The organism is Mucilaginibacter angelicae (genome assembly GCF_042434235.1).
GTDB classification, from domain to species: Bacteria; Bacteroidota; Bacteroidia; order Sphingobacteriales; family Sphingobacteriaceae; genus Mucilaginibacter; species Mucilaginibacter angelicae.
Genome location: NZ_JBHLTS010000004.1, coordinates 172,729 through 288,071, shown reverse-complemented (window position 1 = coordinate 288,071; position 115,343 = coordinate 172,729). Strand labels below are relative to the sequence as shown.

The following is a 115,343-nucleotide window of genomic DNA, read 5'->3' as shown; positions in this document are numbered from 1 at the left end:
TGATCAGTCGTTGCCTGGTTGAAAATATTTCTTTAGGAGATATGCACAAAGGAGCAGAAACAACAAGAAAATTACTTTCGAGTTTGTTGCAAATACTTTCGAGTTTGTTGCAATTTAAACTTGTGAATAAAATAACAAATTATATGGCACTCACGGTTTTGGGTGCAAACCCAAAATGACGGGAGAAACTTGCCGAGAAGCTGGCAGGGCTGCTAAAGCCAACCATATAAGCTACTTCGGCTATTGTTGCAACACGGCGCTGCAGCAGCTCATGTGCATATTGCAGCCTCACAATACGGATCAACTCGCCGGGCGACTGGTTGATGAGGTCTTTTAATTTGCGGTGTAATTGGGTACGGCTCAATCCCATGTCACGGGCAAGCTGGTCGGCGCTATAGCCCTCCTCGTTTAAATGACTTTCTACGGCGCTTCGTACACGGGTTATGAAATCCCGCTCTATCGATGGCATAGACAGGGAATCGCTGAACCAGAGGTCTTGCTTACTGTAATGTTCGCGTAATTGGTTCCGTACGCTGATGAGATTTTCCATCAGGGCAAATAATTCGCGTTTTTCAAAGGGTTTGGCCAGGTAAGCGTCTGCGCCTGTTTCAATCCCCTGGATCCGGCTGTCCATATCAGCTTTGGCTGTCAGGATAATGATGGGGATATGGCTGGTTTTTACATCCTTTTTTAGCACGGTACTAAGTTCATATCCATCAACATGCGGCATCATCAGATCGGTAATGATCAAATTAGGGACTTGCTCCAACGCAAGATTTATCCCTTCGTTTCCGTCTGCTGCGATTAATACCTTGTATTTATCCGCCAGCAGTTGCTGAACAAAGTCACGGAGCTCCCGGTGGTCTTCTATAAGCAGTACTAATGGTTTTTCTTCATCGGGAGCCGCTGGGCTATGGCTGTCTGCCTTAGGTAATATTACTCCGGTGGGTAATATCTCCAATACAGGTTCGGGCGCAGCGTCAGCGGGCTTGTATGGCATATTGATATTTACCTGTGTAAATACGCCTTGCCGGCTTGTTATACTGATTTGCCCATCCATCAATTCAACCAGTTCTTTTGTAACGGCGAGGCCAATGCCTGTGCCCTCGGCCGAACGGGTATCCGACGGGTCGGCCTGGTAAAAGCGGTCGAATACATAAGGTATTTTGGCAGCAGGGATGCCTCTCCCCGTGTCTTTGATGGTGAGATTGAAAGCCTCACCTAACGATTCAGGTTCCTTTTGCAAGATAATTTCCACTTTCCCTTCGTCGGTAAACTTCAGTGCATTTGATATTATATTAATAACAATGGCATCCAGCTTATCCCTGTCACCTGATATCCAAAGCTTATCCCAGTGTGATGTAAAGTGCAATGAAATCCCCTTTTGTTTTACTAACGACTCATATGAAAGGATATGCATCCTGATGAGTGCTACCAGGTCAAGAGGTGTGCGGATCAATTCCATCAAGCCATTTTCAAGTTTGCTCAAATCCAGTAGTTGATTGATGAGTTGCAGCAGCCTTGTGGCGTTATTGAGGATAAGCCCGGTATATCGTTTAACATCTGTATCGGTATTGTTTGCTATCAACTCTTTGGCTGGGTTGATGATAAGCGTAAGCGGTGTTTTAAATTCATGGGTAATGTTGGTGAAAAAGCGCGATTTCACCAGGTCCATCTCGCGCAATTTATCCGCTTGTTCCCTCAGCTCGGCGGTACGCTGTTGGACAATTTCTTCAAGCCGTTTTGCTTCTCCGGCTATTAGTTCTCTTTTCTCAGCTTCCTGCGCAAGTGCAAGGGCCGATAGGTTTTCAACTTCTGCCAGCTTTGCCGTGAGGTTTTCATTTGTTTTTGCGAAATCAGCAGCGAGGTAAAGTGACAGGCAAAGCGGCATAATTAATTCGCCTACTGCCATCACCAACAAGCGCAAGGAATTGTACCCGTATGTCCATAAATGAAACGTATCATCCCAGGCGAAAAAAAACAGCATTATAATTGCTACAACACCGGTGCTAATGAGCCATACGCCCTTTTGTTTCTTTTTGATGAGATGATATATTGACCAAAATCCATCCATCATACAAATGAAGAACACAATAGCAAAATGATCATCCCACGATTCAATTTGGAACAAGAATTTGATAAGATAAACCGCGAAGTATAACGTACTTATTGTAGTAATCGTTATAAGCCTCCAGCGGGGCACACGGCCGTAGTCAAGCAGATAAAGTAATATTAAGGCCGCCCACATCATGATAACTTTGCATCCCTGTGTCAGAGATTCGGCAGAGTACTGTAAGAATGGAGTATTGGTGCGGTAGAATATGTAAATACAGATTCCGTTTATGCCAATCAGCAGTACGAAAAACGCGTAATACAGGTTAAGCTTTTGTTTGGGACTAAAGAAGAACAGAAAGAAATGCAGGATACCCAGTATAAGCTGTGCGGCGGCGCACATCAGTATATAATTAAAACGCTGGTTACTGGTTTGTATCCTTTGCGAAACTTGTTTGTAATCGCCTATCCAGGTCTGAAAGCCGAAAAAAGAAGGGTAAACGCCAATGAAATTAGAATAATGAATGGTGATGAGGTGAGGCCGCGTGTCGGCAAACCATACAGGGATCATTTCTCGCGGCGCGTCCATGGCTTCCATATCCTGTACCGAGTTACCAACCTTGCCATAGCCTCCAATTGGTTTGCCATCAAGAAAAATCTCCGATGCACCATCATGATTGATCCGAAAGGATAATTTTTTACCCACAAGGTTTGTGTCGACCCTTATCCATGAACCGAACCAGCCAACGCCTTGCCATCCCCGCGGTGCGTTTTGCTTTCCAAAAGCAGTATAATTCAGGCTATCCCAGCCTGCGGTACTTACGCGATTTTGTTGGGCCGCGGGCAATTCGCCTGCATGAAAATACCAAAGTGAATCATTAAAATAGATCTCATGCTGTACTCCGAAATTGCGGGCATGTATTACAGAAGTATGCTGTGCACAGGTGTTTTTTACAACGCATGAAAACACCATGCACCATAGCAGCGCATACCAACGGATAGACATATTTGAAAAGATACTTCCGCGATACATGAAATTAACAACTCGATCTGTGATAGTCAAAAATAATGTTTTGACATGGGTTATCAATCATGAACACTATTAAGTGCTTATGGTTTTGGTAATTAGTATAATTAATGAGAAAAAAATGTCGGGTAATATGAAGGATTGATATTCCGGTTTAGCTGAGCTTTTAGCAGGGTCAAAAAACAGAAAAGCGGGTACATGGAAAAACCAGCCCCGCTTTATCTAAAAACATTTTCTGACAGTGATTAAGCTGCAGAGTTTTTCTTTTCAGTAACTTCTTTACGGATATCCGTAGCCAGCACTTTTAATTGTTGCATAGCGTTACGCAGCCTTGTACCGGCAGCTTTGTTACCTTTTTCATAAAAGCTTGATGCATCAGCTTCTGCTGCTGCGATAACTTCTTTCACTTTTTCGAAATTTATCATTTTTTTATTTTTTAAGGCCGCAAATGTAGGGAATATAAGTTTATAGGTAAAATTGGCTTTTTATACTTAAAATATTCCGTTGCGGGGTAATTAAACAGTAAAGCCTTCCCGCATAAACGGAAAGGCTTTGCTGTTATTATGAATAGCTGTTATTTAACCGCCCATTCATGGATGCCGGTCGAGTTATCAACCGGTAACTGAATTTCCATCCGTAAAGCGGTAGTAGCCACAGGTTCAAAGGTAACCACGTTAAAGCTGTCTTTATTTACTGTGTAGGGCGTAGTGTTTTTTACCGGAACCCATTGGCCGTCTTTTTTATACAATATCTTGTACGATACCGGGATGCGGCAACCGCCCCATGGGCCATCATCATACCAGTAAACTTTTGATTCGCTTACGGTATGCTCGGCATCAAAATCGTACTGTACAAACTCATTGGTGTTTTTAGCAGGCCACCAGTGCAGGTAAGGGTAGTTAGTATCTTTTGAGTCGGCAGGTTCATACTGATCTTTTATAGCTGCAAACATGCGTACGTTTTTTAACGAGGCGCTAACCTTACTGGTGCTGGCAATGGTAGGTGCCGGTTTAGGGCGTACTGCCGAAGTTTCATACGGGATCCAAACGGTCATTTCACTTGGCCCCCGGTTAGCCCAGGCGTAGTAGGGGATAGCCTTCACTATTTGGTCGGTTTGTAAAATGCTGTCGGTTTTTAGCTGGCGTTTGGCGCTTTTACCTTCTGCGCTGATCACATCTACACCGTTAAGCAGGTCGGCATGGTAGTTGGCATCGGCAATGGCATTTTTGTTGATTAATATGTTTTGCACCAGGCTATCCCTATTATCAGGGCCTTCAAGGCAATAAACAATAGGGCCGCGTTCAAAAGCAAATCTGCCCCTGTCGTCCTTAACCTGTTGGTTAGCCAATACTTTTTCGGTTTCCATCGGTAATAAAAGCGACACTTTATCGCCTTTTTTCCAGGTACGTTTCAATACCGCATAACCTTTTTCTGTTTCAAATGATTTTGCCTGCCCGTTGATCATCAGCGTAAGCGGGAAGGATTTTTTATCCATAAAGGTATACAGATCGCCGGGTACAGGCTGCTGCTTTGCCCAGCCTGGGATGCGTACCCTTAAAGTAAATTCGCCGGTTTTATCGGGGTTAACGGTGATATCAACCCTGCCTTTCCACGGGTAATCTGTTTGCTGTACAATGTTCACGTTGCCCGAAGTAAGTTTGATATTACTTGAGTTGCTCATGAACAGGTTAATGTACAGGTCGTTTTTGTTTTTAGCATAAACATAGCCTGGCAACGAAGGTAAGAAGCGGGTCATGTTGCTGATACAGCAGGCACAGCTGATCCATGCGCTGCGCTGATGCTGGAACATCGAGGCCAACGGATTAGGGTAAAAGAACCTGTTGCCACTTAATGATACGCCCGATAATAAACCGTTGTAAAGCGTTCTTTCCAGTACATCGATATATTTTGAATCGCCGTGCAGCAAAAACATCCTGTTGTTCCAATAAACGTTGCCAATGGCCGCACAGGTTTCAGCATAGGCCGACATGTTAGGCAACTGGTACGCTTCGCCAAAAGCTTCGCCCGCGCCTGTTGCACCAATACCGCCGGTTATATACAGTTTCTTGGTTACTACATCGCTCCAAATATCATCAATGGCTGCCAGGTATTTGGTATCGCCGGTCAGGGCAGCAATATCGGCCATGCCGGTGTACATATAGGCTGCGCGTACAGCGTGGCCTTCGGCTTCGTGCTGATCAATTACCTTTTTATCGGCCTGGTTGTAGGCATCGCCTTTAGGGCCGCGCACATCTAAAAAGAATTTAGCCAGATCAAGGTATTGCTTGTTGCCAGTAACACGGTACATTTTTGAAAGACCGATCTCCACTATCTGGTGACCGGGATACTCTTCGATTTTACCCGGCCCGAAGGTTTTAACCAGCAGGTCGGCATTTTTTATGGCGATGTTGAGCAGTGTGCGTTTCCCGGTTGCCTGGAAATGGGCAACGGCTGCTTCATATAAGTGGCCGCAATCATACAGCTCATGGCTCAATATTTCTTCATTCACCCAGCGCTTGTCGCCTATCCATTCATGAGGCTTTTTTGCATTAACGGTTCGGAAAGTGTACAGGTAGCCATCAGGCTCCTGGGCTGCACCGATAATAGTGATGAGGCTATCGATAGATTTATCAAGTTGCGGGTTCTTCTTATTCTGCATGGAATAGGATGCACCCTCAATGGCCTTGTACACATCGGTGTCATCAAACGGAAACTCGCTTAACTTATCGCCGTCGAGCTTTTTTGCTGCGCGTAAAAAGTTATCCATGCGACCGTTGGCTTTACATTGCGCCAGTACATACGGAATAGTAACATTGGCATTTACCTCCATTTTAGGCTGCCAGAAATTATCATTTACATGTACACTGGTAAAGGCAACCGGCTGGATTGGGTAATCCTTTTGCTGCGCCAACAAAGGGCTTGTAAATGCTGCCAGCGAAAGAGAGAGCAAACAGGCAGTTTTTCTTGTATTGATCATGATTTTAAATTTCTTTATTGTTTAGTTTTTAACCATCCGGCTGCCGTAAACCGGGCCCGCGCTATTCTCTTTTTGCGGCAATAATTTTACAGTCACTTTTTGTTTTCCTTTTGTTAATTCAATAGGGAGGGTGTAGCTGATATCGTAAAAACGGCTTTCCTTGTACTGGTTCAAATCTTCTGTAGCTAATTTTACGCCATCAATCAGGATATCAAATTTTCTGCCGCGGTTGTCCATGCCCCAATAGCTGTTGATGAGGGTGTTTTGAGCATTGGCATCAACCTTCATTTCATATTGCAGGTAGCCCCCGTTTTCTGTCGACCGCCATTTTTTTTGATGATCTTCGCCGGTAATGGCGTTTTCACCACTGAAGTTGTGATCGCGCTCGGGCTGCATTTCGCCTATGCGTAAAATATCCATAGTGCGGGCTTCCAGTTCCTGCTGTTTTTTCTTTTGCTCGTCATAAGCTTTTTGCTGCACAACCCAGGCCTGTGGTGTAAATACGTCCCAATAAACAGAATAGTATTGATTTTGAGTTTGATTGAAGGGGATCAAAGTAACTTCCTCAGGCTTTGAAATATTCACCGTGCGGAAGCTCAATTGCTTTTTATCAACCATTTGCAGCCATTGGTTAGGATCTGTTTCGCTGGTCACAAAAACAGGAACCCCCTTCAACGGATCGGGCTCGGTATTACCTAAAACACCGGCAAGCAATACAGGGCCGTAAAATACGGCACGCCTGTTGGTATTATCGGGCATGGCTTCGGTATAAAGCTTTTCGGGAGTAGTAAATTCAATTTTATCGTTGTTGCTCCATTTGCGGTTTAACACGATATAGCCCTGATCGTCTGTTGTTGCTGCCTGCGCTTTTCCGTTGATGCTGATGGTAGCGTTACTTGTCCATCTTGGCTTGCGGATGCGGATAGCCAGCGTAACCGGCTTTTTAGTGTTAACCGTAAATGCAATGTGGTCATCATTAGGGAAGCTGTTTTCCTGTTTTACCGATATCCCCTTTGACGCCCAGTTAAGTACCGATGGAATAAACAGGTTTACGTATAAACTGCCATCGGACCCTTTAAAATAAATGCTCTCATTGTATTTAACATGGTTTTCCATGCCCGAGCCAACGCAGCAGGTAAAATCATCAAAGGGGGTACTGTAATGTTTGGTGCCGCCCATTCTGAGCGGTACAAAGTAGCACATCATACCATCGGCATGGTTTTGCGAGGCAAGGATGTGGTTATACAATGCTTTTTCGTAATAATCCATCAACATAGCCGAAGGCTCAACCGCAAATAAATGCCGGGTTAATTTCAGCATGTTGTAGGTGTTGCAGGTTTCGGTAGTGTTTTCGGTAAGCTTATCGTTCAGCTTGTCAGCATCGCTCAGGTATTCGTAATTACTGTTACCACCTGTTGCATAAGAGTGGTGGTTAACAATGGTTTCCCAAAAGAAATCGGCTATGGCTTTGTCTTTTTTATCGCCGGTAAGCTCATACCGGCGGGCACTGGCTATAATTTTAGGGATCTGGGTGTTGGAATGTTTGCCCGGCAGGATATCCTGTTTTTGTGATAGGGGATCAAGCACCTTTTTATCATAAAACTTGTACGAAAGCTCCAGGTATTTTTTATCACCGTTGATGGCATACAGATTGGCCAATGTTTCGGCCATGCCGCCGTATTCGCATAGCAGCATTTTTTGCAGCTTTTCGTCATCAAGGTTTTTGATGGTTTCGCCTGTCCAGTCGGCCATGCCTTTGCATACTTTTAAGGCTTCGGCATTGTTGCAATATAAATAGGCATCGAGCAAACCCGCCATAATCTTGTGTACGGTATACCAGGGCGACCAGCCGCCATTGAGGTCAAAACCACGTGAACGGATCTCGCCTTTGGCAACTTCGGCCCAAACGGTATCTTCTTTGGGGATAGCGCCCACGTAGCCGGTTTTACGGGCAACCTGGCATTCATCAAGCTCTTTAACTATATAGTTTACGCGTTTTAAAAATTCAGGATCGCGGGTTGATGCATAATGCATGGAAATGGCCGACAGGTAATGCCCCAGCGTATGCCCTGCCAAACCCGATGATTCCCAGCCCTCATACATTTTACCTTTAGGCGTAAGACCCGAGTGTGAGCGGAAGGCCGAGAGCAACCTGTTGGGATCGATAGACAATAAATAAGCAACATCGGCATCCATTGCTTTTTTAAAAGGGCCCTCCAGCAATTGAACATCCTTTAAATTAAAAGAATAAGCTTTAACCGGCACCACCGGTTTTACTTTTATCCGGGTATCGTTCCATTCGGGTACGTAGGATTGCGCCTGTATTGTTTGTGCCCCCGCTAAGCAGGCTACGAGGCATAAGTTCAATTTAAACCACTTTTTTATGAGCATGATATGTTTGTGTAACGTTAAGAATAACTGTCAACTAAATTAGTGTGTTTTGCACAATTATTTTAAATGATATTTTGCAGTTGATAGCAGGATTTTACCCATTTTTTTAACGTATTGGCTATTTATAGTAAGTTTCTTAGTGACGGGAAAGGCTTCGGCAAAATATTAACGTATTTACAAGTTTCATATAAATATAATAACAAATTAATGCTATTGTAACAATAATGTTAATATACGGGCAGTATTGGCAAATTTCTTAAAAAAATAAGGGGCGGTGCGCGGATAGTTTTACGTGTCTGAAATACAGCGTGTAATACATAGTTTTTAACCCCAAATTTTAATTTATGAAGTTTAAACAATTACTAAAGAGGTTCATTTTGCCTTTACTAAGTGTGTTTGTGTTTTGTTACAGCACTTATGCACAAACAGTAACATTAAAAGGAAAGGTAACCGACGAGAAGGGCGAGCCTATAGCCGGCGCTTCCGTTAAAATAAAAAATACAAACATTGGCTCCGTTACCAATGGCAGTGGTATGTTTAGTCTTAACTATACCGGGCAAGGCACGCTAATGGTAACTGCCATCGGTTTCACCGGGCTGGAGGTTAAGCTAACAGGCCAGGCACAGGTTAATATAGCTTTAGCCGAGGATAACAAAGTGCTGAACGAAGTGGTGGTTACCGCGTTGGGTATAAAACGCGATAAAAAGATCCTGACCTACAGCACCCAGGAAATTAAGGGGGAGTCGCTTACACAATCAAAGGAGCCCAACCTTGTAAATGCTATTGCGGGTAAGGCGGCCGGTGTGCAGGTAACCAGTTCATCGGGTACGCCGGGCAGTTCATCAAGGATAGTAGTGCGTGGTGGATCTTCATTTTTTGGCGATAATCAGGCTTTAATGGTTGTTGATGGTGTGCCGGTTGATAATTCCGAAACAGGTAACCTTAACTCAGGCCCGGGAACTAACCGTATTGCCGATATTGATCCATCTATCATTTCCAATATCAACGTGCTTAAAGGTGCGGCAGCTACTGCGCTTTACGGTTCAAAAGGTGCAAATGGCGTTATTATTATCTCTACAAAAAATGGAGCGTTAAATAAAAAGCCGCTCATTACTTTTTCTTCTGATTTTTCTTTTGAAAAGCCTTTATTGCCGCAAATTCAGAGCAAATATTCGCAAGGCACAAACGGTATTTATTATGATGGTGTAACACAAAAAACCAGTACCTCATGGGGCGCCGAAATGGATACCCTGAAAATAAACGGGCAGCCCGCAAAAGTTTATAACCAGTCGGACATATTTTTTAAAACCGGTCATACTTACAATAACACGGTTAACATAGGCGGTGGCGGCTCAAATTCTACTTACCTGGTTTCCTACTCCAATTTAAATCAGCAGGGTACCGTTCCAACTACCAAATTTTTACGTAATACCTTCTTTGCCAAATACAGTGCACAGGTATTGAAAAACCTGAATACTACATTTCAGTTAAACTATACCAATTCACAAAACGACAGATTGCCCGAAGGCTATGCCCTGGAAAGCCCGGTATGGACAATTTTTACCGCACCGGTTTCGTACAATCTGCAACCCTATTTAAATGCCGATGGCACCCAGCGTTTATACCGCTTTTCGCGTAACAACCCGTATTGGGTATTGGATAACATCAAAAATCATTCAAGCGTAAATCGGTTTTTACCAACCTTTAATGCCGATTATAAGCCATTACCATGGTTAACCGTTACTGAGCGTTTTGGCGCCGATGTTTATACCGAAATGGACAGATATCATGAGTCAACCCAGTCGGTATCAAACCCTAACGGCAGGCTGGTTGATAATAACACCACCTTCCGCCAGTACAACAACGATTTTATGGTAAGTGCCAATAAGCAGTTTGGTGATTTTAATCTTGATGTTTTATTGGGTAATAACATTTTCTCCAGCTATTCAGAAAATACATACGCCAATGGTGTAGGCTTAACTGTACCGGGCTTATATAACATGGCTTCGGCATCAACAGTTACTTACAAAGAAGCTTCCTACCTGCAACGCAAGGTTGGTTTTTACCTGCAATCAAACATCGAGTACAAACGCTTCCTGGTATTGTCGTTAACAGGCAGGTACGATGGTAACTCGGTGCTGTCAACCGATCATAACTTTTACCCTTATGGATCGGCTGCAACAAGCTTTATATTTTCAGAGTTTTTTAGCCCCGAGTTTTCAAAAATCATGAACCTGGGCAAGTTAAGGGTATCATACGGTACTGTAGGTAATGACGGCAGCATAAGCCCTTACAGCTTGTTAACAGCTTACAACAGCGCTACTATCCGTAACTTAACGTTCCCATACGCAGGCCAGTCGGGTTTCTTAATATCAGATGTATTGGGTAATGCCAACCTGAAAAGTGAAAGGATCAACGAATTTGAGGCTGGTTTTGAAGCAGGTTTCTTTAACAATCGTATCAGCCTTGAGGCTTCGTTCTACAGCAAAAAAACAATTGATGGTATTATCCCATCAGTATCAATTGCTCCGTCAACCGGTTACTCTGCAACAAGTGTAAACTCCGCGGTGATGCAAAACAGGGGTATCGAGGTGTTGTTAAATGCATCGCCGATAAAAACGCGTGATTTTAACTGGGACCTTACCTTAAACTTTACCCGCAACCGGAACAAAGTAATATCTATTTATAAAGATCAACAGCAATTGGGTAACGGTTTTACCAATATTATTGTTGGTCAGCCTTATGGTGTTATATACGGTACCCGCTATGCACGTAACGCGGCAGGTAAATTATTGATTGACGATTCGGGCCTTCCTTATGCCGATGATACACAAGGTATAGTAGGTAATATTAACCCTAACTGGCTTGGCGGTATCAATAACAACTTTAGGTATAAACAATTTAACTTCAGCTTCTTTTTTGATATTAAACGCGGTGGCGATATCCAGAACAACGTTGATGGCTACGGATACTTTTACGGCACACCAAAAGTTACCGAAAACCGTGGTTTACGCGTAGTAGATGGTGTAAATGCAACTACCGGGCAGCCTAATACTGTTGCGGTTAACGGCCAGGCTTATTATCAGCGGGCAAACAGCGTTCTGGAATCGGTAATCCAGGATGGCAGCTATGTTAAACTGCGTAACGTTAGTTTAGGCTATACCTTAAAGCCATCATGGTTAAGCAAAAGCCCTTTCAAATCGGCAACATTTAGCGTAACCGGCCGTAACCTTTGGATCCACGCGCCGCACTTTACCGGCGGCGACCCGGAAGTTAGCTCATTTGGCTCATCAAACGGTTCACAGGGGATCTATTCATTCTCAACTCCAACTTCCAAATCAGTTGATTTTAGCCTGAAAGTTACCCTATAATTTAAAATCATTAATAAGAAATTGTCATGAAAAATAAATATATCACGTTAATAACATGCGCGTTGGTAAGCTTTACGGGTTGTAAAAAATACATTAACGTAAACCAGGATCCCAACAGGCCAATAGATGTTAAAGAATCACTGATCCTTGCCCCGGTTGAGGCCGCAATATCACAAAATATTACTGCTGCCGGCGGGGGGAACCTTGCCATAGTATTACAGCAATACCTGCAGGTAATAGCTTTGAACCAGGTGCCGCCCAACTTTGGTACTTACCTCATGTATCACCAGGATATGGATGGCGACTGGTACAACTTTTATGTGCAGGTAATGAACAACCTTGTTTTGCTAAACAAAAAAGCCGAAGCCGATGGTAACACCAATTACGCTGCCATTTCAAAAGTATTGCTTGCTTATACCCTTGGCTCCGCTACCGATGCCTGGGGCGATGTACCATACTCAAAAAGTTTTGGAGGTACAGCTAACCTTACCCCAACTTATGACAGCCAGGAAGCGGTTTACACGCAGATCCAAACCTTGCTTGATGATGCGATAGCCGATATTGCTAAAAACAGTACCGTAGTACCATCTGGTGATGATTATTACTATACCGGCGATATGAGCAAATGGAAAAAGGCGGCTTACACGCTAAAAGCGCGTTATTACATGCACCTTACCAAAGCACCTGGTCATACAGCTGCAGCACAGGCACAACTGGCCCTTACCGCTCTTCAAAACGGCATGGTGAGTAATGATGACGACATGAAAATGCCTTTCAGCGGTGCGGCAGGTGCCGAAAACCCATGGCAGCAAAACTTTTTGCCGGGCTCAACCCTTGTATTGGCATCCACATTTGTCGACGGTTTTAAAACCAGGAAAGACCCGCGTTTATCAAAAATGGTAGCCCCTGCAATTGAAACCGGGTTATACACAGGTCGTCAGATAGGCTTAGAAGATATCGGCAGTTTGGAATCGTATTCTTTAGGAGGTGCTTTTTATGCAAGTACAAGCTCAAATAACTATATTGTTACTTATTCGGAAGCGTTATTTTTGAAAGCCGAAGCTACATTTGTAATATCGGGCGCTACGGCAACGCAGCCTGTTTATTTGCTGGCGGTTAAATCGCACATGTCAAAACTGGGTATTGCCGATGCTGATGTGGCTACTTACCTGGCTTCGAGAGGGACGCTTACCAGTGCTAACGCCATGCAGCTGATCATTGAAGAAAAGGTTGTAGCTAATTTCCTGTCGATGGAGAACTATACCGATTGGAGGCGTACTGGCTTCCCGGCTTTAACTAAAGTTAAAAATGCCTTGTCGGATATCCCGCGCAGGGTCTTGTATCCTCAGTCGGAGATGACTGCAAACCCGCGGCCGCAGCAAAGCGCTAAGCTTACCGACAGGGTTTGGTGGGACGCGCAATAGACATTATTTAGCAGGCAACAGGCGCGTATAGGGCATTATTGGGTAAAATACGGTTAATGTCTGCTAAATTGTTAAATTAAACTAATTCAGTACTATTTAATTTTGTGAAAAATATTATACAATGATAACTTTTGATTGGAAAGGCGTACTCCCTGCAGTAACTACTAAATTTACAGATAATGACGAGCTTGACTTTGAGGCTTTTGATATAAACCTGAATGCCCAGCTTGAAGCCGGTGTTGACGGTTTTATATTAGGCGGCTCATTAGGTGAAGCAAGCGTTTTAAGCGATGACGAAAAATTTGCGCTGCTTGCCCACACCGTTGAATTTGTTAAAGGTACAGTTCCTGTTATATTGAACATAGCCGAGCAAACTACCAAAGCGGCTGTTGCTTATGCTCAAAAAGCTTTTGATAAAGGCGCCGATGGCCTGATGTTATTGCCGCCTATGCGTTACAATAGCGAAGCCCGCGAAACGGTTGCTTACCTAACAACTATTGCAAAAAGTACCCAACTGCCAATCATGATCTACAATAACCCGGTTGATTATAAGATTGAGGTTACTTTGGATATGTTTGAGGAGCTTGCTGCTTATGATAACATCCAGGCGGTAAAAGAATCAACCCGCGATGTATCAAACGTTACCCGTATGATCAATCGTTTTGGCGACAGATACAAGATCTTTACCGGTGTTGATCCGCTGGCTATGGAAAGCCTTGTGATGGGTGCTGACGGCTGGGTGGCAGGTTTGGTTGATGCCTTCCCTAAAGAAACCGTTGCCATTTACCGTTTGGTTAAAGCAAAAAGGTACGATGAGGCTTTGGCTATTTACCGTTGGTTTTTACCTGTACTTGAGCTGGATATTCATCCTAAACTGGTACAATACATTAAATTGGCCGAAGTTGCAACCGGTATAGGTACCGAAAATGTACGCGCGCCGCGCTTGCCATTAATTGGTGCAGAGCGCGAAAAAGTTCAAAAAATTATAAATGATGCACTTGCCGCAAGGCCCGAATTGCCTGTAGGCAGTTGGGGTAAATTAACCGAAGTAGCGTTATAATAACAGATGGCAAGTAAAACTTTCTTTTGTGTTGATGCCCATACCTGCGGCAATCCGGTAAGGCTGGTAGCCGGTGGCGGCCCCACGCTTAAAGGGGATAACATGAGCCAGAAACGTCAGCATTTTTTAAAAGAGTATGACTGGATCAGGACTGGCTTAATGTTTGAGCCTCGGGGCCATGATATGATGTCGGGCAGTATCCTGTACCCGCCTCATGATCCGGAAAACGATGTTGCCGTTTTGTTTATCGAAACCAGTGGCTGTTTACCTATGTGCGGTCACGGTACTATCGGCACTATAACCATTGCTATTGAGGAAGGGCTGATCCAGCCTAAAACTCCCGGTATAGTACGCATGGAAGCACCTGCCGGTCTTGTGCTTATTGAGTACAAGCAGGAAGGTAAAAAAGTAACATCTGTAAAACTCAGGAACGTGGCTGCTTACCTTGCCGCTACTGATTTACAGGTAGAATGCCCTGATTTAGGTACGCTTACCATAGATGTATCATACGGCGGTAACTACTATGCTATTGTTGATCCTCAGCCTAATTTTAAAGGCATTGAAGATTATACCGCAGGGCAGCTGATAGCCTGGAGTCAGGTGCTGCGCAAGCGCATCAACGAAAAATACCAGTTTGTGCATCCGCAGGATCCTACTATCAATACCTGTACCCATGTCCTTTGGGCCGGTGCAACGCTATCAGCAGATGCTACTGCACGTAATGCGGTATTTTATGGCGATAAAGCCATCGACAGATCGCCTTGCGGAACAGGTACCTCTGCCCGTATGGCGCAATGGTTTGCCAAAGGTAAACTTCAGGTTGGTGAACCTTTTATTCATGAAAGCATCATCGGCAGTAAATTTATCGGCCGTGTAGAAGAAGTAGTTAAAATCAATGATTTTGATGGCATTATACCAAGTGTAGAAGGTTGGGCCAAAGTTTATGGCTACAACACCATCAAGATAGATGATGATGATCCTTATGCTCACGGTTTTCAGGTGATATAACATTATCCCCAAACGTCATTGCGAGGAACGAAGCAATCCCCGATTGGCAGGTCCGCCCTGTATAGTTTGGGATTGCTTCGTTCCTCGCAATGACGTTGGCGTTTAACTGTTTTAATTAATAATTTTCTAAATAAAGCTTTCGGCGTTCAGCCTTAAGCTTTCAGCTTAAAATAAAAAATGGCAAAGGTGCTGATAATAGGAGGTGGGATAGTAGGACTTAGTTCGGCTTATTATTTACAAAAGGCAGGGCATGAGATTATTGTGCTTGATAAGGGCGATATGACCGATAGCTGTTCATACGGTAATGCGGGCATGATAGTGCCAAGCCATTTTATCCCGCTGGCAACACCGGGCATGGTTTCGCAGGGTATCAAATGGATGTTTAACAGCAAGAGCCCGTTCTACGTAAAACCATCTCTAAACCCCGAACTGATATCATGGGGATTGAAATTTTTAAAGAAAGCCAATACCGCGCATGTTGAAAAATCAGCTGTTCCTTTAACGGAGCTTTCCCTGCTCAGCAAAAAACTTTATGAAGATTTGAGCAAAGAACCCGGCTTTGATTTTGACTTGGTGGAGAAAGGCATCCTTATGTTTTATAAAACCGAAAGGGCCGGCGAAGAAGAAGCTCACATGGCCGAAAAAGGCAGGGAGTTAGGTTTGGATATGGCTGTGCTTAGCGTCGATGACTGTAAAAAGTTACAGCCAAAGCTTGAACTTGATGTGTTGGGCGCGGTACATTACCGCTGCGATGCGCACCTCTCGCCAAACAAACTAATGGCTGCTTTGATCAAACACCTGAAATCAGTTGGTGTAAACCTGGTAACCAATAAAGAGGTTACCAAAATTGAAACCAAAGATAGTAAGGTAAGCAAGGTAATATCCTTTAATGAAGAGTTTACTGCCGATGAATATATTATTGCAGGCGGCTCATGGTCGCCGGCCATTGGTAAATTGTTAGGTATAAAAATCCTGCTGATGCCGGGCAAAGGTTATTCGTTCAACGTAAAGGATAACAGCGAAATCATGCACATCCCGGCATTACTGGCAGAAGCGCGTGTTGCTATAACGCCGATGAACGGTGGTTTACGCTACGGCGGTACTATGGAGCTTGACAAGATCAACGACCGGATCAACATGAACCGTGTAAAAGGGATTGTTGAATCGGTTCCGAAGTATTTCCCGGGTTTAAGACCTACAGTTCCTGAGCAAAAGGATATTTGGTTTGGTTTCCGCCCTTCATCTGCCGATGGATTGCCTTATATCGGTAAAAGCAAGCAGTATGGTAATCTTACTGTTGCAACGGGGCATGGCATGATGGGTTTAAGCCTTGGCGCCGCAACCGGTTTGCTGGCAAGTGAAATTATATCAGGTAAACCAGCCTCTATCGATATCAAAGAATTTGCTCCTGAAAGATCTTAATTTAAACAATTGATTACCCTTCCGGCTTGTTGGAAAAGCAGAACCGTTCATCAATCATGATGAGCGGTTTTTTGCTTTAACAGGTACTTGTTTTATTACCTGAATCATAAAAAATGCCTTAAGAGCGGGCTTTCGGCGTAGATTAGATGGTTTTCATGAAATGTTTAATAGTTGTTTGTTAAACAATTAAAAGTATTTTATTCGGTCGAATTGACCGTGGATCAACTATAGTTTTGCCTTTAAGTGTTTATATAACATTTAATTGAATTTTTGTGTGTTGGATAAATGCAGGTTTTTCGGTCAATTTTTGCAGGGGTATCAACCATAAATTATCAAATATTGCCCGTATTTTACCCTTTTAACTTCATTTGTTGGTAAATTAAGTTAAGTAATTGTAAATTCAACAAGTATTAAACAATGTAGCAGATGAAAGTTTTACAATTTACCATCCCGGTTCCGCACGATAAAAGTGTGATTGCAGAAAAGGTTTGTTTGCCTTATCATTATCCCTACCTGCACCGCCACAAAGAAATTCAGCTCACCTGGATCCAGCAGGGCGAGGGCACATTGATAGCCGGAAATAACATGCATGATTACTCTGCCGGCGATCTGTTTTTGATAGGTGCCAACCTGCCGCATGTGTTTAAAAGTAATCCCGAATACTTTGCGCCCAATGCCAATAAACAAATAGAAGCACTCACTATATTTTTTAACCCCGAAGGGGATTTGGCGCCGTTGTTTAATTTACCTGAAATAAAGCCGAGCCTGATTTTTATGCAGCAGCACCAACAGGGCTTTAAATTGCCGCATCATGTGGTTGATAAGGTATCGCAGATTATGATCGCCCTGCAAAAAGCATCCGGCACTGATCAGCTCATCCAGTTTTTTCATTTGCTTAAGGGGCTTACTAATATCAAAGGCAAACTTGATCCTTTATCAACTTACGGCAACCTGCCGGGTATTACCGAAAATGAAGGGATCAGGATAGGTAATATTTATAACTACATTATGCAGCACTACAGCGAACCTATAACGCTTGAGGATGTAGCTAAAGTTGCCTATATGACGCCTGAATCGTTTTGCCGGTATTTCAAAAAACATACAGGCCATACTTTTATATCATTCCTGAACGAGATCAGGATTAACGAAGCCTGCAAAAAGCTCATCGCCCATAAATTTGAAAGCATCAATACGGTAGCGTATAAATGCGGTTTTAAAAGCATTACCAATTTTAACCGGGTGTTTAAATGCGTAATTGGCAATTCGCCCCGTGGCTATCTCGATTCTTACAACAATAATTTGATCAGCCTTAACAGGGCTGCAAGTTAATGCGACTTTAATTCTCTTACCTCAAACCCTTTTATATCGTGCTTATTAATATCCCTAAAATAATTAAGGGCGTAACCCTTTGTGCCCTTTCCATTGGTACCCTGAGTGCAAATGCGCAAACCGCATCGCCCGGCAATTTGTATGAGCAAACCAGCGAAATAGCCGGTACCATTATCAGGTACGGGCAGGATATGAATGCCATACACGATTTTTATTCGCCTTACAATGTTAATGACCGTGCTGAAGAACAGTATAAACAGGATGTCATTAACTCGCCCGAGCAACGCAAGAGGCTCATTGAAGTTGACAACGATTACCTGAAGCAACTGGATCAAACCGATTTTAATGCCCTGAGCATATATGGCAAGGTAGATTATATCCTGCTGAAAAAACGCATTAACTTTGATCTGAAAGATCTGAAGAAAGAAGATGACCTATACAGTCAGGCTGCAAAATACATTTCATTTGCCGATGAGATCTACGCCCTGGAGCAAAAGCGCCGCCGCGGAACATTTGTAGATGGCGAAAAGGTTGCAGGCGACCTGAGCAAGATATTGAAAGAACTTAAAGCAGATACTACCGCTTTTCATAAACTCCCTTCGCTGGATATGCCGGTGGCTAAAGTAACTAAAGCCGCTTTATTGGGTTTAAAAGGCCGTTTGAAAGATTTTTTTGGCTTTTATAACAAATACGATCCATCATTTACCTGGTGGGTTCCTGAACCTTACAAAGCACTTGATGACGCGCTTGGTAAGTACAGCGAACTGGCTATCAGCAAAGGTAAGTTGAACACCAGCCAGAAAAGCGATAGCAGTGGTATAAAAGGTGTACCGATCGGCAGGCAGGAGCTGATTAATCAGTTACAGGCCGAGATGATCCCTTATACTCCTGAAGAGCTTATAAAGCTTGCCAATCAAGAGTTTGCCTGGTGCGATAAGGAAATGCTGAAGGCATCGCAGGAAATGGGTTTTGGTAGTGATTGGAAAAAAGCACTCGAAAAGGTAAAGAACAGTTATGTTCCTGTAGGCCATCAGCCCGAACTGATTGTTAAACTATATAACGATGCCCTTAGTTTTATCAAAGAGCGCGACCTGATCACCATACCGCCGCTTGCCGAAGAAACCTGGGGAATGGTGATGATGTCGCCGCAGAGGCAATTAGTTAACCCGTTTTTTACCGGTGGCAAGGAGATCAGTATTTCGTATCCAACCAATACCATGCAGTATGACGACAGGTTGATGAGCATGCGCGGCAACAACCCTTACTTTTCAAGGGGAACTGTGCAGCATGAGCTGATCCCCGGTCATAACCTGCAGTACTTCATGAACAGCCGCTATAAAGCATATCGCCAGGATTTCGGGACACCGTTCGCGGTTGAAGGCTGGGCTTTATATTGGGAGTTGCTGTTGTATGATAAAGGCTTTGCCAAAACCCCTGAAGAACGGGTAGGGATGCTGTTTTGGCGCATGCACCGTTGTGCAAGGATCATCTTCTCGCTTAACTATCATTTAGGCAATTGGACACCACAGCAATGTATCGACTTTTTGGTTGACCGTGTAGGTCATGAACGTGCCAACGCCGAGGGTGAAGTAAGGCGTTCGTTTGAAGGTGGCTACAGTCCGCTTTACCAGGTGGCTTATCTGCTGGGTGGTTTGCAGTTAACAGAATTGAGGAAAGAACTGGTTGACAGCGGCAAAATGACCTTTAAACAATTCCATGACGCTGCTATTAAAGAAAACCTGATCCCGGTTGAAATGCTGCGGGCCACATTAACCAACCAGGCATTAAGCAAAGATTTTACAACAAGCTGGAAATTTTACGATTTCGGCGGCAAGTAACTGATAAAGTCTAATAATTAAAATAGTATTGATAGCAAGGGCAATAGCTTTAAGCTTTATGCAGTCTGCTTTCAGCTTTTAAAAAAATCGATCATTCATTTTTATGGAGAACAGCACTTCTTTTAAGCCTTCGTTGCGGTTAATGGATGCCACTATGCTGGTGGCAGGCAGTATGATTGGCTCCGGTATTTTTATTGTGAGCGCCGATATTACCCGCAATGTGGGCAGCGCAGGCTGGCTGCTATTTGTCTGGCTCATTACCGGTTTTATGACCCTTACCGCCGCCCTGAGTTACGGCGAACTGAGTGCCATGTTCCCGAGGGCTGGAGGTCAGTACGTTTACCTGAAGGAAGCTTATAGTCCTTTGGTGGGTTTTTTATATGGATGGAGCTTTTTCACCGTGATCCAAACGGCAACCATAGCCGCAGTGGGAGTGGCATTCGCCAAGTTTACCGCGTACCTCATCCCGCAATTAAGTGAAAGCCTTGTTGCCGTTGATCTGGGCTTCGTGACCATATCCCCCGCACAACTGCTTTCCATCCTCGTGATCGTATTTTTAACTTATATCAATACCCGCGGTGTTAACAGCGGCAAAATTGTGCAAACCATTTTCACCATGGCCAAGCTGCTGAGTTTGCTGGGTTTAATTGTGTTCGGCCTGTTTTCTTTAAAAGCTTCGGTATGGAACGAGAACTGGAAAAACGCCTGGAGCATGCATAGTCTCAGTGCAAATGGTTCTATCGCTTCGTACACTACCATTGCTGCCCTGGGCGCAATAGCATCGGCCATGGTTGGTTCTATATTCAGCAGTGATTCATGGAACAATGTGACTTTTATTGCAGGTGAGATCAAAAACCCGAAAAGAAATATCGGCCTAAGTCTGGCCCTGGGTACGCTGATCGTAACGGTGATCTATATTTTAACCAATGTGATGTATACGGGAGTGCTTTCTTTGCATGACATCGCCACGGCCGATAAGGACAGGGTAGGCGTTGTAGCTTCACAGCACATCTTTGGCAGTTCGGGTACGGTGATCATTGCATTGCTGATCATGGTCTCCACCTTTGGCTGTAATAACGGGCTGATCATGTCGGGCGCAAGGGTTTATTATTCTATGGCTAAAGACAGGCTTTTCTTTAAAAAAGTAGGCACACTGAATAAAAATTCGGTCCCGGGTTTTGGTCTGTGGTTACAGTGTGTTTTCGCCTGCCTATGGAGCCTGAGCGGTAAATATGGTGATCTGCTGGATATGATCTCGTTCGTAGTCGTAGTTTTTTATGTGCTTACCATTATCGGTATTTTTATCCTCCGCAAAAAAATGCCCAATGCCGAGCGACCTTACAAGGCTTTCGGTTACCCGGTACTGCCTGTTATTTATATCATTATGGGGATAGCTTTTTGCCTGTTGCTCATCAAATATAAACCGGCATATACCTATCCGGGCCTGATCATCACATTAACTGGGATTCCGATTTATTACCTGATAGGCGGCAGCAAACAACGCAAAACTGCTGAGCTCCCGGTTGAAAGTTTATAGACCATCATTCATGAAAAAGATCTTATCGTTGCTATGGCTTATGACTATGGGCATAGCAGCTCATGCTCAAAACGGAAACTTTATTAAGCTAAGCACAGCTAAGTTTTCAACAGGTAACGATGCTGCCTGGAAAGAAACCGGTTTCGACGATAGCCATTGGAAAAATATCAAAGTTGGTGATGTTTGGCAGGAGCAGGGCTACCCGGATTATCATGGCTTTGCCTGGTACCGCATCCATGTGGTTATTCCATCGTCATTAAAAAAACAATCAGTTTGGGGCGATAGCCTGCGGGTGTTCCTTGCCCATGTTAATGATGTTGACGAGACTTATTTTAACGGCAAGCTGATCGGTAAAACAGGCGCGTTCCCTGAAGATAAGGGTGGTTACGTAAGCAAATGGCCCGCTGTGCGTAATTATTGCATAGCAGCAAATGATCCGGCTATTAAATGGGATCAGGAAAATATCATCGCTATTAAAGTTTATGACGGCGGCGGCTCAGGTGGTATTTTTATGGGTGTACCCTATATCGATATGCTCGAAAAATTTGACGGCATCGTTTTCACCCAAACCGAAATCAACTTTTTACCCAATGCACAGTCCGTACGCAAATTGACTGTAGGTAATAGTTTTAAAACTAATATCACAGGCAAATTTCATTACCGGATAGTTGACGAGGTTACTCAAAAAACAATTGCCGAGAAAACTGTAAACGCAAACCTGCCATCCTTGGGCAAGGAAACTTATACGCTTGCCTTTCAGCATCGTGAGGGCATCAAGCTGTTTTATGAATTTACTGAAAGCGCATCCGGTAAGACTAAAGCTTTTGCCGAGATAGCCCCGTACCTGCTCACTCCCAAAGCATCGCTTAAACCGATGATCAATAGTGCTGCGGTTTTAGGTGTGCATCCGGGCTCACCAGTACTTTTCAAGATCCCGGCAAGCGGCCAAAAGCCGTTGAAATATGTGGTCAAAAACCTGCCGCAAGGTTTAAACTTCGATCCTAAAACAGGCATCATAACCGGTACAGCACCCTTGGCCGGAGATTACCCGGTATCAGTTTCAGTAAGCAATGCTTTAGGTAAAGATGAAAAAATATTGACCATTAAATCGGGCAAACTGTTGGCACTTACCCCACCCATGGGATGGAATAGCTGGAACTGCTGGGGATTAAATGTAAGTGATGAAAAGGTAAGGCTTTCGGCCAGGGCTATGGTAGATAAAGGGCTCACCGAATACGGCTGGAATTACATCAACGTTGACGATGGCTGGCAGGCGCCCGCAAGACAACCAAACGGAGAAATAGCCCCCAACGAAAAGTTTCCGGATATGAAAGCTTTAGGGGCTCACTTGCACCAACAAGGCTTAAAGTTTGGTATTTATTCGTCGCCGGGCGCTAAAACCTGTGGCGGATATCTTGGTTCATTAGGGCATGAGGGGAAGGATGCCTGCACTTATTTTAATTGGGGTGTTGATTATTTAAAGTACGACCTATGTAGCTATTCGGATCAAACGGCTGGTGATACCACCCTGTTCGCGCAGCAAAAGCCGTACATGGTAATGCGCGATGAACTGGCGAAGCAACAGCGTGATATCGTTTACAGCATTTGCCAGTATGGCATAAAAGACGTTTGGAGATGGGGTGTGCAAATGAACGGAAACCTGTGGCGCACTACCGAAGATATTACCGATACCTGGGAAAGCCTTTACGGCATCGGATTTAGCCAAACCAACAATGCAGCCTATGCCGGTCCGGGAGGTTGGAACGACCCCGATATGCTCATTTTGGGCAGGGTAGGCTGGGGCGAAAACCTGCATCAAACCAACTTAACGCCTTATGAACAATACACCCACATGAGTTTGTGGAGCCTTTTATCAGCCCCTTTATTGATTGGCTGCGATATGGATAAGCTTGACGAGTTTACGCTCAATTTGCTTAAAAATAGGGAAGTAATTGCTATAGATCAGGATGTGGCAGGGAAACAGGCAGTTCGGGTGATCAATGATAAACAGATCCAGGTTTGGGTTAAACAACTGGCCGATGGCAGTAAAGCTGTAGGTATCTTTAATCTCGGCGAAAAATATTCAAAGTATGATCTGGACTTCAAAAGCATCAAAATGGGCAAGGCTAAAGTGCTGCGTGATATCTGGCAGCAAAAAGATCTCGCCAAAAATGTTGCTGCTGTTTCCTGCAATATCCCGCCGCATGGGGTAAGGCTTTATAAGGTGATTTAAGCCCTTGATTGCTTGATTATTGATGGTTATTGTGATTAACCGTTTTTTAATCCATTTTCTGATTTTGGTAAATAAATAAGATAAAATCCTGCTATAACTGGTTAGGAATCTTCAGCGCACATCCTAAAAGGTTAAATATATTTGCTCTCGCATATTAATGGCGTAAGCCGTTCATTTTTTATTAAAATATCTGCCATGGCTAACTTTAAAGAAGCAAGTGTTGAAGAAATTAATATCATTATGCAGCAATCGCAAACCGCGTTTGAGGCTTATCAAAAAACAAGCGCCGAAGAAAAGGCCCTGTTTTTAGAAGCCATTGCCGATGAGATAGAAGCTGTAGGGGATGCCCTGCTGCAAAAAGCATCCGAAGAAACTAACCTTCCTTTACCCCGCTTAACAGGCGAACGTGGTCGTACAACAGGCCAGCTGCGCATGTTTACTGGGATGCTGCGCGAAGGAAGCTGGGTTGAAGCCAGCATTGATACCGAGCTGCCAAATAGAACACCATTGCCGCGCCCGGATCTCCGCAAAATGCTTGTTCCCCTGGGACCGGTAGTTGTTTTTGGTGCAAGTAATTTCCCCTTCGCATATTCAACCGCAGGTGGTGATACCGCCAGCGCTTTAGGTGCAGGCTGTTCTGTTGTAGTGAAGGCTCACCCTGCTCATGCGGAAACCTCTGAAATGGTTTACCAGGCTATCAAAAAAGCGATAGTTAGCTGCAATATGCCCGAGCATGTTTTTCAGCATGTACACGGTACTTCGTTTGAAAGTGGCAAAGCCTTGGTACAAGCAGATGATACAGCTGCTGTCGGCTTCACAGGTTCAACTGTTGGCGGTTTAGCCCTATTAGATTATTCCTCGAAACGCAAAAAGCCTATCCCCGTATTTTCGGAAATGGGCAGCATCAACCCGGTTATATTTTTACCGGATACCTTAAACAAAAATGCCGCCGATCTGGCTGCACAATATACAGGCTCCATTACTTTAGGCGTTGGTCAATTTTGTACCAATCCCGGCTTAATGCTGGCTATTAAAGGTGAAGGCCTGGATAACTTTTTCACCCAGCTGGGTAATGGTATTGCGGGTGTTAAACCGGCAAAAATGCTGCACGCCGGCATCCATTCGGCTTATGAAAAAAAGAGCCATATTGCTTTGGAGCAGGACGGCGTAACAAGCGCTGTGAAATCAGTTACCGAAGCTGTTGATATTGAAGCGCAGGCAACCATCGCACTGGTAAGTGCTGAAACTTTCCTTGAAAACCATTTGTTGCATGAAGAAGTATTTGGGCCATACTCATTAATGGTAAGCTGTGAAGATGAACAGGAACTGATCAAAGTGTTGAAATCGGTATCGGGCCAGTTGACTACTACCGTAATGGGTACCGATGATGATTTCGCAGGTCATTCAAACCTGCTTCAATTGCTGCCATCAATAGCTGGCAGGGTGTTGTTTAATGGCGTCCCAACAGGTGTTGAGGTTTGTGCAAGCATGGTGCATGGTGGCCCGTTCCCGGCAACTACCGATAGCCGTTTCACCGCTGTAGGTATCAACGCGGCTAAAAGATGGGTACGCCCGGTCTGTTTTCAAAACTGCCCTGATGCATTGTTGCCGCTGGCTTTACAACAGGCCAACCCAACAAAGATCTGGCGCTTGTTTGACGGCGAATGGAAAAAATAGTACGGCGTTAAACGTCAGCAGATAATCAAATTTCAATTATACTTGCACATGCCGGCAGCCTTAAGTTGTCGGCATGTTTAATTTTGTGTTATGAAACTTCAACTTTTTGATCAGCAGGTTTACGTACAGCGCCGCAATGTTTTAAAGCAAAGTATGGGCAGTAATGGCATCATCGTTTTGTTAGGAAACGAGGAGAGCAGCATGAATTATAAAGATAATACCTACCTTTTTAGGCAGGATAGCAGCTTTCTATATTACTTCGGACTTGATGTAGCTGGTTTGGCAGCTATTATTGATACGGATACAGGCGAGGAGGTGATCTTCGGGAATGATCTTACTATTGATGATATCATCTGGACAGGTACACTGCCATCGGTTGGTGAAATGGCAGCGCTGGTTGGTGTTACACAAACCAGGCCTTATGCCGAAGTTAAGCATTACATCCATAAAGCAGTTACCGGGAGTCGTCCGGTTCATATCCTGCCACCTTATCGCCCCGAAAATAAGATCAAGCTGGCCGAATGGTTAAATACCAGTCTGGAAGATGTTGCGGGTCGCGTTTCTTTGCAGTTGGTAAAAGCTGTGATAGCCCAAAGGGTCATCAAAACTCCGCTGGAGGTTGCTGAAATAGAAAAGGCTGTATCCATCAGCGTTGATATGGAGCTGGCAGTTATGAAATATGCCCGCCCCGGTATCAGGGAATACGAGTTAGTTGCCAAAGCACATGAAGTGGCAATTGCTAATGATTCACGCTTGGGGTATCCTGCTATCATCACTAAACATGGCCAAACCCTGCATACACATTATTACGGTAATGTTTTGGAAGATGGCGATATGGTACTAAGCGATATCGGAGCCGAAAATGCGATGCACTATGGCGGCGATCTGACCCGTACTTTCCCGGTAGGCAAGCAGTTCAGCACCCGCCAAAGGGAGTTATATGATGTAGTGCTTAATTCCATGGATCATGCCATCAGCATGCTTAAGCCGGGCGTCCGCTATAAGGATGTGCATATCCAAGCCTGTCAAAAACTGGCCGAGGGCCTTAAGCAGGTAAACCTGATGAAAGGTGACCCTGCAGAAGCCGTTGCCGCCGGAGCCCACGCTATGTTTTTTCAATGCGGCTTAGGCCACATGCTGGGCATGGATACCCATGATATGGAAGACCTGGGCGAGCAATACGTTGGCTATACCGATACGCTGAAAAAGGAAACTGTTTTCGGCTTAAAATCATTAAGACTGGGCCGCGAACTGGAAGCCGGTTATGTGCTTACTGTTGAGCCGGGAATCTATATTATCCCCGAGCTGATTGACCGCTGGCAGGCCGAAAAGAAATTCACTGAGTTTATTAATTATGATGTGCTGAACACCTATCGTGATTTCGGCGGCATCCGTATTGAGGATAACTTTTTAATAACCGATACCGGCAGCCAGCTATTGGGTAAATACCTGCCTAAAACCCGCCATGAAATTGAGGCGTTAAGAGGATAGATTAATAACTCATAGTCTACCCATATCTTTTAAATATTATGACGAATAAAAGAAGATGTCATTTCGAACGAACCAGTTGGGGAATGTGCGGGCGCGGTGAGGAGAAATCCTATACATCAAGCTCTAAGCCATGTTCGACGGTTATGCAGGGCGTATAAGATTTCTCTTTCGCCCTTAGGCGCTATAGCCACCCCTGCTCTATCGAAATGACATTTTCTTTTAATAAAAAGATTTGGGTACAAGATAGGCTCACAGGTGCTCCCTGTTTTACGGTGATTGCCTGGTGCTTTAATAAAAAACAAATCGGCGCACATCTGCAAAGATGCGGGCCGATTTTGCTAAATGCCTGCTATGATGTGTTAATTTATGGAAACATCAATTGACCTATGTTGGGTACTTTTACGCAACACTATAACTTATGGCAAGGTACCACCAATATTTACTGTTAACTGTTTTTTTAGCAGCCGCGGGCAAATCAGCCGATGCACAACAAACACAAGCTACACGTTATTATCCCACCCATGCGGAAGTGCTGCAAAACTATAAAGCAGCCGATGCGCTTGATTCAGCATTAAAAAAGGTACCGTATGTTACCAACGTGCGTCCTAACTGGCATACCGGCAGCAATCAATTCTGGTACAGTAAAAGGATTGCCAATAATCAAACAGCTTACATAGTTGTTGAACCCGAAAAAGGGACTAAGAAGACGCTGTTTGAAAGTGGACAACTGGCCGCTGAGGTAAGCAAAGCAACAGGTAAACCCATAAAAGATGGCGGCTTCCGGATTGAAGATATGTTTTTTAGTGCCGATAAAAAGCAGGCTACTTTTAAAACAAGCAATACCTGGCTTAAATGTGATTTAGCTTCACTCCAATGCAGTAAAACAACTGATACCGTACATCAAAGTTATGATGCAGATAAACCTTTGCAGGTACGCCATTATCGTTGGGAAGGCGCAACGGCCGATTCGGTATCGCCCGATAAGCAATGGACTGCCTTTGTTAAGGGTGGAAACATTGTTGTTAAATCCTCGAAAAGTTCAACAGAGATTAAACTAACAACTGATGGTAATTTAGATAAACCCTATGGCGAGCTTACCTGGTCGCCGGATAGTAAGCATCTGGTGGGTTATCGCATCGATCCTAAAAAAACAAAGGAGGTTTATTACTTGCTGAGCTCGGTACCGGGTACTACGCGTGCGGTGCTGAAATCGCATGAATATGACCAACCGGGTGATGAATTTACCTCGTATCAGCAGTATATATTCAATATCGCCGATAAAAGCGCCATAAAAACCGATGCCGAAAAGATCGATTTTTTCGGTGCACCGCAATTACATTGGCACGATGGCAACAGTCGCTATTTTACTTATGAAAAGGCCGATCGCGGGCACCAGCGTTTCAGGGTTATTGAGGTAGATGTTACCAACGGTAAAACCCGTAATATCATTGATGAAAAAACAAATACTTTTATTTATGAGCAAAGGATCTACACTTATTACAGTGCTAAAACACACGAGATAGTCTGGGTAACGGAAAAAGACGGATGGCGTCATATTTACCTGGTTGATGAGCTAACCGGTAAAGAAAAGCTGGTAACCAAGGGTGATTGGGTAGTGCGCGATGTTGACAGTGTTGATGTTAAGAAAAGGCAGATCTGGTTTAAAGGAAGCGGTAAAAATGAAGGTGAAGACCCTTACTTTATGCACTACTACCGAATCGGTTTCGATGGTAAAAACCTTACCGACCTTACTCCCGAAAAAGGCAACCACAGCGTAACCTTCTCGCCCGATAGGGAATACTATATCGATGCCTATTCTGAAGTTAACATTGCTCCCAAAATAGTGATCAAAAACACTGCCGACCTGAAAACGGTAATGGAATTGGAGCACACTGATTTGACTGGTCTTTTAGCTACCGGAGTAAAACTTCCTGAAGTATTTGTCGCCAAAGCGAGGGACGGCAAAACGGATATCTGGGGTGTGGTTTACCGCCCGGCCAATATGGATCCTAACAAAAGCTATCCCGTAATTGAAAACATTTATGCTGGTCCGCAGGATTCATTTGTACCCAAAAGCTTTTCAGTTGTTAATGAGATGCAAAGCATAGCCCAGCTGGGTTTTATTGTGGTGCAAATGGATGGTATGGGTACGGCCAACCGCTCAAAAGCATTTCATGACGTATGCTGGCACAATCTTGCCGATGCCGGTTTTGCCGACCGTATTTTATGGATGCAGGCACTTGCTGCAAAGTATCCGCAGGTTGATATCAGCAGGATAGGTGTTTACGGCACTTCGGCAGGCGGGCAAAACTCGGCAGGTGCATTATTGTTCCACCCTGAATTTTATAAAGCGGCGGTATCTGCCTGTGGTTGTCATGATAACCGCATTGATAAACAATGGTGGAATGAGCAATGGATGGGCTACCCCGTTGGGCCGCACTATGAGCAGCAATCAAACATTACCAATGCCGGTAAATTGCAGGGCGACCTGATGCTGATCGTAGGCGAGGCCGATAACAACGTGCCGCCCGAATCAACTTTCCGTTTTGCAGATGCGCTGATCAAAAGCAATAAAATGTTCGATCTGCTGGTTGTGCCGGGCATGGGCCATAGCGATGGCGGCCCGTACGGCCGTAAAAAGAAACGCGACTTTTTTGTAAAGCACCTGCTTAACGCCGAACCGCCTGCAAGAAATACAGATGAACTGGCACGTAATTAGAACATTGGATAGATAGGGGGATGCGTAAATTTCAGCTAACGGTATTTTTTTCATGGTGCATGTGCCTTACTGCTTTAACCTGCTATTCGCAGCAACAGCTGGCCACAGCTCCTGGCAATGGCAACCCCATCATCCCCGGTTACTTTGCCGACCCCACCGTGAGGAAATTTGGCGATACCTATTACATTTATGCAACTACCGACGGTAACGGCGGCGGGCACGGCCCATCACAGGTATGGACATCTAAAGATTTTGTGAACTGGACCATGCATGATATGAACTGGCCTACATCTAATTACTACTGGGCGCCTGATGTCATCAACGGTAACGACGGCAGGTATTACATGTACTACTGCCAGCCGGTTGATATTTATGGTGCGTCGTCTGCAAGCCCTACCGGGCCCTGGACTCCCTTGTTGCCCGATGGTAAATCAATGATCCCCAATTATTTTATTCCCGGGGTAATCACGCTGGATGGGCAAACTTTTAAAGATGACGACGGCAAGATCTATATGTTTTGGGGTACCTGGGGCATCTATCCCGATCATGGCTGCGGTGTAGGTTTGCTAAATCCGGATATGCACACCTTCGCCAAAACTGCGAAGATCCCTAATACCATAGCCAAAGATTTTTTTGAAGCGCCTTTCATGTTTAAACGGAAAGGCATCTATTATTTCACCTACTCATCTGGCTTTTGCGAAGACTCCACCTACCGGGTGCAATATGCCGTCAGTAAAACCGGGCCAATGGGGCCATTTGAATTTGGTAAAAACAACCCGGTACTGAGTACTAATAGTGACGGAACCATCCACGGACCGGGCCATGAGTCGGTAGTGCAGGTCGGGGATGATTTTTACATGGTATATCACCGGCATAACAACCCGCACTCCAACGGGGGCTATCACCGGCAGGTTTGTGCGGATAAGATCGTTTTTGATACCGATGGCAATATCGAAAAGATCATCCCAACACATCTTGGAGTTGGCTTGTTAGGGAAAAGTACCATTAATGCCCCCGATGAGGCCTATCAGAAAAAAGTTACCGCTTCATCCTTTTATAATGAAAATTATAAACCATCCTTTGCGGTTGATAACAATAACGGCACGCTATGGAAACCCGCAGATAATGGAACTAACCCCGCATGGCTCACTATTGATTTGGGAGCTGTAAAGACCGTACAGCAAGTATTAACTCAGTTTGAATATGCCACCTGGTATTATCAGTATTTAATTGAATCATCAGCAGATGGAAAAAGCTGGCAGATATTTTCTGACAGGAGAGGAAATGCACACCACGGCTCGCCGATGGTAGATTCCGGGAATACTAAAGCGCGGTTCATCCGGTTAACGATTACCGGGACAGAATACCCTGGTTTGTATAAGGCGGTTTGGAATGTAAAAGTTTATGGTGAACGGGTAGTAACCGGAAATGCCGCTGATACAAACAAAGAAGAATCACCAAAAACTATCTCACCAAAAGCCTCGAAAGCTATCCCGGAAGATAGAGATGGCTTATTAGTAAATCTGGACGCCGCTAACTTTCAGGCAGGCGAAGCAGTAACCAAATGGAATAATAAGGGGGAATTGGGCGGCAATTTCACAGCAGTGGGCAAACCTCCGGTTGTTGATATCATCGCCGGTAAAAAGGCATTGGTGTTTAACGGAACACAAGCGCTTGAATCATCAGTTGTTGTACCCCGGTCGCTTGCAGGTAATAACAGCTATACGGTATCGTATATGGTTTACACCGATCAGATCAAAGATGAAAACCCAATATTGAGCTGGACAAACGGCGAATCGGATCATCGCAGTGCTACTTTTGGTTTTGGGAGCAACCGCACTGCGGGCGCGGTACAGCATTTCGGCGTTTCCGATTTTCAATATAAAACAATGCCCGCTTCCGGGAAATGGCATCAGGTGGTAATTACTTTTGACGGCTCATTTGAAAAATTATTTGTTGATGGGGAGCTGAACAATACAGAAAATAAGATGCTGTTTTTGCAGTTGGCGGAAAAGTTCATTATCGGTGCTAAAACAAACAGATCGGGATATTTTTCGGGTGCTGTCTCATCTCTCAAGATTTACGACAGGCCTTTGACTGATACCGTAATAAAACAATGGGCTTTACATCCCGCAAAATCTGATATCGCCGTTTACCTCGACGCTTCAAAACTAAACTACGGAACACTTGAGAAATGGATCAACAACGGAGACGCAGGTGGGTCATTTCAACCGGCAGATACAAAGGGTGCTGAAGTAACCGATATTGCAGGCAAAATAGCCGTTAACTTTAACGGGAAAAGTCCCCTCATATTTGTTAATGATCTTGCTGTGAATAGCAAGGAGGGTTACAGTATCGTTTTAAGTGTTTATCAAAATGGAGTAACGAAAAATGGTTCGATACTGAAACCACAATCGTCTAAAGAACCTTTCATCAATAACGATAAATATTTAGGTGCAGGACAATGGCACTATATCATCAAAACAGCAAACGGAAGTACAATTAAACAATATGTGGATGGTAAATTGATTTCAACCTCGGCAAAAGCCGGTAACCTTGCGGGTAATTTGTTGCTGGGCGATGGCTTTAGAGGCGCTATAGGTACTCTCGTTGTTTATAAGCATAGCTTATCATCGGCAGAAATTAAACAATTAAGTCTCGGCTGGAAACAGAACTATCATCCGCCTGTAGCCGGATCGTTAACGTTTAAAACCGCGCCAAAAGCTATAACGCCAAATATGGTCGAGATGCAGGCACCTGAATATGCTTCAGTACAATCAAATCTTCAATATGATTTTATCAATGAGGTGGATAGCGGCAAATCAAGCGGCTGGCAGGCTGATCCGCATTATATTAGCTATGGGCTTAAGCCTGATAAAAATTACACTTACTCATTTGAAATAAAAGATAACTACGGGAATGTAAGCCCAAAAACAGCTGCCTTGCCTGTAAGTACATCATCGGCATTGTTTAGTATTGTTGCAGATCAGTTTGCCGTAAATAAGGACTTTGTAGCGGATGGCACAAACGGCACGATATGGAATGGTTTAATTGGTGGGGGAGATAAGCAGGAGGGCAAGGCTGTTATCAGCGATAACATGCTCACACTGGAGTCAAAAGGCTCAAACTGGGATGGAAACCTGCCTTACGGCCCGTTTTTGTACAGCAATATTACAGGCGATTTTGTGGCCGAGGTGGAGGTTGCTGATGTAAGCGGCCTTAAAGAAAAAAAGGTAGCCGGCAACAGCGATATGGGCTTGATGGTGCGGAAAGCCAAGCAACCCGGCACTGAAAGCAGCGAGAACCTGATCCAGAACAGCATTTTCCCAGCCTGGAATTGCGGCAACATGCTCACCAACTATAAAACCGGCGACCGGATGCAAACCAATACCCAAACCGTCTGGAATTATAACCGCTACTTACAGATCCAAAAATCGGGCGACGTGTTTTACATCAGGAGCAGCAGCGATGGCATTCATTGGACTGACCTGCCCGGAAGCCCGGTGTCAAGACCTGATTTAAATGGTAGTGCTTTACAGATCGGCCTTTATCACAGCACCTACGGGCCGCACCGTTCATATGTTAAATTCTCTGATTTTAAACTCATCACCAGGAAATAAAGCATACAAAATAAGGGTTCATCGATAATATGGAATGCTTTATCGACACATAACACTTCTTAACAGCGCCTTCATTCATATTTGATTATTGTTTAACCACTCAATCAATAATCATTATATGAAATCATTCTGACTTAACTAATTCTTAATTAATTGTCGAATGAGATCGTCTGTTCCAATAACAGGATTGCTGCTGCTGATGCTCAGCGCCTGCCAGCCAAGTATTTATAATACACCCAAAACACGCGCTGTTTCTTTAAAACGGCTTATTCCGCCGCAGGGAATGGTTTACATTCCGTCAGGCACGTTCATGTACAAAATGCTGAACGATGATAATGCCGAACAACGCAAGGTTAGCGTTAGCGCCTTTTTTATTGATAAAACCGAGGTAACCAACAAGCAGTATCAGGCCTTTGTAAACTGGGTTGCCGATTCGGTAGCTGTTACCGACTATCTCCATGACGATTCCTTTTTTATGCCGGCAACAGGCGCAACCGTTGGAAGCACGGGCAAGGAGCAGCGGTTGATAGACTGGAGCAAGGTTAACAAGATTTCCCCCATCTGGAAAAAGGCCCCGCCCGAAGTTAAAGAGAAGCTGGCTCCGATGATGACGATGATTAACGGCGTGCGGGTGCCTAATCCGGATTTGATTGTTTACCGGTTTTACTACATCAGGATGGATGGGATTAAAAACAACGAGTACATGATGGATACCGTAAGTGTTTACCCGCATGAATCGGTTTGGTCGGCAGATTTTCCTAATGCCCAGATGACGGTGATGGATGCTAATTACTTCAGCAATAAAATCTACGAGTACAATCCCGTAGTTGGTGTTACCTGGAAACAGGCCAGGGCTTATGCCGATTGGCGCGGTACCCAGCTCAGGCTTATGATCAAGAACAATCCTAACCTCCGTAATTTCAAGCTTAGTTTTAGCCTGCCTACCGAGGCGCAATGGCAATTTGCTGCCGAAGCAAAAGCAAGCCCCAATGATACAACTGAGCATACGGTGAAAACCACTGTTGATAAAGCAACAGGTAAGGAGCAGCTTTCCCTCAATTTTAAACAGGGTGAAGGCAGCTATGCCAGCGATGGCTCGACATTTACGCTGCCCGTTACTTCATACACACCCAACGAGTTTGGTATTTACAACATGGCGGGTAATGTATCTGAGTGGACGCTTGATGCTTACAGCCCTTCCTCATCCCAATTGGTAAATGACCTGAACCCGGCTTTGCTGTATGATGCAACAAGCAAGGACGCCATGTTGATGCGCCGAAAGGTAGTGCGCGGGGGATCGTGGAAGGATAACGGCGAAATGCTGAACACCGATACCCGCAGCTTTGAGGACCAGGAGGCCGCACATTCTTACATTGGTTTCCGCTGCGTGATGGCCGCCTTTGAACTCACCGGCGAGCAGGTTAAAACCAGGAAATACACTAAAAAGTAACAATCATGAACATGTTGAAAAAAATAACTGCAGTAGTCCTACTGCTTATGGGGACTTGCATTCATAAAAATTACGCTCAGGCTCTGCCGGATAGCGCTGTGACAGATACGCTACCCTCGTTCGATAGCTATTTGCAAAAGGCCGATCTGAGCCAGGCCAGGCCGTTCCCTTATCCCAAAACCAATCCGGCAAATATCAGGCTGTATGCCCGGATCTGGCGGGTTATTGATTTGGCTGATAGCTCGAACGCTATCTTGTCCATCCCTGGTCATTCATTAATGGAAGCCATAATGAAAGGTCTAATGAAAGGCAAGCTTACACCTTATGAAAAGGACGACTTTAAAAAGAAGCTGACCGCCAAACAGGGATCTATGCGCTTTACCGATTCGGTACTGGTGCCCAAGTTTGATAAGGACGGCAACCAGATCTCGTCAAAAATGGTGCTTAACGATTTCAATCCCGACAGGATAACCCGGTTCAGGATTGAGGAGGATGTTTATTTCGACAGGCAGCGGGGCAAGGTAGATACCCGCATTGTAGGTCTTGCACCCATGATGAACATCACCGGTTCTGCAGATCTGCCTGCAAACATGTCGTCGGCGCCGGCATTCTGGCTCTACTTTCCACAGCTACGCTTCGCATTAGTGCAGGAAGATGTGAGCGAGCCAGATAAAGGGATCTTCGATGTTACGCTCGATGACGTTTTTATGCAGCAAAAGTTTTCGGCCCACCTCATCAGGCAGTTTTCGCCCGGCAATGCAGAAAGCGGGCAGCTTGACCCGGGCAGTCCAGAAGCTGTTAAACTGCAGCAAAAAATTGCCGATCTGAAGAAGAACATCTGGAAAAACCCGAGGGGGATTAATGATAAGAACCTAATTAACCAAACTCAAAACAATAAGGAGGAAAAACCATGACAACCCAGGTTAGATTATTTAAGGATTTTATGTGGTGGATGCTGTTTGTAGGCTTTTTAGGCTATTGCGGCAAGGCAAGCGCGCAGGTACTGCCCGAGTACAGCGCTTTTCCAAAAACATCAATAGGTGTACAATTGGGTACCCAGGGAATAGGGGTACAGGGAACATCTGCTTTCGGGAAGGTGTTTAACGCCCGCATAGGGTTTAATACGGTGCCGGATATAACGGTGCAATACAACGGCCGCGACCTTGGCCTTAACCGCACATCTGTTTATGGTATTGTTGACTGGCAGCCCCTGTATGGCAATGCCAACTGGCTTTCCCGCAAATGGTACCTGTCGGCCGGGATCAGCTACTATTTTAACAATACGGTGTACAGAGAGGGCGCAGGTACAACACCCAATTATTATATCTACATGTCAAAACTGCGGCCCTATATAGGTACCGGTCTGGGCAATATGCGGTTAAGCCATAGCATTGGCCTCCGTACCGATTTCGGGTTTTTTATCCCCACAAGTTCGGCTACATCAACCTATGATGATAAAGCCCAAAAGGTAAGCAGCGGCCTGCGCGGGTTACTGCCGGGGATGAACGCCGCGGTCACACTTTACTACAGATTTTAATTGATTAACCTTTAAATATTTAATAACATGAAAAAGATCAAAATTAACTGGCTGCATGTAGCTATATCATGGGGCGCCAGTATTGTAATTCTTGGGGCTATGTTTAAAATTAACCACTGGGGTGGTCAGGCGGGCACTTACATGATAGGTTTAGGGCTTACGGTTGAGGCAATGCTGTTTTTTACCCTTGGATTTTTCCCACCGGCGCAGGAGCCCGAATGGGAAAGGGTATATCCCGAACTGGCAGTTGATTATGAAGGCGGGCCGGTAAATAAACCCCGGATGATGCCTGTAGCAGGCGGTCAAACTGCTGCGCTCGACAAACTTTTAACCGATGCCGATTTGAACGAGCTAAGCATCAGCCGGCTTGGCGAAGGTTTGAAAGTGTTTGCCGAAAAGGTCGACCGGATCAATACCATTGCTGATGTTTCATTAGGTACCGATGAGTTTTCGGCAAAGTTAAAGCAGGCGGCCTCCAAATTTGATCTGTTTGGGATAGCTTTTGAACGGGCTACATCGGGCCTTTCGGCCATTGCAGATAGTCGTGCCGATACCAATGCTTACCAGTTGCAGGTGGCAAAGCTTACCGGTAACCTTGTACAGCTTAACGCCCTTTACGAATCGGAACTGAAGGGCGCGGATGAAAATCTGAAACAGGTAAATGGCTTTTACCACGGGCTGAGCAAAACGTTGCAAAACCTCAATGAATCGGCCGATGACAGCAGGCAATTTAAGGACGAGGTAAATAAGCTGGCCCAAAATATATCGGCACTAAATGTTTTTTATGCCAATATGCTTTCGGCTATGAACCAGCCGCGTGTGTAATTGCAAGGCCTGGTATTAATGGTTTAGTATAAATTTTAATCAGATAAAGAAATGGCTATTGCAGGAAAGGAAACCACCAGGCAAAAGATGATCAATATCATGTACCTGGTACTGTTGGCAATGCTGGCGTTAAATGTATCTTCATCTATTTTAGATGCCTTTAAAACCATCAACGATAGCTTAACTGCTTCGGCGGCTAACGTTGGTAATTCGGTGCAGCAATTGTTCACCGCTTTTGAACAAACCCGGCTTAAGGAATCGCCCGAAAGGGCGGCTCCGATCTATCAGAAGGCGAAAGCAGCCCAAAGGGTAAGCGCGGAGTTAAACGATCTCATCACAAAGATCAAAAATGAGCTGATCACTCAAAGTTCGGGCTATGATGAGCTTACCGGCGACTTAAAAGAGCGGGATAACCTGGATATTGGTTACAATGTGATGATCAACAAAAAACGGGCTAAGGCGCTCAAAGAAAAGATCAATGATACCCGCGAAAAGCTGAAACTGCTGCTTGGTAAAGAGGACAGCAGTTCAGTATCATTTACGTTGAACGCCAATGATCCGGTTAAACATAATGGAAGCGCCAAAACCTGGGAGGAGCTGAATTTTGGTGAAGGTGTACCGCTGACGGCCGATTTTACCATACTTTCAAAAATACAGGCCGATAATAAAAACGCCGAATCGGAAGTGGTGAAAAAGATCCTGGGTAAAATGGACAGGGCTATCGTGAACCTGGATAAGTTTGAAGCCGTGGCAGTAGCCCCAACTTCATACCTCATCCAGGGGCAGCCTTACAAGGCACAGGTTTTTTTAACCGCCTACGACTCCCGGTCGACCCCGCAAATGGAAGTTGGCGGCAGTCCGATCAGTGTTACCGATGGCAGAGGCATATATAATGCCTCCACCAGCCGGGAAGGTGTTTTTAGCTGGAAGGGCACCATCAAAGTAAAACAAACCGATGGAAGCATAAAAACCTATACCACGCCCGAGCAACAGTATATGGTTGCCCGGCCATCGGCAGTGGTATCGCCCGATAAAATGAACGTTTTTTATATTGGTGTGGATAACCCCGTGTCGGTATCGGTACCCGGAATCCCCTCAAAAAATATCAGGATCGGTATTTCGGCAGGTTCATTAAACGGAACTTCGGGCAAGTATGTGGCGAGGGTAAATAGTCCGGGGATGGTTACAGTAACGGTATCGGCAGAGATCTTCCCCGGAAAAACGGAGGTGCTGAGTCGTACCCAGTTCAGGGCCAAGCGAATCCCCGATCCCATTGCCAAATTCTCGGGAAGATCAGGTGGAGGTGTACCCACTGTGGCCTTAAAAGCACAGGATGCTATTTATGCTACGCTGGATAATTTTGATTTTGATGCCCGTTTTAAAATAACCCACTTCAGTTTGATCATAGCCAATCCGCGTGAGAGCGCGTCGGTACAAGTTACATCGGGGAATGCTTTAAGCAACGAAATGCAGGCTTCGCTTAGCAGCATCAAACCGGGTTCGCATGTGATTTTTGATAACATCATCGCTGTTGGTCCGGACGGTGCACCAAGGCAGTTGGCGCCTGTAGCTTTAACAGCCAATTAGCAGAAAGCGAAAAGTTTGATTGTGTTGTGCGAAATTGATTTGGAGAAATATATAAGAGGCTGGCTTTTGGCTTTAAGCGTTCCGCTTTTAGCTCTTAAAATTTAGCTTTAAGCCTTCCGCTTTTGGCACTAATAAAAAAGCAAGTAAGCCATGTTTAATTAAAAACATGGCTTACCGTAACAGCGCTATATCGATTAATGTTTAGTGGATAGGCAGGGCTTTAACAAATGTACCCGACGCGTTAAAAATTATAGCGTATTTGGTACTGTTGGATGTAATGAACACTACGTAACCTTGTAAGGTACCACCCGAGCTTTCTGAAAATGCTTTGTCGAAAACATAACCGGGGTAAGTAGTGGTCAGGTAAGTTGTAATAGCAGCAGGTAGGTTAGCTTCGGTTACAACGGCGTGTTTTAAATCGTGTTTTTCTATCTGGACACGTTTAACCAGTTTACCTGCAGCCGTAACTGCAGTTGAGTACAGTACACCATTTTTGCTGATCAATATGTACACGTTATCAGGTGTAACAGAAGCGTGCAGCAAGGTGTCGGTTGGATAAGTGGTTGAAAAATAACTGCTAACGGCAGTAGGAAGGGCTGATATGGCAACAGTGTCGCGGTGTTTACCGTCACGGTTGTCAAATGGGCCGCCCAGGTGCCATCCCGGTCCTTTAAGGTCCATGCCTTCGCGTTGTTCAAGGGTGCTTACAAACGTACCGGCGGCAGTAAACTTGAGTCCAACCAAAGCACTGTTGTATTTGATCACTACTATGTAGTTAACAACTGTGCTGGCGCTGTCAATAGTGTAAGCTTTTTTGAATGTATAGCCACTGTAATTGGCTGTCAGATAGGTGCCAATGGCGGTAGGCAACGCACTAAAAGCAACGGTGTCTATTTTGTCATGTTTGCCGTAGCAGCCAACCATGTAAACACTGTCTGTAGTAGTTCCGGATGCAAGGCTGATAGCGATGGCACCCGTTGAGGTAACGGCTGATGAAGAAACGCCGGCCGAAGCTGATTTTGAGGCGTTCTCCTTTTTGCATGATGCGAGGCCAATTATTGTGCCCAGCATCAATAGTGAAGCGTAAAAGGATTTCATTTTTTTGGTTTAATTTAAATTGATAATTAGCGCTGTCTTTTGCGGACAGGTTTAATTAAAATTAAACCGGAAAAAGAAGCCATCGGATAATGTATCGATAAATGCAGGATTTAAATCGATGTATGAAGATGGTTGGAAGATTTAAAACAATCAGAATTCATTGCCGTTGACTTTAGTCAACGGAATAATGATGGAAAAACAAAGGGCTTTAGCCAAAATGCCGCGTGAAGAGTTGGGCTAAAGCCCGGTTGTTTGTTCTTTTAACCGTTGACTAAAGTCAACGGCAATGAATGGAATTTGCAATGTATGATAGATACCTTCTCAATTACACCTGGCTAAGCCATCAGTACTCGAAGCATCGGCCGGTTTAATGATCAGGGCTTTTTCAAAAAAAGGTTTTGCTTCTGCTTTTTTACCGGCCATGAGCATTGACCAGGCCAGCATGTGGTTGCCGTCGTAATCAAATGGGTAAAGCGTTACTACTGCCCTGAAAAGTTTGATGGCCGGCTCATATTGTTTGCGGTTATAATAAATTACACCTCCCCAATAATTGGCCTGGGTATTTTGTGGATCTATTTTCAGGATGGCGAGGTATTGCTCCAACACCTTATCCCAGCTTTGCAAAAAGGAGAGGGGCTTTACATAGCCAAATTTAGCCTCAATAGCGCCGGGCTTCAGGTTAACCGCTTTTTGATAATAAGTTTGCGAAGCCGTGTAGTTTTTATTGAGATAATTGAGCCAGCCCAGCCTGATGGTTATCTCATAGTTATTTTCCGAATAGTAGGGATAAATATCGGCAATGGCGGCAACGTAGTTTTTGTTTAATTCGTCGGTATAACTGTTGTGAAAAGCTTTTTGAAGCACTGCGTTTGTTTGTGCCTGCAGTTGTGCTGCCGATACAAATAGAAATAAGGCTGTAAACGTCTTCTTTAAAATTTCCATGTTATACCTAACGTAACAGAGTTTTGGTTATAGTTAACAGCGCGGTAAACGTCTGTTTTCTTTTCATAAAAGTAATTTAAATTCAGTAAGGCATGGTTACCTAACTGGTAAAAAACGCTTTCGCCGCATTTAAATTTTGTTGGGTCGATGGCATTATACACATAAAGTCCGTCGGTATCCAGATAATCATCCTGGTTGCCAAAAGTGGCGGCTGTTTCCAGCCAGGTTTTATCCAATACTTTAAACCCTACCGACTGGCTGTAGATAAACGTATTTGTTCCACTTAAATTCAATACTGAAGCCCTGCTCATAGTATACAAATTCAGGTTCCCCAGTGGATAAAAATCTACTTTGGCATCATATTGTTTTAACGTTTTATCAATCAGCTTTCCAAAATTAACATCGCCCTGCAAATCAACATAGCGGGTATCATATTTTATACCCAGCAAACCAAGGTTACTTTGATAGGTATTGCTGCGGTAACTGGTATGCAGGTAATGATATGCTCCCAGCAGGTTTATATTTTTAGTTAAGGAGTATTTTGATTTGGCATAATATTCAACCTGCCGATCGGTTTTACCGGTTTGATTTTTGTAATCAATATATCCCGACCGGAAAATATTCTGCGTGAAAAGCATGAACGACTGATCAAGTTGTAAACGCCATGATAGCCTTAAACCCATACCTGCCCGTTCAAAAAAACCATTGTCGCGCTCATCATTGTTGGGTAGCTTTATGCCGCTTTCCAAAGCTGCATCTATTACACCAAAGGGCGATAGCTTGATGGCACGCAGGGTTTCCGCATCTAAATGTGATGCATTATAAAACGCTGCGTTATTATTGTTGATATAGGTATTGCAGTAGTAAGCATACAAACGTGCCGTAGTATTATGCGGATCTTTAAGCAACACCCGGTTAAACTGGCTGATAGCAGCTTTGTAGTTACCGGTAAGCATATAGGCATATCCGGCCTTAAAACGTAAAGCAGGTGAGTCTACACTATCGGTAACCGATTTGTTTACAAAACTGATGAGTTGTTTCCAGTCGCCGGCATTATACAGTTGTTCGGCGGTACTATCGGCCACAGCAAGTTTATTGTCTTGCGCGCAGGTTACAAGAGCAGCAAACAGCAATACAAAAAGGATGGTTAATTTTCTGTACTCCATTGTGCTTCAATATGCTTACCGTTTATATTTATGACGAAGGCTTGCAGGCTGCCATGATCTACAAAAACTGTAGCTTCCGTAAGCGGCGTTGTTTTACCTGCAATTTCCTGGCATTGTTTGGATACAATATTTAACCCTGTTTTTTTTACCTGGATGCCGCTTTTGTATTTTATGCGGATAAACCGGTAAAACGGTGCGGTAAAATCCTGGAGCCAAAGCAATATTTTATTGTTGGTGAGCGATACCGGGAACTCATCGCTGGCCTGGATATATCCGGCATCGTTAAAAATAACTTTATAGGCTGCAAGATAAAAATAGTGGAGTAATGATGTTTTATCGCCATAAAAACTGGTGAAATAAAACATAGTACCGTTATTGATGAAATAAGCCGCAGCACCGGTGGTTTTGCTGTAAATGCATAATTGGTTCATAGCATCTTTAAAAACTTCCCAATCTTCGGATATACCGTTTTCGGTTGTCAATTTAGCTACAAAACCCGGTTGCAGGTCGAATGCTTTTTTGAGCGATGCATTAGTTTCGGGATTGCTTATTAATTCGTTTTCATTGGGGATACTGTAGCTTTCGAGGCTGTTTTTATTATCCTTTTTGCTGAAGTAATAAGCAAACGGATAGGACAACGTTTTGGAACCGATATAAGGCGTTGCCTGCAACTGGAAATGCAAATGCGGCTCCGGCGACCGCCCTGAATTACCGCAGAAACCCAGCAGATCGCCTTGTTTTACGCTATCGCCGGGTTTAACTTTTATGGAGTTTTTTTTGAGGTGCGAGAGCTTGGAGTAAAGCCCCGCAGCATGACGGATAACTACTGTGTTGCCCCAGTTCTCCTGCAGGTTTTCTTCGCCTATGTCGTTATCTTCTACATGGTTAACCACCAGCTCCACAATGCCATCGCCGCAGGCCAGTACCGGTTTGTTGAAACAATAAAAATGCTCAGGCAGCGTGCCGGGATACTGAAACGTTTTTTGTTCATCGTCGGTGATCACAAAATCAAGCGCCTGGCCCCACTCGCCTTTGTGCGTGATGGCTCCGTTATATCCCTGAGATACTGTCCAGTAGCCCATAAAGGGCAAACTGAGTTTGATGTATTTCAAGTCGTTCAGCCTGTTTTGCAGGTTTAAAACATGGTAAAGGTTTTTTTCGGGTGAGTAATGCTGTACTGTGGTTAGCTGTAATTTGGGGTGATGACCTGTCAGCATTAAAAAATACAGCAGGCTGATATTAAGCACGCAAAATGGTAACGAAAAAATGGGTAGTGCATGCAAGGCCATCAGCGTTGTAAATGCATTAATAAGCACAAAACCAAAAGGAATGCACAGCACAGCCACTAAGTAAGAACGTAAGGATGGAATGGTAAAGAAGCTTCCGATAGCCATTGAAGCCATCATTAAGTTAGCGCCCAAATGGTAATAGCTGATGCCTTCCGGATAGATGTGGGTGATGCTGTTAAAACCACAAGCGGCCAAAAAGCTAATAATGAGCAGGCTGAATGCAATTCGCGAATGGGTCAGGATCCCCGCTGCAATAAGCATTCCGGCTATAATATTATGCTGAAACAGCACAGCGCTCAATGAACGGAAAAACAAGCTTAACAGCTTTGGTAGTGCTGTGGCAAGATAGCCCTCGGCCCCGGCCAGGTTACCTGGGCCGGTATAAATCTCTTCGAGCAGGGAACTGCTTTTTTGCAGCAGGCCCGTATTGAAAATACTGTTGGATGCCAGTAGCACCAGCCAAAATACAAGGATGAATGGTAATGAAAGCATAGGCAAACCCAGTTTGCCTAACCTTTGTGATAAAATAATGGTTGCTAATACTACCATGCAGCAGGCAATGATCAGCCAGCTTACAAACATCAGGTTAACCTGGAAAAATGCTCCGAATGCTATCCCCAGTAATAAACTGTTAAAGCTGTAGATCCCCGTCCGGTGATCTTCGCCAATCAGCTTTAAAAGTTTGGTTATCAGCAAAGAAAAAATAACACAGCCCAGCCCTGCAAAGCCGGATACAGGATTAAAGAAAGATACCAGCAGCAAAATGATCCCCAATATCCGGTTCTGTGAAAAAAATAGCACCGAATAGGAATTGACGACCGATTTTATAAATGCTGGAACTTGCTTCACTTGCTGTTATTTAAATGAGCGGGGATCAACTCCGGTTCGGCAGTATATTCCAGGGTTTCGTTTTGGCGGATGATGTGCGTGCGCAGTTTCTCATCTATCAGTACAACCGCAGGCCGTAAAGTGATAAACTGCATCCATTGGGTCATATTATAGGCTCCAACCTTGTGTACTACCACCTGGTCGCCGGGATTAAGTTGAGGCAGGTTGATACTTTCCCTGATCACATCTATATTCATGCAAAGCGGCCCGTAAATCACCATGTTTTCGTTATGCGCTACAAAATCCTGTGCCGGGCTTACCTGGTGTTCATACCAAAAAGATGTGAACAGGATATTCACTCCAAAATCAACAATGGTAGCCCCTTTGCCGTTGGCTAAGCGCTTATTGGCAATAACGGTGCCCAGCAGGTAGCCGGTATCATCTATCAGTACACGGCCACTTTCTAATATCAGCAGGGGCAAGTCATCATTGGCAAAACCAAAATTGAGCAGAGCGGAAGTTATTACTTCGGCAAAATCATCAACCGTAGGTACGGTGTCGTTCCCCGGCAGGTAAGCGCCTTTCAGTGTATTGGTTGATGGAAAACCGCCGCCAAGGTCAAGGTATTCTATTTTATGATTAAGCTGGGTTTGGCAGCGAATGGCCAGCTCAGCTAATTTATTGGCCGCAATTCCGTAAGCATCAGTTGAGAGCATATAGGTGCCGATATGGCAATGCAGGCCCACCAACTGCAAAATCCCGGAAGCGGTGATCTTTGAAATTGCCGACCAGGCCTCACTATTTTCATAGTTAAACCCAAAGCGGTCCCACAGGGGATAAACGCCCGTATCCATATTTACACGGATGGCTACACGGGGCTTGTTGGCGAGGTTTTTACTTAAGTCGAGCAGTAGGTTAAGCTCATCAAAATGATCAATATGGATCATCGAATCATGCTCAATAGCTAATTGCAGATCGGCGGTTGATTTGCCGGGGCCGTTAAAAATGATCTTGTTGCCGGGCACGCCATTACCCAGCGCTTTACGGTATTCAAAGCCCGAAACAACCTCGGCCCAGCTGCCCTCCTGGTGAAAGATCTGGCAAACAGCATTGAGGTAATTGGTTTTATAGCTCCAGGCAAATTGTACTTTGGGGTAGCGTGTGCTGAAGGCACGGTAGGCTGCCCGGTAGTTTTTGCGGATCTGTTTTTCGGACAGTACAAACACCGGCGAACCATAGTTTTCAATCAAACTTTTAACCGAAACCCCATCAATGCTTTTTACGGGCTGCACACCGGTGCGGGTGCCAAATTTATTCATGGCCCCTGCATGTAATTTTTTTATATATGGTTTTTGATATGGCAGCTTTTCCATCGTTATAAATTATAATTCGCCAAAGGCCGAAATCTGTTGAAAATCGGCTATGTCGGCAATATGGTCCCACGAATACCGGACAAATAATTTGCCGGCCTGGTAATCGGCATAGGGTTCAACAACTTCGCCCAAAGCCATTTTGGCCAGCACCGCTGGTTGATTTTGCCCGGCAGCGGCAGTTAAATAAACCCATGCCGGAAACCGCGGGTTAATTTCCAGTATGTATAAATGCCCTTCGGCCGTGCTCATGATCTCCATTTCGTAACCGCCTTTCCAGTTAGTAGCATGAGCAAAGTTGTTGGCCAGTTGGGTTAGCTGATCATCTTTAATGGTGACGCCGGCCCAGGCCTTGCCTTTATCGGTAATATAAAGTTTGCGCATCGCTACCAAACTAATGTTATTGCCTTTGCCATCGCCAAGGGCCGCAATATTGATCTCGTTGCCTTTAATATATTGCTGGGCTATTACCGGTACGCCCCAGGCTGCATTAAGCTGGTGAAAGGCTTTCAAGGCCTGGTCCATCGTATAAACAACATAGGCCTCATAAAATTTCCCTTTTATTACCATGGGGAAGTTGAACTCACCGACTGCTTTTTTTAAATCGTCGGCAGTGTACAGTTTATGATCGGCAGGTACATAAAAGCCATGCTTTGTGCCAAAATCCTTCAGGTGCACCTTATCCCTTAAAGTCAGTTGCTGCTGTGTGGGGAGATAAGTTGCTATGCCCATTTGCTTTAACTGCGGTGCTATTTTTATAAAATTGAACAGCTCCGAATCAAAGTTGGGGATAATGAGATCGAGGTTTTCCCGCTGGTTGATATAGGACAAACGTTCAACCAGGGCTGCTGTGCCTTCGGTTGGATAGGGAACCTGATAAGTTTTATTTACATAGTCCCGCAAATAAATCCCAGGCTCCAGCGACTCATATGACAGACCGATTATCCGCAAACCATCCCCAAAATACTCTTTTAAAGAACGAATGACCGCCATACCCGGGCCAGGGTTGTCATTGGCATTAAGCCCGGTAACGGCAATACATAAATTAGTGTACTTGTTTGCCATCGTTTTTAAATTTCGAGCAGGTTTGCTTCCTTTAGCTGCAGCATCCAATCGTCCCAATCCCTGTCAAGCTGGTTTTCGCCCACTTCATACCTGCTGAGAATGTCCTGCTTGATCTCAGCTTCGGTTTTGCCGCTTTTCATAGCCGTGAGCAGTTGTGCCGCCATGTCATTACCGGAAAACGAATCTCCGGTGGCGGGGTTAAAAATAAACCCGTTATCGCTGGTGGCAATGTTGCTCTTGAGTTTCATTTATAATTGCAGGTTTTTTTAATTAATAAAGGCTAAACTTAGCAGGTTTATGTGAGTTTTACAAAACCGGGCTTCAGGATGCCATCAGGTATTCAATCCTTGATGCAAGTACTTCCATATCCAGCGGTTTTACAAACAAGGCATCACATTTATAAGAATCGGCTTGTGCTTTTTTGGTTTTATAGGCGGTTACGATAATGATAGGCACATTGCACAGTCGTTCATCGTCTTTAAAATCCTGGCACACCAGCTCGCAATCTGCATCCAATAGCAGGTAATCCAAAATGATCAGGTCCGGGTTGATCACCTTTGCCTTATCATATATGGCGTTGGGATCATAAGTTAAATGCACATTAAAATCCCCGTAATACATAATGTCATCAATTACTGATAACATCCTGCTGTTTTTATCAAGTACTAAAATGGTTTTTTTGTTGCCTGCTGTTTTCATGACTGTAAGGATTAGTGTCAATTAATAATATAAAGTTGAGGCTATTTACGGGGCGATAAAATAATGTGTCGGTCAACGCCTTCAATGTGCCGATGAATTGATTATTTGTGCCAGTCCTTAATAAAATCGGTATAGTTTGTACCTACAGGCAGCTCTATTTCAGTTAGTTTTACCTTACGGTTATGGATAGACCTGATCTGGTCGCGGGCCACCACAAAGCTCCGGTGAATGCGGATAAACTTTGAAGCAGGCAGCTTTTCGATCACGCCTTTCAAGGGCATTAAGGTAAGCACTGGTTTGGCCACGCCCAGCATATGGATCTTGATATAATCCTGCATGCTTTCAATATATTCAATGTCTTTAATATTGATTTTGATGAGCCGGTATTCCGAATGTACGTACAGAAAATCACCCTCGCCTGATGTATCGGTGTGCTTGTACTGGTAATAGCCTATGGCCTTTTGAACCGCGGTGCCAAAACGGATGTTATTGATGGGTTTCAGCAGGTAATCAACTGCCTCCAGTTCGTAGCCTTCATATGCGTAGTTTTTATAGGCAGTGGTAAAAATGATCATGGGCTTATCATCCAGTGATTTCACCAGGTCGATACCGGTAATATCGGGCATGTTGATATCTATGAACAGCACATCCACCTTGTTCCGTTTCAGGTATTCGCCGCCCGAGATGGCATCCTCAAAAGTATTAACCAGGGTTAGCGAGGGGTATTCGGCTACATATTTTTCAATTATCTGAAGGGCCAATGGCTCATCATCAATAGCTACACATTTTAATTGCATGATAAATAGTTTTAAGCGTTAATCTCCAGTTCGACAATGAAATTGCCATCGGCTGAGCTGATATCGAGCCGGTGTTTGTTAGGATAAATATGTTGCAGGCGCTGGCGGTTATTGGCAATGCCGATACCTTTCCGTTCGGTGGCTGGTCGTTTTTCGAAAATGGTGTTTTTACAGATAAACAGCATTTGGTTACCATTTACCCGCAGGCAAATATTGATAACCGATGGCTGATGTTTGCTTACTCCGTACTTAAATACATTTTCAATAAATGTCATCAGGATTAGCGGCGGGATCTTCTGGTGGCTGATCTCGCCCGAAACCTCAAAATCTAAAGTCGTTTTTTTACCGAGGCGGAGGCGCTGCAGATCGATATAATCATTGATGCAATCAATTTCGTTTTGCAGCAACACAAAATCTTCCGTTACCTCATCTGTTACATAGCGCATGATATTGGAGAGCTTCATGATGCTCTCGGAGGTATGCTCACTATTGGTAACCGACAGGGCGTAAATGTTATTGAGCGTATTGAACAGGAAATGGGGGTTGATCTGCGCTTTGAGGAATGAGAGCTCGGCATGTGCTTTTTCGGCTTCGGCGCGGGTAACCATTTGTTCGGTAAGCTGCCATTTTTGTACCGTAGCAATGGCAACGCTTAAGCCCATCACAATAATGAAAATAAACAAGCCCACCATATCAATATTGCCCGACTGGTGAATGAAAATGATGCGGTTGCCAGGTTTAAGGCTTGGGTCCTGCATGCGCAGGTCCTCATGTGGCAGCGGACCAAAAGGCATATTTTGTTGATTGGGTGCCGAACTATCAATACCCGTAGGTGTAATTTGCGGCCCTATAGGCTGCGGATTGGGGATGGCTGCTGTTGTGGGTTTATTCCCTTTAATGAGATTGTGAAGAAGTAAGTTATCAAAAGGCTGCAAAAAATAAACACAACCCGAAAGTAGTAACACAATAAGCCCATACCAGATATATCTTTTACGGAACACGAACTTTGGTACCAGGTACCAGGCGTTCAGGTAAAACATAAAGATATAGGTGAGGCAAAACAGCCAGTAATAGGGCGAAAACAGTACTGTATATGTACCGGCACTGCTTTGCTGCGTGCGGTTCATGAACAACAACGGGAACCCTAAAAATACAAGCCAGCCGGCAGCATGAATGAAAAAAGTAGTTGCTTTTGAGCGGATCATTTGATTAAGATTCTTTTATTCAGCTATACCGGCGCAGCCGGTTGGCACACATTAACAGCCTGGTTTTAGTATTTAAAAAAAGCACCTGTACATTGCACAGGTGCTCATCTTTATGAAAAAAACCTATAATTCAGTGTCCCTGCTCCTGAATTATAAAACAAAGGTGAAGATGAGCAGGGGTTTTAACAATCATGTATCGGTGAACCGGGAAATTGTATAGATGAACCGGGTAGGGGCATGTTTTATGTGAATATCAGGCAGGGGTGAAAATAAAAAAGCTTCCTTGCACTCGCTGCTCGGAAGCTTTAACCTAAACCTTATCACTGATCAAATTATTATTTGATAGTGTAAAATTAGCCGCCGGGCAGTAATATGAAATTTTGTACCGACGAATAGCGGGATTGAATGGATGGAGGGGGATAAAGTCTGAAACCTAAGCTGCCAAAACTGTCGAAAGCACCCAGGCTTGTTCTCCGGGAACGCAAGGGAAACTTATTTTATGGAATGCCAGGGCATTCGATTATTGACATAAACAGATGAGATTGGTTCAGACCTACCTTGTAAACTCAAATTGCAATAAATGTAAAGATACCTGACATAAGCAATGGTGTATTATTTTTCCCCCAAACAATTTTAACGGCCGAAATTGTTGCAGATTCAATACGGCTGTCGGGAAGGATATTAAATTGATTTTTTATATAAAAAGTCAGAGGCGAACGATATTTGTCCCCGTTCACCTTTGAATCTCGTTCGTGGTCAATTACCCATCCAACTAAGTGTTGTTCTTCTTTTTTTATTTCGTTAAGAATTGCAGTGCCATGGCCCTTTCCATGAATTGCACTATTGATTATTATGGCAAACCATTTTTCATTATTACGTTCAAATGTTGCCGCCCATGCTGCTATAATTCCTTCATCGTCAATAAGTAAATAATACTTTTTTTCTTGCAGCCCATTTAAATAGTCATCAAATTCTGTTATCGTATTATATCGCAGATTTTGAGGATATTCATTATTCCACAAGTTGTAGGCGCATTCTTTCTGAAAGTCTGTTAAGAATGTTGAGGTAATAATCTTCATCTATCAATACAATATGAATGACAATATAATGAAACCATTAAATAATATCGAATTAGAATTTAAGTATACTTAAGGGTGAGAAACCTTTACTGATGATCGTATATTTTTAGAAGAACCTTATCATTTGATAGGGTAAATTAGCTGCCGGGCAGTAATATGAAATTTTATATCTGCTAATAGCGGGATTGAATGGATGGAGTGAGGGAGAGGTGCTTTTAGATCTAAAATGCTGTTTGCTTTTATATAGAGGAATGCAGCCTAAATGACATCAGGGGTTGAAGAATAATGTGGTATTAACTTATATAACTTAAGCTGTCGCTATATTTATGCATTAGTAGTTTTATATAATTTAACACCCCATGGAATTTGACATTGTAAAAGCACAAGAGGCAGATATCGAACCACATCGCCGATTATTTCTCGCAGAAGCTAAATTTCAATTCATTTATAACAAGTGCCATGGTGCAGGATGGGTTGATAATTACCTTTTTAAATTTGAAGAACGTTCTGTTGGTTATGGCTCGGTGTGGGGCAAAGACAAACGCGAGGATAGGGATACCATATGCGAGTTTTTTTTAGACCAGCCTTTTAGAAAATACGCCAGACAGATATTTGACCAATTTATAAAAGCTGCAAATGCCGGTTTTGTAGAATGCCAGACCAATGATATTTTACTTGCCGGTATGGCATTTGAATCGGCGAAAAATATCAATGCCGAGGCCATTCTATTTGAAACAGCATATGAAACCGCTTTTACAATAGAAGGTGCGCAATTTGTAAAAAGTAAAAATCCGGATGAATGGGATGCTTACAGTATCCAAAACAATGGAGAAGTTGTTGCCACCGGTGGTTTTATCTGGAACTATAATTTCCCTTACATTGATATATATTACGAGGTAAAGGAAAACTTTAGAAAGCAGGGATATGGTGTTTTGATCATGCAGGAACTTAAAAAGGAAGCTTACCGATTAAACAGACTTCCTGCTGCCCGGTGCAACGTTAAAAACCAGGCGTCTAAAGCACTTTTGTTGAAAGCTGGAATGCGGGTGTGCGGCTACATTATTATAGGTGAAATTATCAAAGAAATTAATCCTGCCTAAGCAAGCTTTTTAATTCTTTTTTTAGAGGAAACTTATTTTCAGTTTAACTACTTACCAAAGTCTTTCTCAAACTTAGCTGCCAATGCATTGCGACGTACCTCATTTGCAGTTTGCTTTCTAAAGTCGATATCTTCTAATCCTCCTATTGTCTTCCATACGACATTAATCGGCATGTAAGAAATATATTTAGAATTGACGCTAATGAACGGAAAGATACCACCTGCCAGGGCGCTATTCATTTCCCATGTTCCGTTTACGCGCTTTTTGATTACTTCACCAACATAAGCTACAAGATGGTCATACCACTCATGAAATAGTTGTTCTGAATCATATTGTTGGCATTCAATGGAGATTAAACCCAGGCTTTCATAAGTACAATCAAGCTTTGCCGAATCCACACCCAACTTTTTAGCAAGATCGGTGATCATCGGTTGAACGTGATCGATAAAATCAAATTTATATTTTGAGTAAAACCTCCAATGATCAACGGAACTGCCTCTATTATTAGCATAATCATCCCGTACCCGCTGATTCCACCTGACAAGTTTCAAGAAATAATCTTTTGGATAGATATCTCCTTTTCCGCCAACAGCCATTTTCTTTTCATCAAACACGTATAAATATTTATCACCCTGAAGTTCATACACTTTATCTTGTTTTATATAACCGGTAGCATATTTCTCTTCAAAAAACCGGGTGTATTCCTGATGCAGTTTACCTTCAGCTTTGATGATTTCTGAAACCTGTTTTTTAGTTAAACGCTTGTCATTAACCCTGTTTTTTTGACCCATAAATTTCTATGATTGGAAATTATGAAGATACTGATTTTATGAAATATAGATAACTTATCTAATTAAGTAGGCTTTGTTTGATAAGTAATAAATTTTTATTGTTTATTAATAAAAATTTATTACAATTGCATAATCAAAAAAGATAAGCATGAAACCTTTACGAAACAAATCACTGTCGGCAATTTTGAGTACAATCGTTAATTTAATCTGGTGGCTGGAATGGCTTGGCGGGGCATACTGCATTATAATGGGGATAATGGCCGGATGTATAAGAAAAGCATATGTATTTATTATCCCGATAAATTATGACCCTATTACGATAAGGCAGATCTACGCGATTTCGAAAAAAGGCCATGTTGGTATCCTCAATTCCACTAACGGCAATTTGGCTTTTGGGATTGACGCTAATTTTCAAAATATAGTTATGCTGTTAATTGGGTTTGGCTCATTATATGCAGCCATCCTTATAGTCACTTATCAGCTAAAAAAGATCCTGCATAGTTTAAAGCAAAATCAGCCCTTTCAGCAATTGAACATTTTGAGGCTTAAAATTATTGCGTTTGTTTTAATTGGTTATTCGTTAGTTCAGTGGGCATTTGTGATCGTGGTAACCCGTATTTTGGTTTCAACTTTCCGGTTCCCGCATATGGATCTTACTTATGGCTTTAACTATAACTGCCTTTTAATGGGTATTATGTTATTTGTAGTACAAGAGATCTTCAAAACCGGCCTGTTGCTTGAGGAAGATAAACAGTTAACAATTTAATAGGATGGCTATAATTATAAATCTTGATGTAATGATGGCTAAGCGCAAAATGTCGCTCAATACACTGTCCGAACGTGTGGGGCTTACTTTGTCTAATTTGTCAATATTGAAACAGGGAAAAGCGAAGGCAATACGGTTCACTACTTTGGAGGCCATATGTGAGGTGCTTGATTGCCAGCCGGGGGATATCCTTGAATTTCAGCCTGAAAAAACCGGAGCTGAATAAAGTGTTTTCAAATCCCCATTTGCGGCACATATCCCGCGTTAAACATATTAACAAACGACTGCGGAGTTAATACCAGGAGCTTACCTACATCAGGCATCATTATCCCTTTTTGATATCCTGCCGGGCTCCATAAATACAACTGGCCATCTTTAAGCAAATATGGTTTCTCATCATAAAATACAAATGTGCCGTTGGGCAAACCTTTTAGGTTTTCCTCATAAGTAACTTTTGATTTGTCGGCCGCAATGCGTTCGGTTTGTAAAATATCATCTATTTTGGACACCGGCGTTTTTATATTGAAACCGTAGTGCGGGTTTCCTTTTATCCAAAACTCTTTAAATCTTTGGTGGTCTTTGTACCGGCATTGAAAGCAAGGGCGGTGCCCGGCCGAAAAAGCGGTAGCCTCGTCAAGAAAGAAAAGTTCTGTCCAGCGGTCGGGCTGCATAATTTCCCGGTGGCGGCCCCTGAATTCCAGAACGCAGGTTATCCAGGCTTTAATTTTATAGGCACGTACAATTTCCTGCTGCTCATTGTGGATCACACCGCGGTTGCCAAGCCATGCGCCGCGTTCGGGCGTTTTAATGAGTTGTCCAAATGGGTTTACGCGGTTTTGCAGCATGGTTTTCTATTAGGTTAGTGTATAGCAAGTTTGTCGTTAACGCTTGTTTCCATGGATACACCTTCATACGCCAGCAGTTCTCTTTTTATATTATTTCCCCAATAATAGCGGTCAAAACTTCCGTCCGATCGTACAGCCCTGTGGCAGGGTAAAATATAACTTACCGGGTTGGCCCCAACGGCAGTCCCGGTAGCGCGGGCATTGCGGGTATTGCCTGCCAGGGCTGCATAAGTTGTTATACCGCCAAAAGGGATCAGCGCCAGTTTTTTCCATACAGTTAACTGAAACGCTGTACCTTTCAGGTGTAAATGTACGGGGAGATTTATTTCGGGCTGATTGAGATAGGCAAAGCCTTCTTCAACCCGTGCGGTTTCTTCTTTAATGAGCTTACTGGTTGGAAATCTCCTTTGAAGATCGGCAAGGGCAAATGCTGTATCGTTATTGGTAAAGCCTAAAAAGCAAATACCTTTATTGGTAGCTGCAATAAGTGCTTCGCCTACCAATGTGTCTCTGATCTGCCAGGATATAGGTAAGCCGGTATCTTCAGGTTTCCAATCGGCTATAATAAATCCCTCGTTGGCAGTGAGCAGCGTTGTTTGTTCCACCCGGTTTAAAATCGCCGGTTTGGTTAATAAGGTGTCCTGTTGGGTTAGTTCATTGATTTCCATTCCATCAATCTGTTTAAGAAAGCGCATCATGAAATATGATGCCAAGGCTATGGCGCTTACCGCTGTGAACGGGACTTACCCCATGCTTCATATTTACCCTGTAATAACCTTTGCTTCCTTTTACCGGCCTAAAGTTAGTGGTAAATAAAACCATATCACCCATGCCGGGACTAAGTACGTTAACTTTTGATTGCGCGAGTGGGATCTGCTCGGTGATCACAAATTCGCCGCCGGTATAGTCGCTGTTATGCTGATCGAGCATGAAAACCATTTGTATGGGGAAATATACTTCGCCATAAAGGTCCTGGTGCAAGGTATTAAAACCACCTTCGGCATATTGCAAAATCAGGGCTGTGGGTTTGGTTTGGCCTGCTTCGTGGCTTAATTGTTTCATTTCTTCATGGGTATCCGGAAAGCGTTTACCTATCCCAAGCTCCGCCATCCATTTATTGGCGACAGGAACAATGTGCGGGTAAACATTTTCTCTTAAACCGGCAATTATAGCAGGCAGCGGGTATTTATAATATTTGTATTCGCCGTATCCAAAACGGTAGCGCTCCATGTTAACGGTTTTTCGGTACGCATCTGCATCATAATCACTGATCAACGTATCGCATTCTGCCTTATTTAAAACCTGTTTAACAATTACAAAGCCCTTGTTGTGTAATGTTTTATTGATTTGATCCCAGTTAAGGTTTTTGATACGATCTTTAAGTGTTTGTTCCGCTGTCATTTTGTTATTTTGAATAATGTCAAAACTATCGTTGGGGCGGTTGGCGGGCAATCCGATTCTTGCGGAGTTTTATACCAATTGTTTGATTGAAGATGAACCTTAATAATATACATTATGGATATTAAACTTAAGCGCGTTTATGAACCTTATGCTGAAGATGATGGCATCCGGATCCTGGTAGATCGCCTTTGGCCCCGCGGGATAAAAAAGGAAGATGCCCGTATCGATAGGTGGTTTAAAGAAATTGCGCCTTCTAATGAGCTGAGGAAATGGTATAACCATGAGCCCGAAAAGTTTGAAGCGTTTAGCCAAAAGTATCACGCTGAAATTGATAAAACCAAGGCATTGTCCGAACTGCTTGATTATATCAAACAGCATAAAACAGTGACGCTGGTGTTTTCCTCGAAAGAATTGGCATTGAACAATGCCGTCGTATTAAAAACTATAATTGATGATCATATCGCATTATAACTCCGCAAGAATCGGATTGTTGAGGTTAGGTAGGGCCGGTACCTTTGTGTTATAAAATATTAAAAACACAATTGAATTTATTTAATCAGAAGGTTTTATGAAAACTCAGCAAGAAATAGATTACACCCGGATAGCCCAGGCAATAGGCTTTTTCAGGGACAACTTTAAGGCACAGCCCAAACTGGACGAGGTAGCGGAACATGTTAATTTAAGTCCCTTTCATTTTCAGCGCATGTTTAAGGACTGGGCAGGGGTAACCCCAAAACAGTTTCTGCAATATTTAAGTGTGGAACATGCCAAAGAAATATTAAAACACGAGGATGCCAATGTTTTCAACACGGCGCTGGAAACCGGTCTTTCGGGAGGCGGCCGGCTGCATGACCTTTTTATCAAGGTAGAAGGTATGACACCCGGCGAATACCGTAATGGTGGTGCCATGCTGCACATCAATTACTCATTTGCAGATACGCCTTTTGCTAAGGTGATCGTGGCATCAACCGCTAAAGGTATCTGCCACATGGCTTTCGTTGATGAAGGCGAAGAAAAAGCATTGGAGCAACTAAAAACAAACTTTCCCAATGCGGCTTTTAACCAATTGGTAGACAGGATTCAGCAAAACGCCCTGTTTATTTTTACCCAGGATTGGAGCCGACTGGATGAGATCAAGCTGCATTTAAAAGGTACCGATTTCCAGATCAAGGTATGGGAAACATTACTAAAAGTACCTGCCGGAGGATTGACCACCTACGCCTCATTGGCCAAAAAAGCAGGCAGCGAAAATGCTTACCGTGCAGTTGGAACGGCAGTGGGCAATAACCCGGTAGCATTCCTGATCCCCTGTCACCGCGTAATCAAATCAACCGGCGAGATAGGACGATATCATTGGGGAAGCACCCGCAAAAATGCAATAATAGGCTGGGAAGCAGCGCTGAATGAGAAGGTTGAATAAGAGGTGATAAAAACATGTCATTGCGAGGAGCGAAACGGGAATGAGCACAGGGGCGACGCGGCAATCGCATGCTATACAGAGTGTCTATGCTTCCGTGCGATTGCTTCGTGTCTCGCAATGACATGGTTTTTTGTTTATCAACTTGCGCTCCTTTGCAATGAGTGCTTAATATGGTTTGGCGATTGCATCGCCAGTCGCGTTACAAACGTTGTCCCGCGTTAAGCACTCGTTAGAAACGAGCGCAAGAAATGTGTGCGCAAGAAGTTACTCAATGCCCCACACTCACCACCCTCGTCACTTTCCATTGCCCATCCTTGTACTGCCAAACGTGTACAAACTTCATTAAACCGATTACCTGTTGTCCGTTTTCGGTATGTGTAAAGCGATGGGTGCCCATTTCAATGGCGCCGAAGCCGGGCATGGGGTAAACCTCAAGGGTTTCTTTAAGCAGGTCGCGGCGAAGGTCGGCGGCTTGTTTGTTTTCAAATATGCCTTTAAAGCCTGCCATGGTTGCATCATAGCCGGTTACGCCCTTGCCATCGTTATAAAATTCAACATCGGGGGCAAATAGTGTTTTCATTACATCCAGTTTACGATTGTTAAAGGCATTGAACATTACACTATCCATATGCGCAATGGTGTTATATAGTTGCTGGTCTTTGGGTTTAAAAGCAGTTGTTTGAGCATTTGCAGCGAAGGCAAACAGCATTGCAATAAAGCCAATAATAAACAGGGTATAGGTTGATTTTTTCATGATATTAAATGTATTAAAATATATCATGATGACGCGCCAGCATGACTTATGGTGACAGTAATAAAGACTATTTACAAGGTTAAACAAGCGATGAGGCAATCCCGCAATTCATAATTAAGTAAAAAAGCTCCGGATTAACATAATTTAACGGTTTATGCTTAGCGCTGGTGTAATATTTGGAGTGCATTTTACGTAACTTTACTTATTAAATTGAGCGTAATGAAACGGAATATCTTTATTATGGCCTTGGTGCTTTTAGGCGGTTTGTTTAGCGGCGCCGTAAAAGCGCAGCAAACTGCAGCGTTGGTAGCCGATCAAAACCCACGCTATATGGAAAGCCAGGCAAAATATGCCAGGGTTGCCGATACCCTGAACAGCCTGCACGGTACAACCATACAAAATACTTATAAAGCTTACGACTGGTATGAGGCCAGACTGGAACGCCGTCGTCAAAACCGCGAGTGGCGGCATGAGGAACGCATGAATGGTTATTATGATTACTCGCCTTCATGGGGTTTATATGGCGGTTACTCTTACTCGCCATATTTAAATTATGGCTGGGGAAACCGTTGGGGTGGCAATTATGGTGGCCGCTGGGGAGGCCGTACAAGCATTGGCATCGGCTTTGGCTGGTAACAAATTAAGCAGCATACAATCTAACATATCATAATTAATATATATACTACAGATGAAATTTAACAGGATTTTAGCAGTTGCTGCAATAGCAGTTTCAGGGATTTTTATAGCCTCATGTTCAAGGCAGGTTACACGCGTTAGCACCGATCAAACTATTGATGTTAGCGGCAACTGGAATAACAGTGATGCACGGATGGCAGCCGATGAACTTACCGGCAAAATTTTAGGAGCTAACTGGATTGATACTCATCTTAACGAACACCAGGGTAAACGCCCGGTGGTTATAGTTGGCTTTGTTCAAAACAAAAGCCACGAGCATATTGATGCCGAAACATTCTTAACCGATATTGAAAGCTCATTCATCCAATCGCAAAAAGTACGTTTGGTACAGGGCGGTAAAAAACGCGATGAATTACGTGCCGAAAAAGCCGATCAGCAAACAAACGCTACAGTTTCAAGCATGAAAAAATTCGGGCTGGAAAATGGTGCCGATTACATACTGCAAGGCTCAATCAATTCAATTGTTGATGCGCATAAACGCCAAAAAGTTGTTTACTACCAGGTAAATCTGGAGCTTACCAACATTCAGACAAATGAAGTGGTTTGGATAGGCGAAAAGAAAATTGCCAAATACGTTAAAAACTAAAGCTGGTAAACATCATTGCCCTGAACCCGGTACGCCCGTGTTCGGGGCAGTTTGCATTTAATAATGGTCAACTTACGTACGCATATTCTCCGGGTATTTTCTTTTGTCGGGCTGATGCTTTTTTTATCGGCATGTTCAACCTATAATCAAAGCGTTGCGCCTTATTATAAAAATGTATCTGCCGGTAACTACCCCCAGGCCGAGAAGGAGCTTGATAAAAACAGCCTGATCCAGGCTCCCCGCAATAAACTCCTGTACCTGATGGAGAAGGGTAGGATTTGCCATTTAAAAGGCGAATACGAAAACAGCAACAACTACTTTAACCAGGCCGATCAGTTGCTTGACGAAGGCTTGACCAGCGCATCTGACGCTGCTGTTGGGGTTTTGCTCAACTCGGCATCACAACGATATAAAGGTGAGGATTTTGAAAAGTTCATGATCCATTATTATAAAGCGCTTAACTACTTGTACCTCAATAAAACGGAGGATGCCATTGTTGAGGCCCGGCGTATCACCTTACAGGCGCAGGAACAGGGCGATAAGTATAATAATAAAGATAATCGTTACTCAAATGATGTGTTTTCACTGATGTTGCAGGGCATGTTGTATGAAAGCAACAACGATGTTAACAACGCGTTTATATCATACAGGAATGCAGCCGAGATCTACCTTAAAAACCCCGATAAAACTTACTATGGCACCCCTATGCCGGTAGAACTGGAAGAGGATGTGATCCGCACGGCAAAGTTGAACGGTTTTACAACCGAGGCCGATCAATTTGAAACTACCTTTGGGATTAAATATGAGCCCGTAAAACCATCAGAAGGCGGTGAGTTGATCTTCTTTTGGGAAAATGGCCTCGCCCCGGTTAAAACGCAGGTAGACTTGTTTTTTAGCCTGATCCGTAACAGCAATGGCGATCTGTTTTTTAGCGATGCGGCCGGAGGTATAGTGGTTCCGTTCAATTATGACGGGGACAGGAACAGGGTAAATACCAAATCAGTTGAAAGCCTCCGGGTAGCATTCCCTAAATATGTTGCGCAAACACCTTATTATTCAAGCGCAAGTATCTCTGTAAACAACCAGGATGCACCGCTGATAAAAGCTGAGGATATTAATGAACTGGCATTTAAAACATTGCAGCAGCGTGCATTAAAAGAAATGGGTGGCATCCTGTCAAGACTTGCGGTGAAAAAAATAGCCGAGTATTCATTACGCGCTGCAGCAAAAAGCGATGGTAAAACCAACGGACTATTGGAAGGTCTTGGTTACGGCATCCAGCTTTACAGCTTATTATCCGAAAAAGCCGATACCCGTAACTGGCAAAGTTTACCGGCTTATATCTCCTATGCACGTATCCCCTTACAAAAAGGGGATAACCAGGTGCGCATAACCCTCAAAAATGCACAGGGCGCAACCGAAACTAAAAACATCAGTATACAAGGCACCGGAAGATTGCAGTTTTATAATTACGCCACTTTAAGATAGGCAGCGATAATTATTAGAAAATCAATATAAATAAAAAAGCCATTTGCTGTTCAAGGCAGATGGCTGAATTGTATAATACGGTTTAAGTGTGATATTTAGCTTTGAAGACTTCTTCTTGTTTTTTTATAAACATACGTTTAATATCCCCTTTTAGGAATACCCGGTTTTAGGTATATTTTATCTCCATATCCCCAATTATTTCTCATAGCCTGCTAACAAACGGCTAATAATTAAAACAGAGTTTTGTTCAGCTACATTTGTGTTCAGTTTATTGAACCGGCAGTAGTTTTTTCATCACCATATAAAATGTTAAACCAGGTAATACTAAGGGATGCCCAGGAAGGCGATATTGAAACTATAGCCGCGCTCATGACCGATTTGAGCTACCCAACTACTGTTGCCGAAATGCGCACCCGCATGAAGCCAATACTAATCCATCCGGATTATAAAACGATCTTAGCTGTATATAACGATGAAATAGTGGGTATGGCCGGCCTGGTAAAAGGCAACTATTATGAAAAGAATGGCAAATACCTGCGCGTGCTTGCCTTCGTGGTAAAGCAAACTGTGCGTAACCTGGGCATCGGTAAAATACTGATCAAGGCCTGCGAGGATTACGCCATTGAAAAAGGTCTAAATACCGTGATCATCAACAGCGGTAACCGCGATGACAGGAAAGTTGCCCACGTTTTTTATCAAAAAATGGGTTATGTGATCCGCTCTTCCGGGTTTGTGAAGCAGGTTTAAGCCAGTTGCTTTTCTGTTATTGAGATCAGGTTTACCAGTTTGCTTCCTGCAACTTCAACAGCTCCGTCGTTTTGTATTTCGATGCAATTTTCAAGGTTGGTATTGAGTTCGGAAGTGCGCGCTATGCGTTTGGCTATTTCCTCTGCATCTTCACGCCCACGAACGGCTAATCTGCCGGCAATAATTTCGGGGCTGGCAGTTATTAAAACCACTTTCAAATCGGGGTAAAGCCGCTGTGCAACGGGCAGGTACTCGCGCGAACCATTAACTACCACATTAAAGCCTTTATTAAGCCAGCTGTTTATTTCCTGGCCTATGCCATAGTATTTATCATGGCTTCCCCAGCTTAAAGCAAACATTCCGGCCTTGCTCCTCAACGCAAATTCCTCATTAGTTAAACTAACATGGTTCTCGTTACCAGAAAATGGCGGACGGGTGATGTACCTGTGCGCAAAAACTACATTTTCCGATCCGTTGATCTGTTTGCGGGCGTAATTCATCAGGGTATCTTTGCCGGCTCCGGATGCGCCGATAACATAAAATAGCTTACTCATGGTTAGGGAATAAAATCTTTATTGTTGAAAGGGTCAAGTCGTTTGAATTGCTGCTGATAGAATTTTTAATCAGCTCATAAGTTTGATCGGCAGCTGCTTTTAAGGCCGCGTCAAAACTCAAGGTATTATAAAAATGGTTCAATATAAACGTCGCTAAAAAGGCATCGCCGGTACCTCCGTAGTTTTTGGGTAATACAGGATGTGCGTAACTGTAACATTCATTATCCCTATAATATTGTATGCTTATTTTATCATCACTGGTTTTAACACTGGTAATAACGAGTTGCACATTAGGATATTGTTTTCTGAATGCTTCGATATAAAAGGCGTCGGCCTGGGTACCATTGGGTTCATGGCCGGTGAGGATCTTGATTTCGGTAAGGTTGGGGAAAACCAAATCGGCCAACTTAATGAGCTCGGGCCAGCGGGCTATTACATCAGCAGGCACATAAGTGCGCCCATGATCGCCGCAAACGGGATCAACAATAATAGTTTTTATGATAGGGCGATACGTGTTTATCATTTCAGTAATAATGTCCACCTGTTCGGCTTTGCCCAAATAGCCAATGTACAGGATCAGTTCAAGCTCACGGTTTACGGCCAGTTCAAAGGAACTTTGCAGCAGTTCGGTAAATGGCACATCAAGCTTTTTAATGAGCGCCATATTAGTAAGCCCATTGAGCATCAGGCTTGGTACCGGTAAAATCCGTTCGCCCAAAATAGTAGTGAACGTTTTTAGGCTGGCCGTACCATGCACCGCAAAACTACTGATAGCTAATACATGAGGTGCTTTCACGGTCAGGGTATTACAAGTGTAGTGGTGATGCCAAAATGGTCGCTCGGGTACAGGCCACTTGTTTCATCAAGTATGTTCAACACAACTGCCGAATTAATAAACTGCGGGTAGTTATCCGTATTTGGCAAGGGCAAAGTAAAGATCTGGTCGACACATACCTGTTTGTTAGCTTTATAATAGGCATCGGTAAGGCTGTACCTTGGTTCGATGCCATTACCTTCGGTATAACAGTCGGCAGCTTTTGATAATTCCCTGAAAGTCATAACTGCTTCTGAATCGGGTGTGGCATTAAAATCTCCGCAAATAATGTGATATGGATGTGGTGTATCTGCGCTAACAAAACCGGCAAGCGCTTCAGCCTGGGCTTTTCTTAAACCTTTATGCTGGCCCAAATGTGTAAGATGAGTAGTGGTAATAGTAACAGTTTCCCCAGACGGCAGGTTTACATTTACCTGGAAAGCTTTACGGTCGTTATCCTCAGGCACTACAGGCAAATCAAAGCTGCCTGTTTCGGTAAGCGGGTATACAGATAATATCCCCAGGCCCGATGTACTGTTAACCAGGTGCCCTTCAAACAGGCGCTTTTTCGATCGACCGGGTAAAAAACAATAATTCATATTTAATTCCTTAGCCAAAAACTTTAGGGTATCGGCATTCGCTTCTTCGCTGTAAAAGCATTCCTGGCAGGCTATAACATGGGGCTTTAAGTCTTTTAATTGTTTGGCAAGTATGCCCATGCGCACCCAGTATTCACCATCACATTTCCACGTATTTATGGTGATAATTTTAACATTTTCCACTCAAGCAATATCAGCAATCTAAATTGTACAATCAACATTCGGCAATTATTAGCTAATGATTAGTTTTTAATTAAACCTGTCGAATCACTGTACAGATGTTGATACTGATAAGAAAGAATTGCCCCATGATTTTTAAAATATTAGCAAATGGTTAGTGATTGGTTTGTTTTATGTTGGTAAGGATATAATTTAACAGGAAATCAACCTTTTATTATTAGGATTTAACATTGCGCTAATCTTTTCTTCAACTGTGTTAACTAATATCGTGTAGTAAAAATGGCGGTATGAAGAAACACAGGCTGGTAATTATTGACGATCATTATGATATCCTCGAAATCCTGAAACATAACATGGTGCAGGAAGGCTATGAGGTAAAAATGTTCTTCAACGCCGTTGATGCTCTTAAGTATATCAATGCCGATAATACCGACCTGCTGGTTACCGATTGGATGCTGCCCGAAATGGACGGACTGGAGCTCTGCCGCAACCTTAAAATGAGCCCGTCTACCCGCGATATCCCCTTGGTAATGCTTACCGGCAAAAACGACGAGATAGATGCCGTAACAGCCCTTGAAGTAGGGGCTGAAGATTACGTAACCAAACCCATCCGTATGCGCGAACTCATGAGCCGGGTAAAAAAGATCCTGCGCCGCAAAAGTTCAGAAGATACCTTGAGCACCCGAAAAGAGGTAAAGGAAACCATTGAATGCGGCGTGCTCCGGATGAACCTGGTGAGCTATAAAGTATATATCAATAATGAACTGCTGGAACTTACCATAGGCGAGTTTAAACTGCTCGAACTGCTGGCCAAACAGCCCGGCAAGGTTTTTTCCCGCAACCAGATCATCGAACGCATCAACGGCTCTCAATACTTCGCCACCGAAAGGTCAATAGATGTACAGATAGCCGGGCTGCGTAAAAAGTTAGGGGAGTATAAGGATGCGGTGGAAACAGTACGGTCGGTAGGGTATAGGTTTAATGAGCGGTTTGTGTAATTCTGAACCGGGATTTGGGGGGATTTTTCGGATGCACAGGATTTTGCTTTTTCCCGGCGGTCGTGTCCTCACGGCCGCATGCCTACATTGTCTGATAAGCAGCTATATATTCAAATCCTATTAATCCCACAAATCTCCCCAAATCCCGGTTCAGACTAACAATCCCCTAACAAAACAATATCCCTTCCCTAATTATTCCCAAATAATTGCGGGCTAATTTTGATCCAAATCATTAAGCCCGATGGAAGAACAGGATTTTATATTGTGCGAGTGCGAACTGGAACCGCTCAGGGATTTCGTTGCCGCTATTGAAGGTAATTTTGAAGTAACAATTGCCAAAACCCCCTCAACCTGTATGACCATGATCCAGGCTGAAGACTCAGTTGAGTTCCAGGGCTTTTATTTGGGCGAAGCCCTCACTACCGAGTGTGAGGTGATTGTAAACGGCCAGCGTGGTTATGGTATTTGCCTGGGCGATGAGCCTGTACGTGGCTATTGTATAGCTTTTATTGATGCCTTAACCCAATTGCCGGGTGCCGACTTACAGGCAGTTGAAGCCTTCTTAAACGAACAACACCTGCTAATAAAGAAAGCCGAACAATTGGAATATAACCAGATCATGCGCACCCGCGTTGATTTTAAACTGATGGAACAGGAATAATATGCAAACTGAACTACATTACGATACCGTTTTTGACGCGCAGCAACATTTCAGGTTGTTATTGGATAGCATATCGCGCCCGGGAAAGATCAATACTTTTCCTGCTATGGAGATCCTGCCGCCGGTAGGTTTAAACCAGGCATCGGCGCTTACAGGTTTCGCCTTGCTTAATGCTGATACTACTTATTATATAGCAGGGTATAACAGTGCCGATATTGCACAGTATCTTCTGGTAAATACCGCATCGCAACAGGCCGGCATTGATACTGCCGAATACATTTTTCTGCCCGAAAATCATGACGGCAGGGGTTTGGAAAAAGCCCGTGTTGGTACCCCGGTTTACCCGGAAGATAGTGCTACATTAATAGCAGCAGCCGAACTTATCAGCGAACAAGCTATTGAAGGCGGCTTGAGTATAACCCTTAAAGGCCCAGGTGTTAACGGCGAGGCGCAGGTTTTTGTAAGCGGTATCAACCCTGCACTGCTTGATTATTTAAAAGAGCAAAATGTCGAATATCCTTTGGGCATCGACCTGATTGTTACCGACAGGCAAAATAACCTGCTGTGCATTCCGCGCAGTAATGCGTTTACCTATACTAAAATTAATTAAACCATGGGATACGTAGCAGTAAAGGGCGGCACTGAAGCCATCCACAACGCAAGCGAGCTGGCTGAGTTTTACCGTGTAAAAGGTGATACAACCCCTATTGATATAAAACAGATTCGCGCGCAAATGCGCCTGGCTATTGATAAGGTAATGGGCGAGGGCGGTATTTATGCCCCCGAGTACGCTGCCATAGCCCTGAAACAGGCCGAAGGTGATGTATACGAAGCCGCATTTATATTAAGAGCATTCCGCACCACCTTGCAGCGTAACTATTATTCGCAGGTGATAAATACCCGCGAGATGTTTGTAAAACGCAAGATCTCGGCATCGTTCCGCGAGATTCCGGGTGGGCAGATCCTGGGCCCTACAAGAGATTATACCCAGCGTACCCTTGATACTGCCAAGGCTACAGAAACAGGTATCGACATCAAAATATTTTTAGATGGCTTTGATGCCAAAATTGATCCCGAAAAACTGGAAGGCATCAGCACTTTTGGTAAAGTGATAGATCTGTTGCAGCAGGAAGGCCTGCTTGCCCCGGTTGATCCAACTGAAGATCGCAGTCTTATTGATATTACCCGCGAAGCTATCAAATTTCCGGCCCCACGTTCGGCCAGGTTACAGATGATGGCCCGTGCAGAAACCGGCGGGTTGATGGCACTGGGCTATAGCAGTCAGCGTGGTTTTGGTGCAGTGCACCCAACCGTAGGCGAGCTTCGCTACGGCACCGTGCCGGTACGTGTAAAAGATGCCAGCGGGCGTAACCGTTACATAGGCAAAATTGAGGTTACCGAAAACGAGATGATCACCGGTAGTAAAGCTGCTAAAAAAGGAACGCCGCCATATTTTACCATTGGCTACGGGCTGTGCTTTGGCCACAACGAAACTAAGGTGATTTGTATGAGCACGCTTGATACCGCCATGCGCCGCCCTGAAATGGGCGCACCTGCCAACGATCAGGAATTTGTATTATATCATACCGAAGGCGTTGAGGCCATGGGTTTTACCAATCACCTTAAGCTGCCGCACTACGTTACCTTCCAATCCAGCCTGAGCAATACCCGCGCGGCTGTTGAGCGGAGCAATCAAAATAATAAAGAGGTTGAACAGCAAATGATCCAAATGGCATCGGTTTAAAGTACCCTATCATGATTGAAAATACCAAGTATACCAACAAATACAATTTTGCCTTTATTGATGAGGCTACCAAAAAGGAGATTCGCCGTAAGCTGCTGAAGGCAGTGGCAATCCCCGGTCACCAGGTACCGTATTCATCGCCCGAAATGCCGATCTCGCGCGGCTGGGGCACCGGAGGTTTACACATTACGCTTGCTGTTATCGGTAGGGAAGATGTGTTCAAGATCATTGACCAGGGCAGCGATGCCAGCGTTAATGCCTGCAACCTGCGCGAATTTGTAAATGGGATGACCGGCTGCAAAACCACTTTTGACACTGCCGAAGCTACGCTGATCCAAACCCGCCACCGCATTACCGAAGAAGAACTGACCGACAAACAGATCATCGTTTTCCAGGTGCCATTGCCCGAGCCTTTGCGCATGGTTGAGCGTTACGAATACAAAACCCTGCAAATGCATGCCGAGGCTGATTATGCCAAAATGTATGTGTCGCTTTATGAATCGTACGTGCGCCACGGTGCTATTATGCAGGGCGCTGGTTACCCGGTTATGGTGAACGGCAGGTATATCATGTCGCCATCGCCTATACCACGCTGGGATACGCCGAACCTGAACCAGGCACAAACGTTATTTTTATTTGGTGCCGGTCGCGAAAAACGCCTTTACGCTGTACCTCCGTTCACTGATGTTGAGCCACTGGAGTTTGAGGATGTGAACTTTGAGATAGAGGATTTCAGTAAAAGCGAGTGCTATAAAACCGGTTACAGAAGGGCTTTCCTTGATGAAATTTATTCGGATGAAGGTGAGCGCAAATTCGTGATCAGCGACAGCAATTTTCTGGATAAAAAGAGCGAAAAGCAGGAAACCCACCAATACAGCAATAAATATATAGACCAACTGCAAGAATATGGCCTTTAACGAGGATAACTGGTTGCTGCGTGTGCGCAACCTTACCAAAATATACGGCGAACCTAACGACCGGACACTAACTTCAACCGGTCCGGAGTTTGGCTCCAACATTTGCTCCGAAACAGAAAGTATTGTGGCCTGCGCCAATATCAGCTTTGACCTTTACCCCGGTGAAGTGCTGGGCATAGTAGGCGAAAGCGGATCGGGCAAGAGTACCGTAGTTAAAATGCTTTACTTCGATCTGGAGAAAACCTTCGGTTCGGCATGGCTTAAACCTTATAACGATGGACTGCTGGATATTCTTGAAGAATCGAACCAGCGCAAACGTTATATCCGCAATAACCTGATGGGTATGGTATATCAAAACCCGCGAGATGGTCTGAACTTCGGTTTTTCATCCGGCGGTAACATTGCCGAAAAGCTGATCATGGCCGGGCAAATGAATGTAGCCAACATCCGTGAAAGAGCTTCAGACCTGCTTAACAAAACCGAAGTGCCCGTGCAACGGATGGATAACCGTCCCGGTACATTCAGCGGCGGCATGCAGCAAAGGGTGCAGATCTCCAAAGCTATCGCCAATAACCCACCCTTATTGTTTTTGGACGAGGTAACAACCGGCCTTGATGTATCGGTACAAGCCAAAGTGCTTGATTTGATCCGCGAGCTGCAAACCGATCTGGGCATTGCCATGATCGTGGTATCGCATGATCTTTCGGTTATCCGCATGCTTACCGATAGGGTAATGGTGATGAAGAACGGTCGCATAGTAGAAAGCGGACTAACCGACCAGATTCTGCAGGACCCGCAACATGAATATTCGCAGCTGCTGGTAAGCTCGCTGTTGTAAATGAAATTTTTAGATCATCTATTTAATTAGTGATGAATATATTAGAAGTTAATGACCTGAGCAAGGTGTTCAACCTGCATATCCTCAATAACAAAAAGATTGAGGCCCTTACCGATATCAATTTTACGATGCAGGAGGGTGAGATTATCGGGTTAACCGGTAAATCGGGTTCGGGTAAATCAAGTTTGATGAAGTGTATTTACCGCACTTACCTGGCCTCAACAGGTCAGATCATTTATACTTCAAAAGATGGTCAGCTTGATTTGGTGAAAGCCGATGACCACCGCGTTATCGAGCTTCGTAAAACCGAGATCAATTATTGTTCGCAGTTTTTAAGTGTGATACCAAGGGTTACAGCCGTTGATGTGGTTTGCGAAAATCTGTTCAGGATAGAAAAAGACAAGCAGGTAGCCCGCGATAAAGCAAAGCAGATGCTGGAAGAGCTTGCCCTGCCGGGGGAACTGTTCGATGCTTTCCCGGTAACATTCAGCGGTGGGGAGCAGCAGCGGATCAATGTTGCCCGCGCTATCATCGCTTCGCCAAGGTTTTTATTGATTGATGAGCCAACGGCTTCACTTGATGCCCGCACCAAGGATGTGGTAATTGATATGATCCTGGGATTGAAGCAAAACGGTACTTCGGTGCTGTGCATTTCGCACGATGAGTATACGCTGGAAAGGCTTTGTGACAGGCGGATTGATCTGCAGTTTGGACGGATCAATGAGGTGGAGGTTGTTGAGTGAGTAGTTGATTAGGTTGATTGAGTGAGTGGTTGGTTTATATAGAAAGAAATAAGAAGCGCAGGATTGTGCGATTCCCTCCCATGGGAGGGTATAGGGAGGGGTTTCATCGCCATGAATATCGATGAAGCAAGGCGTACAAACCCCTCCCTGCCACTACACAATTCCAACACACCCCTCCCAAGGGAGGGAATTAAAAAAAGAAAAAGATAATTAAAAAATGAGATCATTCATTATCAGTAATGCCACGGTGGTAACACCATCCGAAGTGCTTCAAAACACATCGGTACTGGTTGAACATGGCATTATTACCCATATTGCCCCGCAAATTGATGAACAGCATGCGGAGTATAGCATTGATGCTGATGGTGCTATCCTGATGCCGGGCATTATTGATATCCATACCGATGCTATGGATGCCGAAATTGTTCCGCGTTCGGGTGCCGATATTCCTATTAATGTGGCTTTTCGCGAGCTGGAACGCAAAATGAGCGGCTGCGGCTTTACCACTGTTTATCACTCCATGCACTTAGGCTATGATATGGCCGAACTGCACTCGCGCAGCAAATACACCCGCGATGAGGTTTTTGAAACAGTTCACCGCGCTGCAAAAGGCAGTACGCTTTTAAATAATAAGATCCATTTAAGGTTTGAGCTATCGGGCGTAAAAGCTTACGAAAGCTGTTTTGAACTGATGGATAAAGGCTATATCCAACTACTTTCGGTAATGGATCATACCCCCGGACAGGGACAGATCAGCAAGGAGTATTTCATAGCCTTCGCCATGAAAATGGGCAAATCTGCCGAAGAAGCTGAACAGGCTTTCATCGATAAATTGGCCATGCCCATCATCGCCGGTAAAGAGCTGGAAGCCATGATCAAACATGCGCAGCAATTACACATTCCCGTCGCATCGCATGATGACGACAGCGTGGAAAAGGTTGATTATATGCGTGGTTTAGGCATAGATATCTGCGAATTTCCTATCACCATGGAAACTGCCCAGCATGCTGCTAAATTAGGGATGCACGTTGTTGGCGGCGCTTCCAATATATTAAGGGGCGGTTCACTTTCGGGTAACCTGAATATGAAGGATGCGGTTTTGCAGGGCGCGGTTGACTCGCTTTGCTCTGATTATTACCCGCCTGCCATTATTCATGCTATCTTTAAGTTATATAATGAAGAAGGGATGCCGCTGCCCGAAGCCGTAAAAATGGCTACCCTCAACCCCGCCAAAGCGGTAGGCATCAGTCACCATACCGGTAGTATCGAAACCGGTAAAGATGCCGATCTGGTACTGGTAAAGCTGCTTGATGGCATCCCGATGGTAACGCATACCATTGTAAGGGGCCACATAGTGGCACAGGCCAGCAACAAAATAAATTATAATAAGGACTATCAACCGGATAATAATTTATCACTAACCAATGAGCTATAAGCAGGCAACAGCAAGCACTATGGACCTCACATTTGATGATTACAACCAAAGGCAGGTCTACGAAATTTCGGCAGAACGGAACAGGGAACGTGCTTTAGAGGCACGACCCGCAGGCAATTTTATTTATAAAAACGATGGCTGGCAACCGCTGGAGTATGAAGGTTTTGCCGTAGTATCCATGCTGAGTGAAAACCCCGGTAACGAACCACTTACCGCCCGCTTAACCGAAATACAAAAAGAACTCGGTTTAAATCTTTCTCCGCGAACTGCTTTTTACCAGCTCCCGCCTCAAAGCTTTCATCAAACTGTAGCCAATACTTTATCTGCCGACAGGTTCAAACAGCACATCCTTTATGCAGGTTTGGAGCAAACTTATCCATCTATCGTAGCCAAAGCGTTAAACAACATTCCATCCACCGAAGGCGAAGCACTGATCCGCATGAAAATGGCAGGTTTGAGCATTTTTGGTACAGCTATAGGCATTTTGGGTGTTTTTGAAGGTGAGGATGATTACAATCAAATCGTCAATTTCCGGTCGGCTTTTTATGCTGATGAGCAGTTGGCCAAACTGGATGTAAAAATGACCCGTCCTTTCATCGGTCATATCACCTTAACTTACATTGAGCAAAACCTCAATAAAAATCAAAAAGAGCATTTAGCTGTCGTGATCGCCGAGATTAACGAAAGCCTGGCTATTGAGGATAACTACTTCAATATTGAGGTTACCGGCCTCCGGAGATACCACCACCTGGCCGATTTTATGAAGAAGGACAATTACCCCGTTCATCAATTTTAATCAAATTTTTCCTGATGAAATATTTTGACAACTACCCGCCGGTTACCGAACAAAAGCAAGGACACCAGTTGGGTGAGGAGCCTTATATCCAACCCGGCTGTATTGTAAAAGATAGCAGCCTTGGCCCTTGGACAGCCCTTGGCGCAGGTACCTGGCTGGTTGAATCAACCTTTGGCGATTATAGCTACACCGCAGGCAACGTACAGATCATTTACTCCGAAATTGGTAAGTATTGTTCCATAGCCAACAGCGTGCGCATTAACCCGGGCAACCACCCGCAATGGCGTGTTACCCAGCATCACATGACCTATCGCCGCAGCCATTACGGTTTAGGCGAGGATGACAAGGAGTTTTTTCAATGGCGCCGGGACCATAAATGTACCATTGGCCATGATGTTTGGATTGGTCATGGCGCCGTGGTCATGCCGGGCGTAAGCATTGGTACCGGGGCTATCATCGGTTCGGGAGCGATAGTGACCAAGGATGTAGGCCCTTATGAAATAGCGGTAGGTGTAGCAGCCAAAGTGATCAAAAAACGATTTGATGACGCCACCATCGAAAAGCTGCTGGCCAGCGAATGGTGGAACTGGGACCGCGAAACTTTAGAACAAAACTTTAACGATCTGCTCAATTTAGAAGTATTTATTGATAAGTACTGTTAAACACCACCATGAAAAAACTGATCATTATTGCACTTATTGCCTTAACGGCATTTTCGGCATGTAAAAATAAAACCGAGCTTGATAGCAACGGTATGCCCCAAACACTTACCATTGCCGTTGTACAAGCCGAAGGAATTGATGAGATAAAAAAGGTACGCGAACAAATACGCGACTACCTGCAGGAAAAATTGAAAATGCCTGTAGAGTTGATTTACAGCAACGATTATACCGGGGTAATTGAAGCGTTGAGGGCCAATAAAGCCCATATGGCCGATATGCAGCCCTTTGCTTATGTTATTGCTTCCCGCACCCTCAAACTTAATCCGCTGGTAACATTAGGGAACAATGGCAAGCCCTCTACTTATAAAAGCGTCATTATTTCCAACGCGCATGGTAATATTAAAACTATGGATGATGTAAAGGCGCGATCAAAAAATCTCACCCTGGCTTTTGTTGAGCCGGCATCGGCTTCGGGCCACCTCATCCCGAGAGCATATCTTAACTCCATTGGCCTTAATCCTGATACCGCTTTCAAGCAAACCATTTTCGCGGGTAATCACCTTACTTCGGTATTATCGGTAAAATCAGGAAAAGTTGATATCGGCTGTACTACTAACCTTGTTTTTATGCTGATGACCAAGGCCAAAATGATCAATGATGGCGATATCAGGGTACTTTGGACATCCGACCCCATAGTGAGCGACCCGGTAGTGATAAAAAATGAGGTGAACAAAGACCTCCAAAAACGGATCCAACAGGCTTACCTGGATATGAACAAAGAACGCCCCGAAATTTTGAAAGCCTACGTGAAGATCTTTATAAAAGATACCACCAGGCGCAGCTACATGGTAGCTAACGATACACTGTATAACGGCTTACGGAAAATAGCAGGCAGCATCAAAAGTTTAAAAGCAAACTAAACATGAAAGCATTTATTGTTTTGGTGTTATCCATATGTACGCTGGCTATCGTATGCGGTTGTAAAAACAAGGCCGATCTGGATGCCAATGGTGTTCCCGGTAAACTGCTTATCGGTTCGTACGGTGGCGATAACCCGGCACAAACCCATGCCGCGCTTGATCCCTTTGCCAAATACCTGTCCAAAAAATTAGGAGTGGAAGTAGAGTTTTTTTACACTACCGATTATCCTGCTTTGATCGAAGCCATGCGATCAAAAAAGATCCACATGGCGCATTTAACACCTTATGCCTATGTGTTGGCCACACAAAAGCCAGGATTGATACCCTTAGTTACACTGGGCATTAAGGGTAGGCCTTCTGTATACCACAGCATTATTTTTACCAACAAAAAAACAGGCCTTAAAACAATGGCCGATGTTAAGGCCCGTGCCAAAGATCTTACCCTTTGCTTTGCCGATCCGGCTTCTACATCGGGTCATCTCATTCCCCGGGGATACCTCAATTCCATTGGCCTCGACCCTGATAAAGCATTTAAAGAAACCATATTTGCCGGTAGCCACGCCGCCGCTATTTTAAGTGTAAAATCTGAAAAAGTAGATGTAGGCTGCTCAACCAGTGAACTCGCTTTAGAAAAGCTGATCCGTGAAGGCATTATAAAACGGGAGGATATAGTGACATTATGGACGTCGCCGCCTATTATAAATGATGCCATCGCCATAAGGGATGACCTGAACAAGGATTTTATAAAAAAAGTACAGCAGGCATACCTTGATGCTAATAAAGATGATTTTGATGCTTTTAGCAAATACGTATTGCTGTACTGGCCCAACCCGCGTGTTATGGCCTATGTGCCTGTGCAGGATTCCATGTATAATCAGCTGCGTAAGATAGCAGGTAGTATAAAAGACCTGAAATTTAATAAGTAACCGGTTTTATAGCATACGATAATGAAGAACCTGATTGTAAGCCTGTTTTTTTTAAGCATGCTGCTGGTATTTGGCAGCTGTGGCAAAAGTGCCGACCTGGATGCAAATGGTATTCCCGGTAAACTGGTTGTCGCGCTTTACGGCAGTGATGATCCCGGTGCATTGAGAGGTGCTATTAAGCCCTTTCAGCAATATCTTGAGAAAAAATTAGGGATGCCGGTGGAGTTTATTTATACTACCGATTATACATCGGTTATTGAAGCGTTAAGGTCCAAAAAAACACATATCGCTTATCTTAGTCCTTTTTCATATGTGCTGGCCTCGCAAACGCATGATATTACCCCTATTATAACAACAGGTGTAGATGGAAAGCAATCCATGTACCACAGCACCATTTTTACCAGCATTCACAGCGGCATAAACAGCATTGCCGATTTGAAGGCCAGGGCCAAAAACATAACCCTTTGTTTTGCCGATCCTGCATCTACCTCGGGCCATTTAATACCCCGCGCATACCTTACAACCATTGGCTTAAATCCTGATAATAATGTTTTTAAGGAAACCATTTTTGCAGGTAATCATGTGGCTTCGGTGCTTTCGGTAACATCGGATAAGGTTGATGTGGGTTGTGCCGCTACCGAATTTGGTTTGGAGATTGCAGAACGCAAAGGCCTTGTAAAAAAAGATCAGATCAGGGTGTTATGGCAATCTGAACCTATTGTAGGCAGCCCGATAGTAGCACGTAACGATTTGAATAAGGATTTTGTTAAAAAGATTCAAAACCTATACCTGAACCTGGCCAAAGATGAGCCGGGTATTTTTTTGCCTTATATGAAACTGTTGCACCCAAATCCTGAACGTTATTCATACCTAACCATTCAGGATTCGATGTATAACGGTATCAGAAAAATAGCATCCGGAATTAAAGACCTAAGCGTAATTAAATAACTGGTTAATGTAAAGCAAGCACGATGATTGAAGTAAAAGGTTTAACCAAAACATTGCCCAACGGGCGCAAACTGTTGAACGGGATCGATTTTACAGTGAAAAAGGGAGAATTTGTGGGCATATTGGGACCAAGCGGGGCTGGGAAAACGCTTACGCTGCGGTGCCTTAACGGCTTATTGAAACCTGATGAGGGCTCAGTATTGGTAGAGGATGAGCATGGCAAAAAGCATGACATCTGCCAGATTAACAAGAAACAATTGCGCCACGTTCGCGAACGGATAGGTGTTATTTTCCAGGGGTATCATTTGGTAAAACGCCTTACTGTATTGGAGAATGTAATGATTGGAAGGCTGGGGCAGATCAATACTTTCCGCAGCCTGGTATATGGCTTTACCGATAAGGAAGCCGAAGAAGCCCTGCTGGCATTAGAGAAAGTAAAGATGGCTCACCTGGCGCAAAGCCGTACCGGTAGTTTAAGTGGCGGCGAAATGCAACGTGTGGCCATTGTAAGGGCCATATTCCAGTCGCCCACATTGCTGCTTGCCGATGAGCCGATCTCCAATCTCGACCCAAGCAATGCCAAGGTGATCATGAAGCTGATCCGCCCCTTATCAGAAAATATCCCTGTGGTAGGTGTTTTTCATCAGCCCGAAATGACGGCGAAATACTGTACCCGTGTAATCGCGATAAAAGATGGTAAGGTTATTTATGATGGCGATCCTAAGCTATCCAACCAAACCCTCGAAGATATTTATGGCGAAGAGCTGGCCCAGATAGAGCAGTATGAGCACATAGCCCCAACCCCCGAAATTGTAAGAGTATGACAGGGCAGGCCACATATAGTTTTAAGCGGTACCGCAAATTTGTGCTCCCGCTTATTTTGCTCATTGCTGTAACCGAGGGTGCGGCAATAGTTTGCGGCGCCACGTTTGATAAGCTGCAAACCGGCATCATTAAAGGCATCTCATTTTTAGGCTTCATGTTTCCGCCCGATTGGGCTGCGTTTAAGGACATGCTGGAGCCTGCTTTTCAATCCATTATCATTGCGCTGTTGGGTACCATATTCGGTACCATACTTTCGGTAGTGTTTGCCATGCTGGCGGCTTCCAACATTTCGCATAAATGGGTACGTAATACAGCCCGCGTTCTGATTGGCCTGGAACGGTCGGTGCCCGAAATTGTGATCTTGTTATTGCTGATAGCCGCTTTTGGCTTAGGTTCGATGCCGGGCATAGTGGCTTTATCATTAGGCTGTATAGGAATGCTGGGTAAATTATTAGCAGATATTATTGAAGAGATAGACCCGGTAATGATCGAGTCGATGGAATCATTAGGCGCCAATAAACTGCAGATCATTTGGTTTGGGGTGCTGCCGCAGATCATACCTAATCTTATTTCATACGCGCTGTTCAGGTTTGAGATCAATATCCGCTTATCTGTAATATTAGGTGCGATAGGTGCCGGGGGCATAGGTTATGAGCTTGATTATTCGTTTAGTATGCTGATGTATCACCGGGCATTTACTGCTATGATCGTAGTCATAGTCATGATCTTCGGTACCGAGCGCTTATCATACCTGTTAAGGAAAAAATTTAAAGTAGAGGGGGCATTGCAATGAGTACAGTTGATATTATCATGCCTTCAAAAAAATATAAGCAAAAGGCTACCATTTTTACAGTATCGGCTATCCTGATATCGCTGGCCTGTGTTTACACTAATTTTAACCCCATAATGATCTTTACCGAGTTTCATTATGTGCGTGATTTGCTTGGCGAAATGTTTATGCCTAACTACCAGATGCTGTATGAAAATACATCTACAGGTATATCAATACTACAAACCCTGTCTATGGCATTTTTGGGTACGTTGTATGGTGGTCTCATAGCATTTGTACTTGCTTTTCTGGCAGCATCCAATACCATGCCCTACAAAGCTGTACGCATCATAACGCAGGTATTTGTATCTATGCTGCGGGTTATACCGGCATTGGTTGTGGTGCTGATATTTGTGATAGCAGTTGGGCCAGGATCATTTTCGGGTGTGCTTACGCTGGTTATTGTTACCATAGGATCCTTTGCCAAACTCTTTACCGAAATTATTGAAAATGTAGAAAGCGGGCCGGGGGAGGCTATATTTTCGGTAGGGGCAAGCCGCTTACAGGTGATCAGGTATTCCATTATCCCTCAAATTATGCCATCATTTATTGCCAACCTGCTGTATGCCTTTGATGTGAACATGCGTGCCGCAATTGGTCTGGGTATTTTTGGAGGCGGAGGGATAGGTTTCCAGCTGCAAATGGCTAAAAGTGTATTGCATTACAAGGATGTTACCGCGCTGATCACCATTATTATTGTGCTGGTTATTTTGGTTGAAAAGCTCTCTGATTATTTAAGGAAGAAGATTTTGGGTGAAGGGAAGTTGAGGTAGGTTTCTTGGTGAGTGGTTGATTGGGTTGATTAGGTGAGTGGTCTGAACCGGGATTTATAGGATTTTTCGGAAGACAGGATTTTCCTTGGCACAGGGAAAAATCCGATAAATCCAATAAATCCCCCCAAATCCCGGTTCAGACAATCAACTACTCACCCCTCCCTAATATCACGCTAACAATTGGAATATATTTTTACCATCAATAAAATATATTAATAATAAAATGAATACGCACCTGCTCACCAATGCGCGCATCGTTACGCCGACTGAGGATTTTACCGGTTCGGTTATCATTGAAAACGGGATCATCTCCGAAATAATAAAGGATAAATATTATCCTGAAGGCATCGATTTGAAAGGTCAGTGGCTCATTCCGGGCTGTATTGATATCCATACCGATTACCTGGAGAAAGAGCTTTACCCGCGTTCGGGTGCAGGTTTTCCTTTACCATTTGCACTTCATTTTATGGATGCCCGTGCAGCAGCGTGTGGTATCACCACTGTGTTCAGTGCGGTAAGTTTTTCTGATAACGAAGAGAAAAACAGGAGCCTGAGTGAGGCTATGGAACTTTCGCGCCAGATTGATGCTGCCCGTCATTCGCTGCTGGTGCGCCACTTTCTGCATGCACGTATCGATCCAAATTCGGAGGGCTTACTGGATTACCTGGAGTCTATGCGCCAGCTGGAAAATTTATACATGGTGGTTTATAATGACCATATCCCCGGTCAAAGGCAATATACACTGCAACAGCAGATCGAACTGCGTACCAAAGCATTCGGTATAACACCCGATGAAGCCATGGCCCGCTTGCAAAAACAGATAGATAAAACAAGCAAGATCAATAACCGCGCACAGATCTACGAAACGTTTAAGGATAAATATATTCTTGGCAGCCATGATGATACAACTATCGAACATGTAGAAGAAGGCAAATATTACGGTGCTACTTTATCTGAAATGCCCACCACATTGGTAGCAGCCCGTAAAGCTAAGGAACTTGGCTTGTGGATCTGCCTTGGTGCGCCTAACTATTACAGGGGCGGCTCGCATTGCGGTAACCTTTCAAGTATTGATGCCATAGCCGAAGACCTTTGCGATATCCTATGCAGCGATTATCATTTCCCAACCATGCTGGGCAGTGTGGTTAAAATGATAGGTAACGGCATCAGCCCGAGCAAAGCGGTTAATATGGTATCATTAAACCCTGCAAGGTTACTGAACTTTGATGCCGAAACAGGCAGTATTGAGCTTGGTAAAAAGGCCGACCTGGTAGCATTCAGCAGCGAAAAATCATTCGCCGCGGTATCGCATGTTTTTGTTGACGGGACCACCAAATACCGTGCTGATTACAGTATTGCCATACAGCCATTAGCTGCCGAACAAACAGAATTAAATACGCTGAACACCGGCGTTTAAATATTAAATAATATAAGGTAAAAAGCTTTTTGCTTTCGGCCTTAAGCTTTAAGCTCAAAAATGAAAATAGGTATTTTAGGCGATATCCACGAAGATATTGTAGCGTTAAGAAAAGCCTTTGATGTACTGGAAAAAGCCGGCTGTACCGAGGTGGTATGCCTTGGCGATATTGTGGGATATAAGGTAAATACCTACTACTACCTTGATACCCGCAGCGCGCACGAGTGTATTGCCATGATCCGGGCTAATTGCAGTACGGTGGTTATCGGTAATAATGATCTGTACCAGGTGAAAAAGCTGCCCAAATATGACGGCGGTTTAGGTTTCCCCGAAAACTGGTACGAACTTGATTTTTTTGAACGTAAAAAATGGAGCGACGGTCGTGTGCTGCTTTTTGAAGAAGTGCAGCTTAACGCCCTCATGACCCGGCAGGATAAAGCCTGGTTGGAATCTGTGCCCGATTTTGCTGTACGCGATTTTAACGGGCATAAAGTATTCTTCTCACATTTTGCCTATCCCGATCTGCATGGCGTAAAAGCCTGTTTCCCGCAGGTAGCTGATGCTTACCATGAGCACCTGAATTTTATTGAGGAAAACGGCTGCCGTACCGGTTTTAGCGGTCATATGCATTTTGAGGGAGTGAGCATTTGTAATGAAGATCATATCGAGCGTAACCCCTTTGGTAAATATAAGCTGGCAGACCAAATACAATGGCTTTATGGCCCCTGTGTTGCCCGTTCCATGTTTAATAACGGGGTAATGGTGCTTGACCCCGAACAGTTTACTATTGAAGCTATTCCGCTGCTTTTTGTTTAATTATTGTTTATTACATCAACATGAAATATACCTGCCTTTCCGCATTTTTATTGTTTTTTTCGATATCTGCCTTTGCACAAAAGGCCGACCTGGTTTTAACCAACGGCAATATCATCACCCTGAAACAAAAAGGCGCCCGCGCCCAGGCCATTGCCATAGCTGGTGATAAGGTTATCGCCGAAGGTTCGGCCCAGGCCATCAGCAAATACATTGGCAAGGGAACAAAAGTTATCGACCTTAAAGGAAAGACCGTACTGCCCGGCTTTAATGATGTGCACCAGCACCCGGCGCCGTTTTATACTTTTGATAAGCCTTACGCAACGCTTGAGCTGGATACCGTAACATCCATGAAAAACCTGATTACCCTGCTTAAGCGTAAAGCAGCCATTACACCAAAAGGGATGCTGATCCGCGGTGTGGGTTATAATGAAACCAAGCTTGGCGGTCAACCTATCCGCGATAGTTTGGATAAAGCTTCTACCGATCATCCTATCATTATTTCGCACGTAAGCGGGCACCTTTCGGCAGCAAACTCCTTGCTGATGGAGATGAACGGGATTAACGAAAATACGGCCGATCCGGCTGGCGGCGCATTTGAGCGTTACCCAAATAGCAAACGCCCGGATGGTATTTGTAAGGAAGTGGCCGCTTCCTATCTGCGCAAATCAAAACAAATAAAATACCCTCCGCAGCCAACAGCGGATGAAGAAATGGAAGGCTATCGCAAATACTTCAATAATGTATTGGCCAGCGGCGTAACCAGTATAGGCGATGCCTGGACAACGCCCGAAAGAGTAAAAGTATACCGTAAATTAGTGGCTGAAGGTTTTCCGATGCGTTTTAACCTGTTGATGGGCACGCCATATGCGGCTGACCTCATCAGCGGTAAAATACAACGAAGCAATACCGATCATTTACGGATTGAGGGAGTGAAGGTAGTACATGGTAACTCATTAAGCGGGAAAACCTGCTGGCTTTATGAGCCTTATGATATGATCAACCCGGTTACCGGTAAAAAGGATTATTATGGCATTCCGCCTGCACGTAGCCAGGCTTCGCTTGATAGTTTGTTTTTGGCTATCCACAAGGCGGGTTTACAGATAGCCTGCCACTCAAACGGCGATAGAGAGATAGACATGGTGATCTCGGCCATTGAAAAAGCGCAAAAGGCCGATCCCCGCGGCGATGCCCGTCACCGTATTGAGCATTGCAGCATTACCAATCAAGGCATTTTAGATAAGATAAAAGCTGATGGCATTATACCTGTATTCCATTGCTATATGTATGAACTTGGCGAGAAGATGCAAGTATATGGCGAAAAACGCATGGCCATGCTGCACCCAACCAAAACAGCTATGGATATGGGCATTATTTACGCGCTGCACTCAGATGCACCAATCTCGCCGTATCCGGCCATGATCAGGTTGGGCAGCGCCGTTAACCGTAAAACCAAGGATGGCGGCATTGTAATCGGTGCAAACCAGCGTATTGATGCTGAGGATGCCATAAAAGCCTATACCTATGGCGGTGCTTATACCACCTTTGAAGAAGGCAAAAAAGGCAGGTTGATAGCCGGTCAGCTGGCAGATTTAATGGTGCTTGACCAAGACCCTACTACCATCAACCCCGATAAAATTTACGATATAAAAGTAATGATGACGGTAGCCGGAGGTAAAGTGGTTTTTGGTAAATAGTGTATATATAGAAGCTGAAAGCAAAATGCTCAAGGCCTAAAGCTGATAAATATTTATCGACGAATTGATTTTTGATTATGTAATTAAAGTAATTTAGTTTAGATAATTTATCACACCCCAAAATAAGAATTATGGATACTTCACTTTTTGAATCGGTTGATCAGTATATAGGTAACCTGCTGGGCGAAGAAGATGCAGTGCTGAAAGGTACGCTAAAGTCTATGAAGGATGCAGGCATTCCGGGCATCAACGTATCTGCCAACCAGGGTAAATTTTTACAGGTGCTTGCCCGTTTATGCGGAGCTAAAAAGATATTGGAAATAGGTACGCTTGGTGGTTACAGCACCATTTGGCTGGCCCGCGCGCTGCCTGCCGATGGCCAGCTGATCACCCTTGAACTGGAGCAGGCTTATGCCGATGTTGCCCGTCAGAATATTATCAAAGCCGGTTTGGATCCAATTGTAGACATCAAAGTAGGCAAGGCAATGGATAGCCTCGTTGTCCTTGATGCCGAAGATGAAGGGCCTTTTGATATGATCTTTATTGATGCCGATAAACCACCCTATACCGAGTATTTTGAATGGGCACTTAAGCTTTCAAGGCCGGGTACCCTGATTGTTGCAGATAATGTAGTACGCGAAGGCAAAGTACTTGATGATAACTGCGATGACGAAAGGGTTAGGGGAGTGCAGCGTTTTAACAAAGCCCTTGCTGATAATAAGCAGGTAACAGCTACCATTATCCAAACGGTAGGTACCAAGGAGCATGACGGTATGGCTATAGTGGTTGTGAAGTAATTGGGGATTCTGAAGAAAAAAACGGTTCTTATATGATTTCTTCCCCTGGGAGCCGCTGGGTGTTGCATATCTTGTAAACGAATATCCCTTAATAAAACCGAATGTCATTTCGACGAACCAGTTTGGTAACGGGCTGGTGCGGTGAGGAGAAATCTTATAAATCATGCTCGAAACCTTACATAATGGTCTACAGGGCGTATAGGATTTCTCTTTCGCCCCGGTGCTCTTTCCCTACCCTTGCTCAATCGAAATGACATTTTTCTTTTTTCTATTTGATAAAAGAGGTGGAAATTTAATTTCATGGCTATCAATGTGATATTACACCACATAATACATCTTTACATCGCGTAGGACTTATTTTTCTTATGTTTACTATCCGATATACAATTGGTTTGTTAATTTTAGGGTTATAAGCAAGGGGACGAAATGAATTTTGGCGGAGTTACTATAAAGGATATTGCTAAAGAGTTGGGAATCTCACCCTCGGCGGTTTCCAAAGCGCTTAAAGACAGTCACGAAATTGGTGAGAAAACTAAAGCGCTTGTGCTGGAGTGTGCAAAAAGACTAAACTACCAACCCAACCTTAATGCCCAAAGTCTTAAACAAGGCAATAGCAAATCTATCGGTATTGTGGTTTCAACTATTGATAACCAGTTTTTTTCGCAGGTGATCAATGGCATCGAATCGGTAGCACATAGTAAGGGGTACAATGTGTTCATCACGCAAACCCACGAATCATATGATCTGGAGATACAGAATGTGCGTCACCTAACTTTCCGCTCTATTGATGGCTTGCTGATCTCCCTTTCAACCGAAACCAACAATATCGATCACCTGAAAAACCTTCATGAAAAAGGCTTGCCGATAGTTTTATTTGATAGGGTAAGCGATGAAATTGACACCCATAAAGTGGTGGCCGATAATTTTACCGGTGCTTACGATGCCACAACCGAATTGATCAAGGCTGGGTATCGTAAAATAGCGCATATTACCAGTTCGGTAAATGTATCCATTACTGCCGAACGGTTAAAAGGCTATAAAAAAGCGCTTGAGCAGCACGGCATAGCGCCAGATGAAAAGCTGATCAAATACTGCCTGCATGGCGGTAAAGACCTTGCAGAGATAGAGAACGCGCTAAGTGAGCTGTTTGCCAATAATAAGCCCGATGCTATTTTTACAGCATCCGACAGGATCACGACCACCACCTTATCGCTTCTGCATAAATTAGGCTACCGGATCCCTGCGGATATCGCCCTGCTTGGCTTCACTAACACCCAATTGGCCGAGGTTTTAAACCCTCCGTTAAGTGCTGTATATCAGCCCGGTTTTGAAATGGGAAAAAAGGCAACCGAAATGCTCATTAGTATTATTGAAAGTAAGCGGCCTGTTACCGAGTTTGAAACTACCGTATTGCCTACCCAGGTTTTTATCCGCAGTTCATCTCTGCCGGTAAAAGCATAGTCGTAAACCTTACTGCTTTAATAATAAATGTATTTTTAACATTTGTTGTTTTTGTAAAATCTTTTACAGATTTTTAGCGCATTATAAACCAAGCTAAAACCTTTCAGCCCTATGAAAAAAATGTTTACTGCCTGTTTGCTGCTGCTTTTATTTTCCAAAGCCGCTATGGCACAAAACACCGGCGATAAAACTTTTACCAATCCATTACTGCCATCGGGCGCCGATCCCTGGGTGATTTATAAAGATGGGTTTTATTACTACACCAACTCAACAGGGGGCAATATCGTTATCTGGAAAACTAAGGATGTTACCAAGCTAAGCACGGCACCCAAAAAAGCTGTTTGGGCACCGCCCTCCGGCACTGCTTATTCAAGAGAACTTTGGGCACCTGAACTGCATTTTATAAAAGGCAAATGGTATGTATATTTTGCTGCCGATAATGGCGATAATAACAATCATCGCATTTACGTACTGGAAAATAGCTCGGCCGATCCTACTGAAGGTTCCTGGGAGTTTAAAGGTAAAATAGCCGACAGTACCGATAAATGGGCCATTGATGCTTCGGTATTTGAAAATAATGGGAGCTGGTATATGATCTGGTCGGGCTGGGAGGGAGATCACAACGGTCAGCAGAATATTTACATTGCCAAAATGAAGGATGCCTTAACCATTGGCAGCGAGCGGGTAAAAATATCAAGTCCGGCTTATGAGTGGGAAACCAACGGTGATCTGCATGACGCAGGTAACCCGGCACATGTAAGTGTAAATGAAGGTCCCGAAATATTAAAACATAAGGACAAGTTGTTCCTGATCTATTCGGCGAGCGGATGCTGGACTGATTTTTATGCCTTAGGCATGCTTACGGTCTCCAAAAACAGCGATTTGTTAAATCCTGCATCATGGATAAAAACGGAGCAGCCGGTATTCAAGCAATCGCCCGAAAATAGTGTTTATGCGCCGGGGCACAACTCTTTCTTTAAATCACCCGATGGCCGGGAAGACTGGATCCTTTACCATGCCAACTCAAACCCTAACGAAGGCTGTGGTAATAAACGTTCACCACGCGCCCAGAAATTTATCTGGAATAAGGATGGCTCGCCAAATTTTGGTGTGCCGTTCAAGGATGGTGTGCCGATGGCTGTGCCTTCAGGAACCAAATAAGGTAAAGCGAGAGATTACTGAAAAACGATAATACTTAAAAAATCGTCATTGCGAGGCACGAAGCACCCATTCAACACCCGTCATTGAGGTACGAAGCAATCCCATTCACCACCCGTCATTGCGAGGTACGAAGCAATCCCCGATTTGCAGAGCGGCTAAGCGGGTGACCCTGTACAGTTCGCGATTGCTTCGTGCCTCGCAATGACGGGTGGAGAGTGTACAGTTCGCAATTGCGAGGAACGAAGCAATTGCGATACCGTTACAGAGGCTCAGTTTTCTTGATAAATATCAATTCCGTTCTTATCAAACATCAATGCATAGGTTATAGCGTCACGGTAGATTTGTATCAACAAAAAAAGATACAAAATGTCAAAAACAATTTTTATAACCGGAACAAGTACAGGGTTTGGTAAGTTAACCACAATTACCCTTGCAAATGCAGGTCATACCGTAATAGCAGGTATGCGCGGAGTAAATGGCAAAAACGAAGCTGTAGCAAAAGAGCTATCGGCCCTGCCAAACGTTGAAGTAGTTGAGGTAGATATTACTGATGATGCATCAGTTAAAGCCGCTTTTGAATATACTTTAACTAAATACGGCCATATTGATGTGCTGGTGAACAACGCAGCTGTTTCGGGCTTTGGTGTACTGGAAGCTTATTCGCTTGACCAGATCAGGCAAATGTTTGAAGTGAATTTTTACGGGACCCTGCGCACCATCTTCGCTGTATTACCGGGAATGCGCAAAGCTAAAAATGGCCTTATCATTAATATTACATCGGGCGCAAGCGGCCACACTTTGCCGTTCATGATCCCTTACCTTGCCTCAAAATTTGGAGTGGAAAGCATTACCGAAGGTTTGCAGGATGAGCTTGCCGCATACAATATTGAAAATGTAAGCATCCAGCCGGGTGTATACCCAACCGAAATGAACAATGATAGTAAGGCCGGTGTACACGCCGATAAACCTGAAGTTGTTGCTGAATATGGCGAAGCTTCGGCTCAGCAGTTCAATGCTATGGGGACCGCACTGTTCAGCAAAATGGCCGAGTTTAATATGGATCCCCAAACCATTGCAGATGGGATACTGAACCTTGTTGAAATGGAAAAAGGGAGTCGCCCATTACGTTACCCGCTTGACGCTGTTGCTCAGGGTACCGACCAGGAATTTATTGATGCCCGTGCTACCATAAAAACCAAATGGTTAAGCAAATACTCTGCATAACCTGATCATAAAAATATGACCTGCACTAAAGCAAATATCCCCGGATAAAGGGGATATTTGCTTTTATATGTTTGAGATCTTTAAAGAGTACATCAGTCAGAAAGCAACCCTCACCGAAACCGAATATGCTAAAATTGAGGCTGTTTGTATTATCAAAAAACTCCGTAAAAGGCAGTATCTGTTGCAGGAGGGCGATGTTTGGAAGTATAACGCCTTTATAACCAAAGGCCTGGTACGCTTTTACAGTGTTGATGAAAACGGCCGCGAAAACATAGTAAGCTTTGCCAAAGAAAACTGGTGGACTGGCGACCGGGCCAGTCTGCTTACCGGTGAGCCTTCTAAAAACAACATTGATGCTATTGAAGATACCGAACTGGTGCTGATCACCAAAACAAACTTCGACAGGCTTTGCCGGGAGATCCCGGCTTTAAATGATATGGTGAACGCTATCCTGAATAAAAGTTTCATCGCCAGTCAAAGCCGCATTCATGCAGCAATAGCTTTTACGGCCGAACAAAAGTATCTGAACTTTGCAGAGAAATATCCTGACTTGCTATTAAGGATCCCGCAGACAATGATAGCATCTTACTTAGGCATTACCCCCGAAACCTTAAGCCGCGTACGAAAAGAAACTGTGAAGAAACATTAGGCCTGATGCTTCATCAGTTCAATGTTTTTCTCTTTCCCTGCCTGCAATATTGTTTTGCCGTATTCGGTAAAATACTGATGTTGCTGTAAAAGGTTTAAATTAACCTTATGCCACTCTTCATCGCTGCATTGCTTATTTAAATGCACTTCCCATTCCTGCTTTAAATTGTGGGCACATTTAAGATAATCAGGAGATGCAAAATGCTGCATATCGGCGTCACAAATAATTTGCTGGATAAGGTTTTTTGGCGATTGCGGAACTTTTGTAGCCTCGATACAATCCCACACCTGTTGTATAAAATCATTGTTGTAGTGGTGCTGCATCAAAAAAGTACCGGCAATGATCATGCTGGTATCTTCATGTCCCTTGTAATGATAAAGATACCCGGTATCGTGAAACCAGGCAGCTACTGTTAAAATGGTTAATTCCTGTTTTTTTAACTTACTGTGGGCTGCAATTTCAATTACCGCATTCGCAACCCTTTGGGTATGCCCAAGGTTATGAAAATACATGGTTGGTGGGAGGTTTTCTTCCATCAACGAGGTAACGTAGGCTGCGGCCCTTTTTACTATACTTACTGCAGGCATGTGAATGATGCGATACTACCCTCACATTCTGTAGAAAATCTGGATTAATGATGCCCGTCATTTCTCTCAACAAAAAAATGACACTTTTATCCTGAATTTGTAAACAAGGGATTAGTTTTTTTTAGGAGGCTTTTAAAGTCTTACTTTTAGGTATATAATTATCATACATGAAAAACACGCTTCAAATAGCACAACTTTATTTTCGCTTTGCTTTAGGTATTGGTTTCCTGCTGCCCGTTGCCGATCGTTTAGGGTTTCTGGGGCCGGCCGGGCAAAATTCAGTAAGCTGGGGAAGCTGGGATAATTTTGTAGTTTATACCAACACGCTGATGCCATATTTGAGCCGTTCACTGGCTGGCGTAATGGGTTTTTTAGCTACAGTAGGTGAGGTTTGTATTGCCATTATGTTCATGGTTGGCTTTAAGATCAGGACAGCCGCATATGCAAGCTTTGCACTTACATTAACCTTTGCCCTTTGTATGACCCTGTTTTTAGGGGTTAAGGCACCCTTCAGCTATTCGGTTTGGGCCGATAGTGCAGCCAGTTTAATGCTGGCAGGTATCTCTACCTATCGTTGGAGTATTGATTTTAAATATGACGAAATGTAATAGAGAGAGCAATAAAAATGACACTGATCTAATGAGCTTTTGGTTTAGTTGACGTTTGCTTTGAACATATCAAAATAACCGGTTATTAAAGCAGGGCTTATTTCATCACTCATTAAACCGATGTAATTATCAGGCCTTATCAAAAGATATAGGTCGGTTTTGACACCCAACTTTTGCCAGCTTTCATTAAGCGGCAGGTTAACTATTTTGATGTAAGGTTTTAAATTCCCCGGTAGATAATCACTATCCAAACTACCGCCAATGCACAACAAGTGAAACTTGGCTTCGGTTAGCAAATGATAAACGCTTTGGAGTTTTCCATCAACCTCTGTCATGACGTACGGGCACCTGTCACCGGCACTAAACTTGAGCTTCTGCTTGATAAATTGCAAAGACAGCGGGCTTTTTTTGTACGAATACCAAATTTGCGAAAGCACCCTGAAAATACGACGTGTTATCCATTTTGTTGATAGTACCAGTCGTAAAATATAAGGCATGAAATGGGTGCGCATTTGATATATAAACCAATTACGACCAGTCATGAACGCAAATACGTTATCCGTAAATTTCATGAGCCATTGGGCAAACGGATGCCGCTCGTCATGATAAGTGTCTAACAACTTTTTTCCTGCAGCACCCTGTAGTACCATAGCCAGCTTCCAGGCCAGGTTGTGGGCATCCTGTAAGCCGGTATTCATACCCTGGCCGCCTGCCGGGCTATGGATGTGTGCAGCATCGCCCAATAAAAAACAGCGGTTTACCCTGAAACTTTCAATACAGCGGTGATGGAGCTTATAAACTGAAAACCAGTTTAGTTTTTCAAAGCTTAATGGCAGTTTTACGTTGTTAGTGATCACATCTTTTAAATCATCAAAGCTTACATGATCAGTGCCGGCAAAACCTTCGGGCAGGGTGCCCAGTATGCGGTAATTATTATCACCATACATCGGGAAAAAAGCACAGAAATTGAGGCGCGACAATGATGCGATGAGCTTGTTTGGTGGTTGTTGCCAGTTAAGCTGTACATCGGCAACAAAAAATTTGTTTTGATAGGTGCCGCCTGCAAAATCCAATCCCAGCTGCTGTCTTACTAAACTTGAAGCTCCATCACAAGCCATAAGGTACGACGCTTTAACTGATATTTTCCTGAAGGGATCACTTTTGTCATAAAGGTTAGCCAAAACAAAATCTTCATTTTGTTCAAAACTTAGCAGGCTGGTTCGCCATAAAACATCATGGCCCGTGGTTTTTAGCTGCTCATAAAGCAGCTCTTCGTTCTTAAACTGTTCAAACGCCTGCAGGTTGGGGAAGTCGGTAAGGCCATTGCCCGCTTCGGCAGTTTTGAGCGCCGCTTTCTCCCGGCCGTTCATATAAATGGCAAATTTACTGATTACCTTTCCGTGTTGCAAAACGGTATCAACTATACCCATTTGCTGGTAAATTTCCATACTGCGGGCAGTAACCAACATAGCCCGCGACTCGTGAGTAGGCGCGGGCTTGGTATCAATAATAATAAAATCAATGTTAAAGCGGGCCAGCTGGCAGGCAGCCATTAAGCCGGTTGGCCCGGCACCGATAATAATTACCTGTGTATGCACGATGTGTTACCGGGCTTAAAGATAGCTGTAATTAATTTGCAAAAAGGGGAGCGTTATGTTATTATCTCCAGTAATTATTAGCTGCCGCTATTGTAGTAAATTCGGTTGCCACGGTTTGGCCTATAGCTATAAGCATAGCGGCATCTTCGGCATAAACGCCCCTGAGCCTGCCGCGTACTTCGGCATCGGGCTGGGTTACTTTAATAATAAGCCTGGCCATTTTAATGGCAAGTTCACGGCCCTCCTGCGGCGTTGCAGTGATTAAGGAATCACCCGGGATTAGTTGTACTGATTCAGACATGATGTTAATTTTGATTGGTTTGTTATTAGGTTGATTAAATAAGTATGTGATGCGCCATTAAAAAACGGGTAGTAATACCGGCTCCCTTTTTTTGAAATCAGAAAAGCTGACCCCGGTTGTGTTTTTAAAGAACTTACTGAAGTGGGCCATGTCGCAAAAGCCCAGGTCGTATGCTATTTTTTTCATGCAATTATCGGGATGTACTGCTTGTCGTTTGGCCTCTGCTGCAACCCTTTGCCTGATGTGATGACCGGCCGACTGGCCTGTTAATTTTTTCACTACTTCATTAAGGTAATTGGGGGTTACCGATAGCCTGTCGGCATAATCGGCAACCATTTTATATTCCCTGAAGTTTTTATCAAGCAGGGCCATGAAATTTTGCAGGATGGCGGTATTTCGTGACTGTTTTGGCGCCAGTTCTATCGACTCCAACTGACGTGAAAGATAGATCAGGAAGATCTTGAAATAACGTTTTAATATTTCGGCACGGTAAAGGTTGTGCCTGCTGTACTCTTTCATCATTATTTCGGTGATATCATTCATATCATCGGCCAGCTCACTGTTTATAGAAACGATTTGTGTTTGGCTAAACATTTGATAAATGGGACTGTATGCCGCTTCCCGGCTATAATCCTCTATATCCAGAAATGAATCGGTGAACGATATCACATAACCCTGCAAGCCGCTGCTAAATTTAAGGTCATGCAGCTGACCGGGCTTTATCAGCAGCAACTGGTTGGTGTTAACTGATTCTTTTTGCAAATTGAGCCTATAGTAACCATTGCCTGCTACTATCCATATCAGCATGAAATAATCGTTGGGAAGATCGATGCCATTTTCTTTGATCCACTCAATGGTATGAATTTTAAAAGGCAGGCAATAGGATGCTTTCTCAAAGTGCAGCGGCGCAAAATCATTAAATTGTTTCATGGTTGCTTAGTTTAAAGCTTGTAAATCATGTACAGCTGTTCTAATTTCGTGCCGTTATTTTTATTTTATTGATAATCAGTTTGTTGTGTTGTTTTTGATGCGGTGCTTTGTAACGAAATATCATTATATTCCTGATTGGGGAGCGAAATATCGTATGTGTTCTCAATTATATATGCCGAACCCGATCACACGTTAACAGAAAGTTGGTTGTTAAAAGGTATCAGGAAAAGACATGAAAATAGTGTTGTTTTGCTGGGTGCGGACGTGATCAGAATGAAGCCTGTGCAATCTGATTACTTTAGTCAATATTTTTTTTAAAAGCGGTTTAACCGCCCAGGTGTGGCCGCCGAACTTCTGGGCCTGCCATCAGCCACTTTACATTCGCAGATGAAAAAGCTTAAAATTAATAAGACTGATATCTAAATATTTTGATTCCTGATTATATGAGTTAATATTCGATTTAGTTGTAAGGATGTAAATACAATACATAATTTATACATCAAAATCCGTGTTTAATACATTGGCGGGGTTTTTGTAACATATTATTTTTATAAGTTGAATTTGAGCGCAGGTTTATGTGTGAATAAGCATGTTTGCGAACAGGCTCTGTTTGGTTTAGGCCGGTCATAAAAATAATATCAAGTGAATATCAATATAAGCTCACCCCGGTTTTATTGCAAGCTGATACTTACAAGCTTTTTGCTTTTGATATCCATAAACTTGCCGGCTCAATATTATAATCATACCCCTAAAGATATATTATGGGCAAAAGGTAGCTTACTTATTGTGAGATGGGACCTTATAACTACTGGTATTGCTGCACTGATTATCATTTTGGCCCTTGTTTATATTGCTTACCGGCAAAAGCAATACAGCAACCAGCAATTACAGCTGAAGCAAAAAGAAATTAACGAGCAAAACCAAATCCTGCAGCATTTAACTGCCGATAAAGACCGCCTGGTTGACGAAAAGGACTGGTTGTTAAAAGAGGTGCATCACCGGGTTAAAAATAACCTGCAGATAGTGATGAGCCTGCTCAATACCCAATCGGCATTTTTGAAAAATAACGCGGCGCTTGCGGCCATCCGCGAAAGCCAGAACCGGGTACAGGCTATTGCGCTTATCCATCAAAAATTATACAGCAGTTCAAACGTAGCCTATATTGATATCGCGGTTTACATCAGCGAACTGGTTAATTATCTCGCTGATAGTTATGATGCCCATGACCGCGGTATCAGGTTTGAGCAACAAATTGAGCCCGTGAAAATGGACGTTGCCCAGGCCATACCTGTTGGTCTCATGCTTAATGAGGCTATCACCAATGCTATTACATATGCTTTTCCGCACAGGCACGGGTATATAAACATTTCGCTTGGTACGCTTGATGATAATAATATGATGTTGACCATAGCTGATGATGGTATCGGACTGCCGCAGGGCTTTGATATTAAAGAGGCTTCATCTTTAGGTATGGAAATGATGAAGGCCCTGAGTAAGCAGCTTGGCGGCAATTTTACAATGGAAAATAACGATGGTGTAGTGATTACGCTTATTTTCCGGGCCGAAAAAAAGTTTGGGAACATCGAAAATGATAATTATCCTGTGCAATATTAGGGTCTGATTAGCTTAGGGCATATGTAATTTGTACTACTGAAACCATAATTAGTACATTGATTTCGGGTATCTCCAACCCGAACTTTACATTATTAAACAGCAGTTAATAATTAAGCATTAGTTAACTGAATTAATAGCCTGTAAAGCCCCCACTATGAAAAAATTTATTTGTTTCGCGGTAGCCTCCCTTACGAGTGTATTAATGTTTGTAGCAACAGGATTGTTTATCAAACTTAATAAGGGGTTAATGGAACCGCTGGTACCTGCCAGATTTTTCATTGTAGTGCTGCATAGCATATGTGCATTAAAATTTGCTTTACTGGTTATTATGCTTATGCCGGGTAAGCCTTTGCTTAAACAAATGAGCATTGGTTTCATATTGGCCGATGTTACTTTAATGCTGTTGGGTAATAGCACTAATATAACCGTAAGTATACCTGTATCTCTTGTTGTGGTACAGGTTTTACTCCTGCTTTTTTATATGGCTTTCCAGGGCCGCTTATGGCTTTACAAAAGCAATACACCTAATAACACTATTGAAAATGAACTGACAGCTTCACCTATTTAATGACTCATGATATGTACCACGATGATGAACAACTGATAAACCTCATTATTGATTTGCAGGAGCGTGGCTTTAACCACGATTTTGTTATAGAAAACGAACACATCAGGTGTTTGCAATATAACGAGTTGATCCCGCCCGATGATTTTGAGATCCTGGAAACATATCACCGCGAATCATCCGGTAAAAATGATGATTGCAGTTTGGTGTACGCCATCCGGTTAATGAACCACGACATGAAGGGCATATTGATGAGCAATTACAGATCGTACATCAAAGGAATGTCATTACGGTTATGGTCAAAATTCAATAGTGTGATCAGGTTAAATCTATCGGTAATAAAATAAAAATTTAAGAAAATCATATCCAAATGAACAGGGAAATCAGAAATATGGAAAGCCGGGCAGGTGTAATACCTGAACACACCATAGGAGGAGCGTACATAGGCAACTGGAAAATTCAGCTCAAATCAAATAAGGTATCTTTTTGCCCGCGGATGCGCAAGATCCTTGAGCTATCAAAAGGATATGACGAAAAAATTGAAGACCTTTTTGAGCTGGTTAAGCCCGGGCAGTTGAGCGGACTGATCCATGAGTTTAAAGTTGCCTGTTTTAATGGTACCAAGTTTGAAAAACAGGTGCAAATTGTAACGCCGTACGGTACCGAAAAATGGATCCTGCTTACGGGGGTTTTATACTCACGCAGATGGGGCACTGCCGAACAAATGATAGGCACCATTGAAGATGTTACCCAAAAGGTTAATGAGGAATGTCTGAGCATGGCCATTGTAAACCATGAGCTGCGGGCCCCTTTAACTATTATTAAGCTCAATACCCAGTTTTTGATCAATCACCTTGCGCATAGTATCAATAAACAGCCGGTAAAACTACTGAACATGGTGGACCAGCATATTAACGGCATGACCAAACTTATTGATGAGTATCTGTCGCCCTCAACAAGTAATGAGGGCCCGGCACAACTTAATTTTAGCCTGTTTGATGTTAATGATCTGGTTGATACCGTGCTTGGCGAAATGAAAATCCTTTACCCAGGTCACCGTTTTTGTAAATACCCCACTGCGGATAGCATTTTGGTTAGAGGCGATAAATACAAGATCACACAGGTGCTGGTCAATTATTTAACCAATGCCGCCAAATTTTCGCCTCCTTGCTCGCACATTAACATTAATATCGATCGTAACGAAAATGATGTTGAAATATCGGTTCATGACCAGGGAGCAGGCATTAATGAAGAAAACGGCCAGTTGTTGTTCCAGAAATTTTATCAGTGCAATCAAAAATCGGTGAGGCAAAAAAACAGTAAAGGTCTGGGTTTATACATTGTGAAAAGCATTATCCAAAAGCATGGCGGCACAGTAAAGGCCGAAAACGGGAAAAACGGCGGAGCAGTATTTTCCTTTAGCCTGCCGCTTAGCCAGCAAAGTAAATTTAACACTACCGGGCAGGAGGCGGTAAAATTGATGGCTTAAAAAGTCATATTCAGGTAATGAAATAATAAAAGATAAAAATGTCTTTTATTATTGAACATAATAACTACATTTGCTTTATAAAGCAATGGGAATATTTTCAAAAACATGTGAGTATGCGGTAAGGGCGGTATTTTTTATAGCGCAGCGCACGGCAGATGGCAGTAGGGCAGGCATAAAGGAAATAGCCGTAAACATTGATTCGCCCGAGCATTTCCTGGCCAAGATCCTACAGGATTTAAGCAAGAGGGGCATCATTCAATCGGTAAAAGGGCCTAACGGCGGTTTTTATCTGGATGCACAAAGCCTGGCCCGCCCGCTATCAGATGTGATAGAAGCGGTAGAGGGCGGAGGCATATTCAGGGATTGTGGTTTAGGCTTAAAAGAGTGTTCATCAAAAAATCCCTGCCCGCTTCACCATGATTTTTTAGATGTAAGGAACCGCTTGCAAAACATGCTTGAATCTATCACCATAGGCCAGTTCAACGAAGATCTGAACCTGGGATTTGTAGTTCTGAAAAAATAATCCGACGAGCTCAAAAGGTTAAAGGCGTAGTCAAAATCATTCCAATTTTTAGTTAATTAAATTATAGAGCGTACCGAAACAAAGAATTTAAAAGATAAAAAGGTATTAATATATTTTATATGAAAATCAAAATCTACTTAACCCTGAGCCTTATTGGTGTGCTGCTGTTTATCCCCGGCACAGCCGCCTATGCCGCCGATGTATTAAAGCCCGACCCCGCTTTTAATACCGGCGCTTGCATCATTATCGCGCTTACCATTTTCTTTTTATTGTTGCTGCTGCTTTGGCTTATCCGCCTGGCACGTGGCCTTAAAGAGGATGAAACAGCACGTGAAAAATATGGTGATAAATGGATCTTCAGGCAAATAAACAGCCTGGATACCCGGCAGCTTGATCAACTGATCAGCCGCAGAAACCACCGTAAAAAGGCTATTGACAAAGCAAAGGGGGGTAATAACGGCTTTACAGCTACCATGGTAGCCCTGCTATTACTTTCATCAATAACTGCCCGGGCGCAAACAGCCGGGGAAGGTAAAAGCGTATTAACCAGCCCCGGTATGATCATTATGCTCGCGCTGATCTTTATTCCGCTGGTGGTAACAGTTTTCCTGGTAGGGTTAAAGATCCGTAATGTGGCAGCTAAAAGCCGTTACAGCCGGGTTAAAAAGGAAACCCGCGAACTGGCTGAAGCTGTTGATAACGATGATACCATATATGAAGAGCTCATTAAGCGCAAACACGCGCTTGATTACCGTTTAACCAATAATGAGCTTGCGGGAGATATTGAACCTGAAGATTCAAAAGGCATCCTGCTTAATATTGATGAGGTTCACAGTCCGCGGTTTTTTGCCTCCAAGCGCAAAGCGGCACATAAACACCAAACTGATCCTAAACTGGTAAAACTGATTATGTGGTACCTGGGCAGCGCAGCCTTTTGGCTGGTGCTGGGTACTTCGGTAGGCGAGTATATCGGTATCAAATTCGTTTCGCCCGATGCTGATCATATCAGCTGGCTAAGTTTTGGCCGTTTAAGGCCGGTGCATACCAATATGGTTTTCTGGGGCTGGTCGTCAATGGCCATGTTAGGCCTTGGTTATTACGTAGTATCTACAGTTAGCAATACGGTAGTTTACAGTATTAAACGGGGCTATTATTCGCTCATACTTATGAACGCCTCCATTATTATAGGCAGTGGCATGCTGATGGCCGGTATCAACAACGGCGGCGGCGAATACCGCGAATATATATGGCCGGTTATGGCGCTTTTTGCCGGTGGTATTGTGGTAAGTCTGGTCAACTATATCCAAACTATAGCGCAGCGTAAAACTAAGGAGATCTATATCTCCAACTGGTACATTGTTTCGGCTATGATGTTTTTAACGGTGATTGTAACCGTTGGTTATCTGCCCTTTTACCAGGATGGCCTTGGCGAAACCATTGTACAGGGCTATTACATGCACCAGGCGGTAGGCATGTGGTTCATGTTTTTTAACCTGGGATTGGTTTACTACTTTTTACCTCAGCAGTTAAATACGCCTATTTACTCCTACAGTTTAGGCATCCTGGCGTTCTGGTCGCAGATTTTGTTTTATACGCTGATAGGTACACACCACTTTATTTTCAGCTCGATACCATGGTGGCTGCAAACGGTGGCTATAGTAGGCAGTATGGGTATGCTGATCCCGGTATTTTCAGGCACTACCAATTTTATCATGACCTTCAGGGGCAATTTTAACAAGATAGGCCGCAGCTATACATTGCCTTTCTACATTGTTGGCATCCTGTTTTATTTCACCGGCTCAACACAGGGCACGGCCGAAGCGTTCAGGGAAACTAACCTCATCTGGCACTTTACCGATTTTACTACTGCACATTCGCACATTACCATGTATGGCATCATTGCCTTTATGCTTTGGGCCTGTATTTATACTATAGTACCGAGGCTTACAGGAAACGAACCCAGGCAGGGATTGGTTGGTGCTCATTTCTGGATGGCGCTGATAGGCGTATTGTTCTACACCATTCCACTTATGATAGGCGGTACCCTGAAAGGGATAGCCTGGCGCGATGGGAAACCATTTATTGATAGCGTTGTGCTGATGGCCCCTTACTGGTTGTGGCGCGCCATCGGCGGTTCGCTGATGTGGGCATCGCACCTCGTTTTTGCCTGGAACATGTATGTGATGTTTTCGGGGCATAAAAGCGACCCCGATATCAGGAAGGAAGTTTTTGAGAAACTGAACAATTTACCCGTTAACGCCGAAATCTGATAGACATGGAAATCTATAACAATCATAAAAAGCTTTTTACTGCCGCGTTATGCTTTTTCCTGCTGCTCACATTTTTTGTGGCGATAGGGCCTGCATTTACCAGTCAGAATAATAATGCCCCGCTGCCGGGCAGTAAACCCTTAACCAGCCTGCAAACCGAAGGCAAAGCAGTTTTTATTGCCGAGGGATGCGTGGCCTGCCACACCCAGCAGGTACGCAATGTAGAGATGGATAAAGTTTGGGGTGCACGCCCTAACATAGCTGCCGATTATGCTAATATTACCCGTACCGATGTTTGGCGCAACACAGCCACCCTCATGGGCTCCGAACGAACCGGGCCCGATTTAACCAATGTAGGCACACGCCAGCCCAGTAACGATTGGCATTACCTCCATTTATTTAACCCGCGTTCGGTAGTCGCGGAGTCGGTAATGCCATCATACGAGTGGCTGTTTGATATAAAGGATTACGCATGGCCAAATGATGTGATAGTGAACGTGCCCGATGATTTTAAAAGAGGCATAACCGGCAAAATTGTGGCATCGCATAAAGCAGTGGCACTGGTGGCCTACCTGAGGTCGTTAAAAGAAATTACCCTGCCTGATGGTAAGCCGGTACCCATATTCCTGTACGGGAAAAGTGATGCTGAAAAGGCTGCCGCCGCTGCTCCCGGTAAAGGCGCAGCAGCAAAGCCTGAATTTGATGGCGCCGCACTTTATGCTACCAATTGCCAGGCCTGCCACCAGGAAAACGGCGAGGGTTTGGTTGGCGCCTTCCCGGCGCTTAAGGGCAGCAAGGTAGTGCTTGATGATAACCCTGAGGTACAGGTAACTATTATCATGAAAGGTTATAACGGCCGTGCAAGTGAAGGTTATGGTATAATGCCTGCCGTAGGTACCAATAATAACCTGAAACCCGAAGAAGTTGCCGCTATCATAAACCATGAGCGTGGTAGCTGGGGCAACAACGCCAAAAAGGTAACAGCCGATGATGTGAAAAAGATCATAGCCACATTTGATAAGCCCGAAACTGTAATTGCTAAAAAGTAAAAATCAAGATCCTCAAGAGATGAAAAAATATATAACACTGCTGCTCATGCTTATCATTAAGCTTGATGTTATAGCCTGCGAGGCCTGTAAAAAACAGCAGCCTGCCGGTTTTGGAGGCATAACCCATGGTGCCGGTCCCGATAGTAACTGGGATTACCTCATTGTATTGGTAATGGTGATCATTACACTGTACGTGCTGGTGGCAACCATCAAATGCTTTATAAAGCCCGGCGAAAAGAACCAGGAACATATTAAACGGATGATTTTAAACGACGTACAGCCATGAGAGATCAAAGTTTTGTAACCCTGTTTATTGACGAGGATCCCAAACCGCTTGGTGAGTTCCCGGCGCCGGTAACCTTCGACCTGGATACCCGCAAGCTTACCGATGGAAACCACGTGCTGAAAGTAGTAAGCAAAGATCACCAGGGCAAGGAAGGAATAAAGCTGATCCCCTTTGTGGTGCGGAATGGTCCTGCTATAGCCATTGAGGGCTTAAAGAAAGACGAAATTGTGGAAGGTGTGTTGCCCCTCATGATCAACGCCTATGGCAAAGGCGATCAGAAAACCTTTATGCTGGCGGGCAGCGAAACCCCTCAAAGTATCCCCTGGTGGGTGGTGGTAGGAATCGTTTTGTTTGTGGCATGGACAGGGTATTTCGTTATTACATCGCTGGCGGTGAAGCTGTAGGGGAGAGATTGGTGATTGGAGGTTAGAGATTAGTGAGAGGCAAAAAAATGTCATTTCGATAGAGCATGAGTGGGAATGAGCGCAGGAGCGAAAGAGAAACTATCTCTTGAGCGATAGCGAAAAATCTTATTCGATATGCAAAGCCGATTTGTACGGCTGCTTGGGCAGGGTGTATAAGATTTCTCCCTGCGGTCGAAATGACCATCTTTTTAATTATCTAAACAAAAAATGAACGATATAGAAGATCTAACATCAATCAAAATACTGGTTGATGAATTTTATACCAGGGTGCGGCTCGACGGATTATTGGGGCCCGTTTTTGCCGAAGTTATAAAAGACGACTGGCAGCCGCACCTTGATAAAATGTACGCTTTCTGGAATGCCGCATTGTTTGGCGTTCCGGGGTTTAAGGGCAATCCCTTTGCCAAGCATGCACCGCTGCCCATTAGTGACGATCATTTTAACCGCTGGCTGGAGCTGTTTACCCAAACAGTTGATGCCCACTTTACCGGCCCCATGGCCGATGACGCTAAGAACAGGGCAAACCTGATGGCTGTAATGTTTATGAGTAAGCTGGCCAATATGAAAGGTGGGCCGGGGAAGGTAATTATGTAGCGGATGCATTAATATATAAGTGTTATGAAGATGAGTTTTAAGTAGGGGGATGTGCGATTCCCTCCCCCGGGAGGGTGTAGGGAGGGGTTTCATCATTATGCTTACACGCTTAAAAGGCGTATAAACCCCTCCCTGCCACTGCACCTAACAACCGCACCCCTCCCAGGGGAGGGAATGAAAGAAAAGCTATCAAAACACAAGAAAAACAAACAGTATGAAACAGCTTCAAACAAACGAGCACTTCCAGGTGGTTAAAATTGAGCTCACCGCCGGCGCCAACATGAAAAGGCATATAGCCACGTCAGATGCCTACCTGATTGTGGAAGACGGGAACGCACTGCTCATTTACGCAGGCGAAACCTATGAGCTTAACAAAGGCGAAACTTTCCTGATACCGGCCAATGAGCAGCACATGCTAAAAATAGTTAATGATTTTAAGGCCTGGATTGTACTGGCCAACGGCGCGCAGATCAGATATTTTGAGCCTGATAATACTTACGCTAACTAACATGACAATTGAACAAGTACGGGAGCAAATGCCATTGGCTGCGGGGCCGGTAGTCAAAATATTAAAACAAGGCAGCGGCTACAAAATGATGGCTATAGGCCTGAAAAAAGGAGCGGTTTTAAAAGAACATAAAACTGCTGTACCTGCTACGCTGATAGTAACCGAAGGTAACGTATTGTATAACGAACATGAACGCTCGGTTGATTTGAAACGCGACGCTGATTTTGAAATACCTGTAAACGTGCTACACAGCCTGCTGGCCCTTGAGGATAGTATTTGCCTTTTGATACAAGGCTAAGCAGGGCAGCAATTAATTATAAATATATACTGTAAATACGATGATTACTAAAGAACAAAAAGAGCTGGTTAAGGCCACAGTGCCTGTATTGAGGGAGCATGGAGTATTGTTAACTACACATTTTTACAACCGGATGTTTACCCACAACCCCGAGCTGAAGAATGTGTTTAACATGGGAAACCAGCAAAACAGCAAACAACAAACCGCCCTTGCCATGGCTGTACTGGCCTATGCCGAACATATTGAAAATCCCGGTGTATTGATGCCGGTACTTGATGGCATTGGCCAGAAGCATATCAGCCTTGACATCAGGCCTGAACATTACAATATTGTTGGCGAACACCTGATTGCCTCAATTAGCGAAGTATTGGGCGATGCTGCTACACCCGAACTGCTGGAAGCCTGGACTGTTGCTTACAATCAGCTGGCCACCATCATGTCCGGCCATGAGCAAAATTTATATAGTAAACAGGTAGCTAAAAAAGGTGGCTGGACAGGCTGGAGGCCATTTATAGTAAAGGAGAAAGTAAAAGAATCGGCGGAGATCACTTCCTTTTATCTTTACCCGGCCCATGGTGGCCCCGTGGCCGATTTTACCCCCGGTCAGTTTTTAAGTGTGCGTTTGTTTTTGCCCGAACTTAACCTGTTACAACCACGCCAGTACAGCATTTCGAGCGCGCCAAATGGAGCGTATTATCGCATTTCGGTAAAACGGGAGGCTGGAACCGAATTACTTGCCGATGGGATGATCAGCAACCGCCTGCATAATTTTGTAAATGAAGGCGATATCATTGAGGTATCGGCACCGGCAGGCGGCTTTGCGCTTAGCGAAGACAGTGATCACCCGATAGTTTTCATAAGCGGGGGCGTTGGCCAAACACCGTTAATGAGCATGATGGAGAGCCTGATCAAAAGCGGCAGCAAAAGGCCAAAAACATGGATCCACGGTTGCCGTGATAAAAATGTGCATGCCTTTAAAGAAGTTATTGAGCACTGGGAAGGTAAAAACGAAGAGCTTAAAAAACACATCTTTTACAGCCAGGTTGAAGAAGGATTCCCCGACGACCTGTACACCGGCTGGGTTGACCTTAACCAACTGGGCGATGAAATATTTGAACCAAACACCGAGTACTACATTTGCGGCCCGGCAGGTTTTATCGAACTGCATTATCTTGAACTGGTTAAAAAAGGTATTGATAAACAGCTGATCCATTTTGAAGAGTTTGGCCCCCAAACTTTGCATTTGAACTAAACAGCTGTTTAAAATTGATTGTTTTAAAATGTAGAGACGCATCACATGCATCTCCCGCATGCAAATTCTTGGAAGTTAATGATTACGAAGCGGCTTGTCCTATGGGAGACGCATGTGATGCATCTCTACCAGGAAACTTCATTGCCGTTGGTTTTAACCAACGGAATAATGAGTAGCAACAAAAGGGCTTCAGCCCAAATCTGCTTGTGTAATTGGGCTAAAGCCAGAATTTTTTAGCTTTTTTTACCGTTGGTTAAAACCAACGGCAATGAATATTTTGCATTTTTAAATAGACTCTAAAAACAGTAGTTATTCGTGCTGAAATAAAATGTCTTTTACATTGGCCATTTCAGCACGAAATAATTATCCCACATATTATCCCTTTTTCAGCGTTACAAACGCTTGGTTAGGTTGCGCCTGGTATATTATGTACGTGCCTTCCTCATCTTTGGCTGATCTGATCTTTTTACTCTTTGCACCCTGGGTAACCGTTACGCTGGCCCACCCGGACGGTACATAGGTTTTAAGTGTTACCGGCAGATAATAGATTTTTCCATCAAGGTCATGACTTACCTTAACCTGTATACTGTTGCCAACCGCCGAAGCTACCGCTTTGCCGTGTTTGCGCTCGCGCATGTAGCGGGTAACATCGCCAAAGGTGGCTACCCAAAGCTTATCGTTTTTACTTTTGATGTATTGAAAATACTCATCAAGCAAGGTGCTGGGGAGTGCCTCGTAGCCCATACCGTCAATACCGTGGAAAACCAGTACCAGCCAGGTATTGCTGTGATTAAGTGTGGTATCAACCCAAAGTTTCATCATAGGCAGTGGGGTTTTGGTGGTTGCCCCGCGCTGCCATTGAATATAATCTTTATCTGTTGAGCCCGGCGTTTGTTTACTGGCGCGATCAATCTCCTTTAGCCATGGCTCTGGCATGCGGTTACGTAAAGCCGGATAGATTTTAAGCGCATAGCCCATCACGCGGTCGTTTTCAAAACCGTAAGGGCACTCTGCCGAAAAGGTATGTTTGGGGCCAAGCTGAGCCAGAATATCCGCCTTGCTTTTTTCAAGTTCCCAAAGCAGATTTGGTTCATCAAGACCGGGCATGCTGGGGTGGGTAATGGAATGACTGGCAAATTCATAACCTTCGGCGGCATCTTTCCTGAAATCATTCCAGGTTGAACCAACGGATTGTTTAAACTCGTCGTTAGGTTCATAACCTGGTTTCAATTCACCACTGCGGGCTTTGGCATAAATATCATCCAGTACCTTAAATGCTTTTTCTTTTTTACCGCTGTCATATAAACTACCTGCCTGCGTATGTGAAGCTATAGTACCCATAAAGCCCAGATATCCTGTGGCCGAGCACCGCTCAAAAAAGTTTTGATCATTGGTAGGTACAGTTGCCGATTCTTTGATAATGTCCTTTACCGGGCGGCCAATAAACCGGCCGTGGTACTTGGATCCTGGTATGGAGCCGGTAATGATGAAAAATGTGGCCGGCATCTTCAGGCGTTCCATTACAGGCAGGGCTTTTCTGAACTGGTTCATGGAGCCATCATCATAAGTAAGTGAAACGGCGCCGGTTTTGCCGTATTGCCATTTGGTTATTTCGGTTGTACCGGGTTTGATCTGGGCATTGCTTTGCAAGCCTTGCAGGCCAATGAGTGCTGTGAGCAGCAGGGTTTTAACTGGTTTATAATTGGTGGTAAGCATGATTAAAATTAACTTTTTAAATTAATTTACAAAGTAATATTGCTGTTTCAATTGGCTGGGTATGAGGGATGAAAATTTATTTATGGAAAATGGTAAACAATCGCATCTTCATGTTATTGTGAATGTTCGCCGGGTTTACTCACCCCGACATCGCTGCGCTTGTCACCCCTCTCTGCTTCGCAAAGAAGGGACGCTTTTTTACCCTCTTTGCGAAGCAGAGAGGGTCGCCGTGCGAAGCACCGGCGGGGTGAGTTAATTATACGTGCTGCATTTATACGCAACCGTTAAAAAACATTAAATTTTAGCCTGTGGATATTTTCTATCTTGTTTCACCGTTTAAACATCAACCAAAACCACTATCCAGCATGTTATCACAACTTGCCAAAGCACTCATTTGCCTGCTTACTTTAAGCTGCCTCATTTCTGTTAAAACCGTATCGGCACAAAATAAATATGATGCGCTTAGTTTCCGCATCGATTCATTGGCTGCTGTAGGTTTGCCCAAATCAGCTTTAAAGGAAGTTGATAAGCTTGATAAACTTGCCCATGACGAAAAGAATGCGCCGCAACAAGTCCGTGCGGTAATTTACCGGATGACATTTCAGTCATACATTGAAGAGGAAGCATTGGTAGTAATCATCGCCAGGTTAAAAACCGATATTAATAAGGCACAGTATCCTGTGAAGCCGGTTCTGCAATCAATGCTGGCCGAAATGTACTGGAACTATTATCAGCAAAACCGTTACCAATACAGCCAGCGAAGCCGCCTTGAGAAACATGGTGATGACTATACCCAATGGGACCTCCAAACTATCATCTCCGAAACCGGCAATCTTTACCGGCTTTCGCTTGCTGGTGCTAAAGAGGAACAGGCCACACCAATCAGTGTGCTTGACGGCGTTTTAAAAGGCGATAAAGCCATCCGTTACCTGCGGCCTACGTTGTATGACCTGTTAGCACAGCGCGCGTTTGAGTTTTTTTTGGCCGATGAGCCGGAGATCATCAAACCTAAAATGGCTTTCTCCTTAAACAACCCGGCTTTTTTTGGCGATGCCCGGTCATTCGTTAAAGTCAATATCAGTACTACCGATACCGCTTCAACCTGGTACCGGGGTATTAAACTATTGCAGCAGGCAACGGCATTTCATCTGAAGGAAAATAACGAAGAAGCGCTTGCCGACCTTGAATTGCAACGACTTAAGTTCTTGCATAATAAATCAACTTTAAGCAATGCTGACTCATTATACCTGTCTGGGTTAAAACGGATAGCGGTCGATTATGCTGCTAAGCCAATAAGTACCGAAGCTTTGGTATTGAGCGGCCTTTACTATCAACAGCTTGACAGTCTTGTAACGGCACATGGTTACTATGATAAAGCTAAAGAATTATTCCCTAATAGTATAAGTGGCAAAAACGCAGTTACTTGCATCCGGGATATAGAAAGGAAGGTTTTATCGGCCCAGGTAGAAGAGGTGTATGCTCCCGGCAAACCTTTGCTGGCCAACTTGCAATATGGTAATGTTAAGCAGGTAAAATTTGTTGTTTACAATGTTACCGACGCGCAATTAAACCAGCTTAAACAAGATGGTCAGCAGGATGAAGAGGACGAGTTAATGATCACAAAGAAGGTATATGATTTTGTAAACAAATTAAAGCCTGTTGAAACCGGTGAACTTTCACTGCCGGATCTGCACGATTACAGAACCCACCGAACCGAATTTAAAATAGCCCCGCTGCGCCCCGGTAACTACATTATTTTGGTTGACGATGCTTCATCTAATAAATCGCGGTTAACAGGGTTGGCGCGCTTTAGGGTAAGCGGTTTGGCTTATGTTACCCGGCAAAGGCCCGATGCTGTAAAGGAAGTAAGGGTGCTTGACCGTGACAGCGGAAAGCCGCTGAAAGGCGTAAAAGTTAATATATACAATACCTACAATGATAAAGGGAAAATATTAAAAAATCCTATAAGTAACGGCGTGTCGGATGCCGGGGGGCTGTTCACTTTTACATGCCGGGGGAATTATTACAACGTAGATCTTGCTACCGCTGATGATAAGTTTGTGAGTAAAAATAATTATGTAAACGGGGTCACAGAAACCTCGCAACCCATAGCCAAGCCTATTGAGCATATTATTTTATTTACCGACAGACAGATCTACCGCCCGGGGCAAACGGTTTATTTTAAGGGATTGCGAATAAGCACCTTTAATAACAAAAGCAGTATTGTGCCCAATGAGCAGGTTGTTGTTAATTTGCTTGATGCTAACAGGCAAAAGCAAGGCAGCCTAAACCTTAAAACCAATGAGTATGGTACGGTAACCGGTTCATTTATTATACCTCAGCAAACCCTTGGCGGTATGATGTTCGTAACCACAGATCATGGTGCAACATTGATCCGTATTGAGGAATATAAACGGCCAACGTTTCAGGTAACATTCCCGCCGGTTAAGGAAACTTACCGGTTTAATGATTCGGTTCACATTAAAGGGAAAGTTACCGCGTTTTCCGGGTATGGCCTTTCAGGAGCTAACGTTGCTTATCATGTTAAACGCAGCTCCGCATATCGGCCTTATTATTTTAAAATGAGAGGCGATAGATATAATGAGGATGAGGAGGAAGCTGAAATAGCATCAGACACCATTAAAACCAATAATAACGGCGAATTTCAGTTTGCTTTTAAAGCTTCGCCGGGTAACAGAAAACTGCCTGATATGTACAATTACAACATTGCTGCCGATGTAACCGACGGGAGCGGTGAAACGCAATCGGCAAATACGGTTGTTAAGGTAAGTAATAACGTGCTTGATCTGGACCTATCGGTACCTGAGCAGCTATCGGCAAAGGATAAAACTGTAATCCCTGTAAAGCTCAGCAATATAAACGGCCAGCCGCAAAATGGAGTGTTAAATGTAAAAGTTTATTCGTTAAACCAGCCCGGCGGCGTATTTAAAAAACGTTTATGGGAAGCGCCAGATCAATACTTAATGAACGCTGAAGAGTTTAAAAAGCTGTTTGCCGGTTATGCGTATAAAAATGAAGATAAACAGGATACCTGGCAAGTAAATAAAACAGTTATTGATGCCGATATAAAAGTCAGCGATAGTACAAGCAGCCAGCTCGATTTGGCAGCGTTAAAACAACAGCCAACCGGGGTTTATAAACTGGTTATAAGCGCGAAGAGCAGTAAAGGCGATACCACATCGCAAACCTATTACATTAAGCTTCATATCGATCCGGCAAAAGCGCCTGATATGGATAGCTGGTTAACTACGATTAATGATGAAGTAAGCAAGGGAGGCGAAACCGCCGAGTTTTGGCTGGGTGTAAGCAGGGAAAGCAGGGTACTGGTTGAAAAATATGAAGGCGCCAAAATGCTTTCATCCCAATGGCTTACCCTTGGCGGCGATAACCAGCAAAGTTTAAAAATAGCTGTACCCGCTACCTCGAAAAACAACTTCGCAGTGCAGTTTTTGATGCTGAACGATAACCGTTTGTACAGTTATTACAAACAGATCAAAATAAGGGATACTATCACATCATTAAAGATCCGTTTACTAACCTTTAGAAACAAGTTGCAGCCCGGCGAAAAGGAACAATGGAAAATACAGGTATCGGCACCGGGCAAAGAAAAGGAACAGGCCGAGCTGCTGGCCGGTATGTATGATGCCTCGCTTGATGATGTAGCCCAACCCCAAACCTGGGACCAGCAACTGCCAACTTACAGTTATAACCCCGATTATTTTACATGGCAAGCTTATGATGAGTTTGTACGGGCTGTTGGTACATCAGCTTTTAATGAGCTTCCATATTATGGCATGCACATTTTGAATTTTAATTATGAAACCCTCAATTGGTTTGGTTACAGTTATTTCGGTGGCGATAATTATGGTTATAATAATTATATCGAATCAGTAAAAGAATATAAAAAAGGATCGGCTAAGGATAAGCAGATTGAGGCTTTGTATCTTAAAAATTCGGCGCTTATAAAAAATGGTTCAGTAGTAAGCGGTAGGGTCATTAATGAATTTAGTATACCTGTAGCCGGTGCTAAAATAACAATTAAAGGCACGGGCATTAATACTACATCAAATTCATTAGGTTTTTATAAAATCAAAGTACCGCGAAATGCTACATTAATATTCAGTGGGAAGTACATGCTTACGCAAAATATGAGTCCTCCGGTAAACGGGTATGTGCGAATGAGTTTAGAAAACTCAACACGCGTAAGAGTTAATGGAAAAGACTATTTGACTTTTGCTGATCCCGGCGTGAAATCGGAGGTTGGAGCCCCTAATGCCGACATCAGGATTGATGAGCCGGTAGGTAATAGCGATATGAAAGGGTTTGTAGAAAGTGACAATAATGTATTTGGAGTGCTGCAAGGGAGAGCTGCCGGTGTACAAGTTGCTTATGATGTAGCGCCGCCCAGTCAATACGGCTATAACATGCCATTGAGGGAAAAGGCCTTCAAACCAAGCGCAAAGTATGATAGTGAAGTTTTATCAGTTGGTTATGGTGTTCCTAAACCCATCACTACCCGCAAAAACTTTAATGAAACCGCTTTCTTTTACCCCCAGCTTCGTACGGATGAAAAGGGACAGGTGCTGATAGAGTTCACCATCCCCGAGGCGCTTACCAAATGGAAGTTCAGGGCTTTTGCACACAATAAGCAATTGCAGTTAGGGTATACCGAAGCCGAGGTTGTTACGCAAAAACAATTAAGCATCAACGCCAACATGCCACGCTTTTTACGGGAAGGTGATACCGTAACTGTATCAGCAAGGTTGGCTAATTTAAACACTGAACCGTTAAAGGGTAAAGTTGAATTGCAATTGTTCAATGGCATCAATATGCAGCCTGTTTCATTATTGGTGAACAAGGGCGATGCTCAGCAAAAGTTTGAGATAGATGGTTCGGCAACCAAAACGGTTTCCTTTAAACTGGTAATCCCCCCCGGGCTTGATGCACTTACTTACCGTTTAACTGCCGATGCCGGTAAATACAGCGATGGTGAGGAGAATACCATTCCGGTATTGCCAAACCGCATGCTGGTTACCGAGAGTATGCCCATGATGCTAAGGGCAGGTCAAAGCAAGACTTTCAACTTCGATAAGCTGCTTAGCAATAGTAGTACTACGCTGAAAAGTAAAACCCTTACGCTGGAGTACAGCCAAAATCCAGCCTGGTATGCGGTGCAGGCCATTCCGTATATGATGGAATTCCCTTATGAGTGTTCGGAACAATTGTTCAGCCGTTATTATGCTAACAGCTTGTCGACAGACTTGATCAGTAAAATGCCGCTCATCAAACAGGTATTTGATCAATGGAAAAATAGCGATAGTAAAGAACTGCTCTCTAACCTGGAAAAGAACCAGGAACTGAAAACCACCCTACTTGAAGAAACACCCTGGCTGGAGGATGCCCTTAGCGAATCGGAACAGAAGAAAAGGATAGCCCAGCTTTTTGATTTGAATAAAATGAGCTATGAAATGAAGGCCAACCTGGATAAGCTGAAGCAAAAGCAACTGCCAAACGGTGCGTTCCCATGGTTTGGTGGTACTTATGCCGATGATTATATCACTCGCCATGTTTTGGAGGGGATAGGACAGCTTTATCACCTCAAAATAGCCTCGGCAAATGATCAAACGTTAAAAGACATTGCCGGCAAAGCCCTTGCTTACATGGATGCCGAATTGATGAGGGAGGATAAAGAGGCGAAAAAGCAAAAGAACTATCAATCAAGAGATGTTGGCTATAATGAGGTTCACGCATGGTACGTGCGGAGCTATTATACTGATAAAGCTATGGAACCAGCATTGAAATCTATCTTCAATAACTATTTAAAACGAGCCGAAGATCAATGGGTAACACAAAGTATTTATGAGCAGGGGATGATAGCCCTCACCATGCTGCGTAACGGGAAACCATTGGTTGCAAATGCCATCATCAAATCGTTGAAGGAAACTGCTCAAACTTCGGATGAGATGGGGATGTACTGGGGTAAAAATATGGTGGGTTATTACTGGTACCAGTCGCCCATTGAAACGCAGAGTTTAATGATCGAGCTGTTTACCGAAACAGGCAACAATGATAAAGCTGTTGAGGAAATGAAGATCTGGTTGATGCGCAACAAACAAACCAACAACTGGAAAACTACCAAAGCTACCGCCGCCGCCGTATACGCCCTGCTGTTAAAACAGGAAGATTGGCTGAAGGCCGGAATTGCATCTGAAATTAAGCTGGATGATAAGCCTCTTGTCGAACTAAAGCCGGATCTTAAAGCTGATGCAGGCACAGGCTACATCAAAACCGGCTGGGTTGACGAACAGGTGAAACCTTCGTTGGGCAAAGCAGAGATTAAAAATAATGGAAACTCCATTAGCTATGGTGCAATGTACTGGCAATACCTGGAGCAGATGGATAAGATTACACCATCGCAAACAGATATCCATTTGGAGCGTAAATACTTCATCAAAAAACAAACAGATGCAGGACCTGTATTGCAGGAGGTTGATGCAACTCATCAGCCTAAAACCGGCGACCTGCTTAAAGTGGTAGTGTATTTAAAAGCCGGCCGTGATTATGAATATGTGCAGTTGAAAGATCTTCGCCCGGCAGGTACGGAGCCGGTATCCGCTTTGTCCGAATATAAATACCAGGATGGCTTATCATATTACCAGGTAACTAAAGATGTGGCTACCAATTTTTTCATCAGCTATTTAAACAAAGGCAGCTATGTTTTTGAATATGAATTGAGGGTAGCCCAGCCGGGTAATTTTTCGACAGGAATTACCAGTGTTCAATGTATGTATGCGCCGGAATTTAATGCACATAGCGAGGGGAGCAGGGTGGTGTTTAAATAGAAATTTTTTTCGCTTTTGTCATTTCGATGGAGCATGGGTAGAAATAAGCGCCGGGGCGAAAGAGAAATCTTGTACGCCCTGCTAAGCGGTTATGCAAAGTCCGCAGAGCAGGTGAATAAGATTTCTCCCTACAGAAATGACAAGGGAGACGTGAAAAAAACAGCCCGAAGTTAAAAACTCCGGGCTGAGGGCGTGATTAAAGCATTAGGTATTAAACTTTCTTAAAAATACTTGATATATAGCCAACTTCGGCACGTTCGGGCGCACGGTCAATGTAGATCTGCCTGTCCTGCGGAGCCCAGGTACCGAGGCCATCAACATAGCGGTTATACATGCAAAAAGCAGCAGCGATCAATACGGTATCGTGGATCTCCCTATCATCAGCACCTTCTGCACGGGCTGCTTCAATTTGTTCGGTAGTTACATGCTTGCCGCCTTTTTGTACACTGCCGGCAATGGCTAACAATGCTTTGATCTTGGGCGACAGATCAGTTGCAGAGAAATTTGCTTTGATGGCGTCTATCTCATCAATATTGCAGCCAAGGTAATGCCCGGCTACTGCGCCGTGCACATTCTGGCAAAAGAAACAATCGTTTAGGTAGGATACATAGGTTGCTATCAGTTCCCGTTCGCCTCGCGATAAAGAGTTATTATCATTGCGAAGCAGTTGCTCGGCCAGGGCGTTTAACGGGGCTTCTGTTTCGGGGCTATAAAACATGAGGCCACGGATGCCGGGCAAATCGTTATTTAATTCAATATGTGCCATAATATCAGGTTTTAAATTAATGTTGTGGTTGCGGTAATACATAACCTTTGGCCATCCGTTTCCCCATTTCGGCATAAGCTTCGGGATCGGTAGGGGTGAGACTGGCAAGGCCGTCAACATAGCGGTTAAACATGCTGAAAGCGGCGGCTATCAATACTGCATCGTGGATCTCGCGGTCGGTGGCTCCCTGTTCGCGCGCGGCATCAACATCCTCCTGTTTTACCTCTTTCCCTAATATTTGCACTTTGCCTGCTATGTTTAGCAATGCCTTTAGTTTTGCGCTGATAGGCGCTTCGGTCATATCGCGTAATACCTCGTCAACAATAAGGGCGTCATCCTCATACAGGCAACGAGCAGCGGCAGCATGACTGCTGTAGCAAAACGTGCAATTGTTACGATAGGATACGTAAGCGGCTATCAGCTCGCGGTCGGCCGGACTAAGGGTTGATTCTCCGCGTAATAATACTTCAGCCAGTTCATACAAATACTGACCGGTTTCGGGCCTGAACATTACCAGCGAACGGATGCCCGGAACGCCTTCGGGTACATTGATGTGTGCCATGTTTTATTTATTGAATTATTGAATTAATGAGTTATTGAATTGAATTATTGTTTCTTCGCTTTTAAGCTTTTTGCTTTATGCCTTCAGTTTTTTCGTGGCCAAACAGTACCACCAGTAAGCCTATTAAAAATACCAGGGAGAAGATGAACAGCGCATTACCATATCCGCCCAGTGTTGATACCAGTACACCTACAAACAATACAGCCGTAGCTGTAAATATGCGCCCGATATTGAAGCAAAAGCCTGTTGCCGTTGCCCTGATGCCGGTTGAAAATAATTGCGGAATATAGGCCGATAATACGCCCTGGCTTGCGCCGAAAAATAAGGCCAGTATTATGATCTCAACGTAAACTGCAGTACTGAATGTGGTATTGGTTTTAAACAGGATGAATGACATTCCCGCGCAAACTGCGAAACAGATCACCATAGAGCGCCTGATGGATAACAGGTTAACCAGCCAGCCTGAAAAGAAACCGCCTGTTAAACCACCCATACCCATGCACATCATGCTCAGTCCGCGTTCTTTAGCTGCATCATGGTCGGTAATCAGGCTTTGTACCCAGGTAGGCAGCCATGAAAATATAGCCCACAGGCCTATCAGCATAGTACCAAAGGTTAATGAACCTACAATAAGTTCGCGGCGATGATTTTTAGAAAGCAGCTTATTTAAGGGGTTTTCGCGGTTAGCGATATCATTGCGATAGTTGAGCCAGTTTTCAGATTCGTTCAAAATCAGCGCACCTATCAAGGCCAGGGTAAGAGGAATTACCCCAACTAAAAAGCCCGACCGCCATGATGATACAATGAGGTTGATGAGCCCGGCAGAGAAGATTCCTACCGGAAAGGCAATAGAAAGAATGCCTATGATCACCGCCTTGCTTTTGGCAGGCCAAACTTCGCTCACCAGGGTTATAGATGTTACCAAAACACCTCCTACACCAAAACCGCTGAAGAAGCGGCAAAGCAATACGCCCCACCAGGTTGGCATCAACCCGGTTAAAATGGTGAACACGCCATAACTGCCGATGGCCAGCAGCAGGGCTTTTTTGCGGCCCATTTTATCGCTGATAACACCCCAGGTAAAGCCACCAAATGCCCAGCCAAAAATGAAGATGGCGTTGATGTACCCGCTGATGGCGTTGATCTCATTGGTGGGGACGGTACCCTGCAAGTCTTTTACCACAACGGGCAGGTAAACCGACATGAGTGTTGATACGGAGCCACCCAAAGCAGTACTAAAGAAGCAGATCACAAACAGCACCGCCCTGTAGGCGGCACTGCTGCTTGTTTGAGGTTTTACAACCTGTTCATCAATTGTTAAAGTGCTCATGTTGATTATTTTAAAAGGTCATCAAATACTATTGATACATAATAAATAGCCCCAATTGCCGGCGAACCGTATGATTGGTATACACGGTTATTGAAGATATTACTGCCGCCCAGTTTGATAGTTGACTGGAGCTTTGGCAGTTTTTTGCTAAACTGAAGGTCAACTAAAGAGTAGGCATCTACACGGCCCGGACGAGTGCCGTTAAAGGTTCCGTACCAGTAGTAAGCAGTTTGCCAGTGCCACGCTGCGTTAAAACCAAAATCATTGATCACGTTGCTGTTACCAAATGTGGCGTTGGTGCTCCATTTTGGTGTATTGAAAGCAGCGATGTTGTTAGGATTGGCGTTGCGAAGGTTAAACACCGATAAGGTTGCATTACCCCCCACAGCATAACCGCCATTAAGCAGGTAAGTTAAACCTGCACTTGCTCCCTGGGCAGATACTTTATCGGGGGCATTGGTATACAATTGGAATGCGTGAACCTTGCCGTTAGGGATATCAGTTGCGGAGGCTGTGGTTACGTTACCATCAGAACCAAGAATCGGATTGCTGGGTTGGATCACAACTGTGTTTAGGATAAAATTGTTGTAGCTGCTGTGATAGTAGTTCAGGTCTATCAGCAATTTATCCATGATCAGTCCTTTGTAGCCCAACTCAAATGCTTTTTGCTGTTCTGGCTTGATATAGGCTACACTGGCCTTTTGGAGAAGGCCTTTGTTTTGTTCAATTGCCTGCGGAAAAGGCGTACCGCTTTGCACCGCCTTGCCAAACGCCGCGCCAAAGGCACTTACCGATGATGAGGTGAATGAGTTTTCGTAAACATTTAAGCCCTTACTGTTATTAGGCGCGCCACCCAAAATGGTGATAGGGCCTACGTTAAGGTGGATAAACTGATCAACAGGGGTTGGGTTCCTGAAACCGGTTTGGTATGAAGCTCTGAAGTTGGATGTTTTATCAACCGTATACACTGCCGAAAAACGAGGGGTGAAGCTTCCTTTAAAGTTCTCGTTCTTATCATAACGGATAGAGGCTGTCAGCTTCAGGTTATCATCAAACAACTTTTTAGCTGCCTGTAAAAACGAGCCGTACTCTTTGATAGTTATCCGTTTATCTTTATCATCAAACAAGCTGCCATTGGTAAACATCCTGTAATTGCGGAAACTGCCGCCAGCCAAAAGCTCAAATACTTTTATAGCACTGGTAAAATCGTACTGACCTTCGGCGTGGTAAAATTTACTGTTACTGAAAACGCCCGCACCGCTTAAGCCATAATTGTGGATTGATGCGTCTTTGGCAGCGTTAAACGCTGAGGTGCCGGGTAAAAACCTACCCTGGTCCGCAAATGTCCTTGCAGCAGAATTGCTATTTGGGGTAACACCACTTACTGTTCCGTTAAATGCGGCGGCGTAGCGAGTAAACCAGGTATCATCGGCTTTATCAGGAGTTACGGTGTTGCCGTTCAGGTCTTTTACCCAGTCGCGGTTTATGAATTGAGCCAGTGAGCGGGTGTTGTATGAATCGTGAGAGTTTTCTTCAACCGAATAGCCACGGATAAAGAAGTTGCTGCCTTTTAACTCAACCCTGTGTGTTTGTAATACAAAGTTGTTAAGGTCAAAACGACTGCTGCCAGTATAACTTGCAGTACCGCGACCATAGTTGTACTGGTAAATTGCTTCCAGGTTATTGCTGAAGCGGTATTGTAAAGCACCGTTCAGTTTCAGGCTGTAAACGTTGTAGTTCATCAGGTCCTTTTCTTCATAACCTGTCCTGGAAACCAGGCCAATGCCGGGTAGGGTTTTGGAAACCTCGTCGCCATAAATATTCAGCGCATCGCGGCCGGGATTGTTGGGGCCGCGTTGGGCGACAGGCGTTGAGGCGCTTACATCGGTATAATTGTCGGCATACCAGTCGCGCCCGGTGAGGTATGATGCATTGAGTTTAAAGGCAAACTTATCGTTAAACGCTTTAGCATAACGGGCAGCAAAATCATATAAGCCCTGAGGTTTTACAACCGATTCGCCAAAATGGTTAAGGCCGCTTTTTACCTGTAGGGTTAAGCCCTGGTATTTGAACGGATCTTTGGTTTTAAGCGAAAGCAAGCCATTAAAAGCCACCGGCCCATACAATGCCGAAGCGGCACCCGGGATAACTTCCACACTTTCGATATCAATATCCGAAGCGCCGAAAAGGTTACCTACCGAAAAGTTTAAGCCGGGTGTTTGGTTATCAACACCATCAACCAGTTGTAAAAATCGGCTGTTGCCGGTGCTGTTAAAGCCACGGGTATTGATCTGTTTGTAGGTTAAGCTGCTGGTAACCGATTCAATGCCTTTTACACTTTGTAAACCATCATAAAAAGTGAATGAGGGATTATCCTTAATGGCCTTGAGGCTCATTTTTTCGATGCTCACCGGCGATTGCAAAATGCTTTGGTTGATGCGGGTTGCTGATGATACTACCTCGTTAAGTACAATAGCTTTTTGCGTTAGTTTTATGCTGATATTATTATTGGCAGATGTTACCGGGCTTTCCTGCACTTCAAAACCCACAGCAGATATAATGATAGTAAAAGGCAGTTTTAACTTGTTGGCAGTTAAAGTATAGTTGCCTTTTGAATCGGTAGTAGTGCCGGTAAGTTTTCCCTTAACAGAGATACTTGCGCCCGAAACAGGTTTGCCTGTAGCGGCATCGGTAATGTTGCCCGTTACCTTAACTTCCTGGGCAAACAGGTTTATGGATGTGAACAGTAATACAAAGAATAAAAGTTTTTTCATTGTGATTGGGTTTTCTTAATTAGGATTAGGGTTATTTTTTTAAATGGTCATAACCTTGGGGCAGACGAGTGTAACCATGATTAACTAATCGCTCGGCCAGGACGTTATAGTAACCGGCATCGGCAGGGAGGGCAGTGGCCAGTCCGTCAACATAGCGGTTGTAATAGCAAAACAAGGCGGCTATCAGTACGGTGTCGTGGATTTCAACATCGGTTGCCCCGGCAGCTTTAGCACGGTCAACAGCTTCAGTTGTTACACTTCGGCCGTTTTGTGCGGTTAGCTTGGCAATGGTAAGCAGGGCTTTCATTTTTTCGGTAACCGGGGCGGTTTCAATGTTTTCCTTTATT

99 protein-coding genes (1 of these 99 running past the window's edge) are annotated in these 115,343 nt (G+C 44.0%); 66 read left to right on the top strand and 33 right to left on the bottom strand.

Going from position 1 to position 115,343, the window contains the following annotated elements; translation table 11 throughout:
• Positions 1 to 139 precede the first annotated feature (139 nt).
• From ACFFGT_RS01500 to ACFFGT_RS01485, 4 genes are all read right to left on the bottom strand, one after another.
• Positions 140 to 3,058 (bottom strand): ATP-binding protein, encoded by a 2,919-nt coding sequence (locus ACFFGT_RS01500; RefSeq protein ID WP_377020721.1) that lies wholly within the window; start codon positions 3,056 to 3,058, stop codon positions 140 to 142.
• Between the two features lie 266 nt (positions 3,059 to 3,324).
• On the bottom strand, positions 3,325 to 3,504 hold the full coding sequence (locus ACFFGT_RS01495; RefSeq protein WP_377020720.1) for a BF3379 family histone-like protein: 180 nt from the start codon (positions 3,502 to 3,504) through the stop codon (positions 3,325 to 3,327).
• 149 nt (positions 3,505 to 3,653) lie between these two features.
• Positions 3,654 to 6,056, bottom strand: a complete 2,403-nt coding sequence (locus ACFFGT_RS01490; protein ID WP_377020719.1) for a glycoside hydrolase family 127 protein — start codon at positions 6,054 to 6,056, stop codon at positions 3,654 to 3,656.
• A 21-nt stretch (positions 6,057 to 6,077) separates the two neighbouring features.
• A complete protein-coding gene (locus ACFFGT_RS01485; RefSeq protein WP_377020718.1) occupies positions 6,078 to 8,447 on the bottom strand; it encodes a beta-L-arabinofuranosidase domain-containing protein in 2,370 nt (789 codons plus the stop codon).
• Positions 8,448 to 8,791: 344 nt separating this feature from the next.
• Between ACFFGT_RS01485 and ACFFGT_RS01480 the strand changes: the two genes are divergently transcribed.
• The 18 genes from ACFFGT_RS01480 to porM all read left to right on the top strand — a co-directional run bounded on the left by ACFFGT_RS01480 (position 8,792) and on the right by porM (position 38,575).
• On the top strand, positions 8,792 to 11,818 hold the full coding sequence (locus ACFFGT_RS01480) for a SusC/RagA family TonB-linked outer membrane protein (RefSeq protein ID WP_377020717.1): 3,027 nt from the start codon (positions 8,792 to 8,794) through the stop codon (positions 11,816 to 11,818).
• 26 nt (positions 11,819 to 11,844) lie between these two features.
• Complete coding sequence (locus ACFFGT_RS01475) at positions 11,845 to 13,242, top strand: SusD/RagB family nutrient-binding outer membrane lipoprotein (protein ID WP_377020716.1); 1,398 nt, start codon at positions 11,845 to 11,847, stop codon at positions 13,240 to 13,242.
• Between the two features lie 121 nt (positions 13,243 to 13,363).
• A complete protein-coding gene (locus ACFFGT_RS01470; protein WP_377020715.1) occupies positions 13,364 to 14,302 on the top strand; it encodes a dihydrodipicolinate synthase family protein in 939 nt (312 codons plus the stop codon).
• A gap of 6 nt (positions 14,303 to 14,308) precedes the next feature.
• Positions 14,309 to 15,310 carry a 4-hydroxyproline epimerase gene (locus ACFFGT_RS01465; protein WP_377020714.1) on the top strand — a complete coding sequence of 334 codons (1,002 nt, stop codon included), beginning with the start codon at positions 14,309 to 14,311 and terminating at the stop codon, positions 15,308 to 15,310.
• A 177-nt stretch (positions 15,311 to 15,487) separates the two neighbouring features.
• Positions 15,488 to 16,732 carry an NAD(P)/FAD-dependent oxidoreductase gene (locus ACFFGT_RS01460; RefSeq protein ID WP_377020713.1) on the top strand — a complete coding sequence of 415 codons (1,245 nt, stop codon included), beginning with the start codon at positions 15,488 to 15,490 and terminating at the stop codon, positions 16,730 to 16,732.
• A 426-nt stretch (positions 16,733 to 17,158) separates the two neighbouring features.
• The gene (locus ACFFGT_RS01455; protein ID WP_377020712.1) at positions 17,159 to 18,061 is read left to right on the top strand and encodes an AraC family transcriptional regulator; all 903 of its coding nucleotides are present in this window, start codon (positions 17,159 to 17,161) and stop codon (positions 18,059 to 18,061) included.
• 38 nt (positions 18,062 to 18,099) lie between these two features.
• Positions 18,100 to 19,899: a DUF885 family protein gene (locus tag ACFFGT_RS01450; RefSeq protein ID WP_377020711.1), complete on the top strand. Its 1,800-nt coding sequence runs from the start codon at positions 18,100 to 18,102 to the stop codon at positions 19,897 to 19,899.
• A gap of 103 nt (positions 19,900 to 20,002) precedes the next feature.
• Positions 20,003 to 21,436 (top strand): APC family permease, encoded by a 1,434-nt coding sequence (locus ACFFGT_RS01445; RefSeq protein ID WP_377020710.1) that lies wholly within the window; start codon positions 20,003 to 20,005, stop codon positions 21,434 to 21,436.
• Positions 21,437 to 21,446: 10 nt separating this feature from the next.
• Positions 21,447 to 23,669: a putative Ig domain-containing protein gene (locus ACFFGT_RS01440; RefSeq protein WP_377020709.1), complete on the top strand. Its 2,223-nt coding sequence runs from the start codon at positions 21,447 to 21,449 to the stop codon at positions 23,667 to 23,669.
• A gap of 195 nt (positions 23,670 to 23,864) precedes the next feature.
• Positions 23,865 to 25,346 (top strand): aldehyde dehydrogenase (NADP(+)), encoded by a 1,482-nt coding sequence (locus ACFFGT_RS01435; RefSeq protein WP_377020708.1) that lies wholly within the window; start codon positions 23,865 to 23,867, stop codon positions 25,344 to 25,346.
• A 90-nt stretch (positions 25,347 to 25,436) separates the two neighbouring features.
• Positions 25,437 to 26,837 carry an aminopeptidase P family protein gene (locus tag ACFFGT_RS01430; protein WP_377020707.1) on the top strand — a complete coding sequence of 467 codons (1,401 nt, stop codon included), beginning with the start codon at positions 25,437 to 25,439 and terminating at the stop codon, positions 26,835 to 26,837.
• Positions 26,838 to 27,255: 418 nt separating this feature from the next.
• Entirely contained in the window at positions 27,256 to 29,556 is a 2,301-nt protein-coding gene (locus ACFFGT_RS01425) for a S9 family peptidase (protein ID WP_377020706.1), read from the top strand.
• 20 nt (positions 29,557 to 29,576) lie between these two features.
• On the top strand, positions 29,577 to 33,176 hold the full coding sequence (locus ACFFGT_RS01420; RefSeq protein WP_377020705.1) for a family 43 glycosylhydrolase: 3,600 nt from the start codon (positions 29,577 to 29,579) through the stop codon (positions 33,174 to 33,176).
• A gap of 160 nt (positions 33,177 to 33,336) precedes the next feature.
• Positions 33,337 to 34,626 (top strand): T9SS ring complex lipoprotein PorK/GldK, encoded by a 1,290-nt coding sequence (porK, locus tag ACFFGT_RS01415; protein ID WP_377020704.1) that lies wholly within the window; start codon positions 33,337 to 33,339, stop codon positions 34,624 to 34,626.
• A 5-nt stretch (positions 34,627 to 34,631) separates the two neighbouring features.
• The gene (locus tag ACFFGT_RS01410; protein WP_377020703.1) at positions 34,632 to 35,540 is read left to right on the top strand and encodes a hypothetical protein; all 909 of its coding nucleotides are present in this window, start codon (positions 34,632 to 34,634) and stop codon (positions 35,538 to 35,540) included.
• Entirely contained in the window at positions 35,537 to 36,163 is a 627-nt protein-coding gene (locus tag ACFFGT_RS01405) for a hypothetical protein (RefSeq protein WP_377020702.1), read from the top strand. Before ACFFGT_RS01410 ends, ACFFGT_RS01405 begins: the two co-directional genes overlap by 4 nt.
• Positions 36,164 to 36,190: 27 nt before the next feature.
• Positions 36,191 to 36,988 (top strand): type IX secretion system motor protein PorL/GldL, encoded by a 798-nt coding sequence (gene porL, locus ACFFGT_RS01400; protein ID WP_377020701.1) that lies wholly within the window; start codon positions 36,191 to 36,193, stop codon positions 36,986 to 36,988.
• Positions 36,989 to 37,039: 51 nt separating this feature from the next.
• A complete protein-coding gene (gene porM, locus ACFFGT_RS01395; RefSeq protein ID WP_377020700.1) occupies positions 37,040 to 38,575 on the top strand; it encodes a type IX secretion system motor protein PorM/GldM in 1,536 nt (511 codons plus the stop codon).
• Between the two features lie 201 nt (positions 38,576 to 38,776).
• Here porM and ACFFGT_RS01390 read toward each other — a convergent pair whose 3' ends face one another.
• The 11 genes from ACFFGT_RS01390 to ACFFGT_RS01340 form a co-directional block, all read right to left on the bottom strand.
• Complete coding sequence (locus ACFFGT_RS01390; RefSeq protein ID WP_377020699.1) at positions 38,777 to 39,673, bottom strand: PepSY-like domain-containing protein; 897 nt, start codon at positions 39,671 to 39,673, stop codon at positions 38,777 to 38,779.
• 321 nt (positions 39,674 to 39,994) lie between these two features.
• Positions 39,995 to 40,615 (bottom strand): tetratricopeptide repeat protein, encoded by a 621-nt coding sequence (locus tag ACFFGT_RS01385; protein WP_377020698.1) that lies wholly within the window; start codon positions 40,613 to 40,615, stop codon positions 39,995 to 39,997.
• Entirely contained in the window at positions 40,603 to 41,781 is a 1,179-nt protein-coding gene (locus ACFFGT_RS01380) for a tetratricopeptide repeat protein (protein WP_377020697.1), read from the bottom strand. The genes ACFFGT_RS01385 and ACFFGT_RS01380 overlap by 13 nt, the downstream gene beginning before the upstream one ends.
• The gene (locus ACFFGT_RS01375; protein WP_377020696.1) at positions 41,763 to 43,919 is read right to left on the bottom strand and encodes an urea transporter; all 2,157 of its coding nucleotides are present in this window, start codon (positions 43,917 to 43,919) and stop codon (positions 41,763 to 41,765) included. Before ACFFGT_RS01375 ends, ACFFGT_RS01380 begins: the two co-directional genes overlap by 19 nt.
• A complete protein-coding gene (locus ACFFGT_RS01370) occupies positions 43,916 to 45,271 on the bottom strand; it encodes a type III PLP-dependent enzyme domain-containing protein (RefSeq protein WP_377020695.1) in 1,356 nt (451 codons plus the stop codon). Before ACFFGT_RS01370 ends, ACFFGT_RS01375 begins: the two co-directional genes overlap by 4 nt.
• Before the next feature lie 9 nt (positions 45,272 to 45,280).
• On the bottom strand, positions 45,281 to 46,333 hold the full coding sequence (locus ACFFGT_RS01365; protein ID WP_377020694.1) for an ATP-grasp domain-containing protein: 1,053 nt from the start codon (positions 46,331 to 46,333) through the stop codon (positions 45,281 to 45,283).
• A 5-nt stretch (positions 46,334 to 46,338) separates the two neighbouring features.
• Positions 46,339 to 46,581, bottom strand: a complete 243-nt coding sequence (locus ACFFGT_RS01360; RefSeq protein WP_377020693.1) for a PqqD family protein — start codon at positions 46,579 to 46,581, stop codon at positions 46,339 to 46,341.
• A 73-nt stretch (positions 46,582 to 46,654) separates the two neighbouring features.
• Complete coding sequence (locus ACFFGT_RS01355; RefSeq protein WP_377020692.1) at positions 46,655 to 47,032, bottom strand: response regulator; 378 nt, start codon at positions 47,030 to 47,032, stop codon at positions 46,655 to 46,657.
• Positions 47,033 to 47,133: 101 nt separating this feature from the next.
• Positions 47,134 to 47,829: a LytR/AlgR family response regulator transcription factor gene (locus ACFFGT_RS01350; RefSeq protein WP_377020691.1), complete on the bottom strand. Its 696-nt coding sequence runs from the start codon at positions 47,827 to 47,829 to the stop codon at positions 47,134 to 47,136.
• A gap of 11 nt (positions 47,830 to 47,840) precedes the next feature.
• On the bottom strand, positions 47,841 to 49,034 hold the full coding sequence (locus ACFFGT_RS01345) for a sensor histidine kinase (RefSeq protein ID WP_377020690.1): 1,194 nt from the start codon (positions 49,032 to 49,034) through the stop codon (positions 47,841 to 47,843).
• Between the two features lie 566 nt (positions 49,035 to 49,600).
• Positions 49,601 to 50,113: an N-acetyltransferase gene (locus ACFFGT_RS01340; RefSeq protein ID WP_377020689.1), complete on the bottom strand. Its 513-nt coding sequence runs from the start codon at positions 50,111 to 50,113 to the stop codon at positions 49,601 to 49,603.
• 359 nt (positions 50,114 to 50,472) lie between these two features.
• Here ACFFGT_RS01340 and ACFFGT_RS01335 point away from each other — a divergent pair, with 359 nt between their 5' ends.
• Entirely contained in the window at positions 50,473 to 51,213 is a 741-nt protein-coding gene (locus tag ACFFGT_RS01335) for a GNAT family N-acetyltransferase (RefSeq protein ID WP_377020688.1), read from the top strand.
• A gap of 47 nt (positions 51,214 to 51,260) precedes the next feature.
• On the opposite strand, the gene ACFFGT_RS01330 is transcribed toward ACFFGT_RS01335, so the two are convergent.
• On the bottom strand, positions 51,261 to 52,004 hold the full coding sequence (locus ACFFGT_RS01330) for a hypothetical protein (RefSeq protein ID WP_377020687.1): 744 nt from the start codon (positions 52,002 to 52,004) through the stop codon (positions 51,261 to 51,263).
• Positions 52,005 to 52,152: 148 nt separating this feature from the next.
• Here ACFFGT_RS01330 and ACFFGT_RS01325 point away from each other — a divergent pair, with 148 nt between their 5' ends.
• Both ACFFGT_RS01325 and ACFFGT_RS01320 read left to right on the top strand, forming a co-directional pair.
• Positions 52,153 to 52,770 (top strand): DUF2975 domain-containing protein, encoded by a 618-nt coding sequence (locus ACFFGT_RS01325; RefSeq protein ID WP_377020686.1) that lies wholly within the window; start codon positions 52,153 to 52,155, stop codon positions 52,768 to 52,770.
• Positions 52,771 to 52,774: 4 nt separating this feature from the next.
• On the top strand, positions 52,775 to 52,996 hold the full coding sequence (locus ACFFGT_RS01320; protein WP_377020685.1) for a helix-turn-helix domain-containing protein: 222 nt from the start codon (positions 52,775 to 52,777) through the stop codon (positions 52,994 to 52,996).
• A gap of 7 nt (positions 52,997 to 53,003) precedes the next feature.
• Here ACFFGT_RS01320 and ACFFGT_RS01315 read toward each other — a convergent pair whose 3' ends face one another.
• The 3 genes from ACFFGT_RS01315 to ACFFGT_RS01305 are packed head-to-tail and all read right to left on the bottom strand — an operon-like array spanning position 53,004 to position 55,016.
• Complete coding sequence (locus tag ACFFGT_RS01315) at positions 53,004 to 53,615, bottom strand: hypothetical protein (protein WP_377020684.1); 612 nt, start codon at positions 53,613 to 53,615, stop codon at positions 53,004 to 53,006.
• A gap of 14 nt (positions 53,616 to 53,629) precedes the next feature.
• A complete protein-coding gene (locus tag ACFFGT_RS01310; protein ID WP_377020683.1) occupies positions 53,630 to 54,283 on the bottom strand; it encodes a methylated-DNA--[protein]-cysteine S-methyltransferase in 654 nt (217 codons plus the stop codon).
• Positions 54,284 to 54,296: 13 nt separating this feature from the next.
• The gene (locus ACFFGT_RS01305) at positions 54,297 to 55,016 is read right to left on the bottom strand and encodes a 2OG-Fe(II) oxygenase (protein WP_377020682.1); all 720 of its coding nucleotides are present in this window, start codon (positions 55,014 to 55,016) and stop codon (positions 54,297 to 54,299) included.
• Positions 55,017 to 55,130: 114 nt separating this feature from the next.
• On the opposite strand from ACFFGT_RS01305, the gene ACFFGT_RS01300 reads away from it, so the two are divergent.
• Positions 55,131 to 55,487 carry a DUF488 domain-containing protein gene (locus ACFFGT_RS01300; protein ID WP_377020681.1) on the top strand — a complete coding sequence of 119 codons (357 nt, stop codon included), beginning with the start codon at positions 55,131 to 55,133 and terminating at the stop codon, positions 55,485 to 55,487.
• Positions 55,488 to 55,584: 97 nt separating this feature from the next.
• Positions 55,585 to 56,436: a methylated-DNA--[protein]-cysteine S-methyltransferase gene (locus tag ACFFGT_RS01295; RefSeq protein WP_377020680.1), complete on the top strand. Its 852-nt coding sequence runs from the start codon at positions 55,585 to 55,587 to the stop codon at positions 56,434 to 56,436.
• Between the two features lie 268 nt (positions 56,437 to 56,704).
• Here the strand turns inward: ACFFGT_RS01295 and ACFFGT_RS01290 are convergent, their stop codons facing one another.
• Complete coding sequence (locus ACFFGT_RS01290; protein WP_377020679.1) at positions 56,705 to 57,190, bottom strand: nuclear transport factor 2 family protein; 486 nt, start codon at positions 57,188 to 57,190, stop codon at positions 56,705 to 56,707.
• 219 nt (positions 57,191 to 57,409) lie between these two features.
• Between ACFFGT_RS01290 and ACFFGT_RS01285 the strand changes: the two genes are divergently transcribed.
• From ACFFGT_RS01285 to ACFFGT_RS01270, 4 genes are all read left to right on the top strand, one after another.
• Positions 57,410 to 57,826 carry a hypothetical protein gene (locus ACFFGT_RS01285; protein WP_377020678.1) on the top strand — a complete coding sequence of 139 codons (417 nt, stop codon included), beginning with the start codon at positions 57,410 to 57,412 and terminating at the stop codon, positions 57,824 to 57,826.
• Between the two features lie 52 nt (positions 57,827 to 57,878).
• Complete coding sequence (locus ACFFGT_RS01280) at positions 57,879 to 58,472, top strand: penicillin-binding protein activator LpoB (RefSeq protein ID WP_377020677.1); 594 nt, start codon at positions 57,879 to 57,881, stop codon at positions 58,470 to 58,472.
• A 63-nt stretch (positions 58,473 to 58,535) separates the two neighbouring features.
• Positions 58,536 to 59,960 carry a COG3014 family protein gene (locus ACFFGT_RS01275; protein ID WP_377020676.1) on the top strand — a complete coding sequence of 475 codons (1,425 nt, stop codon included), beginning with the start codon at positions 58,536 to 58,538 and terminating at the stop codon, positions 59,958 to 59,960.
• 306 nt (positions 59,961 to 60,266) lie between these two features.
• A complete protein-coding gene (locus tag ACFFGT_RS01270) occupies positions 60,267 to 60,707 on the top strand; it encodes a GNAT family N-acetyltransferase (protein WP_377020675.1) in 441 nt (146 codons plus the stop codon).
• On the opposite strand, the gene phnN is transcribed toward ACFFGT_RS01270, so the two are convergent.
• Genes phnN through ACFFGT_RS01255 form a run of 3 tightly spaced genes read right to left on the bottom strand, consistent with a single transcriptional unit; the run spans position 60,704 to position 62,857 of the window.
• Positions 60,704 to 61,261: a phosphonate metabolism protein/1,5-bisphosphokinase (PRPP-forming) PhnN gene (phnN, locus tag ACFFGT_RS01265; protein ID WP_377020674.1), complete on the bottom strand. Its 558-nt coding sequence runs from the start codon at positions 61,259 to 61,261 to the stop codon at positions 60,704 to 60,706. The two genes, ACFFGT_RS01270 and phnN, sit on opposite strands and share 4 nt — an antisense overlap.
• On the bottom strand, positions 61,254 to 62,057 hold the full coding sequence (locus tag ACFFGT_RS01260) for a bifunctional hydroxymethylpyrimidine kinase/phosphomethylpyrimidine kinase (protein ID WP_377020673.1): 804 nt from the start codon (positions 62,055 to 62,057) through the stop codon (positions 61,254 to 61,256). Before ACFFGT_RS01260 ends, phnN begins: the two co-directional genes overlap by 8 nt.
• A 2-nt stretch (positions 62,058 to 62,059) precedes the next feature.
• Positions 62,060 to 62,857 (bottom strand): endonuclease/exonuclease/phosphatase family protein, encoded by a 798-nt coding sequence (locus ACFFGT_RS01255; protein ID WP_377020672.1) that lies wholly within the window; start codon positions 62,855 to 62,857, stop codon positions 62,060 to 62,062.
• A 284-nt stretch (positions 62,858 to 63,141) separates the two neighbouring features.
• Between ACFFGT_RS01255 and ACFFGT_RS01250 the strand changes: the two genes are divergently transcribed.
• From ACFFGT_RS01250 to ACFFGT_RS01135, 24 genes are all read left to right on the top strand, one after another.
• Positions 63,142 to 63,852 carry a response regulator gene (locus tag ACFFGT_RS01250; protein ID WP_377020671.1) on the top strand — a complete coding sequence of 237 codons (711 nt, stop codon included), beginning with the start codon at positions 63,142 to 63,144 and terminating at the stop codon, positions 63,850 to 63,852.
• Positions 63,853 to 64,093: 241 nt separating this feature from the next.
• Entirely contained in the window at positions 64,094 to 64,513 is a 420-nt protein-coding gene (locus ACFFGT_RS01245) for a phosphonate C-P lyase system protein PhnG (RefSeq protein ID WP_377020670.1), read from the top strand.
• A 1-nt stretch (position 64,514) separates the two neighbouring features.
• Positions 64,515 to 65,123, top strand: a complete 609-nt coding sequence (gene phnH, locus ACFFGT_RS01240; protein ID WP_377020669.1) for a phosphonate C-P lyase system protein PhnH — start codon at positions 64,515 to 64,517, stop codon at positions 65,121 to 65,123.
• A 3-nt stretch (positions 65,124 to 65,126) separates the two neighbouring features.
• Positions 65,127 to 66,257, top strand: a complete 1,131-nt coding sequence (locus ACFFGT_RS01235) for a carbon-phosphorus lyase complex subunit PhnI (protein WP_377020668.1) — start codon at positions 65,127 to 65,129, stop codon at positions 66,255 to 66,257.
• 11 nt (positions 66,258 to 66,268) lie between these two features.
• A complete protein-coding gene (locus ACFFGT_RS01230; RefSeq protein ID WP_377020667.1) occupies positions 66,269 to 67,174 on the top strand; it encodes an alpha-D-ribose 1-methylphosphonate 5-phosphate C-P-lyase PhnJ in 906 nt (301 codons plus the stop codon).
• Complete coding sequence (locus ACFFGT_RS01225) at positions 67,164 to 68,012, top strand: ATP-binding cassette domain-containing protein (RefSeq protein ID WP_377020666.1); 849 nt, start codon at positions 67,164 to 67,166, stop codon at positions 68,010 to 68,012. The genes ACFFGT_RS01230 and ACFFGT_RS01225 overlap by 11 nt, the downstream gene beginning before the upstream one ends.
• A gap of 32 nt (positions 68,013 to 68,044) precedes the next feature.
• Positions 68,045 to 68,755, top strand: a complete 711-nt coding sequence (locus tag ACFFGT_RS01220; RefSeq protein ID WP_377020665.1) for a phosphonate C-P lyase system protein PhnL — start codon at positions 68,045 to 68,047, stop codon at positions 68,753 to 68,755.
• A gap of 217 nt (positions 68,756 to 68,972) precedes the next feature.
• Positions 68,973 to 70,190 (top strand): alpha-D-ribose 1-methylphosphonate 5-triphosphate diphosphatase, encoded by a 1,218-nt coding sequence (locus tag ACFFGT_RS01215; RefSeq protein WP_377020664.1) that lies wholly within the window; start codon positions 68,973 to 68,975, stop codon positions 70,188 to 70,190.
• Positions 70,180 to 70,986 carry a hypothetical protein gene (locus ACFFGT_RS01210; RefSeq protein WP_377020663.1) on the top strand — a complete coding sequence of 269 codons (807 nt, stop codon included), beginning with the start codon at positions 70,180 to 70,182 and terminating at the stop codon, positions 70,984 to 70,986. Before ACFFGT_RS01215 ends, ACFFGT_RS01210 begins: the two co-directional genes overlap by 11 nt.
• Before the next feature lie 14 nt (positions 70,987 to 71,000).
• Positions 71,001 to 71,648, top strand: coding sequence for a DapH/DapD/GlmU-related protein (locus ACFFGT_RS01205; protein WP_377020662.1), 648 nt, complete (start codon positions 71,001 to 71,003; stop codon positions 71,646 to 71,648).
• 8 nt (positions 71,649 to 71,656) lie between these two features.
• Positions 71,657 to 72,568 carry a phosphate/phosphite/phosphonate ABC transporter substrate-binding protein gene (locus ACFFGT_RS01200; RefSeq protein WP_377020661.1) on the top strand — a complete coding sequence of 304 codons (912 nt, stop codon included), beginning with the start codon at positions 71,657 to 71,659 and terminating at the stop codon, positions 72,566 to 72,568.
• 2 nt (positions 72,569 to 72,570) lie between these two features.
• On the top strand, positions 72,571 to 73,494 hold the full coding sequence (locus ACFFGT_RS01195; RefSeq protein ID WP_377020660.1) for a phosphate/phosphite/phosphonate ABC transporter substrate-binding protein: 924 nt from the start codon (positions 72,571 to 72,573) through the stop codon (positions 73,492 to 73,494).
• A gap of 21 nt (positions 73,495 to 73,515) precedes the next feature.
• On the top strand, positions 73,516 to 74,442 hold the full coding sequence (locus ACFFGT_RS01190; protein ID WP_377020659.1) for a phosphate/phosphite/phosphonate ABC transporter substrate-binding protein: 927 nt from the start codon (positions 73,516 to 73,518) through the stop codon (positions 74,440 to 74,442).
• Positions 74,443 to 74,465: 23 nt separating this feature from the next.
• Positions 74,466 to 75,266, top strand: coding sequence for a phosphonate ABC transporter ATP-binding protein (locus ACFFGT_RS01185; RefSeq protein WP_377020658.1), 801 nt, complete (start codon positions 74,466 to 74,468; stop codon positions 75,264 to 75,266).
• Complete coding sequence (gene phnE / locus ACFFGT_RS01180) at positions 75,263 to 76,060, top strand: phosphonate ABC transporter, permease protein PhnE (protein WP_377020657.1); 798 nt, start codon at positions 75,263 to 75,265, stop codon at positions 76,058 to 76,060. Before ACFFGT_RS01185 ends, phnE (ACFFGT_RS01180) begins: the two co-directional genes overlap by 4 nt.
• Positions 76,057 to 76,869, top strand: a complete 813-nt coding sequence (phnE, locus tag ACFFGT_RS01175; RefSeq protein WP_377020656.1) for a phosphonate ABC transporter, permease protein PhnE — start codon at positions 76,057 to 76,059, stop codon at positions 76,867 to 76,869. The genes phnE (ACFFGT_RS01180) and phnE (ACFFGT_RS01175) overlap by 4 nt, the downstream gene beginning before the upstream one ends.
• A 223-nt stretch (positions 76,870 to 77,092) precedes the next feature.
• Positions 77,093 to 78,286 (top strand): alpha-D-ribose 1-methylphosphonate 5-triphosphate diphosphatase, encoded by a 1,194-nt coding sequence (locus tag ACFFGT_RS01170; protein WP_377020655.1) that lies wholly within the window; start codon positions 77,093 to 77,095, stop codon positions 78,284 to 78,286.
• 60 nt (positions 78,287 to 78,346) lie between these two features.
• On the top strand, positions 78,347 to 79,102 hold the full coding sequence (locus tag ACFFGT_RS01165; protein ID WP_377020654.1) for a metallophosphoesterase: 756 nt from the start codon (positions 78,347 to 78,349) through the stop codon (positions 79,100 to 79,102).
• A gap of 20 nt (positions 79,103 to 79,122) precedes the next feature.
• Entirely contained in the window at positions 79,123 to 80,796 is a 1,674-nt protein-coding gene (locus ACFFGT_RS01160; protein WP_377020653.1) for an amidohydrolase, read from the top strand.
• A 131-nt stretch (positions 80,797 to 80,927) separates the two neighbouring features.
• The gene (locus ACFFGT_RS01155) at positions 80,928 to 81,593 is read left to right on the top strand and encodes an O-methyltransferase (RefSeq protein ID WP_377020652.1); all 666 of its coding nucleotides are present in this window, start codon (positions 80,928 to 80,930) and stop codon (positions 81,591 to 81,593) included.
• A gap of 426 nt (positions 81,594 to 82,019) precedes the next feature.
• Positions 82,020 to 83,054, top strand: a complete 1,035-nt coding sequence (locus ACFFGT_RS01150) for a LacI family DNA-binding transcriptional regulator (protein WP_377020651.1) — start codon at positions 82,020 to 82,022, stop codon at positions 83,052 to 83,054.
• Positions 83,055 to 83,165: 111 nt separating this feature from the next.
• The gene (locus ACFFGT_RS01145; RefSeq protein WP_377020650.1) at positions 83,166 to 84,215 is read left to right on the top strand and encodes a glycoside hydrolase family 43 protein; all 1,050 of its coding nucleotides are present in this window, start codon (positions 83,166 to 83,168) and stop codon (positions 84,213 to 84,215) included.
• A 366-nt stretch (positions 84,216 to 84,581) separates the two neighbouring features.
• Positions 84,582 to 85,439 (top strand): SDR family oxidoreductase, encoded by an 858-nt coding sequence (locus ACFFGT_RS01140; RefSeq protein WP_377020649.1) that lies wholly within the window; start codon positions 84,582 to 84,584, stop codon positions 85,437 to 85,439.
• Between the two features lie 67 nt (positions 85,440 to 85,506).
• Entirely contained in the window at positions 85,507 to 86,088 is a 582-nt protein-coding gene (locus ACFFGT_RS01135) for a Crp/Fnr family transcriptional regulator (protein ID WP_377020648.1), read from the top strand.
• Here the strand turns inward: ACFFGT_RS01135 and ACFFGT_RS01130 are convergent.
• Complete coding sequence (locus ACFFGT_RS01130) at positions 86,085 to 86,675, bottom strand: HD domain-containing protein (RefSeq protein WP_377020647.1); 591 nt, start codon at positions 86,673 to 86,675, stop codon at positions 86,085 to 86,087. The two genes, ACFFGT_RS01135 and ACFFGT_RS01130, sit on opposite strands and share 4 nt — an antisense overlap.
• A 167-nt stretch (positions 86,676 to 86,842) precedes the next feature.
• Here ACFFGT_RS01130 and ACFFGT_RS01125 point away from each other — a divergent pair, with 167 nt between their 5' ends.
• Entirely contained in the window at positions 86,843 to 87,283 is a 441-nt protein-coding gene (locus tag ACFFGT_RS01125; RefSeq protein ID WP_377020646.1) for a DoxX family protein, read from the top strand.
• 44 nt (positions 87,284 to 87,327) lie between these two features.
• On the opposite strand, the gene ACFFGT_RS01120 is transcribed toward ACFFGT_RS01125, so the two are convergent.
• The 3 genes from ACFFGT_RS01120 to ACFFGT_RS01110 form a co-directional block, all read right to left on the bottom strand.
• Positions 87,328 to 88,881 (bottom strand): FAD-dependent monooxygenase, encoded by a 1,554-nt coding sequence (locus ACFFGT_RS01120; protein WP_377020645.1) that lies wholly within the window; start codon positions 88,879 to 88,881, stop codon positions 87,328 to 87,330.
• A 61-nt stretch (positions 88,882 to 88,942) separates the two neighbouring features.
• Complete coding sequence (locus ACFFGT_RS01115) at positions 88,943 to 89,182, bottom strand: hexameric tyrosine-coordinated heme protein (RefSeq protein WP_377020644.1); 240 nt, start codon at positions 89,180 to 89,182, stop codon at positions 88,943 to 88,945.
• 57 nt (positions 89,183 to 89,239) lie between these two features.
• Positions 89,240 to 90,112: an AraC family transcriptional regulator gene (locus tag ACFFGT_RS01110; RefSeq protein ID WP_377020643.1), complete on the bottom strand. Its 873-nt coding sequence runs from the start codon at positions 90,110 to 90,112 to the stop codon at positions 89,240 to 89,242.
• Between the two features lie 642 nt (positions 90,113 to 90,754).
• Between ACFFGT_RS01110 and ACFFGT_RS01105 the strand changes: the two genes are divergently transcribed.
• The 13 genes from ACFFGT_RS01105 (at position 90,755) to hmpA (ending at position 100,985) form a co-directional block, all read left to right on the top strand.
• Entirely contained in the window at positions 90,755 to 91,726 is a 972-nt protein-coding gene (locus tag ACFFGT_RS01105; protein ID WP_377020642.1) for a sensor histidine kinase, read from the top strand.
• A 154-nt stretch (positions 91,727 to 91,880) separates the two neighbouring features.
• Entirely contained in the window at positions 91,881 to 92,294 is a 414-nt protein-coding gene (locus ACFFGT_RS01100; protein WP_377020641.1) for a hypothetical protein, read from the top strand.
• Positions 92,295 to 92,305: 11 nt separating this feature from the next.
• A complete protein-coding gene (locus ACFFGT_RS01095) occupies positions 92,306 to 92,638 on the top strand; it encodes a hypothetical protein (protein ID WP_377020640.1) in 333 nt (110 codons plus the stop codon).
• A gap of 23 nt (positions 92,639 to 92,661) precedes the next feature.
• Positions 92,662 to 93,780 carry a PAS domain-containing sensor histidine kinase gene (locus ACFFGT_RS01090; protein WP_377020639.1) on the top strand — a complete coding sequence of 373 codons (1,119 nt, stop codon included), beginning with the start codon at positions 92,662 to 92,664 and terminating at the stop codon, positions 93,778 to 93,780.
• Between the two features lie 85 nt (positions 93,781 to 93,865).
• On the top strand, positions 93,866 to 94,303 hold the full coding sequence (locus ACFFGT_RS01085; protein ID WP_377020638.1) for an RrF2 family transcriptional regulator: 438 nt from the start codon (positions 93,866 to 93,868) through the stop codon (positions 94,301 to 94,303).
• Positions 94,304 to 94,422: 119 nt separating this feature from the next.
• On the top strand, positions 94,423 to 96,573 hold the full coding sequence (locus ACFFGT_RS01080; RefSeq protein ID WP_377020637.1) for a cbb3-type cytochrome c oxidase subunit I: 2,151 nt from the start codon (positions 94,423 to 94,425) through the stop codon (positions 96,571 to 96,573).
• A gap of 5 nt (positions 96,574 to 96,578) precedes the next feature.
• On the top strand, positions 96,579 to 97,622 hold the full coding sequence (locus ACFFGT_RS01075) for a cbb3-type cytochrome c oxidase subunit II (protein ID WP_377020636.1): 1,044 nt from the start codon (positions 96,579 to 96,581) through the stop codon (positions 97,620 to 97,622).
• A gap of 19 nt (positions 97,623 to 97,641) precedes the next feature.
• Complete coding sequence (locus ACFFGT_RS01070; protein WP_377020635.1) at positions 97,642 to 97,908, top strand: hypothetical protein; 267 nt, start codon at positions 97,642 to 97,644, stop codon at positions 97,906 to 97,908.
• A complete protein-coding gene (locus ACFFGT_RS01065; protein WP_377020634.1) occupies positions 97,905 to 98,312 on the top strand; it encodes a cytochrome C in 408 nt (135 codons plus the stop codon). The genes ACFFGT_RS01070 and ACFFGT_RS01065 overlap by 4 nt, the downstream gene beginning before the upstream one ends.
• A gap of 228 nt (positions 98,313 to 98,540) precedes the next feature.
• Complete coding sequence (locus tag ACFFGT_RS01060) at positions 98,541 to 98,927, top strand: group III truncated hemoglobin (protein WP_377020633.1); 387 nt, start codon at positions 98,541 to 98,543, stop codon at positions 98,925 to 98,927.
• A gap of 214 nt (positions 98,928 to 99,141) precedes the next feature.
• Complete coding sequence (locus tag ACFFGT_RS01055; protein WP_377020632.1) at positions 99,142 to 99,435, top strand: cupin domain-containing protein; 294 nt, start codon at positions 99,142 to 99,144, stop codon at positions 99,433 to 99,435.
• A 1-nt stretch (position 99,436) separates the two neighbouring features.
• Positions 99,437 to 99,733: a cupin domain-containing protein gene (locus ACFFGT_RS01050; RefSeq protein ID WP_377020631.1), complete on the top strand. Its 297-nt coding sequence runs from the start codon at positions 99,437 to 99,439 to the stop codon at positions 99,731 to 99,733.
• A gap of 40 nt (positions 99,734 to 99,773) precedes the next feature.
• Positions 99,774 to 100,985, top strand: a complete 1,212-nt coding sequence (gene hmpA, locus ACFFGT_RS01045; RefSeq protein WP_377020630.1) for an NO-inducible flavohemoprotein — start codon at positions 99,774 to 99,776, stop codon at positions 100,983 to 100,985.
• Positions 100,986 to 101,360: 375 nt separating this feature from the next.
• Here the strand turns inward: hmpA and ACFFGT_RS01040 are convergent, their stop codons facing one another.
• Positions 101,361 to 102,701, bottom strand: coding sequence for a polysaccharide deacetylase family protein (locus tag ACFFGT_RS01040; RefSeq protein ID WP_377020629.1), 1,341 nt, complete (start codon positions 102,699 to 102,701; stop codon positions 101,361 to 101,363).
• A gap of 365 nt (positions 102,702 to 103,066) precedes the next feature.
• On the opposite strand from ACFFGT_RS01040, the gene ACFFGT_RS01035 reads away from it, so the two are divergent.
• On the top strand, positions 103,067 to 109,564 hold the full coding sequence (locus ACFFGT_RS01035; protein ID WP_377020628.1) for an alpha-2-macroglobulin family protein: 6,498 nt from the start codon (positions 103,067 to 103,069) through the stop codon (positions 109,562 to 109,564).
• Between the two features lie 211 nt (positions 109,565 to 109,775).
• On the opposite strand, the gene ACFFGT_RS01030 is transcribed toward ACFFGT_RS01035, so the two are convergent.
• The 5 genes from ACFFGT_RS01030 to ACFFGT_RS01010 all read right to left on the bottom strand — a co-directional run.
• Positions 109,776 to 110,330, bottom strand: coding sequence for a carboxymuconolactone decarboxylase family protein (locus ACFFGT_RS01030; RefSeq protein ID WP_377020627.1), 555 nt, complete (start codon positions 110,328 to 110,330; stop codon positions 109,776 to 109,778).
• A gap of 16 nt (positions 110,331 to 110,346) precedes the next feature.
• Positions 110,347 to 110,892 (bottom strand): carboxymuconolactone decarboxylase family protein, encoded by a 546-nt coding sequence (locus ACFFGT_RS01025; protein WP_377020626.1) that lies wholly within the window; start codon positions 110,890 to 110,892, stop codon positions 110,347 to 110,349.
• Positions 110,893 to 110,953: 61 nt separating this feature from the next.
• Positions 110,954 to 112,222, bottom strand: coding sequence for an MFS transporter (locus ACFFGT_RS01020; RefSeq protein ID WP_377020625.1), 1,269 nt, complete (start codon positions 112,220 to 112,222; stop codon positions 110,954 to 110,956).
• 5 nt (positions 112,223 to 112,227) lie between these two features.
• The gene (locus ACFFGT_RS01015) at positions 112,228 to 114,996 is read right to left on the bottom strand and encodes a TonB-dependent receptor (RefSeq protein ID WP_377020624.1); all 2,769 of its coding nucleotides are present in this window, start codon (positions 114,994 to 114,996) and stop codon (positions 112,228 to 112,230) included.
• Positions 114,997 to 115,027: 31 nt separating this feature from the next.
• Positions 115,028 to 115,343: the 3' portion of a carboxymuconolactone decarboxylase family protein gene (locus tag ACFFGT_RS01010; protein ID WP_377020623.1), read on the bottom strand. 245 nt of this gene lie beyond the right edge of the window; 316 of the gene's 561 nt are visible here — the last part of the coding sequence; the start codon falls outside the window, past its right edge; it ends in the stop codon at positions 115,028 to 115,030.

What these genes read in the sequence shown, in the direction of transcription:
- ACFFGT_RS01500 (WP_377020721.1), bottom strand. Translation starts at nt 3,058, where the DNA reads ATGTCTATCCGTTGGTATGCGCTGCTATGGTGCATGGTGTTTTCATGC.
- ACFFGT_RS01495 (WP_377020720.1), bottom strand. Translation starts at nt 3,504, where the DNA reads ATGATAAATTTCGAAAAAGTGAAAGAAGTTATCGCAGCAGCAGAAGCT.
- ACFFGT_RS01490 (WP_377020719.1), bottom strand. Translation starts at nt 6,056, where the DNA reads ATGATCAATACAAGAAAAACTGCCTGTTTGCTCTCTCTTTCGCTGGCA.
- ACFFGT_RS01485 (WP_377020718.1), bottom strand. Translation starts at nt 8,447, where the DNA reads ATGCTCATAAAAAAGTGGTTTAAATTGAACTTATGCCTCGTAGCCTGC.
- ACFFGT_RS01480 (WP_377020717.1), top strand. Translation starts at nt 8,792, where the DNA reads ATGAAGTTTAAACAATTACTAAAGAGGTTCATTTTGCCTTTACTAAGT.
- ACFFGT_RS01475 (WP_377020716.1), top strand. Translation starts at nt 11,845, where the DNA reads ATGAAAAATAAATATATCACGTTAATAACATGCGCGTTGGTAAGCTTT.
- ACFFGT_RS01470 (WP_377020715.1), top strand. Translation starts at nt 13,364, where the DNA reads ATGATAACTTTTGATTGGAAAGGCGTACTCCCTGCAGTAACTACTAAA.
- ACFFGT_RS01465 (WP_377020714.1), top strand. Translation starts at nt 14,309, where the DNA reads ATGGCAAGTAAAACTTTCTTTTGTGTTGATGCCCATACCTGCGGCAAT.
- ACFFGT_RS01460 (WP_377020713.1), top strand. Translation starts at nt 15,488, where the DNA reads ATGGCAAAGGTGCTGATAATAGGAGGTGGGATAGTAGGACTTAGTTCG.
- ACFFGT_RS01455 (WP_377020712.1), top strand. Translation starts at nt 17,159, where the DNA reads ATGAAAGTTTTACAATTTACCATCCCGGTTCCGCACGATAAAAGTGTG.
- ACFFGT_RS01445 (WP_377020710.1), top strand. Translation starts at nt 20,003, where the DNA reads ATGGAGAACAGCACTTCTTTTAAGCCTTCGTTGCGGTTAATGGATGCC.
- ACFFGT_RS01440 (WP_377020709.1), top strand. Translation starts at nt 21,447, where the DNA reads ATGAAAAAGATCTTATCGTTGCTATGGCTTATGACTATGGGCATAGCA.
- ACFFGT_RS01435 (WP_377020708.1), top strand. Translation starts at nt 23,865, where the DNA reads ATGGCTAACTTTAAAGAAGCAAGTGTTGAAGAAATTAATATCATTATG.
- ACFFGT_RS01430 (WP_377020707.1), top strand. Translation starts at nt 25,437, where the DNA reads ATGAAACTTCAACTTTTTGATCAGCAGGTTTACGTACAGCGCCGCAAT.
- ACFFGT_RS01425 (WP_377020706.1), top strand. Translation starts at nt 27,256, where the DNA reads ATGGCAAGGTACCACCAATATTTACTGTTAACTGTTTTTTTAGCAGCC.
- ACFFGT_RS01420 (WP_377020705.1), top strand. Translation starts at nt 29,577, where the DNA reads ATGCGTAAATTTCAGCTAACGGTATTTTTTTCATGGTGCATGTGCCTT.
- porK (WP_377020704.1), top strand. Translation starts at nt 33,337, where the DNA reads ATGAGATCGTCTGTTCCAATAACAGGATTGCTGCTGCTGATGCTCAGC.
- ACFFGT_RS01410 (WP_377020703.1), top strand. Translation starts at nt 34,632, where the DNA reads ATGAACATGTTGAAAAAAATAACTGCAGTAGTCCTACTGCTTATGGGG.
- ACFFGT_RS01405 (WP_377020702.1), top strand. Translation starts at nt 35,537, where the DNA reads ATGACAACCCAGGTTAGATTATTTAAGGATTTTATGTGGTGGATGCTG.
- porL (WP_377020701.1), top strand. Translation starts at nt 36,191, where the DNA reads ATGAAAAAGATCAAAATTAACTGGCTGCATGTAGCTATATCATGGGGC.
- porM (WP_377020700.1), top strand. Translation starts at nt 37,040, where the DNA reads ATGGCTATTGCAGGAAAGGAAACCACCAGGCAAAAGATGATCAATATC.
- ACFFGT_RS01390 (WP_377020699.1), bottom strand. Translation starts at nt 39,673, where the DNA reads ATGAAATCCTTTTACGCTTCACTATTGATGCTGGGCACAATAATTGGC.
- ACFFGT_RS01385 (WP_377020698.1), bottom strand. Translation starts at nt 40,615, where the DNA reads ATGGAAATTTTAAAGAAGACGTTTACAGCCTTATTTCTATTTGTATCG.
- ACFFGT_RS01380 (WP_377020697.1), bottom strand. Translation starts at nt 41,781, where the DNA reads ATGGAGTACAGAAAATTAACCATCCTTTTTGTATTGCTGTTTGCTGCT.
- ACFFGT_RS01370 (WP_377020695.1), bottom strand. Translation starts at nt 45,271, where the DNA reads ATGGAAAAGCTGCCATATCAAAAACCATATATAAAAAAATTACATGCA.
- ACFFGT_RS01365 (WP_377020694.1), bottom strand. Translation starts at nt 46,333, where the DNA reads ATGGCAAACAAGTACACTAATTTATGTATTGCCGTTACCGGGCTTAAT.
- ACFFGT_RS01360 (WP_377020693.1), bottom strand. Translation starts at nt 46,581, where the DNA reads ATGAAACTCAAGAGCAACATTGCCACCAGCGATAACGGGTTTATTTTT.
- ACFFGT_RS01355 (WP_377020692.1), bottom strand. Translation starts at nt 47,032, where the DNA reads ATGAAAACAGCAGGCAACAAAAAAACCATTTTAGTACTTGATAAAAAC.
- ACFFGT_RS01350 (WP_377020691.1), bottom strand. Translation starts at nt 47,829, where the DNA reads ATGCAATTAAAATGTGTAGCTATTGATGATGAGCCATTGGCCCTTCAG.
- ACFFGT_RS01345 (WP_377020690.1), bottom strand. Translation starts at nt 49,034, where the DNA reads ATGATCCGCTCAAAAGCAACTACTTTTTTCATTCATGCTGCCGGCTGG.
- ACFFGT_RS01340 (WP_377020689.1), bottom strand. Translation starts at nt 50,113, where the DNA reads ATGAAGATTATTACCTCAACATTCTTAACAGACTTTCAGAAAGAATGC.
- ACFFGT_RS01335 (WP_377020688.1), top strand. Translation starts at nt 50,473, where the DNA reads ATGGAATTTGACATTGTAAAAGCACAAGAGGCAGATATCGAACCACAT.
- ACFFGT_RS01330 (WP_377020687.1), bottom strand. Translation starts at nt 52,004, where the DNA reads ATGGGTCAAAAAAACAGGGTTAATGACAAGCGTTTAACTAAAAAACAG.
- ACFFGT_RS01325 (WP_377020686.1), top strand. Translation starts at nt 52,153, where the DNA reads ATGAAACCTTTACGAAACAAATCACTGTCGGCAATTTTGAGTACAATC.
- ACFFGT_RS01320 (WP_377020685.1), top strand. Translation starts at nt 52,775, where the DNA reads ATGGCTATAATTATAAATCTTGATGTAATGATGGCTAAGCGCAAAATG.
- ACFFGT_RS01315 (WP_377020684.1), bottom strand. Translation starts at nt 53,615, where the DNA reads ATGCTGCAAAACCGCGTAAACCCATTTGGACAACTCATTAAAACGCCC.
- ACFFGT_RS01310 (WP_377020683.1), bottom strand. Translation starts at nt 54,283, where the DNA reads ATGGAAATCAATGAACTAACCCAACAGGACACCTTATTAACCAAACCG.
- ACFFGT_RS01305 (WP_377020682.1), bottom strand. Translation starts at nt 55,016, where the DNA reads ATGACAGCGGAACAAACACTTAAAGATCGTATCAAAAACCTTAACTGG.
- ACFFGT_RS01300 (WP_377020681.1), top strand. Translation starts at nt 55,131, where the DNA reads ATGGATATTAAACTTAAGCGCGTTTATGAACCTTATGCTGAAGATGAT.
- ACFFGT_RS01295 (WP_377020680.1), top strand. Translation starts at nt 55,585, where the DNA reads ATGAAAACTCAGCAAGAAATAGATTACACCCGGATAGCCCAGGCAATA.
- ACFFGT_RS01290 (WP_377020679.1), bottom strand. Translation starts at nt 57,190, where the DNA reads ATGAAAAAATCAACCTATACCCTGTTTATTATTGGCTTTATTGCAATG.
- ACFFGT_RS01285 (WP_377020678.1), top strand. Translation starts at nt 57,410, where the DNA reads ATGAAACGGAATATCTTTATTATGGCCTTGGTGCTTTTAGGCGGTTTG.
- ACFFGT_RS01280 (WP_377020677.1), top strand. Translation starts at nt 57,879, where the DNA reads ATGAAATTTAACAGGATTTTAGCAGTTGCTGCAATAGCAGTTTCAGGG.
- ACFFGT_RS01275 (WP_377020676.1), top strand. Translation starts at nt 58,536, where the DNA reads ATGGTCAACTTACGTACGCATATTCTCCGGGTATTTTCTTTTGTCGGG.
- ACFFGT_RS01270 (WP_377020675.1), top strand. Translation starts at nt 60,267, where the DNA reads ATGTTAAACCAGGTAATACTAAGGGATGCCCAGGAAGGCGATATTGAA.
- phnN (WP_377020674.1), bottom strand. Translation starts at nt 61,261, where the DNA reads ATGAGTAAGCTATTTTATGTTATCGGCGCATCCGGAGCCGGCAAAGAT.
- ACFFGT_RS01250 (WP_377020671.1), top strand. Translation starts at nt 63,142, where the DNA reads ATGAAGAAACACAGGCTGGTAATTATTGACGATCATTATGATATCCTC.
- ACFFGT_RS01245 (WP_377020670.1), top strand. Translation starts at nt 64,094, where the DNA reads ATGGAAGAACAGGATTTTATATTGTGCGAGTGCGAACTGGAACCGCTC.
- phnH (WP_377020669.1), top strand. Translation starts at nt 64,515, where the DNA reads ATGCAAACTGAACTACATTACGATACCGTTTTTGACGCGCAGCAACAT.
- ACFFGT_RS01235 (WP_377020668.1), top strand. Translation starts at nt 65,127, where the DNA reads ATGGGATACGTAGCAGTAAAGGGCGGCACTGAAGCCATCCACAACGCA.
- ACFFGT_RS01230 (WP_377020667.1), top strand. Translation starts at nt 66,269, where the DNA reads ATGATTGAAAATACCAAGTATACCAACAAATACAATTTTGCCTTTATT.
- ACFFGT_RS01225 (WP_377020666.1), top strand. Translation starts at nt 67,164, where the DNA reads ATGGCCTTTAACGAGGATAACTGGTTGCTGCGTGTGCGCAACCTTACC.
- ACFFGT_RS01220 (WP_377020665.1), top strand. Translation starts at nt 68,045, where the DNA reads ATGAATATATTAGAAGTTAATGACCTGAGCAAGGTGTTCAACCTGCAT.
- ACFFGT_RS01215 (WP_377020664.1), top strand. Translation starts at nt 68,973, where the DNA reads ATGAGATCATTCATTATCAGTAATGCCACGGTGGTAACACCATCCGAA.
- ACFFGT_RS01210 (WP_377020663.1), top strand. Translation starts at nt 70,180, where the DNA reads ATGAGCTATAAGCAGGCAACAGCAAGCACTATGGACCTCACATTTGAT.
- ACFFGT_RS01205 (WP_377020662.1), top strand. Translation starts at nt 71,001, where the DNA reads ATGAAATATTTTGACAACTACCCGCCGGTTACCGAACAAAAGCAAGGA.
- ACFFGT_RS01200 (WP_377020661.1), top strand. Translation starts at nt 71,657, where the DNA reads ATGAAAAAACTGATCATTATTGCACTTATTGCCTTAACGGCATTTTCG.
- ACFFGT_RS01195 (WP_377020660.1), top strand. Translation starts at nt 72,571, where the DNA reads ATGAAAGCATTTATTGTTTTGGTGTTATCCATATGTACGCTGGCTATC.
- ACFFGT_RS01190 (WP_377020659.1), top strand. Translation starts at nt 73,516, where the DNA reads ATGAAGAACCTGATTGTAAGCCTGTTTTTTTTAAGCATGCTGCTGGTA.
- ACFFGT_RS01185 (WP_377020658.1), top strand. Translation starts at nt 74,466, where the DNA reads ATGATTGAAGTAAAAGGTTTAACCAAAACATTGCCCAACGGGCGCAAA.
- phnE (WP_377020657.1), top strand. Translation starts at nt 75,263, where the DNA reads ATGACAGGGCAGGCCACATATAGTTTTAAGCGGTACCGCAAATTTGTG.
- phnE (WP_377020656.1), top strand. Translation starts at nt 76,057, where the DNA reads ATGAGTACAGTTGATATTATCATGCCTTCAAAAAAATATAAGCAAAAG.
- ACFFGT_RS01170 (WP_377020655.1), top strand. Translation starts at nt 77,093, where the DNA reads ATGAATACGCACCTGCTCACCAATGCGCGCATCGTTACGCCGACTGAG.
- ACFFGT_RS01165 (WP_377020654.1), top strand. Translation starts at nt 78,347, where the DNA reads ATGAAAATAGGTATTTTAGGCGATATCCACGAAGATATTGTAGCGTTA.
- ACFFGT_RS01160 (WP_377020653.1), top strand. Translation starts at nt 79,123, where the DNA reads ATGAAATATACCTGCCTTTCCGCATTTTTATTGTTTTTTTCGATATCT.
- ACFFGT_RS01155 (WP_377020652.1), top strand. Translation starts at nt 80,928, where the DNA reads ATGGATACTTCACTTTTTGAATCGGTTGATCAGTATATAGGTAACCTG.
- ACFFGT_RS01150 (WP_377020651.1), top strand. Translation starts at nt 82,020, where the DNA reads ATGAATTTTGGCGGAGTTACTATAAAGGATATTGCTAAAGAGTTGGGA.
- ACFFGT_RS01145 (WP_377020650.1), top strand. Translation starts at nt 83,166, where the DNA reads ATGAAAAAAATGTTTACTGCCTGTTTGCTGCTGCTTTTATTTTCCAAA.
- ACFFGT_RS01140 (WP_377020649.1), top strand. Translation starts at nt 84,582, where the DNA reads ATGTCAAAAACAATTTTTATAACCGGAACAAGTACAGGGTTTGGTAAG.
- ACFFGT_RS01135 (WP_377020648.1), top strand. Translation starts at nt 85,507, where the DNA reads ATGTTTGAGATCTTTAAAGAGTACATCAGTCAGAAAGCAACCCTCACC.
- ACFFGT_RS01130 (WP_377020647.1), bottom strand. Translation starts at nt 86,675, where the DNA reads ATGCCTGCAGTAAGTATAGTAAAAAGGGCCGCAGCCTACGTTACCTCG.
- ACFFGT_RS01125 (WP_377020646.1), top strand. Translation starts at nt 86,843, where the DNA reads ATGAAAAACACGCTTCAAATAGCACAACTTTATTTTCGCTTTGCTTTA.
- ACFFGT_RS01115 (WP_377020644.1), bottom strand. Translation starts at nt 89,182, where the DNA reads ATGTCTGAATCAGTACAACTAATCCCGGGTGATTCCTTAATCACTGCA.
- ACFFGT_RS01110 (WP_377020643.1), bottom strand. Translation starts at nt 90,112, where the DNA reads ATGAAACAATTTAATGATTTTGCGCCGCTGCACTTTGAGAAAGCATCC.
- ACFFGT_RS01100 (WP_377020641.1), top strand. Translation starts at nt 91,881, where the DNA reads ATGAAAAAATTTATTTGTTTCGCGGTAGCCTCCCTTACGAGTGTATTA.
- ACFFGT_RS01095 (WP_377020640.1), top strand. Translation starts at nt 92,306, where the DNA reads ATGTACCACGATGATGAACAACTGATAAACCTCATTATTGATTTGCAG.
- ACFFGT_RS01090 (WP_377020639.1), top strand. Translation starts at nt 92,662, where the DNA reads ATGAACAGGGAAATCAGAAATATGGAAAGCCGGGCAGGTGTAATACCT.
- ACFFGT_RS01085 (WP_377020638.1), top strand. Translation starts at nt 93,866, where the DNA reads ATGGGAATATTTTCAAAAACATGTGAGTATGCGGTAAGGGCGGTATTT.
- ACFFGT_RS01080 (WP_377020637.1), top strand. Translation starts at nt 94,423, where the DNA reads ATGAAAATCAAAATCTACTTAACCCTGAGCCTTATTGGTGTGCTGCTG.
- ACFFGT_RS01075 (WP_377020636.1), top strand. Translation starts at nt 96,579, where the DNA reads ATGGAAATCTATAACAATCATAAAAAGCTTTTTACTGCCGCGTTATGC.
- ACFFGT_RS01070 (WP_377020635.1), top strand. Translation starts at nt 97,642, where the DNA reads ATGAAAAAATATATAACACTGCTGCTCATGCTTATCATTAAGCTTGAT.
- ACFFGT_RS01065 (WP_377020634.1), top strand. Translation starts at nt 97,905, where the DNA reads ATGAGAGATCAAAGTTTTGTAACCCTGTTTATTGACGAGGATCCCAAA.
- ACFFGT_RS01060 (WP_377020633.1), top strand. Translation starts at nt 98,541, where the DNA reads ATGAACGATATAGAAGATCTAACATCAATCAAAATACTGGTTGATGAA.
- ACFFGT_RS01055 (WP_377020632.1), top strand. Translation starts at nt 99,142, where the DNA reads ATGAAACAGCTTCAAACAAACGAGCACTTCCAGGTGGTTAAAATTGAG.
- ACFFGT_RS01050 (WP_377020631.1), top strand. Translation starts at nt 99,437, where the DNA reads ATGACAATTGAACAAGTACGGGAGCAAATGCCATTGGCTGCGGGGCCG.
- hmpA (WP_377020630.1), top strand. Translation starts at nt 99,774, where the DNA reads ATGATTACTAAAGAACAAAAAGAGCTGGTTAAGGCCACAGTGCCTGTA.
- ACFFGT_RS01040 (WP_377020629.1), bottom strand. Translation starts at nt 102,701, where the DNA reads ATGCTTACCACCAATTATAAACCAGTTAAAACCCTGCTGCTCACAGCA.
- ACFFGT_RS01035 (WP_377020628.1), top strand. Translation starts at nt 103,067, where the DNA reads ATGTTATCACAACTTGCCAAAGCACTCATTTGCCTGCTTACTTTAAGC.
- ACFFGT_RS01030 (WP_377020627.1), bottom strand. Translation starts at nt 110,330, where the DNA reads ATGGCACATATTGAATTAAATAACGATTTGCCCGGCATCCGTGGCCTC.
- ACFFGT_RS01025 (WP_377020626.1), bottom strand. Translation starts at nt 110,892, where the DNA reads ATGGCACACATCAATGTACCCGAAGGCGTTCCGGGCATCCGTTCGCTG.
- ACFFGT_RS01020 (WP_377020625.1), bottom strand. Translation starts at nt 112,222, where the DNA reads ATGAGCACTTTAACAATTGATGAACAGGTTGTAAAACCTCAAACAAGC.
- ACFFGT_RS01015 (WP_377020624.1), bottom strand. Translation starts at nt 114,996, where the DNA reads ATGAAAAAACTTTTATTCTTTGTATTACTGTTCACATCCATAAACCTG.